We start from the raw sequence: 115,343 nt of genomic DNA on the forward strand, positions 1-115,343 counted from the left end.
GCGATGATCAGGGATTGGTGAAAAATGTTCATTAAAGGCAGATAACATTTGAGACTCCTATGAATTAGAAGCGTATTTGATCACACTTGGCTCAAAATGGAAAGTTCATGATCTTGCCCTGCGCCTTCAGGCTTAAGTTAAAATATTTGTTCGTCATCACTGTCTACGTGTAGCTCTAATTTATTGTTAGCATGATCTATATGCATATTTAAATGAATTGGGTTACAGCAGGCAGTGCAGTCCTCAACGTAGTCTTGATCGCCCATGCTTGCGTCTAGGTCTAAATGTATGTGGTGGCCACAGTGTGGGCAGGCAATTCGTTGTGATAAATAGTTTTTCATAATCACTCCAGTTATAAATAATTAAGTAATTGTGTATATGCTAGCAACTACTTAATGGCTCAAAGCTGAACTCCTTACTTACTGATTAAATATAGTTCTGAATAGCCTATTATGACATTTCTTTTACGCAGAAAATTGTATTAAATGAGCAGCTTTTCTATATGTTGTTTAGCTTCAGTAAGATAGTGCCCGGCAAATATATTAGCGTGATTTAAAATAGGGTATAACTGGTATATTAACTTACGTTTTTCGTAATTTGGCGATAACGGATAGTGCTGGTTATAGGCGCTATAAAAGTCTTTTGGCAGTGGAGCAAATAATTCACTCATTGCAATATCCACTTCCCGATCACCATAATAACAAGCCGGATTAAATATCGTTGGCTCTGCTTTTAAAAAGCCCATATTTCCACGCCAAAAATCACCATGCAGTAATGACGGCTCTACATGATGGCTATGGAGTTGTTCTTTTACTGTATTTATTAAGCGCTCTGGCTCAACAAAGTTAATGCCTTTTTCAGCGAGTAACTGTAATTGCCAACCTATACGCTCTTCGGCGTAAAATACATCCCACTTTTTATGCCAACGGTTAGGTTGTATGGTATTAGCTATGTAGTTGTCTACATCAAAACCAAACATAGCTTGGTCGTGTTTATGGTGCATTTTAGCGAGGCTGCTTCCCATAGTTGCCCACGTGTTGTGGGGTTGTTTATCTAAAACAAGCCACTGTAAAACAATAAATGAAAATTCAATATTAGCGCCGGTTACAATACATTCAGGTACTTTAAAGTGACTATTTTGCGCTAGCAGCCTTAAGCCAATAAATTCACTTTCTAAACGTTCAAGTTCGCTTTTTAGGGCTATTTTAACCAAGTAGTTATGCGTACCATTGGTAACATGAAATAGTTTATCGGTATTTGTACTTTGTAATTGGCGTTTATAGGTGTGTTTAAAGTCAAAATTAATGGCTTGGCTGATGTGCTCATTTACTGTTTTCCACATAACAATTGCTCGCCTTTTAAACAGATACTTAAACTATGGCAAAAAGGTATTAATTTAACAATCTAAACGTTGTAAAATTAACGACTATATTGCATAAAAATTACACTTACTGTAATGGAGTAAAAATGAACAAAAGTTTAATAACCAATTTGCTAGCGGGTTTATGTGTTGTTGTCGGTTTTATGTTTAACCAAGCAATTGTGTTATCTGTTGGTTTATTTGCGCTTTCAGGTGCGGTAACTAATTTATTAGCGATTCATATGTTGTTCGAAAAAGTCCCGTTTTTATATGGCTCAGGCGTTATAGCGCTTAAGTTTGAAAGCTTTAAAGTAGCAATTCGTAATTTAATATTAACGGAGTTCTTTTCAGAGCAAAAAATTAATAATTTACTCAATAAAGCGCAGCCAAATATCGATTTTGAGCCAATAATTAGTAATGTTGATTTAAACCCTGCGTTCGACAATTTACTTGTCGTTATTGAAGAGTCACAGTTTGGTAGCATGTTGGGTATGTTTGGTGGCACAGCGGCAATAGAGCCAATGCGTGAAAAATTTATTGATAAAATGCAACACTCACTTGGTGAAATTTCTCAAACTGACGACTTTAAAGTATTAGTAAGCCAAACACTTTCACAAGGTAATAGCGCAGAGAGCTTACATAAAACAGTGCTTAAACTAGTTGATGAGCGCCTTGACGAGCTTACCCCTAAAATGGTTAAAGAGATTATTCAAACCATGATCCGCGAGCACTTAGGCTGGCTTGTAGTATGGGGTGGTGTGTTTGGTGGTGTATTTGGTTTAATAGCGGCCGTGATTTAAATATAGCTACTGATACCAATTAAAAAAATAATCATTTTATCGCATTAAATAGCGCACTTACTGCATTAAAAATTGTTCGTATACGAGTGCATGGATGCAGGAGGTAGAGCAATGCAGGGAGCAATTAGTGATAGCAACTACAAGTTATAATTTCGCCTTATTATTGCGCTACTTTATTAGCGCAATAATAGATAACTAATTTAATGCAATTTGTATGACTTATTTTTTCAGGCTGTTATTATCGCCCCCATAATTTAGTCGTGTTTTTTAGGAGCAACGGTGAGCAAAACGTTAGCCAGTTATTATCAGCAAGCATACGCTTGCGATCAGCAGCATTTTAACCAGTGTTTTTATTGTGGCTGTGAAGCGACAGAGCGCGACCATTGTCCGCCGCTGCATATGCTACAAAGCATTGTTGATTTAGGTGAAGAAGCTGATTTTATCTCTATTCCTGCATGTTATGAGTGCCATGCACTTTTACATAACGAAAGGTTGATGACGATTGATGAACGCTTTACTAAAATGAAAAAAAAACTTGCCACTAAATATGCAAAACCACTGCGTGTTTATAACATGTGGGAAGAAAACGAACTTGGCGACATGAGCGATGAGTTTGCCCATAGTATTCAAGCGGGTATGAAATTAGGAAAAGAAGCCGCTGAGCGTTTAGCGTTTACTGGTTTTAGCTATGCCACAGAAGATGCCAAAGTAGCAGTACGTGAAAAAACAAAAGAGTTTGATGTAGAAGGCATGATATTTACCGACTTTAAAGAGGCGCTAAATTACTGCATTAATGATTTAAACGTACAAAAAAGTGACTTTTATAAAATTTTGGTTGAAGACTACCAAGGGGATTTTAATAAAGCGCTAAGCCAGTATCGTCACCGTCATGACAAAGTGACAGCGGCTAAAGACGGTAATACAATTATTAAAGATTTTTCTAAGTTACATAAGCAAAACTCTGATTTTGTAACGCGTACGGTTAAGCACTTTATTAGTAAAGATCCATCGCTTACAACCGAAGGTGCGCTTGAAAAGTTGTATAACAATTATATAAAGAAATAATTACAGATATTCATCTTAATTAACTGCGTTTTCACCTGTTTTTTTGGCTTTATTCCTTAGCTTTCGCTAAAGTAGCAAAAAAACAGGAGATCCAAACAACATGCAAAAATTTGCACCTTCTTTATTAGCAGTTGGCTTAGCTGCTGCACTTGTAGGTTGCCAAGAAAACGGCCCGCAAGACGATAAAATAACAATCAACAAAAATCCTTACCCAAGCACTTATCAGCCCGTTTCTACATCAAGCACACTTATTACAAATGCAACAGTACTTACCGGTACTGGTGAGCGTTTAGATGAAGCTGATGTATTACTTGTTGACGGCAAAGTACAACAAGTTGGTAAAGACTTAACTGCTACTGCTGATATTACAATTGATGCACAAGGCAAATGGGTAACACCGGGTATTATTGACGTACATTCACATTTAGGTGCATACCCAAGCCCGTCGGTTGAGTCGCATCAAGATGGTAACGAAATGACCAGCCCTAACACTGCAGAAGTGTGGGTTGAGCATTCTGTTTGGCCACAAGATCCTGGCTTTAATCGCGCACGCGAAGGCGGCATTACTTCTCTACAAATTTTACCAGGCTCAGCTAACTTATTTGGTGGACGCGGCGTTACGCTTAAAAACGTCCCTGCACACACTATGCAAGGTATGAAATTTCCAGAGGCGCCGTATGGTTTAAAAATGGCGTGTGGTGAAAACCCTAAACGTGTTTATGGTCGTCAAGGTGTATTGCCTTCAACTCGTATGGGTAATATGGCAGGTTATCGTATGGCATGGGCTGAGGCCGCTGAATACAAACGTGCGTGGGATAAGTACGATGCCGATTACGCGGCAGGTTTAAACCCAGAAGCACCAGTACGTGATATTAAACACGATACGCTTCGTGGTGTGCTTGAAGGCGAAGTACGTATTCATAATCATTGTTATAAAGCTGAAGAAATGGCAATGATGATTGACCTGTCAAAAGAATTTAATTACGACGCGGGTACATTCCATCACGGTGTAGAAGCATATAAAATTGCTGACCTACTTGCTGAGAATGGCTCGTGTGCTGCACTTTGGCCAGACTGGTGGGGTTTCAAAATGGAAGCCTACGACATGGTTCAAGAAAACGTAGCTATTGTTGATGCTGTTAAAAATTCATGTGCAGTTGTTCACTCAGATTCAGATACTACTATTCAGCGCTTAAACCAAGAAGCGGGCAAGGTTATGTACCGTGCTAACGAAAACGGTTTTGATATTTCTGAGCAACACGCTATTAAATGGATCACGGCTAACGCAGCTAAATCGCTAGGTATTGATGACAAAACAGGTTCACTAGAAGCGGGTAAGCAGGGCGATGTGGTTATTTGGAATCAAAGCCCATTTAGTGTTTATGCTAAAGCTGAACAAGTGTTTGTTGATGGTGCAAAAGTTTACGATAGAAACGACAGCGCGTATCAAGCAACAAGTGATTTTATGTTAGGTCAACAATAAGGAGCACCCAGAATGAAAAATTTATCACGTTCGCTTTCTCTGGTTGCTGCAGGATTATTAGCATCTGGTGCTGTAAGCGCACAATCGCTAGCAATTATTAATGCAACATTGCATACGTCATCTGATCAAGGTGTATTAGAAGCGGCAAGCATTGTAATGACAGATGGTAAAATCACAGCGATTAACCCAACTGAAATTAAAGTAGATCAAATTATTGATGCAAAGGGCCAAATTGTAACTCCGGGCTTTATTGCAAGTATTAATCAACTTGGTTTAGTTGAAGTAAGTGCAGTTGCAGGCTCTCGCGATGCAGGCGAGGAAAAAGCCGGTATTGACTTTGATGTAAGCCTTGCTTACAACGCACATTCGAGCTTAATCCCTTACGCTCGTAAAGGCGGTGTAACACGCGATGTCATTACCCCTCATGGCGGCGATAGCATTTTTTCAGGCCTTGCGAGTGTTGTTGATTTAAGTGGTAGTTTTGACAGCGACATGCAAAAACAAGCGGCTTTAATTGTTTACTTAGGTGAGCGCAGTAAAGGTTCTCGCGCTTTTACTTTGCAAACACTGATTAATAAACTTGATGAGCACAAAACTAAAGCCGGTAAAAAAGCTAAAAAAGATGACGACAAGCCAAGTACTGAAGACAAAGTAATGGCAAAAGTACTCAGTGGCGAAATGCCATTAGTGGTTGGCGTTTCGCGTGCGGCAGATATTATTGAGCTTATTAAAGTAAAAGAGCAATTTGGTATTAACTTAGTACTTAACGGCGCGCAAGACGCTGTTGTAGTTAAAGAGCGCGTTGCTAAAGCAAATATCCCAGTAATTATTAGTGCAATGGACAGCTTACCAGCAAGTTTTGATTCGCTTCATGCGAGTTTAGATAATGCAGGTGTGCTAGAAAAAGCAGGCGTTAAAGTATTATTAACGGTAGGTGGTGATGCAAGTCACAACATTTATCAGCTGCGTTTTGATGCGGGTAATGCAGTATCGTATGGTATGAGCCAAGAAGGTGCGTTAAAAGCGGTTACATCAAACGTTGCTGATGTATTTGGTATTAATGCAGGTAGTCTTGAAGTAGGTAAAGCTGCTGATGTAGTAATGTGGAGTAATGACCCGTTTGAACTAAGCAGCCACGTGAACAAAATGTTTATTAATGGGGTTGAGGTTTCTACACAATCTCGTCAAGATAAACTGCGTGACCGTTATACGACAGATTCAAAAATGCCACGTGCTTATACCAACCCGCAATAATACTTAATCAATTTGAGGGATTAAATCTGACGGTAACGGCGTTAAAAATTTCTGATATAGAGCAACTAAATAACGAAATTTTTGCCTTGTTATCGACAAGATTTTCTTGCCTCAAAGTTGATCACTTAATTAAGCGAATTGGTATGATACTAAATAATTAATTAAATAAATTTGATTATTTTAAAGGCCGCTATTTTATAAATAGCGGCCTTTTTTATAAAATTTTTTTTATAAAATTTAGACACAAAAAAGCCGCTTACTTTTACAAGTAAGCGGCTTTTTAATTCAAACTAATATTTATACTAATTTAGCAAGAATATCGTTAAATGTAGTGCTTGGACGCATTGCTTTAAACGCTGCATCGTCATTAGGTAGGAAGTATCCGCCTAAATCAACTGCAGGGCCTTGCGCATCGTTAAGCTCACTTACGATTTTATCTTTATTAGACTCAAGGTCGCTAGCGATTTGAGTAAACTGTGCTTTAAGTTCACTGTCGTCATTTTGCTTAGCAAGTTCTTGTGCCCAGAATAAAGATAGGAAGAAATGAGAACCACGGTTATCAATTTCTTTCACTTTACGTGAAGGAGACTTGTTTTCTGCTAAGAAAGTGCCTGTCGCTTTATCTAGTGTATCAGCAAGTACTTGTGCCTTGTTGTTACCCGTAGTTACGCTTAAGTGCTCAAGCGATGCAGCAAGTGCTAAAAATTCACCTAAAGAATCCCAACGTAAGTGGTTTTCTTTTTCGAATTGTTGAACATGCTTAGGTGCAGAACCACCCGCGCCAGTTTCAAATAATCCACCACCGTTCATAAGTGGAACAATTGAAAGCATTTTAGCACTCGTACCTAGCTCTAAAATTGGGAATAAATCTGTAAGGTAATCACGTAAAACGTTACCTGTTACAGAAATAGTATCTTTACCTTCTTTAATACGCGCTAGTGAGAACAATGTTGCTTCAAGCGGTGCTAAAATTTGAATATCTAGGCCAGCTGTATCGTGATCTGGTAGGTATTTATTTACTTTTTTGATTAGCTCTGCATCATGTGCACGGTTTTCGTCTAACCAGAAAATAGCTGGAACGCCTGTTGCGCGTGCACGATTTACTGCAAGCTTAACCCAATCTTGGATTGGTGCGTCTTTAACCTGACACATGCGCCAAATATCGCCTTGCTCAACACTGTGCTCAAGTAATGTATTACCATTTGCATCAACAACACGGATAGAACCATCTGCTTTAGCTTCAAACGTTTTATCGTGTGAACCGTATTCTTCAGCTTTTTGAGCCATAAGGCCAACGTTAGGTACGCTACCCATAGTTGTTGGATCAAACGCGCCATTTTCTTTACAAAAATCGATAGTTGCTTGGTAAATACCTGAGTAACAACGATCTGGAATTACAAAGCTAGTGTCTTGTAATTTACCATCGTTATTCCACATTTGACCGCTTGAACGGATTGCTGCAGGCATAGACGCATCGATGATCACGTCACTTGGTACGTGCAGGTTTGTAATACCTTTATCAGAGTCAACCATAGCAATAGCAGGGCGGTTAGCGTAAACAGCTTGAATGTCTGCTTCAATTTCTTCGCGCTTAGCGTCGTCTAATGTTTGAATTTTAGAATATACATCGCCTAAACCATTATTTACATCAACACCTAGCTCTTCAAAAAGCTCACCGTGTTTAGCAAATACATCTTTGTAGAATACTTTTACAGCGTGACCAAAGATAATTGGATCAGATACTTTCATCATTGTCGCTTTCATGTGAAGCGAGAATAAAACACCTTTTTCTTTAGCAGCGTCAATTTCAGCAGCTAAGAAAGCTTGAAGCTTAGAAGCGCTGATGCTTGATGCATCAATAACTTCGCCAGCTAAAAGAGGCGTGCTTTGTTTAAGTACTGTCACGTCGCCGTTAGTTGCAACATGTTCAATACGTACATCAGTGGCTGTATCAACAGTTACTGACTTTTCTGAACCAAAGAAGTCGCCTTCGCTCATGCTTGCAACATAAGACTCTGAATCTTTGCTCCACGCACCCATTGAATGCGGGTTGTTACGTGCATATTCTTTTACAGAACCTGGTGCGCGACGATCAGAGTTACCTTCACGTAGTACTGGGTTTACTGCACTGCCTTTAATTTTGTCGTAAGCAGCTTGAATTGCTTTTTCTTCATCATTTTTAGGTTCAACAGGGTAATCTGGAAGTGCATAACCTTGTGACTGAAGCTCTTTAATTACAGCGCGAAGCTGTGGTACAGATGCGCTGATGTTTGGTAATTTGATGATGTTTGCTTCTGGTGTTTTAGCAAGCTCGCCAAGTTCAGCAAGTGCATCACCAATGCGTTGTTCTTGTGTTAAATAATCAGGGAAGCTAGCAATTACACGACCTGCTAATGAGATATCGCGAGTTTCAACTTCAACACCGGCCGCATTTGTATATGCTTGGATGATCGGTAGCAACGAGTAAGTTGCTAGTGCCGGAGCTTCGTCCGTTTTTGTATAGATAATTTTTGATGTCATCATCATTCCTAGATAGTAGACCGAAAAGGTCTTATTCAACAATGCAAAGAAAATCATTACTAATGAGTGAGTACATATTATTAAACAAGTTAATGAATACATACGCTCGTAATGAATAGTTTGTTAGGTGTTGGTACTCAGCGTTGCTCTTTTATAAAAGCAGAATAGTCACACCTGACGAACTGGAATTGTATTTATAGCTAAAAAATTAACAAAAATAAATCAGCCTTTAGCCTAGTACATATAAAAGAGGCGACAAGTTGGATTAGTTGCTGCGTTAATACGCAATTTTTAGCACCAAGAGTGTAACAAGCTTAAATAAAAAGGGCTAGAGGTTGAGCATGCCCAATAAGCAGTTAAACAATCAACTCTTAGAACATTGGGGTATATAAAATAAATTCAAGGAAAAGGGTTGAATTTGAATGAAAAGAGGCAATAAATAGAGGAGAAGAGATAAGTTAGTATGCTTAAGGAATTAAGCGAGGATCTTAAAAGGTCACTCGCTTTAGTCGAACAAAACAATAGTCACTCAATAATGTCACCATCTGGGGCAATATTTTTAGCGTGTAGACCTTTAGGTCCTTGTTCTAATTCGAATGTTACATCTTGACCAGCTTTAAGCGTTTTATAACCGTCCATTACAATTGTTGAGTAATGAGCGAAAATATCATTCTCGCAGCCGTCTTCTACGATGAAACCAAAACCTTTAGCGTTGTTGAACCATTTAACTTTACCGCAAGCCATACTTCTACATCCTTCAATAAGTTGACTAATTTAGTTATTCTAAATTGTATTATTTGCTAGACTGACTAAGGTTTAATCAATCTACGTTTGACTGTAGTTTATTTAGCCAACCAGTCAAGTGTTTTGAGTTATTTTTTTAACATTTTATTTATTTTTTATTCAAGTTTGCTTGAGTTACAAAGACAAGACTATATTTAATTATGAGTGGTATGAAAGATTCAGGTGTTATCGATACAGTTCGCGACAGCGAAAAGCAAAAGCTACAGCCGCCGCGAAAATATAAAGTTGTTTTAAATAACGACGACTACACGCCGATGGACTTTGTAATAGAAGTTTTAACGACGTTTTTTAATATGGATAGCGATAGAGCAACCGACGTGATGCTTCAGGTTCATGAAAAAGGTAAGGGTATATGTGGTGTTTACAGCGCCGACGTAGCCCATACTAAAGCTGAACAAGTTAACCGCTACGCGCGTGATAACGAGCATCCACTGCTTTGTAGTTGTGAGCAGGAATAAATACCAATTTAATACAATTGGTATAAATACCAATTAGGGTGATCAAACATCCGATTGTTGTGGTATAAATTATTATCTCAGTAAGGGGTTGCCAATGCTAAACAAAGACTTAGAACTCACATTAAATGCCGCGTTTCGTGAAGCGCGCACTCGCCGTCATGAGTTTATGACCGTAGAGCACCTTTTACTTGCGCTGTTAGATAATCCTTCTGCAGGAGAAGCCCTAAACGCGTGTGGTGTTAATATTTCTGGTTTAAAAACCGAATTATTAGAATTTATTGACGAAACAACACCCGTCATTCCAGATTTAGAAGAAGAGCGTGAAACTCAGCCAACACTTGGTTTTCAACGTGTACTACAACGTGCTGTTTTCCATGTGCAATCGTCAGGCAAAAATGAAGTTACAGGCGTGAATGTGCTAGTTGCTATTTTTTCTGAGCAAGAAAGCCAAGCTGTATATTTACTTAAAAAGCATGATGTATCGCGTTTAGACATCGTTAACTTTATTTCGCATGGTATTTCTAAAGCAGATGATGAATTAGGCAACGACAGCGACGATATTCATGATGAAGTGCAAGAAGTTCAAAATGAAGAAGCAAGCAAGCTAGACAGCTTTACAACTAATTTAAACGTTCAAGCCCGTGAAGGTAACATTGACCCACTGATCGGTCGCGACAGCGAAGTAGAGCGCACGGTACAAGTATTGTGTCGTCGTAAAAAGAATAACCCATTACTTGTTGGTGAAGCGGGCGTTGGTAAAACAGCTATTGCTGAAGGCTTAGCGTATCGCATTGTTAATAAGCAAGTACCAGAAGTAATTGCAGATGCCGTTGTGTACTCGCTAGATATGGGTGCATTGCTTGCGGGTACTAAATACCGTGGCGACTTTGAAAAGCGTTTTAAAAGCTTACTAAAAGAGCTACAAGCAGAGCCAGGCTCTATTTTATTTATTGATGAAATACATACTATTATTGGTGCCGGCGCGGCGTCTGGTGGTGTTATGGACGCATCAAACTTGCTTAAACCACTCCTTTCAAGTGGTAAGCTACGTTGTATGGGTTCAACAACTTACAACGAGTATAAAAATATTTTTGAGAAAGACCGTGCATTAGTACGTCGCTTTCAAAAAATTGATGTACTTGAGCCAAGTGTTGCCGATACCACTAAAATATTAAATGGATTAAAAGAGCGTTACGAAGAGCACCATGGTATTCGTTACACTCAAAAAGCATTAAAAGCAGCTGCAGAGCTTAGTGCTAAATATATTAATGAGCGCCATTTGCCAGATAAAGCAATTGATGTAATTGATGAAGCGGGTGCAAGTCAGCGCTTGCAACCTAGCTCTAAACGTAAAAAAACCATTGGCGTGGCAGATATAGAACTAATTATATCTAAAATGGCACGTATCCCAGCGCAAAGCGTCTCGTCGACAGATAAAGAAACGCTTAAAAACTTAGACCGTAACCTTAAAATGCTCGTATTTGGGCAAGATCAATCTATTGATGCGCTTACATCAGCTATTCGCTTATCTCGCTCTGGTTTATCGAGCGAAGAAAAACCAGTAGGTTCGTTCTTGTTTGCAGGGCCTACCGGTGTGGGTAAAACAGAAGTAACTAAGCAACTTGCTAAATGTATGGGTGTTGAGTTTATTCGTTTTGATATGTCGGAATATGTAGAACGCCATGCAATAAGCCGATTAATTGGTGCACCACCAGGGTATGTTGGTTTTGAACAAGGTGGTTTATTAACAGAAGCTGTGATTAAAAATCCACATGCAGTTGTACTACTAGATGAGATTGAAAAAGCGCATCCAGACATTTACAACATTTTGCTACAGGTTATGGATCACGGTACGTTAACCGATAATAACGGTCGTAAAGCTGATTTTAGAAACGTAGTGGTTGTAATGACTACCAATGCGGGCGTACAAGAAACTACGCGTAAGTCGATTGGTTTTACAGAGCAAGATCATACGCACGATGCAATGGGTGCAATTAATAAAGTATTTTCACCAGAATTTAGAAACCGTTTAGATAACATCATTTGGTTTAATCACCTTGAACGTGAAGTTATTCTACTGGTGGTTGATAAATTTATTGTGGAACTGCAAGCGCAGCTCGATAAAAAATCGGTTAATCTTGAGCTTACGTCTAAAGCACGTGAGTGGTTGGCAGATAAAGGCTACGATAAAGCAATGGGTGCACGTCCAATGGCACGTGTTATTCAAGAAGAGCTTAAAAAGCAATTAGCTAACGAAATACTGTTTGGTGAACTTGTTGATGGCGGTACGGTTAAAGTATCAGTTAAAGACAAGAAGATTCGCTTTGATTACGAGAGTAATTTAACACCAGCGTAAAACGTTAATTAAATAATCTAGTTAAATAAAATGGCCCGCTACATAATAGCGGGCCATTTTTTTGCCCTTTTTATAGGCAACAAAAAACCCAGCAAAAACTGGGCTTTTTGTTTATTAAATGTAATTGCTAGTCAATGTCTATCAATTACATTTAATAAACGTTTAAAGCTAGTAAAACACTAGCCAAAAACTAAATCTCGTTTACGCACTTACTTAGCGAGCACGGAATACGATACGACCCTTTGATAAATCGTAAGGAGTCATTTCTACCGTTACTTTATCGCCGGTTAAAATACGGATATAGTTTTTGCGCATTTTGCCTGAAATATGAGCCACAACTACGTGACCATTTTCTAGCTCAACTCGGAACATTGTATTTGGTAAAGTATCAAGGACTGTCCCTTGCATTTCGATTACGTCTTCTTTCGCCATGTTTAGCGTAACACCTCTTTAATAGTTAAACGCTGCAGATTTTGCCCAAAATACTCCAATAAGTAAAGGCGCAGGGGCTATATTTGCAAATTAAATAGCCACCCACTCATCATTGAGCTGTTTTTGAGCAGGTAAAAACTGAGTTTTGTACTTCATTTTGTCGCATTCATCAATTTGATAGCCCAAGTACACGTATTGCTTATTTTGCTCTTTAGCAAACTTTAGCTGCTCTAATATCATCACAGAGCCTAAGCTATAATGTTCAAAGTCGGGATCAAAAAAAGTATAGATTGCTGAAATAGCGCTATTCATACAATCAGTTACGGCAACCGCGACTAAAGTATCTTGGTGCCACAGTTCAATAAATGTGATCTTGAGCCAACTACAAAGCAAAAAACTTTGAAACTGTTCTTTTTCAGGAGGATACATACTTCCGTCTTGATGACGCATCGTTATGTACTTGCTATAAAGTGGATAGTACTCAGGTCGCTCTTGCGTTGAATATTTTACCTCAAACTGTATTTTTGCTTTGTTTAGTTTACGTTTTTGCGATTTTGAGGGCATAAAGTCTTGTGCTAATACACGTACAGAACTACATGCGCTGCATATTGGGCAGTGTGGACGGTATATTTGGTTACCACTGCGACGAAACCCTAAGCCCAATAAAGACTCAAATTTGTCGGTGCTGTAGCAACTGGGATCAAGAATAACTAAAAGTTGCTCTTGTCTGTTGGGTAAATAACTACAGTCAAACTCTTGGGTTAAACCAACACGTGCAGGAAGTTGCTCATTCATAGATTGCGTCAAGTTCTTGTGGCTCCCACATAATAGGGTTAACAGTATAGTTATGTGCAGCTTTTAGTTTAGTCAAAAATGTGGAACGGGGGATTACTTGTGCACCTAGAGTCATTAAATAAGGGTTTTCTAACTGGCAATCAATAAAATGTGCATTATGGCGTTTAAGCCAATTTACCAGTGCCCACATAGCAAGCTTAGAGCAATTGGTTTGATGATGAAACATAGACTCGCCACAAAAAACACCATTTTGCATAATGCCGTATAAGCCACCTGCAAGCTCTCCGTTACTCCACACCTCTAAACTATGTGCAATGCCAGCATTGTGTGCATTAACGTAAGCTTCGAGCATGTCAGAGGTGATCCAGGTGCCATCGGTATCAAGGCGTTGATCGCGACAGGCTTCTATCACCTCTTCAAAGGCATTATTAATGGTTACTCTTACAGGGTGCTTTTTTAAATGCTTACGCAGGCTCTTACTTATATGAAAATCATTAAGCTCAAAAATGCCTCGCTCGCTGGGAGACCACCACATAATAGGCTCATCTTCACTAAACCAAGGGAATACTCCGCTTTTGTAGGCATTACTTAGGCGAGGTAAACTCAAATCTCCGCCAATTGCTAACAAGCCATCAGGGGATTCTAATGCGTATTCCGGATTGGGGAATGCTATATCGTTTTCGCTTAATTGGTATAGCTGATTTCTCATACAGTACTTATTTTATAATTGATCTTAAAAGTGTAACTATATTTTAGGCATAAAAAAAGGGCTGAATAATCAGCCCTATAATAATTTATTTAATTGCTTATAAATTATCTAAGAAACGTTCAGCATCAAGGGCAGCCATACAGCCTGTACCCGCAGATGTGATTGCTTGACGGTAAATGTGGTCTGACACATCACCTGCAGCAAAAACGCCTTCTACGCTTGTTTGAGTCGCGTTACCGTGAAGACCAGACTCTACAACTAAGTAGCCATCTTTCATTTCTAGTTGACCAACAAACATATCAGTATTTGGCTTGTGGCCAATAGCAATAAATACGCCTGCTAAATCTAGCTCTTCAGTTGCATCAGAGTGTGCATCTTTAATACGAACGCCGGTTACGCCCATTTGGTCGCCTAATACTTCGTCAAGCGTGCGGTTGTAATGCATTACAACGTTACCGTTTGCTGCTTTTTCAGCAAGGCGATCAGCAAGTATTTTTTCACTGCGGAAACTATCACGACGATGAATAACATGTACTTCGTCAGCAATGTTAGATAAGTAAAGCGCTTCTTCAACCGCTGTATTACCACCACCAACAACCGCTACTTTTTGACCTTTATAGAAAAAGCCGTCACACGTAGCACATGCCGAAACACCACGGCCTTGGAAGTTAGTTTCAGACTCTAGGCCTAAGTATTTAGCAGAAGCACCCGTTGCAATGATTAATGCATCACATGTGTAAGTACCTTGGTCGCCAGTTAGTGTGAAAGGGCGCTTAGATACATCTACTTTATTGATGTGATCGAATATGATTTCAGTTTCAAAGCGCTCAGCGTGCTCTTTCATACGATCCATTAACGCAGGACCTGTTAAACCGTGTGCATCACCAGGCCAGTTTTCAACTTCAGTTGTGGTTGTTAATTGGCCACCTTGTTGAATGCCTGTAATTAAAACAGGGTTTAAATTTGCACGTGCTGCATATACTGCGGCAGTATAACCAGCTGGGCCAGAGCCTAAAATTAGTAGCTTACAATGTTTTGCTTCAGTCATTATTTTTTCCTAAACGTTTAATACGGTCTTTAATGCGCTCGATTCTAAGAAAAACAAGGCAGATGTAAACAAAATCCGTGATTATTTTTTTTATCAAATCGAAAAGCTGTGCAGTATTGTGTACTAGAGCTCTGTGCTTTTACAGTTAAAATGCCTAAGTAGCTCAATAAATAGACTAACAGGCAACAAAACAGCGTTATTTCATGACCCCTTTGATTTTTTTTGTTATGTTTTACCTAATTTTATTTGTCACTGATAGATTATGTGACCTAAGCAAATAGGCAACTATGTTATTTTGGCAGGAAAAACCCGCATTCGGGTTGACTTCAAAAGACGTTAACGTCTTAACCAATGCGCAAGATTACCGAACGCAATTGCTACGCTTGATAGCGAACGCAAAAAAACGAATTTATATTACGGCGTTGTATTTACAAGATGACGAAGCAGGTCGCGAAATTTTAGAAGCGCTGCATCGTGTGTCATTGGCAAACCCGGCACTTGAGGTAAAAGTGCTGGTGGATTTTCATCGTGCGCAACGTGGTTTAATTGGCGCAGATAAATCAGACGGCAACGCAAGCTTATACTGTGACGATTTAGAAAAGTTTAAATCGAATGTACAAGTGTATGGCGTACCTGTAAAAGCTAAAGAGCTTTTTGGTGTACTGCATTTAAAAGGTTTTGTAATTGACGACACATTACTTTACAGCGGTGCAAGCTTAAACAACGTGTACTTGCAATACAACGAGCGCTACAGGCTCGATCGTTACTTTTTAATAACGCAGAGCGAACTGTGTGACTCAGTGGTTGATTTTATTGAAACAAAGCTGCTTAGTTCAGTGGCTGTGCCGCGTATAGACACGCGACCGCTTAAGCGTTTGCACGACTTTAAGCTTGATCAAAAGCAGTTAATGCGCGATTTAAAAGTCGCAAGTTATAACGCAGCAGAGCAGCTAAATACGCAAGCATTAGGTATTCGCTTATTTTTAGGGCTTGGGCGTCGCAATAACGAGTTAAATCGTTTAATAAAAGCGTTATTTGATACAACAGAGCAAGAACTTGTATTGTATACGCCATACTTTAATTTTCCGGCACCGCTTATGCGATCACTGCGCCGATTATTAAAGCAAGGCAAGCAAGTGACTATTGTTGTAGGCGATAAAACAGCAAATGACTTTTATTTACCGCCAAGCGAGCCGTTTAGTAAAATAGGGGCATTACCTTATTTATACGAAACTATTTTGCATAAGTTTGTAAAAACGCAAAAGCGCCATATCGATAACGGTAATTTAAATGTGTATCTGTGGAAAGATGAAAGCAATTCGTTTCATTTAAAAGGTATTTGTTCAGATAGAACAAAACATTTACTGAGCGGGCATAACTTAAATCCGCGTGCATGGGGTCTTGATATTGAAAACGGTATTTTAATAGAAGATCCAGAGCAAACAATTATGGATGCTATTGATAACGAAAAGCAGGAAATTTTACAACACTGCCGACGTTTAACAGGCCCAGATGATTTAGAAACGATGGATGATTACCCGCAGCCAGTTAAAAAACTACTTGGCCAAGCTAAGCGCGTAAAAGTAGATTTTATAATTAAGCGTTTTATCTAAATAAGTTTATATAAATCTGAAATTTAAATACAAAAAAAGCAGCTAATTAGCTGCTTTTTTTATGGGTTGTAGTTAGGTAGCTACATTACTTAATACCAACCTAACTACAAAACGCTAAATTATGCGTTTTCTACCGCTGTGCGTGGGTCAACATATTCCATGTTGAACGCTTCTGCTACTTCTTTGTAAGTTACTTGGCCTTTAATTACGTTTAAGCCTTTTAAGAAGTGAGCGTCATCTAGTAGCGCCTTTTTATAACCTTTGTTTGCAAGGTTAATGATGAAAGGCAATGTTGCATTGTTAAGTGCAAACGTAGATGTGCGTGGAACAGCACCTGGCATGTTAGCAACACAGTAGTGAACAACTTCATCAACGATGAAAGTAGGATCAGCATGCGTAGTTGCTTTAGAAGTAGCAATACAGCCACCTTGGTCGATTGCAACGTCAACAATTGCAGAACCAGGTTTCATTGCTTTAATGTGCTCAGCAGTTACTAGTTTAGGTGCAGCTGCACCTGGGATTAGTACGCCACCAATTACTAAATCAGCTTCTAGTACGTGTTTTTCTAGAGCATCAGCAGTTGAGTAAATAGCTTTAACTTTATTACCAAATTGCGCGTCTAGTGCACGTAATACGTCGATGTTACGGTCAAGAACGACAACTTCAGCACCAAGACCAACAGCCATTTGCGCTGCACTACGACCAACCATGCCGCCGCCAATGATAACAACTTTAGCTGCTTCAACGCCTGGTACGCCACCTAGTAGCATGCCACGACCGTGGTTAGATTTTTCTAGCGCTTGTGCACCAGCTTGAATAGACATACGACCAGCAACTTCGCTCATAGGAGCAAGAAGTGGTAAACCACCGCGAGAGTCAGTTACAGTTTCGTATGCAATACAAATAGCTTTGCTTTTTACAAGGTCTTCAGTTTGTGGAAGATCAGGTGCAAGGTGTAAGTAAGTGAAAAGAATTTGGTCTTCACGTAACATTGCACGTTCAACAGCTTGTGGCTCTTTTACTTTTACAATCATGTCAGCTTTAGCGAAAACGTCAGCAGCAGTTGCTAAAATCTCAGCACCCGCTAGCGTGTAATCTTCGTTAGTAAAACCAATACCCATGCCTGCATCAGTTTCTACAATCACTTGATGACCGTGGTTTACTAATTCACGAACACTCGCAGGAACCATACCTACACGGTATTCATGGTTTTTAATTTCTTTAGGAACACCAATAATCATATCATTTGCCTTATTAAGAACGGATTAACATTTTTCACTATTATATTCATCATAAGCCCGTGTGTCTCACCTTTTTTAAAGTCAAATCTAGTGTTATCATCTATATAACAAAAATAAACAGCACAAAAAACTAGTTGGTACTATGCATCAGTTATTAGATAGAATTGACCGTAAAATTTTAATGGAATTACAGCACGATGGACGCTTGTCAAATGTTGAACTGGCCAGACGAGTTGGCCTAAGCGCCACGCCCTGTCTGGAGCGAGTGAAAAAGCTAGAACGAGAAGGCTACATACTTGGCTATAAAGCAGTGGTCGATCCAGCTAAGCTTGGGCAAGGTTTATCGGTGTATGTAGAAGTAACAATTACTAAAACATCTCCCGACGTATTTGATGAGTTTAGTGCGGCCGTTAAAAAGCACGAAGAAATTATCGAATGTCATTTAGTATCGGGTAATTTTGATTTTTTACTTAAAACGCGCGTAAATGATATGTCAGAATACCGTGGTGTATTAGGTGACATATTATTAAAATTGCCTAACGTTAGTGAAAGCCGAACTTATGTAGTGATGGAAGAAGTAAAAGGTGAAGAAGGCGTAATTATTCGTCCTTATATTACTTAAGGTTATTTATATTAGCTGCGTCATTTGCTTATATCAGCTCAAATTATAAAAACTTGTTCATAATCAGGCCATCAAGGTTAAGATAAAGTGCAACAAATTGCATTTCCTGCTAAGGTATTTCACTGCTAAGTAAGTGTGAATAAAAATAGAATAATAAAGAGGAATAGGGAACTATGCGCCTAAACGGTGTGCAAAGACTATTAGAAACTGGGCTGATTATCAGCACCTTTACGGCAATATTTATTTTATGTGCCTTAATCAGCTTTGATCCAGCAGATGCTGCATGGTCGCAAACTAGTTTTAGCGAAGTTAGCAATATCACAGGAGCAGCCGGTGCATGGATAGCCGACATTTTATTACTCACCTTTGGTTGGTTGGCTTACTTAGTGCCAGCGGCCATTCAGCTATTTGGCTACTTGCTATTTAAACAACCTCACCGCATTTTACAGCTTGATTACACCACCTTAGCGCTGCGTGTTATTGGTTTTGCTTTGTTTATCACCTCAGCTACCGCTATTAGTAGTATCAATTTTGACGATATTTATAACTTTTCCTCTGGTGGGGTAGTGGGCGATGTTATTGCATCAGCGATGATGCCTGCATTTAACTTTACCGGTACATCTATATTATTGCTGTGTTTCTTTTTTGCCGGGCTTACCTTATTAACGGGTGTATCGTGGGTTGATTTTGTAGATTACCTTGGCGATTTAATGGTTAGGTTTTACCGCTTTATTGTATCGTACGCAAAAGGTTGGATGCACCGAGAACACGCTGCGGGCAAAGCAAATAATTACGATGAAATAGACGCCCATTTTGAAGACGATATAAAAGAGCAAATAGAGCTGCCTACATCAGCTAAAAAAGCAGAGAAACAAAAAGCAATTAATAAACCGCAAACGCCATTTAGCGAGCCACAAATTAGTGACGACTTTATGCCGTTTGATGAGCTTGACGACATACTCGATCAAGAGATTGGCTTTAGCGCCATAGACGACGAGCCAATGGATACAGAAGCTGCATTAAATGCGCTAGACCAAAGCCCCGTAATAGAGCCAGAAAAACCAGTTACCACGGTTGTATCGCCAGCTAGGCCAATGCCTAAAGCAAAACCTGCGTATCAACCGCCGCCAACGGCTAAAGAAAAGTTTGAGCAATTACTAACGCAAGAGCCACCACCGGGGCCATTACCGTCGCTTGATTTACTCGACAGACCGGATAAAGCTAAAAACCCTATTTCGCAAGAAGAACTCGACACCGTATCGCGCTTAGTAGAGACAAAACTACTCGACTTTAACGTTCAAGCTAAAGTTGTTGCTGTATACCCAGGGCCAGTTGTTACACGTTTTGAGCTAGATTTAGCACCCGGAATTAAAGTATCTAAAATTACAGGTTTAGCTAAAGATTTAGCGCGTTCGCTTTCGGCTATTAGTGTGCGTGTTGTAGAAGTTATACCGGGTAAAACGTATGTAGGTATTGAGCTTCCTAACAAACACCGCGAAATAGTACGCTTGTCAGAGGTAATAAACGCGCCTAAATTTGAGCAAAACCCGTCACCACTTACCATGGTGTTAGGTAAAGATATTGCCGGTCAGCCTGTATGTGCTGACCTTGGTAAAATGCCACACTTATTAGTAGCAGGTACAACTGGTTCAGGTAAATCAGTGGGCGTTAATGTCATGATAGTAAGCTTGTTGTACAAATCGGGCCCTGACGATGTACGTATGATCATGATTGACCCTAAAATGCTTGAGCTTTCAGTATACGAAGGTATTCCGCACTTATTGTGTGAAGTAGTTACCGACATGAAAGAAGCGGCTAACGCACTGCGTTGGTGTGTAGGCGAAATGGAACGCCGTTATAAATTAATGTCAGCATTAGGTGTACGTAACTTAAAAGGTTACAACCAAAAAGTGCTTGAAGCCAAAGAAGCGGGTTACCCAATTCTTGATCCATTATTTAAAGACACAGATGGCATGAAAGAAGGCCCAGACGAGCTAGGTAAATTACCAAGTATTGTTGTAGTAATTGACGAATTTGCCGACATGATGATGATTGTAGGTAAAAAAGTAGAAGAACTTATTGCACGTATTGCCCAAAAAGCACGTGCGGCTGGTATTCACTTAATACTGGCAACTCAGCGCCCATCGGTTGATGTAATTACAGGTTTAATTAAAGCAAATATACCAACACGTATGGCGTTTCAGGTATCAAGTAAAATAGATTCGCGCACCATACTTGATCAACAAGGCGCCGAAAACCTGCTGGGTATGGGCGACATGCTTTATTTACCACCAGGTACTAGCGTACCAGAGCGTGTGCATGGCGCGTTTGTAGACGACCATGAAGTACATGCCGTAGTAAACGATTGGAAAGCGCGTGCAAAACCAAATTACGTTGATGAAATACTCAATGGCGATGCAAGCGAGGATATTTTATTACCAGGTGAAGCAAGCGAAAACGCAGACGAAGAAAACGATCCGCTATACGATGAAGCCGTGTCGTTTGTAATCGAAACAGGCAAAGTATCGGTGTCGTCAGTGCAACGTAAATTACGTGTTGGCTATAACCGCGCAGCACGTTTAGTAGAACAAATGGAAACATCGGGTATCGTGAGTTCACCAGGTCATAACGGCGCTCGCGATGTATTAGTACCTAATGGAGCAAATTCATGAAAAAAGTTAACGCCTTATTATTAGTGTTAGGCAGCGTACTTGCCGCACCAAGCTTTGCTGACGACAGCCAAGCATTACAAGACCAATTAGCGACTTTAAAAAGCTTTAAAGCGCAGTTTGCACAAAAAGTAACAGACAAAGAAGGCCAAGCAGTGATGCAAGGCGAGGGCACAATAGCCCTTCAACAGCCAATGATGATCCGCTGGCAGCAAACAAACCCAGACGACACATTATTTGTATCAAACGGCGATAAAACATATTACTTCGACAGCTTTGCTGAGCAAGTAACGATTATGAAAACCAGCAGCCTAATCGACTCAACACCATTTGTGCTACTTACATCTAAAGACCCAGCACAGTGGGAAAAATACAGCGTACTTGCAACAAATACAGGCTTTAGCGTAACGCCAAATAAAGGCGTAGAAAGCCAAGTAGAACAACTTGATATAGCGTTTGCAGATAACGAACAAGGCCTTGCTAAATTAGTAGTTACCGACAACTCAGGGCAGCTATCGTCATTTACGTTTAACGATGCACAAGTTAATACACAGCTTGATAAAAGCACTTTTGAATTTACGCCTCCTGAAGGTGTTGAAATAGACGATCAGAGTAACGGTGAGTAATTTAGGATTTAACTTTGGGCCTGATGTACGCCCACTTGCCGCGCGTATGCGCCCTACAACACTTGACGAGTACATTGGTCAACAGCATTTATTAAGTGCTGACAAACCATTGCATCAAGCCATTGTAGCGGGGCGCTGCCATAGTTTAATTTTATGGGGCCCGCCGGGTGTAGGTAAAACAACACTTGCGCAAATAATTGCCAACCATGCAGATGCCTCACTTATTCAAATGTCGGCGGTAACCGCAGGCGTAAAAGATATACGTGACAGTGTAACGCAAGCGCGCGATAACCTAGAAAGCCGTGGCCAACGCACCCTTATGTTTGTTGACGAGGTTCACCGCTTTAATAAATCCCAGCAAGATGCTTTTTTACCGCACATAGAAGACGGTACCTTTATATTTGTAGGTGCTACCACCGAAAACCCCTCGTTTGCCCTTAACAACGCTATATTGTCGCGTGCGCGTGTGTATGTTTTAAAATCGCTTGCCGATACCGACTTATACACCGTAATAGAACGTGCACTTAAACAAGACGAGCAGCTAAGCCAAAAACACATCACTATTGCCGACAACGCTAAAAAGGCACTGTGCCAAGCAAGTGGCGGCGATGCGCGTAAAGTACTTAATTTACTTGAACAAGCAGTTGATTTAACTACCGAGCAAAACGGTCAATACAACGTAGATGAGCACGTACTTAGCCAAGTGTTACCTACTCATTTAGCTAAATATGATAAAGGCGGCGATGAATTTTACGATTTAATATCAGCCTTTCATAAATCAGTACGTGGTAGCTCTCCTGATGGTGCGCTGTATTGGTATTGCCGAATTTTAGCCGGTGGCGGCGACCCTTTGTATGTAGCAAGGCGTTTACTTGCCATTGCAACAGAGGATATAGGTAACGCCGATCCGCGTGCGATGGAAGTGGCCTTAAATGCGTGGGATATATTTCAGCGAGTAGGCCCAGGCGAAGGTGAGCGCGCTATTGCACAAGCCACATTGTATTTAGCTAGCGCACCTAAAAGTAATGCGGTGTATATGGCGTTTAATCAAGCCAAAGCAGATGCTCAAAACGAGCCAAGTTACCCAGTGCCAGAGCACCTGCGTAATGCACCGACTAACTTAATGAAAGACCTAGGTTACGGCGCTGAATATCGCTATGCGCACAATGAAGAAGGCGCATTTGCCGCAGGTGAAAAATATTTACCACCTGAAATGGAAGGCAAAGAATATTACTTACCGAGCGATCGCGGACTTGAGCAAAAAATTAAACAAAAACTCGACTACCTAAAAGAGCGCGATGCGCAAAGCCCACTTAAACGGTACGAAAATGATTAAACTTTATATGATGATCGCCCTTGGCGGAGCCTCAGGTGCGTGTTTACGGTTTTTTATTAGCGAAAGCATGCTAAAACTCCTCGGTAGGGGATTCCCTTTTGGCACGTTGACGGTTAATATTCTGGGTTCATTGTTAATGGGCATTTTGTACGGTTTGATAGATAAAGAAATTATCACCGCTAGCCCCGCCAAAACCCTTATCGGTATTGGCTTTTTAGGTGCATTAACCACCTTTTCAACATTCTCAATGGACTCGTTGTTGTTATTACAACAAGGTCACTTTATTAAAATGGCCCTCAATATCATCTTAAACGTGATGGTGTGTATTTTTATGGCTTGGCTGGGCCTTCAGCTAGTAATGCAAAAAGGTTAAAAAACTAACATGTTAGATTCTAAATTTTTACGTCAAGACATCGAACAAACTGCAGCACGTTTAGCAGCTCGCGGTTACGAACTCGATGTAGCGACGGTAACGGCACTTGAAGAAAAACGCAAAACATTACAAGTAAAAACGCAAGAACTTCAAAGTCAACGTAATGCAAGCGCTAAAGCAATTGGTCAAGCCAAAGCAAAAGGCGAAGACGCGCAGCCATTACTTGATGCAGTAGCTAACTTAGGTAGCGAGCTAGACGCTGCTAAAACTGAGCAAGATGAAGTATTAGCCGCAATTAACGACATTGCTTTAGCAATTCCTAACTTGCCAGACGAGTCAGTACCAGCGGGTAAAGACGAAGACGACAACGTTGAAATTTTAACGTGGGGAACACCTAAAAAATTCGATTTTGAAGTTAAAGATCACGTAGATGTAGGGCAAGACCTAAACGGTTTAGACTTTGAAATGGGCGTTAAAATTAGTGGCGCACGTTTTACCGTAATGCGCGGTCAAGTAGCGCGTATGCACCGTGCACTAACGCAATTTATGCTAGATACACACGCAGACAAAAACGGCTACACCGAAATGTATGTACCGTACTTAGTTAATAGCGCAAGCCTTTACGGCACGAGCCAATTACCTAAATTTGCGGGCGATTTGTTCCACACATTAGGCCTTGTGAACGACGATGGTGAACAACAAGCCGGCTTTAGCTTAATTCCTACAGCAGAAGTACCGCTTACAAACAGCGCCCGCGACGAAATTTACGACGAAAGCGATTTACCAATTCGATTAGTTGCCCACACTCCATGTTTTAGAAGCGAAGCAGGCAGCTATGGCCGCGATACTCGAGGCTTAATTCGTCAGCACCAGTTTGATAAAGTTGAACTTGTACAGCTTGTAAAACCAGAAGACTCAATGGCAACACTTGAAGAGTTAACAGGTCACGCAGAGCAAATACTACAAGCGCTAGAGCTTCCGTACCGTAAAGTAATTTTATGTATGGGCGACATGGGCTTTGGCTCAGCTAAAACATACGATTTAGAAGTATGGCTACCTGCGCAAGACACATACCGCGAAATTTCATCATGTTCAAACATGGCTGATTTTCAGGCGCGTAGAATGCAAGCACGTTTTCGCCGTGAAGGTGTTAAAAAGCCAGAGTTACTACATACACTAAATGGTTCAGGCTTAGCAGTGGGTCGTACACTCGTAGCCATACTAGAAAACTACCAACAAGCCGATGGCACAGTAGTAGTACCAGAAGCATTACGCCCATACATGGGTGGATTGGAAGTGATTGGTAAACAATAAAAATCAAGTTTAAGTTAAGCAAGCTTTAAGCTTGTAAATCTTAATACGAAAGCCGCTGTTTGTAATGAACAGCGGCTTTTTTGTTTTAGGTTAAAAGTAAAAAGGTTCAGCTAATATGTAGGGCGTGTTTTAGCGCGTTACAGTTATTTGCCAAAGTTATGCGCTGTCCTTTTTATCAGTTTTGCCTAATAGATGGTGTTGTGCATAAAAGGCTTGTTTAGATGTGTTTTAAGGTATCTATATCAATAATTAGATAAAGCATGATAAATATCTTTTAAATTAGAGCTTTAAGTAACTAAACTAATTTTTATTTATTACCAATATGTATTCTCTATATTATTTTAAATCAACCTGATAGCATGGAATGTGTGATTAAATTAAGACGATACTAAAATTGCAAATGGAATTGACATGCTAGAAGCTGAAATTAGAAATATTACAGGTGATATTGAACTACATGTGATTGATTTTAAATTATTAACTGATGATAAAATAAAGTTATTAGATAGTCGCATTGTAGGGATTTGTGAAGGAGAGTCTGACAGCACTGTAATCCAAGTTAAGAAAAACTTCTTAAAATTTTTATCAACAAAAGATGAAAGAACTATCTTAGGGGCTATTGCTGAATTTTTTGTACATTTGTATTTAAATGAAAACGGCTTCAAACAAGAGTTTTTATTTTTTAACCTTGAAGAAGGGTCTATTAAAAAGGGATTTGATGGTTATTTTTCTAAAGACAATGAAGAGTATATTGTAGAAAGTAAATCAGGAAAATCTTCAACGAAGAATATAAGCCACAAATCGAAGATAAAAAAAGCTTATGATGACGTTAAAACAAATGTTGAAGGAACGAGTAAAAAAGGTACAAACAATCCTTGGAAAAATGCTTATAACCATGCAAGCCATATAGATGTTCAATGCAAGGGGACTATTCGGAAAAAAATTAAAGCCCTTTCTGACTTATTTGATTCTGGAGAATTTAGAGAAGTAGATGAGTTTAATATCATCCCATGTTCAACTATCTTTTTAGATGGTGTTTGGGATGATGGATTTTCGACGGATATATTAAATCTTGATATAGAGTTTTTAACTGGTATTAAAGCAAAAACAACAAGAATGATATGTATAACTAAGAATAGTAGTGATAAGTTTATTGAATATTTGGAGTTACCATTATGAGTGTATCGATTAGCTTGTCATGGTTAGGTAAAGACGAATATTTTTTAATGTTATTTATGAAACTTACAAAAGAAGAGGAGTTATCTTCTTATGAATATTCTTATCTTTTGAGTTGCGCAATTACATTTTTAAAAGAATACTCTAAAGATAAAAGGACAAGTACAAATTTTGAGTTTAGTTACTTCATTATCCTAAAATATAGTCTTAAAACTAACGACTACACTCCTTTGTTTGATTTAAGTACAAGTTTTGGCTTCTATCCAATATCGCAGTACATAATTGATAATAAACTTATTTCACAAAATAATTTACAATCTTTTCTAATTGATAACCAACTTGAAAGATTTAAATATCAGGATATTACTGAGACATTTGAACAAAATAAATTCCGAAAAGAGATGATTTCAACTGAAGAACAGGATAATTCTTATATTGCTCCTACATCATTCGGTAAAAGTTCATTAATCATAGATGTTATTGAAAATTTAAATCTTAATAAAATCGCAATTATTGTACCGACTAAATCACTTCTTACACAAACTTATAGAATGGTAAGCCAAGCATTTACAAAAGAGAAAGTGATTTTTCACGATGAAATGTATGACAACGAAGATGAATTTATTGCAGTATTTACACAAGAAAGAGCACTTCGCTTACTCAAAAATTATGCGATATTTTTTGACGCCCTTATCATTGATGAAGCTCATAATCTATTTGACTCATCCAGCAGAAGCATTCTATTAAGTCGTCTAATTAGAAAAAATAAAATTAGAAATACAAATTCGAAAGTATTTTATTTTTCCCCATTGATCACTGATAGCAATAATTTGCAAACAGACGATAGACAAGAAATATATGAAAGAAAAATAGAGTTAAATATTAAAGAGCCCGATATATTTGAGTACAGGTTAGATGGTAATAGTTACCTATATAATAGATTTCTAAATGACTTCTATCCAATTGGTGAGCAAGGTACTTTCCTGGATTATATTCTAAGAAATAAATGTAATAAAAACTTCCTATATTTAAGAACCCCAAAGAAAGTTGAAGAGTTAACATTTATGCTTTCTGAAGAGTTACATTATGCAGAAAATGATGAACTTAAAGCTCTATCTAAAATATTATCTAAAAACGTACACGATGATTTTTACTGCGTCGATTATGTAAAAAAAGGTCTTTTATACCTCCATGGAAAATTACCTGATTTAGTAAAAGAGTACTTAGAATATAAATTTAAAACGATTAATGAATTAAAATATATAGTTGCAAACTCAGTAATATTGGAAGGAGTGAATTTACCAGTAGATAATTTGTACATAATGAATACGTTCTCATTAAAGGGTAAAGAACTGACAAATTTAATTGGCCGAGTAAATAGGCTAAATGAAGTATTTAGTGGCTCAGAGCATTCATTAAATAAATTAATTCCTAAAGTTCATTTTGTAAACACTGAACATTTCAATCGCAAAAATAGCAATATGAGTAAAAAAATTGAATTGCTTAAATCTCGTTTTTTCCCTGATGAGATCAAAAACCCTACGCTTAAATCATATAATTTTGAAAAACACGAAGAGTTTATAGAAAACACCACAAGTATTGAGGGTAGACTTAAGGAAGAAAAGGTACTAAATAGAGCTACTGAAATTAAAGAAAGGGAAGAGTTCTTAGTGAACCTTTCGCATATCCCTGAAAATAAATTTAGGGCAGCTTTCATTGAAGCCGGACTTTTTTCTGTATATCGGAATCCAGATGCTGTAATAGAGTTAATTAGAGAGCGGAAAGATAGGTTAGTTAGCTTGGGAAATTGGTCTGAAATTGATGTGATCACTAAAGTTTTTCACGTTTTCATTGAAGATCTAGATGATGAGTTTTTAGAGCTATCTGTTGCACGATTGAAAAATGAAAAAGCTAGAAATTTTTATAATGCATTTGTGAATAATATACACATGTTTACATTGAAGGAGCATATTAATAGCATCGTTAAATACTTTTATTCGATTAAAGATAAAAAAAGTGGCAGAGAGTTTTACATTGGTCCCTCTTATGGTGAAGTTGCGAAAGACACTGGCAATGCGAATACCTCAGGTAGATTAGTTTATTTAAATTTAAGTAATAAGAGTCAAAAAGAGTTAGTTAATCTTGCATTAGTCAAGCTGAAAATCGAGAGTGACTTTGTTTCGTATACATTAAACCAATACGTTTCACTTCTTGAAGAGTTAGAATTAATTACCGAAGACGAATATAATAAATTTATTTATGGAACTAGCACTAAAAGAAATACTGAGTTTACTAAATTGGGTTTGAGTGGTTCACTGATTCACAAACTGGAAAATGATAAGCAACTTCAAAATATTGAAATTGACCATTTAGGTCATGTTAAAGCTAATACTGAGTTTAAAGACTATTTATTAAGGCAGGATGATCTAATGCAGTTTGAAGTGAATAAATACTTACCTATATAGGTAATTACAGAATTGCGTCTTTCTAATTTTATAATGCATGAGGAAAATTTTGTGGCAAAATCGATTATATTTGGATCTTTTCAGTTTAGAACAAAAAAAGCAGCAACGGATGAAATTCGTCGAAGAATTAATGCTTATGAAACAAGCGAAGTACTAAAAAAAGAAGACCAATTATTTTTTGAGGAACTTTTTAAACTCCATGATGGACACGATAAAAAAGTAGGTCTTGGTATAAAGCATATTCAAGTAGAAAGAGACTTTAATAATAATCGATGTTTATATATTCATAGAGTCGATGGTACTAAAATTGATATTAGTTGGGTTCATTGTGTTCGCCCAGCTACAATTAAATCGATAGTATCTATGGCTTTTCGACGAGCAGTTAAAGAGACTATAAAAGATTTTAAGGTGAAGGCTATAAGTAAGGGATCTTGTTGCCCAATATTAAAAATACCCCTTAATTTGAAAAATAGCCATGTGTCATATGTGAAACCTAGTTTTGATGAACTATTGAGTGAATTTCTCACATTAACTAATAATACGTATGAATCAGTAGAGCTTGAAAATCCTTTATCTGGAGATAAAGACCAAAGAGGTAAGCTTAAAAACCTTAATATTAAAATATCATGGATAAAATATCATCGTAGCAATTCTAATTTGGAGCTATGGAGTGCAGGTGCGAACCTACGAAAATAAAGTTGATTGATCACTAATTTAATGAATTTAAACAAAAGAATGAGGTCAGTTTTTTTGCAATTAGTTTTATTATTGATTATTTCATGCAAATTAATTCAGTATCAGCAACATAAGCTTTGCATCTTCCTCACCGATTAATATCGCTATATTTTCCTCAGTTGTAACACACGCATCTATTGATCGCCCTGCGGCCTCAGAAATTAACAGTGACACCCAACTTAAATTTTGCACTTTTTGAAGTTAGAGGCTAGCCTTTGTTTAGTGTAAAAAGTGAGCTGGGTGTCTTATGGCAATCGCAAGAAAGCGTCAAGTAAGTTTGGTTGATACAAAATACTACCACTGCATATCACGATGTGTTCGGCGTGCTTTCCTGTGCGGTGAAGACCGTTTTACAGGCCAATCTTTTGAGCATCGCAGAGGTTGGGTTGAAGATAGGCTGCTTGAGTTAGCCAAGGTATTTTGTATTGATGTATGTGCTTATGCCGTAATGAGTAACCATACCCACTTAGTGTTGTACGTTGATGATAAAAAAGCGAATAGGTTAAATGATAAAGCGATTGTTATTCGTTGGCATAAACTGTGTAAAGGCACATTGCTAACGCAAAAATATGTACAAGGTGAAAAGCTAAGTAAAGTTGAACTTATCTTTTTTAATCAAACAGTAAAGGAATATCGAGAGCGCCTATCAAGTATTAGCTGGTTTATGCGGTTGTTAAATGAAAACATTGCGCGCAGAGCAAATAAAGAAGATAACTGCACTGGCCGTTTTTGGGAAGGACGATTTACGTCTCAAGCATTATTAGATGAAGCAGCCCTTGCGGCCTGTATGGCGTATGTCGATTTAAACCCCATTAGAGCTAAAATGGCTAACACCCCAGAAGAGTCAGACCATACCAGCATCAAACAGCGTTTAACGTATGCAAAGGATGGCAAGCAACCAAAACAACTACTGCGCTTTGCAGGCATGCCTCGTCAAATTATGCCAAAAGGGCTGCCGTTTGAGCTTAAATCGTACCTTGAACTTGTTGAGCTAACAGGGCGCTGTATACGAGAAGACAAACGTGGTTATATTGAAAGTACACACTTACCCTTACTCGAAAGAGTTAATATCTCCCCAGAAAACTGGTTAAAGCTCACCACACAATTTACGCGTGTATTTCATGGTGCAGTCGGCAGGCCAGCCTCACAAGAAGGTTATTGTGAAAACTTAAACCGAAAGCGGCGAGCGAATATCAGTAACTGCGAAAAGCTACTGGCATAAAACTTAAACTACTCAGTAATAAATCACAACTGCATTATGCAGTCATTTTCATGCGTGTAATTTAGGTTTAACAGTGATAATTGCTTATTAAATGTGTAACGCGCGAGTAAAGATATAAAAAGAGGTGAACTCTTAGCTCAAAAAAGTAAATTTAGTGGCGCTAGATTAGTTTACAATTGGAGTGGCTGTCTAGTTTAATGCGTGATGATTGGTTAGGCCTATTACCTACCTACGGCGCTATTATTGCCGTAGCACTTGCCATCGCTTTTTTTGTTACCGTAAAGCTTAATAAAAAGGCTCAAAAATACAGTACTCAGTTATTTGTTATTGCTGGCATTGTGGCGTTTGGTATTGTGTTAATTGCCATTGAATCAATTATGAATATTCATATTATAGCGGGCGCAAGAGGCTGGGGTTTTTATGCTCAACTGCTTGCCGGCGCGATAGGTGGTTATGCGTTTTCACAATTAATAAAGGTAACTAACAACCAAAAAGCGTATTAGATGTGTGAATATAAGTACGGCTTATACGTTATTTAGTGATTAATAAATAAAGGCCGCTGTTTATTATAAACAGCGGCTTTTAAATATGATTTTTTAGAATTTAACTAGAAATTAAACTAATTAGTTTGTAGCTACTTAGCCCAAAAATTAGGATTAAAACGGGTAGGGTTACCAGGTTTAACACCAAAGAGTTAGTGTAGTTTCCCATAACCCCTTTTTGATTAACCAGCCATACAAGGTAGGTGCTAACAATAGGAAGTAATAACCCGTTAGCCGCTTGCGCGAATATAATCACCGCGACAGGGTCTAAACCGAGTGAGGCAACCGCAGCACCAAACAATAAAATAACAATAGCAACGCCTTTAAAGCGTGCGTTACTCATATCGTTTGACCAACCTAACATGCCACACACAGCATAAGCACCCGCAAGTGGCGCTGTAATAGCACTAGTTAAACCTGCTGCAAACAAGCCAATAGCAAAAAAGTAATGAGCGGCATCACCAAGTAATGGCTCTAGCTGTACGGCCATGTTAGCCGCACTAATTTGCCCCGCATCTGTGCCATAAAATGCAACCGATGCAGTAGATAAAATAGCGAGCGTGATCACACCGCCTAAAGTGATTGATAGGCCTGTATCAACATTTGTTTGTTTAATCACTTTTTGCATGTCGCTGTTACTGTCGTGTCTAGCAGCGAGTACGCCGGAGTGTAAAAATAGGTTATACGGCACAATGGTAGTGCCAACTAAAGCGAGTATGGTTGTAATAGAGCCTTCAGGCATACTAGGAATAAAACCAGCAAATACATCACCCAGTGAAGGCGCTGCCATTACAAGTGTTGAGATAAACACTAAGCTCATTAAAATAACGAGTAAAATTAGCGCGTTTTCAACCACTTTATGTTTGCCGCTATACAGTAAAGCTGCACTAAAAAAAGCAATAAGTGGTGTCCATAGTTGGGAGCTAACTTGAGGGAATATTTCAATTAATCCCATGCTAGCGCCACTTAAGTTACCCGCTTCATAAGCTGCACTGCCCACACCAATCGCGCTAATGACTAAAAATATAGCTAAAGATTTGAATAAGGGCGTTTGAATATGTGCTCTGAGCGCTTGAGCTAAATCTTGCCCGGTAGCAACGCCAAGGCGCGCCGCCATAGATTGTAATAATATAGTGGCAACTACTGAAAACAGTAATGTCCATATAAGTGCAAAACCAAAGTTTGCACCTGCCACGCTGGCGGTAGTAATGGTCCCTGGTCCAATGAAGGCAGCGGTGACGAGCAGTCCTGGTCCTAATCGCATAATTGGCCTTAATAGTGCTATTGCATGTTGCTATTTAAAGTTACATCTAACGTTTAAAACCGATATTTATACGCGATGCCGATTGTGTTATTGCTGCCACTTAAACTAAGTGCCCTGCAGCGATTATCGCCCCTTGGCTGGTTCTTTTTTAATAAGCATATGTTATACCAATCCGCAATAATACTTAATCAATTTGAGGGATTAGATTTGACGCTAACTGCGTTAAAAATTTCTGATATAGAACAACTAAATAACGAAATTTTTGCCTGGTTATCGACACGATTTTCTCACCTCTGATAGATCACTTAATTAAGCGAATTGCTATTAAAAAAGGTCGAGTAGGATACCAACTTGTATATAAATTTAAAGGGGATACAGTGCGTTTGCATTAATTTTAAACGAATATATAAGCGAATTAAATGAATGATGCCGATATTAATATCGGCATCAGTATATTTACTTTATTAAGTTTTTAATCGCTTCTAAGCCTTTTTTTAGGGTATCTGGATCGGTAGCATAGTTAATACGAATACACTCGTGCTTGTGCGCCCAGCTGTCGTCAATGCCGATAAAAAAGTTGTGACCTGGGATCACATACACGTCTTGCTCTTTAAGCTTTTGATACAACACTTCGCTTGTCATTTTTGCATCTTTAAACCACAGCCACATAAAAAATGCGCCTTCAACTTTGTGCAAATAAACAGGCAATTCGGCAAATACTTCATCAAACAACTCAACCGCTATGTGTGCTTTATTACGATAAAAAGGCAGTACAACGTTGCGGCACAGTGGGAGTAGTTCGTTGTCGTTAATTAAGCGTGTCACTAAGCTTGGACCAATACTATTTGGCGATAACACCATGCTGCCATTTACGCGACCAATTGCTTTAATAATCTCATTGTTTGCAACCACAATACCGCTGCGTAAACCCGGTAGGCCCAGCTTTGAAAGTGACATACATAAAATAATATTTGAGTTCCACGTTAGGTTTGCATCGGTGTAAATACAACCTGGAAACGGATCGCCATATGCGTTATCAATAATGAGTGGAATACCATATTGCTTAGCGAGCAAATCAAGGTGTTTTACTTCATCGTCAGTAATTACATTACCTGTCGGATTGGTAGGTCGTGAGACGCACAGCGCGCTTATGCTGTTGTCGTTTGCTAGTGTTTTTTCAACTGCTTTAAAATCAATGACGTATTTAAACTGTTTTGATGTGCTGCCTGTATTTAAAATTTCGATATCAGGCTTTATGGCAACAAACATATCAGCCGATAAACCTTGATCGGCATAACCTATGTACTCTGGCGCAAGGGGAAATAAAATCTTTTTATGGCTGCCATCCGGCATTTCACCTGCCAACATATTAAACAATACAAAAAAGTTAGCTTGGCTGCCATTACCAAGTGCTACGTTATCGGCGCTAATATCCCATGCGAACTCTTTACTTAGCTGGCCAGCTAATGCAGCTCTAAACTCGTCGTTACCAGTCGGGCCGTCGTAAAGGCCAAATACCTGCGATACCTTGTTACTGGCAACGAGTTTTTGTAATTCACTTAAAAAAACCTCATTTACTTGTGGTACTAATGCGGGGTTACCGCCACCGAGCATAACAATATTAGGATTGTTGCTGTTTTTAGCACCACCTAAATCTTCCATTAACTGAGTAATGCCGTTGGGTTGTGTGAATTTAGTGCCGAAGTTTGAGTAGTTCATAATGCATAGCGTTTGTTAGTAATGGGGAGGGCAGTATAGCGTAAATAAAGGGCTTAAATCCGATGATGAGAATAATTCAATACTTAGCTTTGTAGTTGGCTATGACAATAAAATTTCTATAAAACAAAGGCTAAGTTAAGATTTTTTAACGCCGTATAAAAACTCTTCGCCGCAGTCCATATACAAATCAAATTTGGTCATAACTTTGGTGAACATGGGGGCGTGTAAAAACTCGTTTAACCATGCGCGTACATGCGTGTATTCACTTTGTAAGTACCAATGTTTATCTACACGGGCAAACTGTCTAATAAATGGTAGCAGGGCATAATCGGCTAGACTTTTTTCATCGCCCATTAAGTATTTATGCGTGGTTAGTTTTTCTTCAAATTGCTTAATAAATTCTTCGCAGGCTTTTTGGTAATAAATTTGTGCCATGTCTTTTGTGCGAGCATAAAACTTATACTTTTCAAGCACTGGTTTAAATTTCGTGTCGTTTAGCTTAATTAATTCAAGCATGCGCTCAAGTGCTAATGGGTCTTGAGTATGAAGTAAATTATGCGGATCGTTTTGCTTTAAAGCCCACAGCATAATATCTAGGCTTTCATCTATAACTTGATTATTCGGCAGTAATAAAACAGGCACCGTGCCTTTTGGCGATATTTGCAAAAGATGCGGTGGTTTGTTTTTAGTTTTAATAGCGCGTAGTAGCACGTGTTGCTCTGCCATTAAAATACCCATTCGTGCACGCATTGCGTATGGGCAGTGTTGTAATGAATATAATAATGGCAATGTCATGTTATTACTTACCTTAACTGTTTAAGCCTTCAACATATTGCTGACGTGTTTTTACTTTTACCATGTGATTTAATTGATCAGCTGCTTGTGTTTGCCCGCTAATTAAATCTTGGAAGTGGGCGAGTAACACGGCTTTATCTAGCTTTTCTTTATCGCCTGAGCCAATGTCAGTTAAATCAATCATGAACTCGTCAAACTTATCGGCGTAATCGGTCACAATATCCATATTTAAAAATTGTTCATGATTATAAATGCTCGGGTAGCCGCCTTTTTGTTTATCAATGGCAAAGCTAATGCCTTTAACATTGGTAACGGTTGTTTCCTTTTTACAGCTCAGCATACAGCTGGCATCAATACGTGGTTTTTTACAGCCAACGGTTTGCTGGAAAAAACACTGGCGGCTGGTCATCATTAGTATTGGATGATAAATGCTGTACATCATTTTAAAGTTGTTAGGGCGTTTAATACTGCGCATTTGCTGCTTGTTTATTTCGTTTGAAATAAACGCGCCTTTAGCATTTAAATCTTCTTGTAGCGTTAATAACGCATAAGAGTTTGTAGTGTTTAATAATGGACCGGCAATCCAGTCAAGACCCATTTGCACGGCTTTAAATGCAACGCCTGTGTTGTTACTAATAATAAGCTTAGGTTTTACAACCTCGAGTAAACGTACCGCTTCTTCAAAATCTTTACCAATTAATACCGCCGGGAACCACGGAATTAACTGCGGGTGCTCTAAAAATACGTTGATGTATTTATCGTTATCGGTTCTAAAGCTCTCAGGTAATTTAAAGTAAACATCGCCATCTGTTAAATCACATAGGTGAACGTCTTTTATGTCCGATATTAAAATAGAGAGTGTTGTTTTGTTTTTATCTGCTTTTTCGTGGCTTACTAGTTTTGGTAATTCAACAGGGGCGAGTACGTCTTTGCCTTCGTTTAATAAAAACGCGACTTGCTTTTTAATACGGGCGAGCTCTTTAAACGGAATGCTTAAGTTGTTGCCTAAGTTTGAGTAATCCATATTTTTAATTTCAAAATTGGCATTACTAAAGCTTTTAAAGCGTTTATCAATAGCAGCAATATCAACAACCGATTTATCGGCGTTATGCATAACCATTTGCGATTGCACTTCAAAGCGCTGAGGTTGCTCAGTGTTTAAATTCGCGCTTTCATTTATTAACGAACTATCGTTTTTATCGTTAATAACCAGCGTTACTGTAAATGGCTGATTTAACTGTCCTGAAAATTCAAAACGAAGCTCACGCTTTGAAATATCTAAAAACTGAATTTTCTTTTTAACTAATGAATCAATTTCACTTTTTTGGGTAGAGAGATCTTGTTGCGCATCGTAAATTTGTACAACCGAAATAGCGTTACTTTTTTCGTTTGCGTGATCAAAGCTATGGTCGCGCGGATTGTCGGTAAACATGTTTTTGGTCATGTCGCCGGTTAAAAACTTATTAGTAAAGTTACGGTTAAATACTTTATACAAGCTAGAATCGTCTTCAATTAAGTTACCGGTTTGTACAAAGGTATCTATTTGTTTGCGCCAGCTATCAATAACCGTGTGTACATAGTTAGCGCCTTTAATACGGCCTTCTACTTTTAACGAGTCAACACCTGCAGCGACTAGTTCAGGTAGGTCGAAGTAAGCTGAGTTATCTTTTAAGTTTAACGGATGCTTGTTACCCATTGCAGTAGGCTCGTACTCATCACGACATGCTTGTGAGCAACGACCACGGTTACCCGAGTTACCTACACTTACCGAGCTTGAATAACATTGCCCCGAAAACGCGATACATAAAGCGCCGTGCACAAACACTTCGGTTAATACATCGCATTTATGTGCTACGTCGGTCAGTATTTTAATTTCAGTTAAGTTAAGCTCGCGCGATAAATTTACACGCGTAGCGCCAATGCGCGCTAAAAATTCAACCTGTGATTCGTTATGCGTAGTTAACTGAGTTGATGCGTGAATATGCAAAGTAGGAAAGTGCTTTTTAACTATATTGAATAACCCTAGGTCTTGCACAATAATGCCGTCGAGCGTGGTATTTACTAGTTGGTTTAGTAGCTTAAATAGCGCACCCATTTCATGCTCTAATATAACCACATTTAGTGTTAAAAATATTTCACAGCCGTATTCATGCGCTAAGCGCAGTGCGCCGTTAAGCTCATCAAACGAAAGATTAGACGCTCGGTTACGTGCATTAAAGGTATCTAACCCACAATAAACCGCATTAGCACCAGCTACAATGGCGGCTTTTACTGCGTTTACATCACCGCCTGGGGCTAATAGTTCAATCTTTCTACTCATTACAATGTCGCTTCGTTCATATTTAATTGTCGCGAATTTTATCTGTTTAGGCGCGTTAATGCTATTTATTGAGGGATATAATAAATACATAATTAAAAGACTGTATAAAATTGTAATTAAGCTGGCTGATTTATTACGTAAACATGTAATAAAATGATAGTTTATAAGCAAGCTAGTCTTTCAACTTTACTTAGGCGATACCCATCAGTAATCAAAATATTAAACAGTTAAATACAGATTTAAACGCTCAAGAAGCTGTAATTACCAACACTCACCTAAAAATAGCCACATTTAATCTGTTTAACTATCTTGAGCCACCCAATGCATACTATGAGTTTGAGAAAATTTATACCGCGCAGCAGTGGGCTAAAAAGCAGCGTTGGATTGTTGATTACTTAACAGAACATGCGCCTGATGTGATTGGTTTTCAGGAAGTGTTTAGCATTGATTCGTTAAAAGAGTTAATGAGTGAGCAAGGTTATAATTACTTTGCAGTAGTTGATGAGCCTGAGGTGATTGACGACTTTATTTATAAACGCCCCGTAGTGGCAATCGCCTCTAAATACCCGATAGTTGAAGTGGCGTCGGTTGAGCACGATAGCGAGCTTGCAAGTGCACTTGGCCTTAATAGTGAGTTTACTTTTAGTCGCAAGGTATTAAGAGCGACCGTTACTTTGCCGCACATAGGCAATACTGATTGCTATGTGGTGCATTTTAAATCTAAGCGCCCAATGATTAATGTTGATGAGCACAATAAAGAGCTTACAGCCGAGCAAAACATAATTGAGATTTTAAAAGCGAATGTAGCGGGCGGTTGGGGCTCAACTATTCAGCGTGGTAGTGAAGCTACATTGCTAATGATACAAATGATTACTCGCCGCGAAGCTACGCAGCAACCCATGATGCTAATGGGCGATTTTAATAACGACCTAGCTGATGGTGTGCTCAGTCATTTACTTACTAATACGCTACGTTTTGCCCCTGCGTTTGACGCTAAAACCTACTTAGCTAAATATTGTCTAAATGATTCATGGGATTTGTTTGTTAAGTCGCAGCTAAGTAATGATGAGGTTTTTAGCGATGAAGCAATAACAAACGATGAACAAAGTGATTGTGATCGCAATAACAGCGAGATTGTTGATTCAGCGGATAAAAGCCAAGTAAAAAATATAAATATAACAAAGACAGCACCGTTAAGGCCGCCAACACATTATTATGGCGCGAGCAGCTCTGTGCTTGATTACATTTTATTGTCGTGTGAGTTTGACGCTAGTTACGATGACAGCTTTTTTGAAGTAAGCGCTTATAACACTTACGACAGGCACTTAATAAACCCCGAGTATGAGCGTGATGATTTAACTACCGACCACGGTGTTGTATTGGTTATCCTTAAACTAAGAAGCTAGGTTTTCTCATTTAATAACTTACAGCGTACGATTAAGCTAAAAAAGAATTAAGCTGCAATATGCATAATTATGCTAAAATCATAAATTAACAATTACCCATATTGCAGCGAAACTTGACCTGCAGTCTTTATGTGTATATTTTATCGCCAGAATTTTTTGCATTAAATTAATAACAAATCACTAAAATGGTAAATATGGAATTTTACACTTACTCGTATCACACGCGAAAGATGGACTTAACTTCGCAAGTACATACTTTCTTCGTAAATCAAATTTATAATTCTAAATTGTTAGTGAAAGCTTTGTTTTTTGCTTTGTTTATTAGTTTAAGTAGCGCTTACGCGCAAGAAACCACCTCATACAGTTTAATCAATGAATCTAATGCAGGGCTGCTAAAAAGAGCCGAATTACTTATGGATACTGACGTTATAACAAGTATCGAACTAAGTAAGGCGTTGTTGTTACAAGCGCAAAGTGCTGATGACACGTTACTCAGCGCAAAATTACATAACTTATTAGGTAAAGCGAATAAAAAAAATAACAATATTAATGAATCGCTTCATCACTTTTCACAATCCTCAGCTTATTACAGTAAATTAAATGATTCACGCAACCAAATAAAGGCGTCTATTAATTATATAAAAATATTATTAGATGAAAAACGTTATGAGGAACTTGCTAACCGCATTGAAACTTTATTACCAACAACGCTTGTGTATGGCGATGAGTTTTTTATAGCACAAGTACTCCTAACAAAGGGGGATTCGTTTTATGAACAAAAAAAATACAATGACGCGATCACGCAATATTCATCTGCTTTAAAATACCTTGTAAATAAAGACGAACAAATACAAAAACAGTTAGGTGAAACGTATAAAAAATTAGCTCAGTCGTATAAGCGTCTTGAAAATAGAGAGCAAACGGCTCATTTTTATACCAAAGCTTTAGATATATATACTAATTTAGATGATTTAAAGTTGATGGCGCGTACATTAAATACACTAGCAGAAGCGCAGCGCTATTTAGACAACTTAGTTTTAGCCCTTGATTACAGCACTCGTGCATTAGAAATACATAAAGACATTGACGATCCTGTGGGCTTAGCTAAAGCATTATTAGGTGCTGGTATTATTTATCGACATATCAACCTTTATGAAAAATCACTTAAGCATATAAATGAGGCATATTTATATTATAAAAAAGTAAATAACGTGCTTGGGATTGCTAAAACATCCAATCAAATGGGGCTGGTATATACACGATTAAAGCAGTTTGATCAGGCAGAGTTTTTCTATCAAATAACGATTGATTTGCCAAAAGGTATGGTCGAGGAAAAAACGCTCGCATCAGCTTTGAGAGAAATGGCTGTTATTAACCTTGAGTCTGGCGATTTAGTATCAGCGATGCAATATGCTAAAAAAGCTTATGTCACTTATAAAAATAACAACCTTACATCGTACATTTCTACAACGGCGCGTATTATTGCTAATATTTATCGCGCCCAAGGAAATAACAATAAGGCTATAGAATATTACAAAGAGTCATTGTCGTTTGCCAAAAAAACAGGTGGTAAACTCTATGAGATAAAGTCGCTTACAGCGCTTGCTGGCATTTTAATTGGTATTGATACAAATGAGGCGATTTCTTTACTAAAAAGGTCACTCGCCTTATCAACTGAAATTGATGATAAGTTACATATGCTATATGCCTATCGTGAAATTCGAATAGCAGAAAAATTGCGTGGTCGCATTGAAGAGTCACTACGTTACGCAGAAGAGGAAATAGCCCTAACCGAAGTTATTCACGATGAAAGGAATGAAAACAAGTTGGCGCTCGAAAAAGCACATTTGCATTCTCACAAAATGGAAATAGAGCTGGAGACGTTAAGAGAAAAAGAAAAACTCCATCAACTTGAGCTTGAAAAGAAAAACAATGAAATTGAAATATCAGGCCAAGCTAGGGTTATATCAGAGCTAGAGCTTGCAAAAAACAAATACGCGAGTATTGCGCTCGCATTTTTATTAGCCGCTTGCTTAGCTATTGTTTTATTGGTTTATCGAAGCTTTATTGCCTCTAAAAAACGTAATGAAGAGTTAGACTATTTGGCCGCGAGAGACCCTTTGACCAATTGTTATAACCGCCGTATTTTATTTGAGATTATGAATCGCGACTTTTTGGATTTACCTCAGATTGAAGAGTACTGTATTTTAATGGTCGATATTGACCATTTTAAAAGTGTTAACGATACTTATGGGCACAGCATTGGCGACACCGTACTTTGTGGCGTTGCCAGTCTTTTACAAGCTAATATACGTACGAGCGATAGCGTTGCCCGTTTTGGTGGCGAAGAATTTTGTATTATTTTACCCAACACGACTCAAGAGCAAGCAATACGTATTGCTGAAGCTATTCGTATTAAAGTAGAAAAAGCGATATTTGATGATATTCCTGTTACGTGTAGTTTTGGGGTTACGTCTATTAAATTTAAAGCCAGAACACCTTCTGAGTTAATTGAACAGGCTGATTTAGCACTTTATGAGGCTAAGTCTTTGGGTCGTAATCAAGTTGTGTTGTGGGATTGTGCGTTTGAAGAGTTTAAGCTTTTTAGATCGGAGTAAACCTAGCAGTATACAGCTCAGTTTTGATGTTATTTTTTAAAATCATAACAAGTAAATTTTATACAACGCCGTGAGTTACTTACATATGTAATTAGGTTTATTAAATTAACCTTTTAAATATCAGTGTATTAACTTAGGCTTTAAAATTGCATTCTAAACTAAGTTAAAAAACAAAATAAGGGATTTAGTAATGACTGAAGTTGCACTTTCGGCCTATTTGGCATTTTACCTCTATTTAATTATGTTGCTTGTACAGTGGGCTGTGGCTACGTTTAGCAAAGCTAAAGAGCCAAATGCTGTACCAGGTAAAATTGACGAGGATTTATCGCACGATAGCTTTATATTTAGAGCGCATCGTACGTTTCATAATACGCTTGAAAACAGCGCATTATTTATAGGTACGGTGTTATTTGCGTTTGTAATTAATTATCAAAGCCCGATTTTTGCAATGTGTATTTGGGTGTACTTAATTGCGCGTTTAATTCACATGGCGCTGTACTACGCTATAGCAACGGAGAAAAACCCAAGTCCACGTAGTTACTTCTTTTTAATTGGTGTGCTTGCTAATGTGGTTATGCTGATAATGATAGGATTAAGACTAATCTCTTAGTTTATAAAAAAGTTATAAACTCTATTTATAACTTTAAACAAAAAAGCGAAGAGCCTTTAAGGCATCTTCGCTTTTTTGTTTAGGTAGCAGCAGAATATAAACCACGTCTACAGTAAGGTAATATTAATGGCTAATCGACGCCTATAAACCCGCCTGTTTGATGTGTCCACAGGGCTGCGTAAATCCCACCCTTAGCGATTAGTTCTTCATGAGTGCCTTGCTCAACTACGCCGCCGTCATCAAGTACAATTAATCTGTCCATTTGTGCAATGGTTGAGAGCCTATGCGCTATGGCGATTACTGTTTTGCCTGTCATTAAGTCATCAAGACTTGCCTGAATTGCCGCTTCTACTTCTGAGTCGAGTGCGCTGGTGGCTTCGTCGAGTATAAGTATGGGTGCATTTTTAAGTAGCACACGTGCAATAGCAATACGTTGGCGTTGACCGCCTGAAAGAGTAACACCGCGTTCGCCCACTTGTGCATCAAAGCCTTTGTTACCTTTGCTATCTACCAAGTCGTTTATAAACTCAAGTGCCTTAGCTTGTTTGGTCGCGTTGATCATTTCGTCTTGTGTTGCATCAGGGCGACCATACAAAATGTTGTCTTTTACTGAGCGATGAAGCAGGGAAGTGTCTTGCGTAACCATCGCTATGTAGCGGCGTAGACTTTCTTGGCTTACGTCTGTGATGTTTTGCCCATCAATTTTTATTGTTCCTGAGTCAGTATCGTAAAAACGCAGTAACAAGTTAACAAGTGTTGATTTACCTGCACCAGAGCGACCGACTAAGCCAATTTTTTCGCCAGGTTTAATGTTTAAGTTTAAACCATTCATTACTGGGCTGCGATTAGTCTCGTTTGCAGCTTTGCCGTAGTTAAAATGTACGTTGTTAAACTCAATAGCACCTTGGCTTACGTTAAGTGTATCGGCATTTGGTTTATCGGCAACTTCAATAGGGTTAGACAGTGTTTTCATACCATCGGCTACGGTGCCAATGTTTTCGAACAAGCTGCTTATTTCCCACATGATCCATTGCGCCATACCGTTTAATCTAAGCGCTAAACTAACAGCAACTGCAATGGCACCTGCGCTAATTGCACTAAGCGACCATAAATAAAGTGATACTGCGGTAACCGAAAATACTAATAAATAATTTAAGCTTTGAATAACAAAGTTTAGGCTGGTTACCAAGCGCATTTGTTTGTACACAGGCTGCAAAAATACATCCATGCTTTGTTTTGCGTATTGTTCTTCACGCTGGGTATACGAAAACAATTTAATAGTAGAAATATTTGTGTAGCTATCAACAATTCGACCGGTCATTTCTGAGCGCGCATCAGCTTGTGAGCTGGCAATTTTTTTAAGGCGAGGTACAAAATAAAGCTGTACGCAAATGTATAAAACTAACCAAACCAGTAAAGGGATCATTAAGCGCCAATCAGCTTCGGCAACTAAAAATACCATTGAGCCAAAATAAACCACTATGTACATTAATACATCGAGTAGTTTGGTCACTGTTTCGCGAACGGCTAAAGAGGTTTGTAATACTTTGGTGGCTATTCTTCCTGCAAACTCATTTTGATAAAAGCTCACACTTTGGCGCAGTAAATAACGATGCGCTAACCAGCGAATCGACATAGGGTAATTGCCCAGTAATGCTTGGTGCAAAATAGCAGAATGAAAAAATACGACTACGGGCAATACCAGTAAGAGCATGACAGCCATTTTGATAAGTTCTGATTTTTGCTCTACAAACAAGGTTTCGGGTGTGTAGGCCGTTAACCAATCAACAAGCTGCCCCATATAGCTAAATAAAGAAACCTCTAAAATAGCGAGCATGGCGGCGCTGATTGACATTAGCACCAACGACAATTCCATTCCTTTGGTGTAGTGACGACAAAAAGCAAATAAAGTCGAAGGCGGCTGAGTAGGTTGATCCTCAGGAAATGCTTTTGTCATTTTTTCAAATAATCGATACATTTTAAAAACTTAAATGGCAAATAATGGTGGCTATTATACCATTTAAGTATTTTTAAATGCAGGTTTGTAAGGTATTAATTGTGAATATGCTAGAGCGTTATTAATATAAACTTATGTATAAAAGAACACCTAAAAACACTTCACTTACTTTATAGCATTGGGTTATTTAGGTTTGTACCTTTGATCATGTATAAATCGTCATATCTGAGACCACCATTTCCGTAAGGCTTTTTAATTGGGCCTGTATTACAGTTTGCTAAAAAATATATAAGAGGTTGTTCGCGCTTCATTCTAAATTGTGCATTTTTATACACCAGTGTTTGCTTGCTAAATTCACCACCTTTTACGTAAACATCATATTGCTGACCTTGCTCTGAGGCTGCTGCGTTATTAACAACGTACCATACGTCGTACCAGGTATTTGTTTGCAGTGGCTTGGCCGATTGTTTGGTAGTGTAGTTTTGAATGTTGCTATACCCGCTGTCGGTTTTAACCATTAAAGCGCCATCGTTTACAAACCCGTTTGATTCTGTTTTATCGGTTACGCGAAGTGTAGGCTCAAACGCATCGTACGCATGTTTATTAATTAGCTCTGGCGTAAGGTTGCTTAATCCAAAAGCATGGTTATTAGGAAAAGCAGCTACGTTTATACGCATATAAAATGTGTAGGTTTGACCAACTTCAACCGCTTGTGGAAGTTTTGTATAAGAAAGCGCTTTACGATTTCCTACAATGCCCTCAGCTGCAGGTTTTTTTAGTAAATAATGATTTGTTGATGAGTTTGCTTGTTCTGGTTGTATAACTGTTATTTGTGGGTTTTTAACCTGTGGTTTAGTTTCATTTTGGGTATCGACACTTTGCCACTTGCTAAGTGAATTTTCAAAGTTATCAATAAGTAGCCAATCGCTCGATGTACTTTTTTGAATGGTTGAACATGCTGATAGCGTGCTAAACAAACATAGAATTAAAATGTGTTTGGAAGACATAATTGGCTCTCGTAATATTATTGATATTTGGTTAACCAATTTAAATTTTGGCTATAGTTTTTATTGAGAGTTATGTAACCAATTTAATGTTTTTATGTCAACCATTAAAGCAATAGGTAATGGCGTGGGAACTGCGAAGATACAAAAATTATTATTCCATTCAAAAAATTAACCAGTAAACTTATCCATTAAATCAACTCAGCAAATTTCAGCTGAGTTTAAAATAATTTAATAGTTAGGATGTTATATGTATACGGGTTCGTGTTTGTGCGGTGAGGTAAGGGTTGAAGTGTCGGGTAGTATAACCAGCATTATTCATTGTCATTGTTCACTGTGCAGAAAAAACAGCGGGACTGCATTTGCAACCAATGGCTTTGTAAATACAGATGACTTCACAATAACCAAAGGAAAAGCATTACTTAGTGAATTTAGTTTTAAACCAGGGCGCACTCGTTACTTTTGTAAGTGGTGTGGCTCGCCGGTTTACAGTAGCAATAATGATGACAAAAGCAGAATACGAATTCGTTTAGGAATATTTGATAGCGATATTACTGAGCAGGTTTTATCGCATAATTTTGTTACGTCTAAAGCTAACTGGGAGAAGTTAGAAACAAGCTTACCGTGCTATGAAAAACATGAACCTGGACGGTAACGCGTTTTATTCAATGTGGTAAATGCTGTTAATACTTTTATAAAGGTTTGGTGCAAAATTTATAAACACAGGTGAGTTTTGTATTTCATCAACGTTTATGTGCATTAATGTTTGCTGGCTTAGTATGATCACTATATTTTTGTATTCGTTAAACTCTATTATCCCTAAGCACTTAAAATGTTGCCTTAAAAGTACTAAAAGCATTTGCAGCTCTTGGCCAGTTTGTGGGTTTAAATTAATGATTACTTGCGTATTTTGCTCACTGCAGCTATTTATATTTTGCCAAAAGCTATCGCTGGTTAAAAAAGGCTGGTGATATTCACCACTAAAAATATCGATAGTGATTACGTTAAAGTGATCAGTGCATTGGGTAATATATTGCTCGGCGCATTGTAAATAGGTGCTGTGCTTAATTGGTAACTTAAAGTGCTGGGCAGCAATTAAGGCAATGCTTGGGTTTATTTCTACCGTGTTAAATGTATTGATGGTGTTTATGTAAGGCGTATTACTTTGTAAGTGATACATAATTCGCTCAAACCCTGCAGTGCCCAAGCCTAAATTTAATATATTTAGTGTATCTACCGGTTTAAGTAAAAATAACATCATACACTGGTTTACAGGTACTATTACTTGCTCAGGGTGTATAAGGTTCATAACGCCCTGAATTGTAATGTCTTCATTGGTTTTTTGTGCAAGCGTTAACCACCGGTATTCTTTATTTTGATACACGCATACGGGGCCGTATGCACTTTGCTGCGACTCAATAAGGTTACTTTTAACTGTATCTTCTTTTAGCTGACGCATAACTTAAACTATTAATATATAAACAATGACAGTGTGCCACGAAAAACATATTTTTTAATAGATTATTGTGTAACAAGGTTTGTAATTTAACCTCAAAATATAATATTGTATTAGCAATTAATTAGTTAGACGTTATTCAAGGATTGAAAATGAGAACATTTATTTGCGCTGTTCATTTTGTGTGTGCTCAGTGGATGAAAAAATTAGACTCAAGAAATAAAAATACGGCCATAAATGCTGCAGCATTGTTAGCTATGATATCTACTGTATATAGTTTTCTTTTAGCTATGACGTTTGACATTCACTACTTAGATAAAATAATCAGTACTTTTAAGCAAAACCCTTTACTTATTGGTGCTCTATTTTACGCAATCGTAATTGGAATTGTGTTTTTAATTTTGGGTGATTTTAACGGTTATAGAAGTAGAGTTAGATCTTGTATAAATAAAGGGAGCTTTAAAAAATATATTTTAGGAATAAAGCTGTGGATGTTTGGGTTAATTCCTATGACCGGTATTATGTTGATTGTACGACTCAATTAACTCTCTAAGTATTACTATAACTGCGCTTTAGCGTGCTCCTTTCTACATCTACCTCAAATGTATTGCCATAAAATCTTAGTTAAGTAATGGTTACACCATAATAATTAGGAGCTAATAGATGCTTAAAACACCTTTAAAAATCACAACAACGTTACTCAAATTTACTGCAATTGCAGGCGCTTGCTCACTTGCATTATCAGCACATGGTGAAACGCAATTACAATATACCGACCAACAAAAGTTACACGATATAGCAAGTGAAGTGTCGGCTACCCGTATCGGTAGTGACATTCAAACGCTGGTGGATTTTGGTACTCGCCATACGCTTTCAGAGACTAAATCGGATACGCGAGGTATTGGTGCGGCTAGGCGTTGGATAAAAAAAGAATTTGAAAAAATATCTGTGCAGTGTGGTGGTTGTCTGGAAATTATTGAAGTAAAGGACACTATATCGGGCGAAAAACGCATTCCTAATCCTGTTGAAGTGGTTAACATAGTGGCTATTCAACGTGGGTCGAGCGAGCCGAATCGCATGGTGATGATGTCGGGTGATATAGATTCACGTGTAAGTGATGTTATGGACTTTACGAGTGATTCACCGGGTGCTAACGATAATGCATCGGGCGTGGCAGGAGTAATAGAAGCAGCTCGTGTTTTAAGTAAATACAAATTTAATGGTTCGGTAGTTTACGCGGCGCTTTCGGGCGAAGAGCAAGGTTTGTTTGGCGGTAAAATATTAACGGCTTATGCACAAAAGCATAACTGGCAAGTTCATGGCGTTTTAAACAACGATATGATTGGCAATATTACCGGTATTAATGGGGTAACTAATAACACGACTGCACGTATATTTTCAGAAGGTACCCGTGTTGTAGAAACAAAAGAGCAAGCTAATACTCGGCGCTTTACAGGTGGTGAAGTCGATTCTGCGAGTCGTAATTTAGCTCGCTACATAGATACTATTGCTGACAGATACATTCCTAATTTAGATACAATGCTTGTATATCGATTAGATAGATTTGGTCGTGGTGGGCATCATCGCCCATTTAATGATGCAGGTTTTGCAGCAGTGCGTATTATGGAAACTAACGAGCACTACGATCGTCAGCATCAAGATTTACGCACTGAAAATGGTGTTGAGTATGGTGATACCATTGAAGGTGTTGATTTTGATTATACGGCTAAGTTAACTTCACTTAATGCGGTAACGATGGCGTCTATGGCGTGGGCACCCGCACCGCCAAAAGAAGTTAAAATAAAGGGCGCTGTTACAGCTGATACGTCGTTTTCATGGCAACAAAGCAGTGATGAAAATATTGCTGGCTATAAAATTTATTGGCGTTACACGAGCGAGCCGCAATGGCAGTTTAGTAAATACGTTGGTAAGGTTTCACAGTACACACTTAAAAACGTAGTGATTGATAATTATTACTTTGGTGTAGCCTCTGTTAGTAAAGACGGTATTGAGTCTCCAGTAGTTTTTCCGGGTGATGTGGGTTCGTTTGATCACAATATAAAATAATAGTTTGGCTAAAAACACAGCAAACAGAGCGCTTTAAGGTGCAAACGACCTTTTTATACTTGCACCTTATTTACTAAGCCCTTAGAGTGTTAAAAAAGAAGTAAAAGGTTATTAAGAATGCAACAACAAGAAAAAAAGCCGTTAACAGCAAAAGAGCAAGTTATAACTGATGAGCAAAGAATGCAGTGGCAACGCGAATGTTTTCAAGCAGCGCAAAAACATTTAGCCGAAAAGGGCATTATGCCAAAATCAGTAGTTGATAAAGACAGCCGATTTTTAGCACCACTTTGTGCAATGTGGAAATTTAAAGCCCAAAACGGTAAAACATATTGGGTAGTAACAGGGCGCTTACCTACAGATCATGCTGAAGTAAGTGCAGCTACAGATGCTCGCGATGCAATGCGTTACTTTTCATTGCAGTGGCAATTAAAAGCGGATCAAATTATGAGTACAGGCGCGCGTGATAAAACGCAGGTAGATTTTGCTAACTTACTTATAAATAGAGCACATGGCTTGTACGAAATGTATGATAATGAACCACTATGGGCAAATGAACCAAAGTAACTACAGTTTGGGTTAAGTAAAAAAGTAGAGGGTGATAGCTTATTTATTGCCCTTTTCTTTATCTAATGGACAAGTGTGAAGGGAGTTGTATTAAACGCCGAAACAGAGCATTGCATACGTTGCCTAGGAATTCCCGCCTCCATAAAAACATTTCCTTGCTGAATAAAGCCATTTCGCTTAAAACGCTCTACCTCATTTAAAATACAATTAATGCTTACTTCTTCTATACCTTGGTTTGACGCTAATTCAACAATAAAGTTGAGAAGCGATTTATATACTTTGCGATTACGGTGCTCGGGTAATACAGCTATCCTGCCGATTAAGCCATCTGTACACAGCCGACCTGTTGCAATAGGGCAGTTTGCATCGTCTGTAACAAGTACATGTAATGCAATTTTATCTAGGCTATCAAATTCGATGTGCTTGGGGATATGTAACTCGTAAACAAAAACTCGCTCTCGAATTTTTTGTAGCATATCTTTTTTTATATCCCATTCAACCTTATCAACCAGATAGCCCATTGCAAACTCCTATTGATAGCCAATTAAAATGAGTAAGCAATCACAGCAAAATTATTTAAGCCAATATCAGGTGAAAATTAAAATTTTTAACTAACCTGTATACATAATATTTTACGCTGCAAAATGCTCACCATTATTAATAAAATTGGTATTATTACTCTTGGTCTATATTAAACCAAAGCCCCTCATTAACAAGTGTAGTAAAAGTTTGAGTAAAAACTAAACTTGGGTTTGTTAAATTTAATGCTGAACTTTCAAATTCAGTATTATCGGTAAGTAGTTTTACCGCCGCTAAGTCAGTTAATGGCATAGCGTAATTTTCACCGTTTACACTTAATAACACTTCGGTATCGAGCTGCTGATAAATAGCACGCGTGCCACCTAAACGCTCAAACACAGCTTCTTCATCACTTAAATCATCGCTTATTTGCTCAGGTGTAAATGGAGGTTCTACTGGTGCTAAATCCATTTCATGCTTGGGCTGACTAAGCGTTGAGCCTAACCATTGTTTAAATAAATCGTCATTTTCTAAAAGTGCCGCCATCAGTGTTTTAACTTTATCAACTTCAAGGTTTGTAAGTTCACCTTTTGATTTTCTTAGTGTGATGTTGTGATCGGTATAACGTTTTTGTCCGCTTTCGGTATCAATAATATGATCGGCAAAGCTCGACAATAAATCTTGTTGATTTGGCGCCCTAAAACCAACTGAATAATTTAGTGCGTTTTCTACAGCGTAACCTTCGTGAGGGCACCCTGGTGGAATATACAAAATATCGCCTGGTTCTAATATGCAATCAATTACGGCTTCAAAAGGTTCAACTTGCAGTAACTTTTTGTTTTGAGCAAACTGTTTAAGTGTTGGATCGGGCAGGCCTACACGCCAATGACGTTTACCTTCGCCTTGAATAATAAATACGTCATATTGGTCTAAATGTGGGCCAACACCACCATTAGGCGTTGAATAGCTGATCATTAAATCATCTATGCGCCAGTTTGGAATAAACCTAAATGGCTCTAGTAGTTGTGCAGCATCGCTATGCCAGTGATCAACTGCTTGCACGAGCAATGTAGAATGATCGTCTGTTAACTGCTCAAAGTCTTCAAATGGACCTTGGTGCGTTTGCCAGTCATTTTTATGATTGGTGATAATACGTGACTCTATGCTTTCTTCCATTGCTAGGCCGGCAAGTTCATTAGCATCAAGCGGGTCTTGAAAATTAGCAAAACCCTGTTTGATTAAAAGCGGCTTTTTTTGCCAAAAATGGCTTAAAAACTCTTGCTCAGACAAATTATTTATTTTTAATTGATACATACATTATGCCTACTAGTTAGTGCAATGGGGTTAAAACAAAAAAAGCGAAAGGATGATCCTTTCGCTTTTTAAAAGAGCAATTTAGTTTTTAAACTAAATCATCAATAAACTCAACAGCACGACCAATGTAATTAGCAGGTGTTAGTTTTTTCATTTCTACTTTAGCGTGCTCTGGAAGGTCTAAACCATCGATGAAGTCAGCCATTATTTCTTTGTTTACACGTTTACCGCGTGTTAAATCTTTAAGTTTTTCGTATGGCTTTTCAATACCATATTTACGCATAACTGTTTGAATCGGCTCGGCTAGCAATTCCCAGTTTTGATCAAGCTCGTCAGCTAAACGTTGCTCGTTTACTTCAAGCTTGCTTACACCTTTAAGTGTTGATTGGTATGCAATAATTGCATAACCCATACCTACACCTAGGTTACGTAATACCGTTGAATCAGTAAGGTCACGCTGCCAGCGAGAAACGGGTAATTTTTGTGCAAGATGAGCAAAAATAGCATTTGCTAAGCCTAAGTTGCCTTCTGAGTTTTCAAAATCAATTGGGTTAACTTTATGTGGCATTGTTGATGAGCCAATTTCGCCAGCAATTGTTTTTTGCTTAAAGTGATTAAGGGCAATGTAACCCCACATGTCACGGTCGAAATCTAACAATATAGTGTTAAAACGTGCAATTGCGTCAAATAATTCTGCAATATAGTCATGCGGTTCAATTTGTGTAGTAAATGGGTTTAGTGTTAAGCCTAAACTTGATACAAATTTATCTGCATGTGTATGCCAGTCGTAATCTGGGTATGCGCTAAGGTGAGCGTTGTAGTTACCAACAGCACCATTAACTTTACCTAGCATCTCTACTTGTGCAATTTGCCCGCGTTGACGCTTTAAGCGCATATATACGTTAGCAAACTCTTTACCCATAGTTGATGGTGTAGCAGGTTGTCCGTGCGTACGAGTCATCATTGGGATTGTTTTGTATTCAATTGCTTTAGCTTTAATTGCGCTTAAAAGTTCATCGCAATAAGGAAGTAAAACATTTTTACGCGCTTCGCTTAGCATTAAACCATGAGATAGATTGTTAATATCTTCTGAAGTACAAGCAAAGTGAATAAATTCGTTTATTGCATGAAGCTCACTGTTATCGGCTACTTTTTCTTTTAGTAGGTATTCAACCGCTTTAACATCGTGATTTGTAGTGCGTTCTATATCTTTAACGCGTTGTGCATCAGCTTCACTGAAGTTATCTACAATGGCGTTTAGAAGTGCATTAGCTTCTTCGCTAAATGCAGGTACTTCTTTAATATCGCTTGCTGCAGCTAACGCTTGCAACCAACGCACTTCAACAATTACGCGGTATTTGATTAAGCCAAATTCGCTGAAAATACTGCGTAGTTCAGTGGTTTTGCTGCCGTAGCGACCATCCACTGGAGAGATAGCCGTTAACGCTGAAAGCTCCATAATAACTCCTAAATTTTAGTTTGAACGATAGTTAAATTTTTGTTTTAGCAATGGCGAGTATTTTTCTTTTTGCAAAGAAAAAGTGACGGCGTTTACCGCCCATTTGTCGCCATAATACTGCACTTCTAATGCCGGCGAGTAATAACGCACGGATTTTATTTTGAGTGAGTTGCTGTTTTAATAACTCGGGTTTGCCATAAACCTGTATTCGGTGCCCAAGGGGGCTCAGCACCGACGAGTATATATCTGCTAAACCGGCAACAACGCTCTCATCGGTAATAGCAAAGTGGTCTAAACGACGATGAATATCATCAATTCGTTTACCTAATTCGTTTAAGCTTTTGTCGTTTGCACTTAGTGCTCGCTCAAGCTGCATTAAACCACCTACGTACTTTACAATTTCAACATCTTTTTGAGCGCCTGCGGTTAGCTGCGCCATTAATGTTTTGTAACCATCACGTAAGTTGTCAGTACCTTGGTAAACATCTTCTGGCGATGCCGGAGATGTTTGAATAATACTTGAAAGTAAGATTTCTAAATCATGTTCGTTATTGTTGCCGTACTGGGCAATTTTTTGAACTTGTTTAGCAGCCTGGCACATGGCGGCAAGCGCCATGACTTGGTGTTCATTCATTACTTAATCACCGAATCAATAATACCGCCACCTAAACAGATATCTTCTGCGTAAAATACGGCAGATTGACCAGGCGTCACTGCTTTTTGTGGCTCGTCAAATAATACGCGTGCCATGCCGTCTTCACCTACAAGTAGGGTACAGCTTAAGTCTTCTTGGCGGTAACGCGTTTTTACTGTGCAGCGAGTTGTGCCTTTAGGGCCAATACGGTCTACCCAGTGAAGTTGGTTTGCGTTAAGACCGTTGCTGTATAGGCGAGGGTGATCTTTACCTTGGCCCACAATAAGTACATTTCGCTCAAGGTCTTTATCTACTACGTACCAAGGCTCACCAGAACCTTCTTTCATTCCACCAATTAACAAGCCTTTGCGTTGTCCAAGTGTGTGGTACATTAAGCCTTCGTGTTCGCCTACGTTATTACCGTCTGTGTCTTCGATAACGCCAGGTTGTGCTGGTAAGAACTTTTGTAAAAAGTCTTTAAATTTACGCTCACCAATAAAGCAGATACCTGTGCTGTCTTTTTTATCGTGAGTGATTAGGTCTTGTTCTTCTGCTATGCGGCGTACTTCTGGTTTTTCGATATCGCCTACAGGGAATAACGTTTGGCCAATATGTTCATGGCTTAGAGTATATAAGAAGTAGCTTTGATCTTTATTGTTATCAAGTCCGCGACACATTACGTATTTGTCATCGCGAAGCTCACGGCGAACATAGTGACCTGTTGCAATAAAGTCAGCACCGAGTGCTTGAGCAGCAAATTCTAAAAAGGCTTTAAATTTAATTTCTTTGTTACACATTATATCTGGGTTAGGTGTACGACCTGCTTTGTACTCAGCTAAAAAGTACTCAAATACGTTGTCCCAGTATTCTGCTGCAAAGTTAACAGTGTGAAGCTCAATGCCTAACTTATCACACACTGCTTGTGCATCTTTTAAGTCATCAGCGGCAGCACAGTATTCATCATTGTCGTCTTCTTCCCAGTTCTTCATAAACAGGCCTTCTACTTGGTAGCCCTGTTGTTGTAATAAATATGCAGATACAGAAGAATCAACACCGCCGGACATGCCAACAATGACTTTAATGTGACTATTTTCACTCATGAATAATTTCGCTTATACAGATTGCTGTTAACTTGGAAAGGCAGCGATTATAGCATGTATTTTGTTTGTGCTTAAAGAGACTAAGGGCGCAAAGAGGGGAATTAGTCAGTATTTTATTTATATAACAAATAGCAAACTAGACTTAAGCGCGTTATCAGGCTGTAACTTTAGTAATATTAAAGTGATCTTTACTAATAAATTAAGACTATAGAATAATTCATGTAGTTATTGAGTTTTATTAATAGTATTTTCTTTTAAAACTACTAGAGTAAATATACACTTAATAAAATAAAAATAGTGGTGAGTATATGAATGTAAACCACTTTAAGTCGCTTGATATATAGTCAATGGAATGAATATATGAATTACGCCTATCAAATAAACAAGATAAATTCTTTAGTTGAACACTACACAAACGAATCTGATTTTGTGGATAGTGAATTACTCTCTAGTAAAACGACAGAGTTTAAAAAGTCAGCCTATCACCTTTTTTATGAGTTAATAAAACTCAAAAACCCTCACATTTTCCAAGAACCAAACCATGTACATGAGTTATTTAGTTTAATTAAGGGCTCAACTGCTAAAAAGAACATTGAGCTAAAGGTGCTTGAGCATGTAGAGCACTGGTGGCTTGAATGGTATTTTGCTTTAGAAATGGACGAAAAGCTTAGTATTGAAAAAAGTGATATGCCAATGAGTTACTTACCTCAAAGTACGCTCAACCCTATGCGCAAACATGAGATAAGTCATTACGCTAGATTATTTACCGTTTTGCCAATGCCGGTATGTAATGTGTGTGCCAAAACGGGTGATATTTTGAAAGTTAATCAACGCTTTGTAGATGTTTTTGGTTATACAGTAGAGGATGTACCTAATCTTAAATCGTGGTGGGAAAAAGCGTATCCAGATCCGCAATATAGAGCACTTGTAAAAGATCTGTGGCAAGACTCACTTGAAAAGGCGCTGAATAATAATAACGATATACCCGCAAATAACTATCGAGTTTCATGTCGTGATGGTTCACAAGTGATGATGGAAATTTCAGGGATTGATATAGGCGAAGAGTTTTTAGCTGTTTTTAATGATGCTACAGAGCGTTTAGAAGCAGAGGATATACTTAGGGATATGGCCTTTTTGGATGCATTAACCAAGATTGCAAATAGGCGTCGGTTTGATGAAAAACTAACGCATGAGTACGAACGAGCAAAAGAATGCGAAGGCATGCTATCGATGATTATTATCGATATTGACCATTTTAAACAATTTAATGACCGGTATGGGCATGTAGCGGGCGATACGTGTTTATATGATGTGGCTCAAACAATTGCTTCAACGGTTAGTCGCCCAGAAGATTTTGTTGCTCGCTATGGGGGAGAGGAATTTGTTGTTTTATTACCTCAAACCGATAGGCAAGGGGCGCTGTTTATAGCTGAGCAAATACAAAAAGCTGTAGAAAACTTAGCTATTGCACACCAGGATAGCTTTACCGGATTTTTATCTATAAGTATGGGTATTAATACCATCAGTGACTATACAAATAGTGATGAAATCAGCTTTGTAAAAGCCGCTGATAACGCCCTGTATTATGCTAAAAAACAAGGGCGTAACTGCATAGCTCTAAGCTCAGAGTAAATAAAATAGAGTTAATTATTTTATTTAAGCTACTCCCCAATATAGCTAATTATAAATAGTTTCTAGGCTTAATACTGGTCGATTCAGGCTGTCGTTAATACACTTCAATACTAAAGGGCTTCTAAGCGGTAGTGATTTTATTTGCTCTAATGTGTACCAGTTAGCGCTGATAATGTCGGTATCTATTGGCGTTGGCGCTTTTATATTATCAGGCGCTTCAAATAAAAAGCAGAATCGTAAATAGTGCACTCCATTTTCGGCATGCAAATTATACACACCCAAAAAGCCGACTGGCTCAAGCGCTAAGCCTGTTTCTTCAAGTAGCTCTCTGCTTGCGGCTTGTGCAAGTGTTTCATTTTTTTCTAAGTGACCTGCGGGCTGATTGTAGCAAATTTGATGAGTGAATTTATCGCGCTCTTTTACAAGTAAAAACTCATTTTGCTTTTTTACTATTGCCGCAACTGTTACATGCGGTTTATGCATCAACTACGCCCTTAATTACTTTGTATTCACCACAATTAATATCATCCAACGTATAGTTGCCAATGCTATAGCGAATAAGGCGAAGTGTAGGGTGGCCAATATGTGCGGTCATTCGGCGAACTTGTCTGTTTTTACCTTCATTAATCGTAATACTTAGCCAAGTGGTAGGGATTGCTTTTCGCTCGCGTACAGGCGGATTACGAGTCCAAATTGTAGGTTCATCAATTATTTTAACGTTAGCGGGGAGTGTAAGCCCGTCTTTAAGTTCTACGCCATTGCATAAAGCATTAATTGATTCGCTTGTTGGTTCACCTTCAACTTGTGCCCAGTATGTTTTATTCGTTTTTTTATCAGGTGCAGTTAAGGTGTTTTGCAATTTACCACAGTTTGTTAAAAGTAATAAACCTTCACTGTCTCTGTCTAATCTTCCTGCTGCGTAAACCTCTTTAATAGGGATGAACTCAGCGAGAGTTTTTCTGTCTGCGTCATCTGTAAATTGGCATAGCACATCAAATGGTTTATTGAATAACACAATTTTTCTGTCTTTAGATGCTATTTGCGGCTTTATTTCTCTTTTACCTGAAGGTGTTTTGTTAAGTGCACTGCGTGAATAAGTACGCCCTGTACTTCTTTTTGGCTTGGATTCAGTTACTTGATTATTGCCTGATTTAGATCTCATTATATGCACCTAGCTGGTTTTGGTAATCCGGCGATTTTTGTTGCTTGCTTAGCAGGGCCTTTAGGGAATAATTTATATAAATAAAGGCTGTTTCCTTTGTCTTCACCGAGTGCTTTAGCCATTGCTTTTACAAGCATCCTAATTGCTGGACTGGTGTTATATTCAATATAAAAATCACGAACAAAGTTAATTACTTCCCAGTGTTGAACGCTAAGGGTAATGTTTTCTTGGATAGCAATTACAGGTGCAAGCTCCTTTGACCACAAAGTATGATCAAGCAAGTAACCTTGTTTGTCGGTTTCAATCTGTTGGTTGTTAAATTCAAGCATGAGTTACCACGTAATTGATTGATTAGTTGATAAAGTGAGTGCTACAAAGTCTTCATAGCTAATGGCTTTATCGTTATCTGTTAATTTTATTGCACGTACTTGCGCGTCTTGTTCAAGTATTAACAGTGTATCTGCAAATTGCCTAAATTGTTTTTTTGCAAAGCAGGCATCACCAACAAGTAGCACGTTATCGTCTGATAAAATTAAGTTCTCTAGCTGATTTGCGCAGTAATAATTAAGCGGCTTTGAAAATATATGTAATGTACTCATAAATTCACCACATGTTGCTGCGCTTTAATTAATGTTTGTTGTTGGCTAAAGTTGAGTGCTTTTGCCTCTATGAGTAAATCATGTTTATTTAAACCATAATCAAGCAATGACTTTTCACACACGTAGATGTTTTCAACATCATAGATTTCGAGTGTTTTAATGTTTTTAAAAAAATCTTTTAATCCAATATTGTTTGGTTGTTGATGCTTTTTTAAAGCTAAAACGGCGGGGCCGCTAAACAACCAACTCACATTTTGGTCAACGGCAGCAAATATCAATGTCATATCAAGTGCATCACGAATATTTAAATCGTCAAATGGACTGCACTGACTCATTACTAATACGTTTATCATTTAAATTGCACCCATTTATCAGCGTCGCTTGCAAGCATTGCAAATTCAGCTAGCCCTGCGACTGCAAATACACCTGTGTTTTTAATATCAAACCCGCGTTTTTCAGCGGCGGTAACACACAGCATTAAATTTAGTTTTTGATCGGCGAGTTGCTGCCAAAGTGCTGAAATTTGAAGTTCGTCTGAGGATAAATCAAAGTGGGTAGATGCATGATAAATACCTTGCTGGTATAAAAAAATAGCATCAATGGTGTGCCCTTGGGCTAAACATGCATTCGCAAACTTAACTAACCTTTGCGTTGTATCGTGATCGGATGGTGGTGTATGTAATGAAAGAACAAAACGTGACAAAACAATTCCAATAAAAAAGCCCCAATTAAGGGGCTATTTTAACAGAACTATTTAATTAGTCATCACTTGCGCCAAGTAGAGCAAGTAAAGACGTAAATAAGTTATATACGCTTAGGTATAAAGACACTGTTGCGCGAATGTAGTTGGTTTCGCCGCCATTAATGATTCGGCTTGTATCGAATAAAATCAAACCAGACATGATCAATACAACTGCCGCATTAAGCACCATAAACATCAGCGAACTGCCAACAAAAATATTAACAATGCTAGCTACAATCACAACTATTAAGCCAACCGTTAAAAAGCCACCCATAAATGAGAAGTCTTTTTTAGTGTTCAGTGCATAAGCAGATAAACCAAAAAAGATAAGCGCCGTAGAACCTAACGCTTGCATAATAAGCATTGGGCCATTAGGCATTGCAGCATAATGGTTAAGTAATGGACCTAAGCCAGCCCCCATTAAACCTGTGAAAGCAAACACCCAAAATACACCAGATGCTGTATCTGCTTTTTTATTTACAACAAATAATAAACCGAACGAAACAAGTGTAAACACAATTCCCATAAAGTAAGGTAATTGTAGTGCCATTGAAATACCGGCTGTAACAGCACTGAAAGCAAGTGTCATAGCTAGTAAAAAGTAGGTGTTTTTAAGTACCTTGTTTGTTTCAATGGTAGACATTACCGGTTTCGCGGTATTGTACGATTGATTAAACGCCATTGTAGAGCTCCTTTAAGTGAAACGTGTGTGTTTCGATAATTTAACTAAAATTAGATTACCAACTCTTATATGTTTGGGCAAACCTTTGTAGATCAATAGAGTTAAATATTTAAATAAAAGAGTATTGACGGCTAAATTAAAAACACTTTGTTCTAACTTTAGACAAATTAATTGTTTTTTAAGCACTTAAACAATTAATTTAAAAAAAAGCTTCACAAAAGGGATGGGTTTCCCTATTATGCAGGCCGTGCGGAGAGATGGCAGAGTGGTCGAATGCACCGGTCTTGAAAACCGGCATGGGTTTATAGCCCATCTAGGGTTCAAATCCCTATCTCTCCACCACTTATTTAATAAGTGTGTGGTAATTAAAGTATCATTCATTTAAATAGTTATTAGTACACTCTTACTTTTAACTTAGCAGTATCGGAGAGATGGCAGAGTGGTCGAATGCACCGGTCTTGAAAACCGGCATGGGTTTATAGCCCATCTAGGGTTCAAATCCCTATCTCTCCACCATATAACAAAATAGCCTGCTAATTTAGCGGGCTTTTTTGTGTTTGGAACAAAATCAGTGCACTTATACCAATCCGTAATAATACTTAATCATTTTGCGGGGCTAAACGTGTCGCTCCCTGCATTAAAAAATTCTCATTTAGAACAACTAATAGCGGATTTTTTGCCTAGCTATCAACACGTTTTTCCGCCCTCAAAATAGACCACTTAATTAAGCGAATTGGTATTACATGTTTTATCTCTCATTAGTAAAATCTTAAAAGCAGATAGAATTGCTCACACACCACCTTCTGCTGTTAAATAACGTTGATGTTCTCTTCCTTTTTTTGTTTTTAATAAAACTACCATCACAAAAAATTTTAAATGAGTTGGAATGCACATATTAATGTGTGCTATTTTTAAACATTGGTGGATTAAAGGTATGCAAAATAGGATGTTGTGGCTCAAAGATGATCTAGATTCGAGAAAGTTAGTTGTATATCGTGCCGTCATGTTTTCGTTTATAGCGCTTTTTGTACTTTTTGTATTTCAACCTTTTGGCACTTCAAGCGATACCGAGTCTTACAAGTTTCTGCGGCTTTTTGGCTATGGGTTAGTAACCTTTTGTGCTTTGCTATTGTCAGGTTTCATAGAAATAGTGTTACTTAAGTTTAAGCTAAGTAAATTAAGCCGTTTAATTATTATTCCTGTCACATATATTTTAATTACTGCGTTATTCAATCATGGGTATTTTGTGGTTGCTGTACTTGGGTCTTGGCATTGGCAGAATCAATTACTTTTTGTAGGGTATATTTTTTGTATTGGTGTATTTCCTCTTATTTTTTTACTTGTGGTAAATAGGCATGTAATAGATTTAACTAAGCCAAGTACAGTTAGCGTCGATCAAGAGCAGTTGAGAGAAGTTGAATTAAAGACAATTACTCTTAAAGGCGATAATAAAAACGACGAAATTAACACGGCTCATCACCATATTTTATTTATTAAATCTTCAGACAACTATTGTGAAATAACAATACTGGAAGGAGCTTCAACTTCACGTAAACTATTACGTGTATCTCTTAGCGGTTTATTAAAGCAGCTTCCAGAAAATACAATTATATTACGATGCCACCGTTCTTATGCGGTCAACCTGCAAAACATTCAGCACTACAGTGGTAATGCTGGAGGGTTGCAATTATCGCTGCATACAATTGATATTAAAATACCGGTGTCTCGTTCTTATGTAAAAGTAATAAAAGATGCTTTGTCATTAATCCCAAAAACATGTTAATCCCCCCTAAAACATGGGCTTTATACCTCGTCTTGTAATTGAGACCTAATAAGTCGCTTTGTATTTTTACTATTGCCAAGATTAAGTTGAAATTTACAACTTAACGAGGAAAGTAGATATGAAATACGCTATCAAGGCACTTGTAATAATTTCTATATTTGTATTTTGCCACTATGTAATGAGGCAGTTTTGGGGAGAAGGTTGGTCTAGCTGGTTGTCTGAACTTGATAATCTAACTGGCATTTTATTTACCCCCGCTAAATATACTTTTTTATATGGACCGTTAGTTATTGCGGCTATTATTTTGTTTAAACAAAGTGAGCCTTTTGAATCTATAGGGCTTAATTCTTCTGGTTTTATTAACTATGCACTCGCAGCAATTATTTGTTGTGCTCCTATGGCAATAGGTTATGGATTTTTGAGTGATGAACTTAACCTATCAATACCAGCAATAATCACCGGCTCAGTTTATGCGGGTTTTTTTGAAGAGCTAATTTTTAGGGCTGCATTGTTTGGTGTTTTATTTAAATATAGTAGATGGGGCTTTGTGCCTGCGGCATTAATTAGTTCAGTAATATTTGGCCTGGGTCATATTTATCAAGGTAATGATGCGATTTCTGCATTGATGGCGGTTGCGATCACTACTGTAGCAGGTACATGGTTTGCGTGGCTATATTGTGAATGTGGTTATCGTATTTGGTTTCCTATGTGGATGCATATTTTTATGAATGCAGCTTACGGAATATTTGGTATGTCGGGTGGCGCAGTAGGTGATCTACAAGGTAACTTGTTTAAAGCAACAGCCATTGTGTTAAGTATTGTGTATGTTGAGATGCTAATTCGACGAGGAAAGCAGCGCGAAGTTACATTATCAAAATTATTTCAATGCACTAAAAGTGGCCTTTATACGCAACAAGCTAACTTAAATTGATTGGGAAACGACCATGCTAGAACTATTTATTGTAATAACTATATTTAGCTCACCCTTTGTGATTCTTACTATTACTAAACGTTATTTCACCTATAAAACTACAATAATGGCAGCGCAAGCAAAATTTAAAGGACTGAGTAATAATAAGATAACAAAATTAGAGGAACAAACAGCGATGTTGAACAAAAGATTGGCAGTGCTAGAGGAAATAGTAACATCTCGCCACTTTGAGTTATCAAATAAAATAGCTCAGTTATAAGCACTTTGATAAGTATGACCCAAACGTATGAGCCTATTAATTTATTAATAGGCTCATACTGCAATAAGGTTTATTTTTAATCATAAATTACGACCATAGTCTCTATTTCTAAGCTTTAGATCTTGGTGCATGCTTAATACATTAAAATTTATACTCTGTATTAAGGATTATTAGATGAAACATCAACTCGCAAAAAGTGTCGCGCTTTCATTATTGTCCCCGGTAATTATTGGTAGCTTGTTAGGATTGTATTATGCACTAACGCTACAGGGTGATTTCTTATCCGTATTTTTTCAACTATTGATGACTGCTATCTCAAATGCACATATTGTAGGCTTAACGATGGCGGCCTTTGTTGTGCCAGGGTATTTACTAATGTTTAAGTATTCTAAAGTTAATTATTCAGGTGTATTAACGCTTGGTTTGTTAGGTGGCGCTATATTTAGTTACTTATTAAGTGCCTCAACTGGCGAGATATTTTTGATTAATAGTGTTATGTCAGCATTTGCAGCCGGACTGTTTTTATTTGGTCTTCGCAAATCGATAAAAAAATAATCGTAGCATTATTAACCAAGCACGCTGATAAACGGTGTGATTTCCTTTTTTTTACCTCCAAAAGGTTCCAATTTTTCACGACAAAGAGTACCTTTAGCTACTGTATGTTTAATAAGAAGTAGTTTGGTATGCAAAAGCACGATTTTTACCAGTCATTAGTTAAGCAAACTGAATCGCTGATAGCTGGTGAATCTAATGTAATTGCCAATTTGGCAAACATAAGCGCGCTGTTATTTACCTCTTTAGAAGATGTAAATTGGGCGGGCTTTTACTTTATGGATTCTCCTACTGAATTAGTACTTGGTCCGTTTCAAGGTAATCCTGCATGCATCCGTATTCCCGTTGGGAAAGGGGTATGTGGAACAGCTGCGGCAACCGCTGAAACACAATTAATTGAAGATGTTCACGCTTTTGACGGGCATATAGCCTGCGATGCAGCGTCTAACTCTGAAGTGGTTGTACCTATCATGAAACATGGTAAAGTATTCGCAGTACTAGACATTGATAGTCCAAGTATTGGCCGATTTGATGCTGATGATAAAGCTGGCCTTGAAGCATTAGTGAAATGCTTAGAGGCGAGCCTGTAATGAAAGATTTGCTAAATGTTCAAGACTACCTATTTGCTGTGCAAGATGTTGGCGACTGGGAAGGCGAAGAAGAGCATGTAGCGGAAACGCTCAATGATTTAATTCATATTGCATGGGATCGTCTTCCAGATGATTCAGAATGTGAATTTATTGATGAAACAATTAATGGTATTTGGGAACACCTTCGGGGTGATATGGCTGTAATAGAAGCCGATTTCGAAGAGTTGGTCGACTGGGTAACACACTACGTCGATTCGTCCCTTGATGAAAAGATGTGAAAAATAGGTTCTAAAATGGAAACCACAAACAAGCTAAAAGATATTAATGAAGTGTTGGAATTTTTATATCAAGAATTCCCACAATGTTTTAAACAAAAAGATGGCATCAAGCCGCTTAAAGTAGGTATTTTTAAAGATATTGCTGAGCGTATTGAAGGGTCTGAAAAAGTAAGTAAGACTCAAGTTCGTCAAGCGCTTAGAAAATACACGTCTAATTGGCGTTATTTAGAAGCTGTGACAAAGTCAGAGTTTCGTATTGATCTTGATGGTAATCAAGGTGAAAAAGTTGAGCAAGAGCATATCGACCATGCACAAAAAGCATTGGAAGAAAGCCGTGCTAAAATGGCAAAACGCAAAAAACAACAGCGTCCTCGCCAAGATTCTGATTCTAAATCTTTCAAGAAAAAACCAGCTCATGCTAGCAAAGCAGGCGATAAAAACGCACCTGCAGCTAACAAACCTGCTAAAGCAGCGCCAGTTAAACGTTCAGGAAAAATTGAACCTTTACCAGCAACTGAGGTCAAGGTTAATAATAAGGTTAAGGTTAAACTTGGCCAAGCACTTGTAAATGCAGTAATCACTGAAGTGAACAAAGATGACGTTCATGTTGAATTAGTGACTGGTATGCAAGTTAAAACCAAAGCTGACAGCTTATACATCGTTTAAGTTGTAAATAAATTAAGGAGTTGTGTATGAGTAAAAAGTTTACGCTCATTCCGTTAGTTGCTGCCCTGTTTTCAGGTTCATTATTTGCTGCTGTAGAAGCCGTTACAATTGACGATTTACCCCAGCTTAAGCAAGAGAGTCAACATGGTACTGCTAGCAAACGAGTGGCTAGCTTATTTGCTCGTTCACACTATACACCGGTTCGATTTAACGATGAGCTTTCTAGTAAAGTGTACGATCGTTATATCGAATCCCTTGATTTTAATAAAAGCGTTTTCTTAGCCAGCGATATTGCTTCTTTTGAGCAATATCGTGATGACTTTGATAACGCTATTACTACCGGTAAATTAGACTTTACGTTTGATATTTTTAACTTAAGTCTTAAACGCCGTTTTGAACGTTACGAGTATTCACTTACTTTACTTGAAAAAGAAATGACGTTTGATAAAGAAGATGAATACTTTTTTGACCGTGAAGATTCATCATGGCCTTTGTCACAAGCTGAGCTTGATGAAATTTGGCGTGAGCGTGTAAAGTACGACGCACTGCGTTTAAAAATGACGGGTAAAGATTGGGAAGGCATTAAAGAAGTGCTGACCAAACGCTATAAAAATGCAGAAAAACGTTTAGTACAATCTAATTCAGAAGATGCTTTTCAAATTGTTATGAATTCGCTAGCACGTAGTATTGAGGCGCATACGTCTTATTTATCGCCACGTCGTGCAGAGCAATTCAAAATGGATATGGACTTAGAGCTTGAGGGCATTGGTGCCGTACTAAGCCCAGATGAAGACTACACTGTTATTCGCAGCTTAGTGCCGGGAGGCCCTGCAGATAAAACAGATCAAATTAAAGCTGATGACCGCATTATTGGTGTTGCCCAAGATGGCGAAGAATTTGTAGACGTAATTGGCTGGCGTTTAGATGACGTAGTTGATTTAATTAAAGGTCCTAAAGGGACTAAAGTACGTCTACAGTATTTAAAAGGTGTTGACGCTCACGGCGCACCTAAAGTTGTTGAAATCACGCGTGATAAAATTCGACTTGAAGATAGAGCGGCTAAATCAGAAGTATTTGAAGCAAAATACTCTGATTTAACAAGTAAAGTTGGCGTGATTGAAATTCCAGGCTTTTACAATAATCTTTCGAAAGATGTAAAAGTTGAGCTGGCTAAGCTTAAAGAAGAAAAAGTTGATGGTATTATTATCGACTTACGCCAAAATGGTGGTGGTTCTTTATATGAAGCAACACAACTGTCTGGTTTGTTTTTTGACCAAGGTCCAGTTGTTCAAATTCATACCTTAAATAACCGTATTGAAGAGCAAAAAGATCGCGATGGTATAACTTATTACGATGGTCCTTTAACTGTTTTAGTTGACCGTTACAGTGCCTCTGCTTCTGAAATATTTGCAGCAGCTATGCAAGATTACGGCCGTGCGGTTATTATTGGCGAGCAGACTTTTGGTAAAGGTACTGTACAGCAGCACAAAGGCTTAGGCCGCGCTTACGATTTATACGATAATGCGCTGGGTAGCGTACAGTATACGATTGCTAAGTTTTATCGTATTAACGGTGGTAGTACGCAACATAAAGGTGTGATCCCTGATATTTCGTTTCCATCAGCAATTGATCCTGCAGAGTGGGGCGAAAGTAAGCAAGATAATGCACTTCCTTGGGACAGCATTGTTAAAGCGAAATACAAAAAATTAGGTAATTTAACACCTATTATTACGTACCTTGAGAAACAACACGAAGTACGAATTAAATCAGAACCAGAATTTGGTTATGTATTTAATGACATTACCTTATACAACGAAGAGAAAGACCGTAAAACTATCTCTTTAGTTGAAGCAGACCGTATTAAAGAAAAAGATGAAGGTGAAGCACGTGCACTTGTACGTACTAACGAGCGTCTTAAGCGTTTAGGTAAAGATCCGGTAGAAAACTTAGACGATTTACCTGAAGTAATTGAAGAGCTTGACCCATTTTTGGAAGAAGCTGCATTAATTACTCAAGATTATATTAATTATGGTCGTATAGCTAAGAAGTAACAACTGGTTTTACCTCTATAAAAAAGGCGCATTAGCGCCTTTTTTACTACCTAAAATTTACTAAATTGTTATAATATTTGATTACATAAAGTTGAGCTAGAACAATCATGCTCAATTAATGCGCTTTACGTGCTAAAAATAATAATTAAACACACAGTAAGTGTGTCTAGGAGTCTCTACTTTGAAGCTATTGGATGACAAACCAATCAAGCCCGCCTCGTTTTTTGATGCATTAATTCCTATCTCTGTATTAATTTGTTTACTTGGTGCTGCCGTTTACTTATTTGGTGATAACTCTTCATCAGGCCCTAACCAAATTGCACTTTTATTTGCTACTTTTGCAGCGGCTTTAATTGGGCTTAAAAACGGTTATACATGGAAAAAATTAGAACAAGCTATGATCGAAGGTATAACGCTTTCACTTGGCGCTATCCTAATTTTACTTATGGTAGGTGCGTTAATTGGCACTTGGCTACTTTCTGGAACTGTACCAACTTTAATTTATTATGGCTTGCAAGTTATAAACCCAAGTTGGTTTTATGCAGCGAGTTGTTTAATTTGTGGCATTGTAGCTATGAGTATAGGTAGTTCTTGGACTACTGCCGCTACGATAGGTGTTGCTTTATTAGGCGTTGCAACGGGTCTTGGACTTGAACAAACAGTTACAGCAGGCGCTGTTATATCTGGCGCGTACTTTGGTGATAAGTTAAGCCCGCTGTCTGAAACAACCAATTTAGCGCCAGCAGTTGTAGGCGCTGATTTATTTGAGCATATTCAACATATGCTGTGGACGACAGTACCAAGTTTTGTAATTGCGCTGATTATATTTATATTCATGGGCTTTAACGCAACTGCTTCAAGCGAAGCGGGGCGCATTGATGAAATAACGGCTATTTTACAGCAAAACTTTAATATTGGTTTTGAAATGCTAATCCCGCTAATTGTACTTTTAGTTTTAGCGATTAAAAAAATGCCAGCCTTTCCTGCTATCTCTATCGGTGCTGTTGTGGGCGCTGTTTGGGCCATGTTGTTTCAATCTGATTTAATTGCTAGTCAAATTGATGTTTCTCAAGGGCAGTTGGTTGGCTATTTTAAGCTTGTTTGGACGACGTTTTTTGATGGTTTTAGCATAAGTACAGGCGATGACAAAATGGACTCCCTACTCAGTGGTGGCGGTATGTCTGGAATGCTTACAACCACATGGCTTATTATGACTGCACTGATGTTTGGTGCCATTATGGAAAAAACAGGCCTTTTGGATATTTTTGTTAAAAGCATACTTAAAATAGCTAAAAGTACGGGATCGTTAATTGCGGCAACAATAGCAACGTGTATTGGTACTAACGTGATAGCGGCCGATCAATATATTGCAATTGTTGTACCTGGTCGTATGTTTAAAGATGAATATGAAAAACGTGGTTTGAAGCCTGTTAACTTATCTCGTACATTGGAAGATGGCGGTACAATTACCAGCCCACTAATTCCATGGAACACGTGTGGCGCATATATGCAAAGCGTTTTACTAATAAATCCTTTTGATTATGCACTCTACGCTTTCTTTAACTTAATTAACCCTGTTTTAGCGGTGGTTTATGCCTACTTGGGCATTAAAATTTTACGTATTAAGCCAAAACAATCCGCCTAATTTTAAACAGCTCCTTTTAACTTAAAAGGAGCTGTTTTGGAGTATCTATGACTGAATCAAGTAAACCTCAAGCACAATATCTTAAAGACTATAAAGCTCCTGATTTTTTAATTGACCACACAGAGCTAACCTTTGACTTACAGCCATTATCAACCAAAGTAAGCTCTTTGCTAACGCTTACGCGTGTTGGTGATAAAAAAGCACCTTTAGTGCTTGATGGTATTGATTTACGCTTACTGTCTTTATCTATTGATACGGTTGATATAACTGATTATGAAATTATTGGCGAGCAGCTAATAATTAATAACCTACCGGATAGTTGTCAATTAAGTATTGTGACCGAGATATCGCCTGAGACGAATACTTCTTTAGAGGGTTTGTATTTATCTGGCGGTGCGTATTGTACACAGTGTGAAGCGCAGGGTTTTAGAAAGATCACCTATTACATGGATCGCCCTGATGTACTTGCCACGTTTGATGTAACTATTATTGCCGATAAAAAGTATCTACAACTTCTTTCTAATGGTAATCAAGTAGACAGTGGTGAAACACAAGATGGTCGTCATTTTGTTAAATGGCAAGACCCATTTAAAAAGCCGAGCTATTTATTTGCACTTGTAGCTGGCGATTTTGATGTTTTAAAAGATACGTACACGACTAAAAGCGGCAAAGATGTAGAATTAGCATTGTTTGTTGATAAAGGTAATTTATCTAAAACACCCCATGCTATTGCCTCACTCAAAAAGGCAATGCAGTGGGATGAAGAACGCTTTAATTTAGAGTATGACCTTGATATTTATATGATTGTAGCCGTCGATTTTTTCAACATGGGCGCGATGGAAAATAAAGGGCTAAACGTTTTTAACAGTAAATGCGTATTAGCTAATCAAGAAACAGCCACAGATAAAGACTACCATACGATTGAATCCATTGTAGGGCATGAGTACTTTCATAACTGGACAGGTAACCGAGTTACTTGTAGAGATTGGTTTCAGTTATCGCTAAAAGAAGGGTTAACTGTATTTAGAGACCAAGAGTTCAGTAGTGATTTAGGCTCTCGTGCACTTAACCGAATTGATGCGGTCAAAGTTATGCGTACGCATCAGTTTAGCGAAGATGCAGGCCCTATGGCTCACCCAATTCGCCCTGAGAAAGTTATTGAAATGAATAACTTTTATACAGTAACTGTATACGATAAAGGTGCTGAAGTTATCCGTATGATGCACACATTACTGGGTGAAACTAATTTTCAAAAAGGGATGACGCTTTACTTTGAGCGCCACGATGGGCAAGCAGTTACATGTGATGACTTTGTAAGTGCGATGAGCGATGCATCAGGTGTTGATTTAGAGCAATTTAAACAATGGTACAGCCAATCAGGTACACCGCGTTTAAATGCAATTCAAGAATTTGATAGTAGCTCAAATACATACACTTTGACAATCGAGCAAACAGCGCCAGCTAATCAGCCAGAGAATAAAAAGCTTCATATACCTTTTGCTATTGAACTACTTGATGCCAATGGACAAAGTATTGCTCTGCAATATAAAGGTAAAAAGCTAGATCATGTACTCGATGTAACTAATGCGACTCAAATATTTAGCTTTGATAATATTTTAGAAAAGCCTGTTGCGGTTTTGCTAGAAGACTTTTCTGCACCTTGTATTTTAAACCAGCAAACAACAGAGCCCGAACTATTGCATATTATGCGTTTTGCGCGCAGTGATTTTTCACGTTGGGATGCACAACAGCAGCTATTCATTAAGGCGATTAAATCTCAAATCACCGATGCAACGAATAGCGTATTAAGCAGCGAAATTATAAATGCGCTACGTGTACTTATAAACACCAAAGAGGGCGATTTAGCTTTAATTGCAGAGCTGTTTAAATTGCCGAGTTTTGACACGTTAGCTGCTGAATTTGATGTAATACCTGTAGATGACATTATTGAAATAACAGAAAAGTTTGAGCAACAAATTGCTGATGAACTTGCTGATGAACTGCTTAGTTGCTACGAATCTCTTGAAGATGATGGGAGTATAAGTGCAAGCGCAGTTGCAAACCGTGCCTTGAAACAAATATGCTTACATTATCTAGCTAAAACGCAAAAGCCAGAAGCTGTAACCTTTATTAAAGAAGCGGCAAGCTCGACTAATATGACTAATGTACTTGGTGCCCTAAGCGCTGTGGTAAAAGCTTCACACCCTGTTAGAGACGAGCTTTTGAGTCATTTTGATAGTCAGTGGCGTCATGATGTTTTGGTGATGGATAAATGGTTTGCACTGCAAGCTATGCAATCGGGTAGTAATGCAATAGAGAATATTAAAGCACTTTACGAACACCCGTGTTTTGATTTTTCAAATCCCAATCGTGTACGTGCACTTGTAGGAAGTTTTAGCCATTTTAATACAGCGCAATTTCATCGGTATGATGCCCAAGGTTATGCGTTATTAGGTGATTTACTAATAAAACTTAATGCAATTAATCCACAAAATGCATCGCGTATGCTGACACCATTTATGTCGTGGAAGCGTTACGATGATGTACGCTCACAAGCAATGAAACTGCAATTACAGCGCTTAGCCAATTTAGATGGCCTAAGTGCTGACTTGTATGAAAAGGTTGAAAAAGCGCTCGCATAAATGATTGAGTATTATTTTACCCTAAGATTGAGCTATAACGAATGCATGGATTACTACCATGGTCGTTTTAGCTCATTACAAGTTGTAGAGGATGGCGGTAAAACGATTCGTTTTACCGCTACATATTTAAGGCCCTTCATTTCGAGCTTGGGTGTACGTGGCCGTTTTAGACTCTTATTAACCCCCGAAAACAAGTTTATCCGCCTAGAACGAGTGGCCTGACACTCGGTTTTTATGTTATATATACATAAAAATATTGTATTTTTGTTAATTTCAATTTGTCCTATTGTTAAATTACGTGTATAAATTATCTGGTACGACGTCTTACCAATACGTAAGCGTCAACCAGAATAAAAATATATGACAGATTTGAGCGCGTATTTGTAATTTTGCAGATTCGCTTCTATCGTTATGATTACACTAAAAACAATAACTTGATCACACAAAATGACCCGCGACAGGGGGGAACCAAAATGATAAGAAGATCGCTTTTTGTTAAAAATAAAATCGCTATAGGTTTAGCAGCCGCTAGTTTAGGTTTATCTGCAGCCAGTACTCAAGCTGTAACATTTGAAGCTGGGGGTTTTGATATTACCTTCGATTCAACCTTTTCATATGGGCAAAGTGTCCGTGTAGAAGACAGGGACTTTAGCTTAATTGGTAAAAGTAATAATCCAGCTTTTGACTGGACAGGTTACAACCCTGCGCTAAGTAACACTATTTACTCATCACAAGATGTATGGGCACAACCGGGCTCTTACTCAAACAATGGTGATGCGGGTAATTTAAATTTTGATAGTGGTGACTCATTCTCAAAACTATTGAAGGGCACACACGACCTTTCAATAAATAAAGATAACTACGGTTTGTTCACTCGCTTTATGTATTTTTATGACTTTGCATTAATGGATGGCAATCATGCATACTCAAATCCTACATCAGGGCAGGGTGTTGATCCATGTGACGATAAAGACACCAAAGCACAAAGTTGTGCCGACATACGTTTACTAGATGCGTTTGTATGGGCCGATTTTGATTTAAACGACGGAAATAATCCTTTATCTGTTCGTTTAGGTCAGCAAGTAGTTAACTGGGGGGAAAGTACGCTTATATCTCATGGCATTAACGTAAACCCGGTTGATATTGACAGATTAAAAGCACCAGGCGCTGAGCTTAAAGAAGCATTTATACCAATCGGTATGCTTTGGGCATCGCTTGGTATTACTGAAAACATCACGCTTGAAGGTTTCTACCAATATCAATGGCAAGAAACGCGTTTACCAGCAGCCGGCACGTATTTTTCTACTAATGACTTTGCAGCAGAAAATGGTTACCAACAAAATGTTCAATTAGGCTTTACGTCTAACCCTGATATTGATGTTGCTTTTTTAACGGATAGTTTAAATAACTTAACATCTGACTTTGCATTAGCAGCAGCTGCACGAGGCATAGATCCTTCAAGTGCCGAAGGGAGTGCTTTATTAGCTCAAATGTACCTTGCATATCCAACTAAGGTCGCGCTTAAAGGTAAAGGGGATAATGGTAAAACAGAACCTGAAGATGGCGGTCAGTATGGTCTTCGCTTAGGTGTGTTTTTACCTGAGTTTAATGATACTGAAATTGCGTTATACCACGTGAACTACCACAGTCGTCGTCCGCTTATCTCTGGTCGCGTATCAAACTTTTCTCAGGCTGCTATAGCTCAAGATTTAGCAATGATTATGACTACAGAGATTACCTCTGATAATGTGGCTGATTTAACTGCTTTTTCTAAAGCTGAAAACGACTACCCTGAAGATATTAAACTATACGGTTTAAGCTTTAACACCACTATTGGTGAAACAGCTTTTGCGGGTGAATTTGCTTTTCGTCAAGACGAGCCTCTGCAAATTGATGACGTAGAGTTACTTTATACAGCTATGCCAGAGCAGTTAGCGCTTGCCGGTATTCGTCCTGATTTTGCGGGTATTTCGCAAATGAGTTTTGGCGATGCTATAAGCTCTGTTGGAGCGGGTGAAGTTGCCAAGGGCTATATTGAACGTGATACATCTCAAATTCAATTTACGGCTACTCATTTATTTGGCCCTTCATTAGGGGCTGATAGTTGGGCTGTTGTTGGTGAAGTGGGTGCTGTAAAAATTCATAACATGCCAGAATATGACGAAATGCGTTTGAATGTATCTGGTACTGGCCGTAGTGGCGTTATTACTGGCCCAGGCACTACTGATTACTCAACATTACAGCTTGGTTTATCAAACGGTGCTGAAGAAAAATCATTTGCTACTGCATCTTCTTGGGGTTACCGCTTAATTGCTAAAGGTGATTATTATGACCTTTACGATGGTATTAACTTCTCTCCACGTTTTGTATTTTCTCATGACGTAAATGGTAATACACCAGATCCTATGTTCTTATTTATTGAAGACCGTAAATCTTTAGGTGCGACCATGAACTTTAACTACCAAAATGCGTGGTCACTTGATGTGAGCTACAACTCGTTTTGGGGCGGCGGCGGTATTAATACCTTCTCAGACCGCGATTACGTTTCTTTTAACTTAAAATATTCTATTTAGGGGTAACATTACTATGATTATAAAACCTACCCTCATTGCTACTGCTTTTTGTAGCTTGTTTGCAAGCAGCGCAGCCTTAGCTAAATTAAGCACTGACGAAGTTGCTCAATTAGGTCAAAATTTAACGCCATTGGGCGCAGAAAAAGCAGCGAATGCTGATGGTTCTATTCCAGCATGGAATAATGGCATTACATCTGCACCAGCAGGTTATGAACCGGGTATGCATCACCTTGACCCATATACCACTGACAAAGTGCTTTTCACTATTGATAAAAGTAATATCGAAAAGTACAAAGCCAATTTAAGTCCGGGTCAAATTGCTTTATTTGAAGCATACCCAGACACATTTAAAATGCCAGTGTATGAAACACGTCGCTCAGCGTCTTATCCACAGTTTGTTTATGACGCAACTAAAAAGTTTGCACCAACAGCTGAATTAGTTGAAGGCGGAAATGGTATTAAAAATACAGCAATTGGTATTCCTTTTCCTATTCCTAAAACGGGTTTAGAGGCAATTTGGAATCACTTATTACGTTACCGTGGGCAATCTATTGAACGTTTTGGTGGTCAAGCAGCACCAACGGCGTCAGGCTCTTATAACTATGTTGGCTTTGATGAACAGCTATTAGTTAAATATTCAGATCCGAGTGCAACACCCGCAGAGCTGCAAGACTCAAACATTTTGTTTAAGTTTAAACAAAGTGTTACAGAGCCTGCACGCTTAGCAGGTACAGCACTGCTTGTTCATGAAACGATGGACCAAATATTAACGCCACGCCAAGCATGGACTTACAACTCGGGACAACGCCGCGTTCGTCGTGCACCTAATGTTGCATATGATGCACCAGGAACAGCAGCGGATAGCTTACGTACTACTGATGACTTTGACATGTTCAATGGCTCACCTAATCGTTACAACTGGACGTTGAAAGGTAAGCAAGAATTATACATTCCTTACAACAGCTATAAGCTTCATAGTGATAAGTTAGAATACGATGACATTTTAATGCCTGGCCACATAAACCCAGAGCATACACGCTACGAAAAACACCGTGTTTGGGTTGTTGAAGCTAACTTAAAAGACGATACACGCCATATCTATAAAAAACGTGTGTTTTACATTGATGAAGATAGCTGGCAAGTACAGGTTACGGATATTTATGATAACCGCGACCAACTTTACCGTGTAGCAATGGCTTATGGCCTTAACTACTACGAAGTACCTACTCAGTGGAGTACGCTTGAGGTTTATCATGATTTAAATTCACGTCGTTATTTAGCAATTGGTTTAGATAACCAAGAAAAAATGTACGATTTTTCACAATCGTTTAACGATAACGAGTTTACGTCAAGCGCATTACGTCGCGCAGGTAGATAGTTAGAAGTTAGGCACTTAACGTATGTTAAGTGCCTTTTCCTTTCACATCGCGTTTGTCTTATACCAAATCGCGCAACGCTTTCCTCAGTATATAAAGACAAACAATTCTCTCGTTCAAGGCGATTAAAATTTATGAAGTATTTAGTATATGCCAGCCTGATCATAAGTGGTGCGAGTGTTGCTCAGGATGTCCCTGAAAATGCAATCAGTGCAATTAAAGCAGATAAAACCCTACTTACTGATATAACAAACACAGGTAACGGGCTAATTGCAGTAGGCAAGCATGGTACCGTTATTAAAAGTGACACTGGTAATAAATGGCAACAAGCTGAACTTGTACCGACTCAAGTGCTATTAACAGCTGTTGACTTTAGCGATGAAAATAATGGCTGGGCATGTGGACACGATGCCACCATTATCAATACTACCGATGGTGGTATTAATTGGCAGTTACAACAAGTTAAACCAGAACTAGATAAACCCTGCCTTGATATCCTATTTGAAGATGATTTAAAAGGTTTTGCAGTGGGCGCCTATGGTATGTTTTATCAAACCACCGACGGTGGTAAACATTGGCAAAAGCGCTTTTTAGATTCGTTACTGTTTAGTGATGACAGAGATTACTTAAACGATTTAAAAGAAAACGATCCCGAAGGGTATGAAGCAGAAACAGCTTCAATTTTACCGCACTTTAATCGAATCGAAAAAACAGATAACGGATTAATGTTGGTTGGTGAAATGGGTTTAATGGCCAGAAGCATTGATGATGGCGAAACTTGGCAAAGGATTGAGGAAATTTATCCTGGATCATTCTTTGCAGTTGCCTCTGATAGTACGCAAGAAATTGTAGCGGGGCTTCGAGGTAATGTTTTTGCTAAGCAAAATGGCGAACAAGAGTGGCAGCATTTCGAAAATGTAAAAACTGCGACGATCAACAACATCATTAATTACAATAACAAACAATGGCTCATGCTCGCCAATAGTGGCGTTATTTTTCATCTTCAAGATGGGTTACTCACCCATGAGCAGTTAGCCGATGGTAAAGCAATTTTAGATGGCGTGATTTTAAATAACAAACTAATCATGGCGACAGAAGATGGCATTAAAGTGAAGGAGTTAACCCCTTAATGCATAAGTTACTCGATTTTATTGAAAAGGCGATTTTTAGACATCGCTTAATTATGCTTATAAGTTTTGCGCTTATAAGCTGTTTACTGGTATTCAAAGCAACTCAAATTCAATTAGATGCCTCGTTTAATAAAAACATCCCGTTAAATCACGACTATATGAAAGTATACACTAAGCATGAAAAACAGTTTGGTGGTGCAAACAGTATTTTGATTTCAGTGTGTGATGACAGCGGCAATATATTTAATCCAGAGTTCTTTACTCAATTAAAAGCGGTTCACGATCAGCTTTATTTTATTCCTGGCGTAAATCGTCCATTAGTTAACTCTATATTTTCACCCAGTGCTCGTTTTGTTGAAGTAGTCGAGGATGGCTTTGCAGGCGGTCCAATTATTCCTGCTAACTTTAAAGCGGATACGCGTGGTTTAGGTGTTGTAAAAGAAAACATTGAAAAAGCAAAAGTGGTAGGACGTATGATTGCCAGCGATTACTCGTGTGCAATGGTAACGGCCCAGCTTTTAGAAACAGATCCTCAAACTCAACAAAAATTAGACACTTTAGCTTTTGCACAAAAGCTAGAAAGTGATTTAAGAGAACCTTTAAGTACAGATAAAGTAAGTATTCATATTATTGGTTTTGCAAAAATGGCAGGTGATATAGCTGAAGGCGCAAAAGGCGTGGTTGTATTTTTTGCCATTGCTATCGCCTTTACATTTATTATGGTTTGGCTATTTTGTGGTAGTTTGAAGTTAACCATTTTACCTATTGCCTGTTCTATTATTGCAGTTGTTTGGCAACTTGGCCTGCTTTCAAGTTTAGGCTTTGGCCTTGACCCTATGTCTATTTTGGTACCGTTTTTAGTATTTGCGATTGGTGTAAGCCATGGTGTGCAGATGATAAATGCGATTGGTAAAAAAGTAGGTGAAGGAAAAAGTACCCGTATCTGTTGTCAGTCAAGTTTTAGGGCTCTATTAATACCCGGTGGTATTGCACTACTTTCAGACACTGTCGGCTTTTTAACATTACTTACTATTGATATTGGTATTATCCGCGAACTTGCTATTACAGCGAGTTTAGGTGTAGCCGTCATTATATTTACTAATTTAATTTTACTGCCAGTTTGGGCATCGTACATGAACTTTGAAAACAGTGTACATATTCAATCTGGCGACGCTGCAAAGCCTAACATGCTTGATAAAATTAGAGACCTTCTTGTAAAAGCTACAGATCCTAAAGTAGCTAAAATGATTATTGGTTTTACCCTTGTTTTATTTGCACTAGGTTACTGGCAAGCAGATAAAATGCGTATAGGCGACTTACACGCAGGCGCGCCATCTCTGCATCAAGATGCGCGTTATAATCAAGATACATTTTTAATATCAGACAAGTACACTATTTCGTCAGATATCTTAAAGGTAATAGTAGAGGCATATCCTGCAGCATGTACTGAACATGATGTGATGCAGAGGATTAGCCGTTTCCAATATAAAGTAGAAAATGTGACCGGTGTGCAGTCTGCTGTTAGTTTGAGTTCTGTAGCTCAATCGGTTAACGCAGGGTACAACGAAGGCAATCTGAAATGGCAGAGTTTGCCACGAAATTCAGCAAGCTTAGTACAGTCAACATCTCGAGTAGAAACGAGTACAGGCCTACTTAACGGGGATTGTTCTGTTATGCCTGTGATTATATTTTTAGATGATCACAAAGCACAAACTATCGATACTGTGATTAAAAGTGTTAAGCAATTTGCTAAAGAAGAGGGCACTGATAAATTAGCATTTAAATTAGCGTCTGGCCCTGTTGGTGTAATGGCAGCGACTAATGAGTCGGTTGCAGAGGCGCAAATACCAATGATGCTTTACGTTTATGGTGCCGTTATTATTTTATGCCTAATGAGCTTTAGAAGCGTAAAAGCAACAATAGCCGTAGTATTGCCGCTTTATATTGTATCAACACTTGCACAAGCACTTATGGTTCAATTAGAAATAGGCTTAACCGTTTCTACACTGCCTGTAATTGCGTTAGGTGTTGGTATTGGGGTTGATTATGGTATTTATATACTGTCGTCAATGATGGGGCAGCTTAAGCAAAACGTACCATTAAGTGTTGCTTATCGTAATGCACTTGTTGAGCGTGGTAGTGCTGTATTGTTTACAGGGATTACATTAGCTATTGGTGTGAGTACGTGGATATTCTCAGATCTTAAATTCCAAGTTGATATGGGTATATTGCTAACCTTCATGTTTTTAGTAAATATGTTAGGTGCGGTATTGTTATTACCCGCTATTGGTAGCCTTCTCTGGACTGACCAGAAAAAATAATGTGAATAATTTTGCTCCTAAATGGCCTGTAAAGGCCATTTATATCTACAATTTGTGAATAGATGACCAAATAGCTGAAATGCTTAAAATGTTTTCATCGAAAAGGCTGTTTATTAGCTGCAAAAGGGTTAGAATTTGATTGACTCCACGCTAATGAATAGCTGTACAAATTTCTGCTCCTGAGCAGTAATAGATTAAGGAACATACAATGACACGAAATGAAGGCCAAGCCTCGGTTATCCTAGATAATGTCTGTAAGCTGATCCAGAAAAAAGTTCGCGCTGATAATGTGTTACTCGTTGAGAAATTCGCCAAAGCCTTGTACAGCAACATGTCTAAAGAGGATTTGGCAAATCGCAACGATAGTGACCTATATGGCGCAGCATTAAGCCTTTGGAACGCACTAGAAAAAAATACTACCGACGACGCTGTTATCCGCGTTTTCAACCCTGAAGTGGCAAAAGATGGCTGGCAGTCATCGCATACAATTGTAGAAATTATTACTAAAGACATGCCGTTTTTAGTTGATTCTGTTCGTATGGCCATGACTCGTGAAAATATCGCCTCTCACTTATTACTTCATTGCCCATTAAAAATTAAGCGCGATACAAACGCTAAAATTTCTGGATTATCAAATTTAAAAGCAGAGCAAGAATCTTCATCTACTAAAACAGTATTCTTTATTGAAATCGACCGTCAGACAGATTCTTCTGTGATTGAGTCTTTCAAAAAAGAGTTAGAATCGGTTCTTGTTGATGTGTCAGTTGCTGTTGATGATTGGCAACCAATCCGTAAAAAATTGATGGCAGTGACCAAAGAGTTACCTAAGCGTCATCATAATAAAACAAAAGAAGAAGTGTCAGAAACAACTGAGTTTTTAGATTGGTTAGCTAAAGATAACTTTACCCTAATGGGTTACCGTGAATATGAGCTAAGCCCAGTTCAAGGTGATTACCAATTAAAAGGTAAAATGGAATCAAGCCTTGGCTTGATGAAAAATTCTACTGAAGAACACACACGATTATTATCAGAATTACCAGAAGTTGCTCGCCAAGAAGCACGTAGCAGCAACTTATTGATCTTAACTAAAACTAACTCTGTTTCTCGCGTTCACCGCCCAGCTTACATTGATTATGTAGGTATTAAGCGTTTCGACGATGAAGGTAATGTAATTGGAGAAGACCGCTTTATTGGTTTGTTCTCATCAAGCTTTTACAATAACAGCGCTACTGATGTACCCGTATTAAAAAGTAAAATTAATCGCATTATGGAAATGTGTGACTTTGCTAAAGGCACGCACGCTTACAAAGCTGTTTTAAATATTTTAGAAACCTACCCACGTGATGAGCTTGTTCAAGCGCGCGAAAGTGAGCTACTTGAAGTTGCTATGGGTGTTTTACAAGTACAAGAGCGTGATATGTGTCGCTTGTTTGTACGTAAAGATGCGTATGGTCGCTTTTTATCTTGCATGGTTTATGTACCTCGCGAGCGTTACAACACAGCCCTGCGCCGTGAAACGCAAGATATATTAGCTAATGCATTTAATTCTGACGATAAAGTCGAATTTACTACTTATTTCTCTGAGTCAACACTGGCGCGTACACATTACACCGTTCGTGTGACCGACAACAAGATCGAATATAACGTGAAAGACATCGAAAACAATTTAGTAGAAGCTGCGCGCACGTGGGAAGATAAACTTCAGTCTGCACTTTTAGAGTCAGCGGGCGAAGCACGTGGTAACGATTTAAATCGTAAATATTGTAATGCGTTTGCACGCTCATACAAAGATGAAGTACTGCCAAGTGCTGCGGTTGTTGATATTGAAAAGTTAGAACTACTTAGCGATGAAAACAAGCTAGAAATGCTGTTCTACCGTCCTCAAGAAGAAGCAAACAGTAATATTGTACGATTAAGCTTATTCCATAAAGATGAGCCAATTCACTTATCTGATGTTATGCCAATGCTTGAAAACTTTGGTCTGCGCGTTGTTGGTGAAACACCATATTCAGTTAAAACTAGCGATGGTCGTATTAACTGGATCATGGACTTCTCGATGCTTATTGACAGCAAAGGGATGGCAGACTTTGATAAAATTTCAGCACGTTTTCGCGCTGCATTAACAAATGTGTGGGGCAACCGCCTTGAAAATGATGGTTTTAACCGTTTAGTGTTAATGGGTGGCCTAACTGGCCGCGAAGCCTCTATTTTACGTGCTTACGCTAAGTACATGCGTCAAATTGGTGTAACGTTCTCACAAAGTTACATTGAAAGCACATTTGCAAATTATCCAAACATTGCAGCGCAAATTGTTAATTTATTTGCTAAAAAGTTCTCAGTTAAGAGCCCAGCAAGTGCTAAAACACTTGAAAAGTTAAGTACGCAAATTTACTTAGAACTTGAAAACGTAGCAAACCTTGATGATGACCGTATTATACGTTTATACGTAGATATGATTGTTGCGACGCTACGAACTAACTATTTCCAAAAAGACGATGCAGGTCAGTTTAAGTCTTATGTTTCGTTTAAAATACAGCCTAGTTTAATTCCGGATGTACCGCTTCCTCTTCCTGCGTTTGAGATTTTTGTATACTCTCCGCGCGTTGAAGGTGTGCATTTACGTTACGGTAAAGTAGCGCGTGGTGGACTGCGTTGGTCTGACCGTCGTGAAGATTTCCGTACTGAAGTACTTGGCCTAGTTAAAGCACAACAAGTTAAAAATACAGTAATTGTGCCAGTTGGTTCTAAAGGTGGTTTTGTATGTAAACAACTACCTAGTGAGCGCGAAGCGTTTATCAAAGAAGGCCAAGAGTGTTACAAAATCTTTATCCGTGGTCTTCTAGATATTACAGATAACATAGAGCGCGGTGAAGTAGTGCCAGCTCGTGATGTTGTTCGCCACGATGAAGATGATGCTTACTTAGTAGTTGCAGCCGATAAAGGTACCGCGACTTTCTCTGATATCGCAAACGGCATTGCTAATGAATACAATTTCTGGTTAGGTGATGCATTCGCATCAGGTGGCTCGGTTGGTTACGATCATAAGAAAATGGGTATTACAGCTAAAGGCGCATGGGAGTCAGTTAAACGACATTTCCGTGAAATGGATATCGATTGTCAAACTACCGACTTTACGGTAGTTGCAATTGGCGATATGGCTGGTGATGTATTTGGTAATGGTATGTTGTTATCTAAGCATATTCGTTTACAAGTTGCCTTTAACCATATGCACATTTTTGTTGATCCTAACCCAGATGCTGCTACTTCTTACCCAGAGCGCGAACGTTTATTTAATATGCCGCGTTCATCTTGGGAAGATTACAACAAAGAGTTAATTTCTGCCGGTGGTGGTGTTTTCTCTCGTGCTGCTAAATCAATTACGCTCAGCCCAGAAATGAAAAAAATGTTGGGTACTAAAAAAGCAAGTATGACCCCAAATGAGTTAATGAAAGCTTCATTGATGATGGAGTTCGATTTACTGTGGAATGGCGGTATTGGTACATACATTAAAAACTCTAAAGAAACTGATGCAGATGTAGGGGATCGTGCAAACGATGCACTACGTATCAATGGTAGAGATTTAGGCGCTAAAATAATTGGTGAGGGCGGTAACTTAGGTGCAACTCAATTAGGTCGTGTTGAATTTGCAGCTAAGGGTGGTCGTGTTAATACTGACTTTATTGATAACGTAGGGGGCGTTGCCTGTTCAGATAACGAAGTTAACATTAAGATTTTACTTAATGGCTTGGTTGCTGAAGGTGACTTAACACGTAAACAACGTGATGAGCTACTTTATTCAATGACAGATGAAGTATCTGAATTAGTATTAAAAGACTGTTACCGTCAAACACATACTATTTCAATTACGCAGTCTAAAGGTACTTCAACGCTTAAAGAAAAGATTCGTTTTATTCATGCACTTGAAAAAGATGGCAAGTTAAACCGTGCTATTGAGTTTATTCCAAGCGATGAAGAATTGGCAGAACGTGCAGCCGCAGGTAAAGACTTAACTCGCCCTGAGCTTTCAGTGCTAGTGTCTTACGCAAAAATGGTATTAAAAGAGTCTTTAGTAAGTGATGAAATTACTGAAAACCCTTACTATCGCCAATTGCTTGTGAAGTCATTCCCACGTCCTCTACGTGAGAAGTTTAACGATGCGATGAACAACCATCCACTTCGTAAAGAAATTATTGCAACTAAACTTGCTAACAGTATCGTTAATGATATGGGTTTAAACTTCATGGTACGTATGCATGAAGAAACCGGTGCCAACGAAGCTGAAATTGCAATGTGTTACTCAATTGCTAGCGAAATATTTGAAATGCGCGATACATGGTCGTCTATCAGCGCACTGGATAATAAAATACCAGCAGCGGTACAAACTGAAATGCTTTACCAACTTCGTCGTACTGTTCGTCGTACTACGCGTTGGTTCTTACGTCATCGTAATAAGTCACAAACGATTGAACAAGGAATTGAGTTCTTTGCGCCAACATTTAAAGATTTAAGCGATAATTTAAATACGTACATGATTGAAAAAGAAAATGACCGTATTGTAATTGAAGCTAATAAGTTAATTGATGCCGGCGTTCCTGCAGATATAGCTAAGCGCATTGTTTCGTTATCAAGCTTATTCTCTGTGATGGATTTAGCTGAAGTTGCTAATAATTCAGGTAAGAGTATTTCGATGGTATCGAATACTTACTTTAAACTAGGCGCGAGAATGGGTCTGCATTGGTTCTTAGAGCAAATAACTAAGCAACCAGTAGCAAATCATTGGCAAGCACTTGCTCGTTCATCTTACCGTGAAGAGCTTGATTGGCAGCAACGTACGTTATCTGAAGTGGTGCTAAATAGCTTTGAAGGTGACGAGAGCGATGTTGATAGTCAAATAGATGAGTGGATGGATAGCCAAGATTTATTACTTCAGCGTTGGAAACAAATGTTGGCTGAGTTTAAAACATCACAAAGCCATGACTTTGCTAAGTTCTCAGTTGCACTTCGTGAACTTATGTTATTAAGTCACAACTGTGATACATCAGGAAAATAATTTAGCTTTAATCAGTTATTTGTTTAGTAAATAAATAACTGATTGTTAAAATTGTTATACAATACCTCAGCCTTGTCTGAGGTATTTTTTTGTCTGAAATTTAAAAAGAGGATTATATTGATGTTTTATGATTTAGCTCGCCGTTTTATGTTTACCCGTGATGCGGAGTGGGCGCATGAGTTTGCACTTAATAATCTTCGTCGTTTTGCTAATACGCCTCTAAATATAGCTTGGTCACAAAGTGTTTCAGATAAACCCGTAAACTTTTTAGGTCTTGAATTTAAAAATCCAGTAGGGCTTGCCGCTGGCCTGGATAAAAATGCAGAATGTATAGATGCATTTAGCCAAATGGGATTTGGTTTTATTGAAGTTGGAACGGTTACACCGCGTCCTCAAGTTGGTAATGACAAGCCACGTATTTTTAGACTTCCAGAGTCAAACGCAATTATTAACCGTATGGGTTTTAATAATAAAGGTGTTGATAATTTAGTCGAAAATGTAAAAGCAGCAAAGTACAGTGGCATACTCGGTATCAATATTGGTAAAAATAAAGATACGCCAAATGAACAAGGTAAAGATGACTATATTCATTGTATGCGTAAAGTATTTGAGCATGCCTCATACATTACGGTAAATATTTCATCACCAAATACCCCAGGGCTTCGTGATTTACAATATGGTGCTGCACTTGACGATTTATTGCAAAGTCTTAAAAATGAACAGTTAGATTTAATTGCAAAGCATAATAAGCAAGTTCCTATGCTTGTAAAAATTGCACCGGATCTCGATCAAATACAAATAGAGCAAGTAAGTGAGTCACTTTTAAATAATAAAATTGATGGTGTAATTGCCACAAACACAACGCTTGAACGAGCCGCAGTCATGGGGCAGCAATATGCACAAGAGGCGGGCGGTTTATCAGGTCACCCTGTTAGAATGCGCTCTACAGAGGTAGTAAGTGAACTAAAACGCTTAACACAAGGTAAGCTACCAATCATCGGAGTCGGCGGTATTGATGATGCTATATCTGCAAAAGAAAAGTTAGATGCAGGCGCAAATTTAGTTCAGGTTTATACTGGGTTCATCTACAAAGGTCCACAATTGGTAAAGTCGATCGTTAACGGCTTATAAGGATCAGTTATCTAAGCTTTTGATCGTTAGCTAAATGTTCTAAGCAAACATTTTAAAAGTGGTCAAAAGCGGTTATACTCTGAGCAATAATTATTCAACATACCCAAGGAGGAGTAAATGTTACAAGCATCAAAGCAATGGCAGTGGATTACTTGTCCTGATAAAAATCGTTTGTTACTTGATTTAAATGACGACATGCAATTATGCACGCCTTATAAATTAAGACAGCTCACCGATTCTGTTTTTAAAAATCCACGTTTTAGTCTCGAAGATGCTGCATTTTACGAACAAGTTTATAATTATCTGGATGGATTTGAATTGTGGTCTGCGGCTCAAATTTGTCAAATATCATTAAATGCTACTGCTGTTAAGTATCACTTAAAACCCGTTTTAGCAAAAAGTTGGTTTTTTGAAGAATATACCGGGACAGAGCCAAGCGTAGAGGCAATAGTAAAATTAACATCTAAAGCGCAGTCAGGTGATTTTTTAATTGTAGAGCATTGTCCTGATGCATCTATTTGTTTGAATTTAAGTGAAACCTTTAAATTAGACGAAAACTTATCTTTAGCGCAATTTGAAGTAATCCGTATTTTGAATAATCGAGTACACCCCATCCTAAATCAGCAATATCAAAGTCAAACCGCGTAGGGTCTGTTGATCTTTGCGGATTAAAATTTGTTCAAACTAGGGGCTATTTAATCGCAGCGCGAGATTTGTAACCTAGTGGGCTAAGTAAAAACCGAGCAACAAAGAGTAAATAGCCCCTAGGAAGAACCCTTTGGGCAGCGCCTGTTTGGCATTAATGCTACGTTCTCGCCCATTTATGGGGAATAACCACACTGCATAGGCTCTGCCTTGCCTAAATACCAAACAGACTGCTGCAAATTTAACCTTGAAAGTTCAACAGACCCTTATCAAATTTAAGCCTTAAGCGTGTCTTTATGGCGTGTTTGTCGCCCAACCTATGTTATAATCCTGCGCAATTAGCTATTAAGGGTTATTACTTTGCAATTTATCGCACTTACTTCTATCGGAATCGAAAATTTATTGGTTGATGAACTAACAGAACTTGGCGCAACCGTGTCTAAGCAAACTGTTGGTTCTGTTCGTTTTGAGGCTGACTCATTACTTGCGCAAAAGGTTTGTTTATCAACTCGTTTTGCAACGCGTGTGCTTATGCTTATTGAAGAAAAAGAAGGCGTAGATGACAAAAATAGCCTGTATAATTTTGCGCGCTCGCAACCTTGGCAAGAATGGTTTGGACCTACGCAAACATTCGCTGTCGACTTCAACGGTACCAATGACTCATTAAAAAACACGCAATTTTCGGGTCTTGTAATCAAAGATGCGATTGTTGACTATTTTAATGATTTATACGAGCAACGTCCTAACGTTGATAAGCAAGATGCTAACGTGCGCGTAGTTGCACGATTAAATCGTTACGGCGTATCGATGTATATTGACTATTCAGGTCCTCGTTTGTCAGAACGTGGTTACCGCCAAGGCCAAGGTAAAGCGCCAATTAAAGAGCACTTAGCTGCTGCATTAATTAAGCGAAGTGGCTGGCTTGAAAATGTAAAACAGCCTTTATTCGATCCATGTTGTGGTGCGGGTACTATTTTGATAGAAGCTGCCGGTATGGCGCGAAACGAAGCGCCAGGATTATTCCGTGAAGGTTTTGCTTTTGAGCGTTTACCCAGTTTTAGAGCCGCTAAGTTTAAAGAGCTTAAAGAAGAGTTACTCGCTAATATTACTGATCCTAAATTGTGGTTAATTGGCCACGATTACGATGAGCAAGTATTAAGTAAAGCAATTGATAATGCTAAACGAGCCGAGCTTGACGACGTGATTAAGTTTAAGCAAAGTGATGCAACTAAACTTACAGCTGTTGCAAAATTACCGGGTGTTGTAATTTCAAACTTACCTTATGGTGAGCGTATTGGCTCTATGGCTGAGCTTGTTGATTTACACCGTAATTTAGGCGTTGGCTTTAAAAAGCACTTCAATCACTGGAAACTTGCCTTATTGGGTATGGACGAGAGCTTATTTAAACTTTTAAAACTTGTGCGCCTTAAGCGTTATAAATTTAAAAATGGCCCATTAGATGTTGAGCTTAACTTATATCAATTAGATGATAAGCAAGTAAGTTTGACCACAGATGACAAAAAAGCACTCAATTTTGAAGGTTCAACGTCATTCGCAAATAGATTGAAAAAAAATAAGCAAGGCTTAAAAAACTGGCTTAAACAAAATAAAATAGATGCTTATCGCGTCTATGAAGCGGATATCCCTGAATACAATGTTGCTGTAGATATTTATGGTGACTCTGCTGTAATTTTTGAATATGCAGCGCCTAAAGAAATTGATGAAAAAACATCAGAAAAACGCCTGCAAGACGTAATAAGTTTAACGGCTCAACAGCTTGAGATTTCACCTGAAAACATTGCTGTAAAAGTACGTAAAAAGCAGAAGGGCGAAGATCAATACACCGCTATGTCTAAACAAAACCGTACTATGGTTGTTGAAGAGTTTGGTGCTAAGTTCAAAGTTAATTTATTTGACTACTTAGACACAGGCTTGTTTTTAGACCATCGCTTAATGCGCCGTTATATTCAAGAAAATGCTAAAGATAAACGTTTCTTAAACCTTTTTGCATACACAGGTACAGCTTCTGTACATGCTGCTCTTGGTGGTGCTAAAGCCATTACTACAGTCGATTTATCAAAGACCTACTTAAAATGGGGCCAAGATAACTTTGATTTAAATGGTATTAGTAATACACGATACCGTTTTGAACAAGCTGATTGTTTAAAATGGTTAGAGCACGCAACGGCGCAATATGATCTGATATTTTTAGATCCTCCAACGTTTTCAAACTCAAAACGTATGAAAGATGCATTCGATGTGCAGAGCGATCACATTAAATTATTAACGTGGGTTAAAAAGATTTTGAGCCCATCGGGTACTTTGATTTTCTCTAATAACAAACGTGGCTTTGTAATAGATGAAGTTGGCCTGATTGGTCTAGGTTTAAAAGCCATTAATATTTCAGATAAAACGTTATCACCAGACTTTAAACGTAATAAAAAAATCCATAATAGCTGGTTAATCACACATGGCTAAATGGGTTTTATATCACACTGATGGTTGCCACTTGTGCGAGCAAGCTGAGCAACTTATCACTGAGGTACTTAGTAATACGAGTGAGTTATTACTAATCGATATTATGACTGATGAGCAGCTTATAGCTGAGTATCAAATTACTATTCCTGTATTAAAAAGTGAAAAAGGCGAGCAATTATTTTGGCCTTTTACTTTACACACTGTGCGCGAATTTTTAGCACAAGCAGAATAAGAGCAAATAAGAACTATGGATTTAATTAGAATTTTAAAAGCACAACTTGCTTTTGGTACGCATGCTTTGCTTAACAAAGCAGATGCCGTTATAGAAAGTGGCGAAAGAGTGTGTGTTGTTGGTCGAAATGGCGCGGGTAAGTCAACTCTATTAAAAGTGCTTGATGGCGAAGTTGTATTAGATGATGGTGAAATAAATCAGCTAGGCGGGATTAGAATTTCTCGTTTAGAACAAGATCCACCAAAAGGCGCAAATGGCACAGTATTTGATTATGTTGCGCAAGGTATGCCTGAGATTGCAAACTTACTAATTGATTTTCATCATGTAAGTAATGAGTTGCAAACAGTGTGTACTGATAAGTTATTAAACAAGCTTGAACGTTTATCAAATCAACTAGAAGCGGCTGATGGCTGGCGCTTTGATAGCCGAATTCAATTAGTGCTAACACAATTAGAATTAACGCCAGAAGCTAAACTTGAGTCTCTTTCTGGTGGTTGGTTACGTAAAGTAGCACTTGCACGTGCACTTGTCAGTGAGCCTGATTTATTATTACTTGATGAGCCAACAAACCATTTAGACATGGCAAGCGTCATGTGGCTTGAGCAATTTTTAAAAGAGTTTAAAGGCGGAATCGTATTTATATCGCATGACCGTGCGTTTATTCGCGCTGTTGCTACGCGTATTTTAGATTTAGACCGTGGTAAGCTTATTTCGTACCCTGGTGATTACGCTACGTACTTAGAGCAAAAAGCCCATGATTTAAAAGTTGAAGAAAGCCAAAATGCATTGTTCGATAAGCGTTTAGCCGAAGAAGAAACATGGATCCGCCAAGGTGTTAAAGCGCGTAGAACGCGTAACGAAGGTAGAGTTCGTGAGTTAAAACAGCTTCGTACAGAGCGTAAGCAACGTGTTGACCAAGTTGGTAAAACTGATTTCAATATTGAAACAGCAGATCGCTCTGGTAAGTTAGTATTTGAAGCTCAACATCTTTGTCATGCATTTAAAGACAAAGTTATTGCTGATGATTTTTCTACACTGGTAATGCGCGGTGACAGAATCGGTCTAGTAGGCCCAAATGGTATTGGTAAAACAACACTATTAAAGCTAATGTTTGGTGATTTAGAACCAGATAGCGGCATAACTAAGCAAGGTGTTAATTTAGAATTTGCTTACTTTGACCAATATCGTGAAAAGCTTGATGAAGAAGCAACAGTTCAAGATAACGTTGCCGAAGGTAAACAAGAAGTGATGATGGGCGGACGCTCACGTCATGTTTTAGGTTACCTGCAAGACTTTTTATTCCCTCCAGCACGCGCTCGAACCCCTGTTAAAGCACTCTCTGGTGGTGAAAAAAATAGACTACTATTAGCTAAACTGTTTTTAAAACCGTCTAATATCCTTGTTCTCGATGAGCCAACGAATGACTTAGACATTGAAACGTTAGAGTTACTAGAGGACATCATTAATCAATACCAAGGTACAGTGCTGATTGTAAGCCATGACCGTGAATTTATTGATAATACATGTTCAAGTGTATGGGCGTTTGAAGGTAACGGTAAAGTTACAGATATTGTAGGTGGCTATAGCGACTATGAGGCTTACGTTAACTATTTAGCTGAACAAGAAAAAAAAACGCAGCAGCAACCAGTAAAAAAAGTTGAAAAAGTAGTCGCTCCAGTTGCTAAACCTGCAGCTAAAACAAATAAACTCTCTTACAAATTAAAACTTGAATTAGAGCAACTACCGAATAAAATGGAAAAACTAGAAGCTGAAATTGAAGCTCAACAAGCTGTAGTTAGTGACTCAGACTTTTTTAAACAAGAGAGTGATGTAACAACTAAAGCATTGAACCATTTGGCACAACTTGAGTCTGACCTTGAAGCTGCGCTTGAGCGCTGGGAAGAACTTGAAGAATTACAGAATCAGTAGTAAGGACTAAAATGAAATATAAATTACTCGCTGCCAGTATTTTAGCGACATTAAGCACTTCAGCAACAAGTGCTACGTACCAGTTAAGTGAATTAGGGACTCTTGAAGACGCTAAATATTCTTATGTAACAGATGTAAGCGAAAGCGGGCATATTATTGGTTTCGCAAATGGTTTATACAATTTACCTATTGATATCAGCTATATAGATTTTACTGAAAATATTATTGAAAATAGCTACGATAATACAGAGGCTGCATTTGATTTAAGTGATAAAGAGATTACCTTTACACTTGATGACATTGAAAATAATGATGCAGTACTTACTAATTCTGATGCACATACTTTCATGGTTAGTTTTTTATCTTCAATTTCTACAAATTTTGAATATCAAAAATTAAGCTCATTAGTTGGCATAAAGTACAATGACACACAAGTAACAGAGCAACCGTTATTTGATGTTGCATCTGTTGATTATGATGGCTTAACGCGTTCAACTATTAACCTTTTTAATGCTGTAAGTGAAGACGGCGTTACTGTTGGTTGGGGCGGTGCTCCTTACGATAAAGTGTCTTTTACACCTGATGGTGAAGATGATGCAGAAACGTGGTTCACACATGAGTTTATAGAACGTGGGATTGTAATAAGTGCTGATGGCAGTATAAGTGTTGAGTTAGAGCCTGAGTTTAATGAATACGGCGGCACAAGCCGCGCTAACGATATAGTCAAAACAAATAGTGGTTACACTGTTGTAGGTAATATCTCTACAAGTATTCCTGATGACAGACAAGATAATATTGATGATAACTGTGATAATGAAGACGAACCAACGTCAGTGTGTATCAACTTATTAAATTCTAATATTTCACGAGGCTTATTTAATAAGCGTGCTGTTAAATGGGAACTTGATGAATCGTTAAATATTATTTCTGTTGAAGAGCTTGGTATGGCACTTACACCTGATGAAGGTGAAACGGAAGATGACGCATTTACGAGTACTGCTTTAGCAGTGAACAACAACGGTACAATTGTAGGTTCATCAAATACGCGTTATTACAAAAATGATGATACGATCCTTACAATGCCAGTCTATTTTAAAGACGGTGCAGTCACTGACTTTATTAATCAAGAAGACGATTGGCAGGCTGGTAAATCAATCGCTATTAATGATAATGATGTAATTACAGGTTATGCGACAAAGCGTATTGAAGGCACTCTTCGTAATAAATTCTTCTATCATGACATCGAAACAGGTAATACAGTTTTTCCAACTGATTATTTTTCAAGTTCAAGTTCTTATGGCAACGATATAAATAATCAAGGATATATTGTAGGCGAAGGGGAAGTGGGTGTATCTGATAGTTCACGACTCAAAGAAGCCTTTATTTACAAAATTGGTGAAGATAAAATCACTAATTTGAATGATTTACTGCCTTGTTATGACACTGATGGCGAAACTGACTACGCTTACTCAATGGTTGAAGCAACAGCTATCAATGAAAATAATGAAATATTTGGTACTGCGACTAAGACAGTTGAAAAACTTGATTCTTTAGGCGGTGTTGTAACTGATATCAATGGTGAAATTGAATACGAAAGTATTGCAGTTGCAGTTAAGTTAACGCCAATTGCAAATGGTGAAGTAGAAAACTGTGCTCCAGTAGAAGCAGAAGTGTATGAGCGTAACTCTGCTAGCTTTCCTTGGTATACATTATTGCTATTACCATTAGTTGGCTTAAGACGTATATTTCGCTTTTAAAGTTTACTAATATTGATTATAAAAAAAACCAACTTAATAAAGTTGGTTTTTTTTCGTCTATAATATTTTATAAGATTAGGATTGCCATGAATCTTATAATTATTATTTAGCTTTAACGCTACTAATTATTTCGCGATAACCATGCCTTTTTAACAGAACGACGCCAAATAATATCAATACCAAAATAGCCGATAATTGATGCAATAGAAGCACATACTAACGAACCTAGTAAAAATGCAGGACCAATAGTTTCTATGCTCTCTAGAAACCAAGACCAACTAGCTTCAAATACAAAGTGTTGCTCAGGCTGATTAAGTATTAATGTACCCACTAAGTATGAGCCATAAAAAATAGGTGGCATAGTTAGAGGGTTTGTAAGCCATACTAGTGCTACTGAGATAGGTAAATTAACTCTAAATAATATAGCGCCGGCTGCTGCTAAAACCATTTGAAAAGGAACAGGGATGAAAGCAAAAAATAACCCGACTGCAAATGCACCTCGAGCAGAACGTCTATTTAAATGCCAAAGATTTGCATCTTGTAAAAGGCGTCCAAATATTCTTAGTGATTTATGATGTCTAATTTTATTTGGATCAGGTAAAAATCTTTGGATCGTTTTTTTAGCCATTTAAAGCAACCATTTACATCAGTGTGGATAAGTCTTGGGTTTGTAATTGGCTGTATAGCAACCGTATTTTATTATCAAACTCTCGAATTTACAGTATTCACAATTTTCATTGTAATAATGAGCGCTTATTTTAAGCCGTTTTCAAACGTATTGTTAGGCTTTATTTGCGCAATTTGCTTTGTCGGACTGCATTTTTACCTATTTTATAGTTTTGAAATACCAAAACCGGATGAAAAGTATGCACTTGATTCTACATTAATTGTTGAAGAGGTTATTTCTGACAAAAAACCTCAATATATTAAAGTTAAAATAGTGGCATTAGAAGGGAGTAATTTCTCGGATTTTAGAGCACCCAAAGCAATGCTCAGTGTTAATTCTGCACAGTCTTTAATAGTAGGTGATGAATTTTCTGCTTTAATTCATTTAAAACATTTTCGTAGTAATAAAAATTTTAATGTATTTGATAATGAACGTTATGCTTTTATAAGTAGAATATTATTTAAAGGTAAAGTACTTAATAAAAATCTTAATATTATAAATAGCGACAAACAAAGCATAATTTTAGATTATCAACACTTCCTTAAAAACACTTATACGGATACAAAACTACAGTGGCTCTATTATGCATTGCTTAGCGGTGAAAAATCTTTGATGAGCTACGCTGATAAACAATTAATGCAATCTCTTGGGCTAAGTCATTTACTTGCTATATCGGGGTTACATATTGGTTTGATTTTTAGCTTCGGTTATCTATTTACTCGATTCATTTTTGCAAAGATTAATTCTTCGATTGGGCAATCATCCAACCTGACTCTTTATTACAGTTCATGCGGATTTTTAGTAGCCTTGGTTTATGTATACTTAAGTGACTTTTTAGTATCTGCAACGCGAGCGCTTATCATGCTGGGTTGTTATTTATTATTGTATTTTCTTGCTAAGCAGCCGCTGCGTTGGCGGAGCATTTTATTTGCCTTGGTTATTGTTCTTATTGTTAACCCATTTAATTTACTCAATCCAGGTCTCTACTTTTCATTTTTAGCTGTTGCTATCATTTTTACAGTTATTAATAAATTACCAATATTAAACACTCGCATAAAAAATAAAGTTATTTCACTGTTTGTTATTCAAATAGCGTTATTTATTGGTTTATTGCCACTTTCACTCTATTTTTTTAATGGGGTAAGTATTGCGGGTTTGATAATAAACTTAATTGCTATACCGCTGCTTTCAATCATTATCTTACCTTTTTTAATTGTTTTTACATTACTGAGTATTTTCTTAGATATAAGTATTTTAATAAACCTGTTTGATACTGGCTTATATGCGCTATTTAAATTGCTTAATGAAATACCAGAATCGTTAAGGTGGATAACGACTGGCAGAATTGACTCAATATTTGTCGTTTTTACTTATATTATTATGTTGATGGTTTATTTTCTTCCTTATAAATGGCTCGCTTTTATTCCAGCAATAACGCTTTTATTAAATTATTGGCTAACAGAAAAGTCTAAGTGGCAACTACATGTATTTGATGTTGGGCATGGACTTATGGCATTAATTGAAAAAGATAATCAAGTGCTTATTTATGATTTTGGCCCCAGTTATTTCAATCGCTTTAGCCGTACGCGAAGTATTTTATTGCCTTATATTAAAGCAAATAATTTAACAGTGAAAACGGCGATTCTAAGTCATGAAGATAATGATCATGCTGGAGGATTACAACATTTCATAGATGCTGGCTTTGGTGAAACATTACAACAATTTCATCCTAAAAATACACATAATGTATGTGAAGTCATAAACATTGATTTTGCTGGATTAAAAGTACAAAGCTTTAGTACAAAAGGGTTTGGAAATGAAAATGATGATTCATGCGTTGTTAGGGTATCAGATAATACTCATAGCGTTTTACTTACTGGTGATATATCAAAAGCGCGTGAAGCATCGTTATTAGCGGATAATACATCATTAAAAAGTACAGTAATGTTAAGCCCGCATCATGGCAGCGATACATCCTCAAGTGTTAATTTTATAAATAACGTTGCTCCCCAAGTAGTCATTCATTCAAGTGCCTATAAAGGGCAATGGGAATTCCCCAAGCCCATTGTCGTTGAACGGTATAACCAAATAAATGCTCAGCAATTTACGACAGGCGTTGAAGGGCAAATTAGTATTAAATTTTATGCAAAGAATTTGGCTATAGAAACAGCAAGAGGGCAGGAAAGTTACTGGTTTATCAAAGATTGACGTTTAGTTTTATCTCATCGGAGGATACAATACAGATTGTTTCTGTATTTAGAGAGTGTTATGGATCAAAGTACTACACAAATTTATAAACGTCTTGTCTCATATGTTGGCACCTACAAAAGCGTCGCATTTGTCGCAATTATTGGGATGATAGGCTATTCAGCAATGGATGCTTTATTTATTCAATTAATGAAGCCGTTTATTGATCAAGGTTTGAACCAGCGTAATACAGAAGTTTTAAAGTACGCTCCTTTTGTCGTTATCGCGTTAGTTCTAGGGCGTGGTGTTTTTAACTTTATGTCTTCTTACTGCTTAAGTTATGTAGGCTCCCAAGTTGTACGCTCTTTACGCCAAGAGTTATTTGAGCACATATTGCACTTACCCGTTTCTTTTCATGACAAAAACTCAACGGGAGATTTAATTTCAAAAATCACATTTGATACAGAACAAGTTCAACAAGCGATTACTAAAGCCTTGCTAATAGTTGTACGTGAAGGGGCATTTGTTGTATTTTTACTTGCGGTAATGTTCTATACCAGTTGGCAACTATCACTGATATTTTTAGTGATCATCCCACTTGTTGCTATTATTGTCGCCGTCGTCTCTAAACGTTTTCGCCACATTTCTAAAAACATTCAATCTGCCATGGGGCAAGTTACCCGTAGCTCAGAACAAATGCTGAGCGGACATAAAGTTATTCATGGTTTTGGTGGTCAAGATCAAGAGATTAATCACTTCTCGAAAATTAATAATCATAATCGTCAGCAACGTATCAAAATGGACGCAACTAAAGCGCTTAGTGTGTCTATAATTCAAATTTTAGCGGCAAGTGCCATGGCAGTTATTTTGTGGGCGGTGTCGTTGCCATCAATGATTGATACGATTACATCTGGTGACTTCATGGCATTAATTGCCTCAATGATGATGTTATTGCGTCCGCTAAAACAACTTGCCAATGTGAATAGTGATATGCAACGTGGTATCTCTGCAGCGCAAAGTATATTTTTAGTTTTAGACGAAGAAATGGAAAAAGATACAGGCACTGTTTCGGTTGATAAAGTTAAAGGTTTAATTGAAGTTAAGAACGTAACCTTTAAGTACCCAACGAAAGATGAAGCCGTATTAAACGATTTGTCGCTAAAGATTGAGGCGGGTGAAAGTATTGCTTTAGTTGGGCGCTCAGGCTCAGGTAAGTCCACAATTTCTAACTTGTTACCACGCTACTATGACTTAGAGTTACCGAGTGAAATATTACTTGATGGTATAGCCCTGCAGGATTATAAATTAACTGATCTGCGTCGCCAATTTGCTTTAGTGTCTCAGCAGGTCGTGTTATTTAACGATACGATTGCTAACAATATTTGTTATGGCATAAAGCACGATGTGTCTGTTGAAGAGTTAGAACAAGTTGCCAAACAAGCGCACGTGTGGGAATTTGTTAAAGACCTGCCAGAGCAATTAAACACCATGGTAGGCGAAAATGGGGTAATGCTCTCAGGTGGTCAACGCCAGCGAATAGCGATAGCGCGTGCAATATTAAAAGATGCACCTATTTTGATTTTAGATGAGGCAACGTCAGCACTTGATACCGAATCTGAAAAGCTTATTCAGCAAGCGTTAGAAACGCTAATGAAAGATAAAACCTCTATTGTTATAGCACATCGCTTATCTACTATTGAAAACAGTGACCGAATTTATGTTATTGATAACGGTCGTGTGATAGAAAGTGGCGATCATAGTAGCTTATTAGCAAATGACGGTACTTATTCAGCACTTTGCAAAATGCAGTTTGGTGATCAGGCGTGAGCAAAATAGAGCAAAGCTGGTATAAACCATTTGGTCTAATTACTTTATTGTTATTACCATTAAGTGCTTTGTTTTGGGTTGTATCGGCATTTCGAAAACTCTTGTACAGCGCTAAAATACTTAAACCTTTTGAGTGCAAAACGCCTGTTATTGTAGTCGGCAATATAAGCGTAGGCGGCAATGGTAAAACACCTTTTGTTTTGTGGTTGTATAGTCATTTAACACAGCAAGGTTTATCAGTGGGTATTATTAGTAGAGGTTATGGTGGGCAATCAGATAATTACCCGCTGTTAGTCACTTCAGTTGTAGATGCTCAGCAGGCTGGAGATGAGCCTGTGCTTTTATACCATCGTTTAAAATGCCCAATAGCAGTTGGCCCTAATAGACAACACAATATCGATTTATTAGAAAAAAATCATACGCTAGATGTCATTATTTCTGATGATGGGATGCAGCATTATAAAATGCCTCGTAGCATTGAGTGTTGTATTGTTGATAGTGAACGCCGCTTTGGTAATGGTTTTGTTATGCCCGCAGGGCCACTACGCGAAACAACTAAACGCTTACAAAGTGTTGATATAGTAATTGAAAATGGCGGCCAGGCTAATAATAGCTACGTGCTGCAAGTAAGTAACCTTCGCTTAGTTAATTCAGGTGATGATGCAAAACATACGGTAACTCACGCACATGCAATAAGTGCAATTGGGAACCCTAAACGGTTTGAAAACTCATTAGAAGCACAAAATATTAAGCTATTGTCGACTCATCACTTTAGAGATCATTATGCTTATACAGCAGATGATTTTATTCAGTTTGGTGATGATTGCATTATAATGACCGAAAAAGACGCGGTTAAATGTAAGTCCTTTGCAAAACCTAATTGGTATTATTTACCTATAGATGCAGAGCCTTCCGATAGCGTAATAAACACATTAAATTCATTATTAAAAGAAAAAGGAATACTCAATGGCCTTTGATACAAAATTACTCGAGATAATTGCCTGCCCAGTTTGTAAGGGTAAACTACGCTTTGATAGAGAAAACAACGAACTAATTAGTACTGCAGCTAAGCTTGCTTACCCCGTTCAAGATGATATTCCAGTATTGCTTGAAAACGAAGCACGTGAGTTATCTTTAGAAGAGGTTGAAAAGTGGAATTCGTAGTTGTAATTCCTGCACGTTTTGCATCAACCCGACTACCGGGTAAGCCGCTTGCTGATATTTGCGGTAAGCCAATGGTTCAACATGTTTACGAAAAAGCATGTTTATCAGGTGCAAGTAAAGTGGTTATAGCAACCGATCATCAAAAAGTGTTTGATGCAGTAAGTTTATTTACTAGTGATGTTGTAATGACTCGCGAAGATCACCAATCGGGTACTGAGCGTTTAGCCGAAGTAGTTGATTTACTTGATCTCGACAGCGATACAATTGTGGTTAATGTACAAGGCGATGAGCCCTTACTTGCGCCAGAAAATGTATCCCAAGTTGCTGCACTATTAAGTGATTCAACAGCACCAATGGCAACGTTAAGTGTTGCTATTGAAGAGCGTGATGAAGTATTTAATCCTAATGCCGTTAAAGTGGTTAGCGATATAAATAAAAATGCGCTGTATTTTTCTCGTGCAAGTATTCCGTTTGATAGAAGCACAATGATGAATGACAGCAGTGCTCTTAATTTAGCGCCATTTCAGCGCCACGTAGGTATTTATGCGTACAGAGCGGGTTTTATTAAACAATATATAGAATTGAGCGTATCGCCACTTGAGCTACTTGAATCGCTTGAGCAGTTACGTGTGTTGTATCATGGTTATAAAATCAAAATAGAGCAAGCTCAAATAGCACCCCATGCTGGAGTTGATACGCCCGATGACTTAGCTAAAGTGATAGCGCATATTAAAAGTAAAAACGTGTGAGTGAGCAAGTAAGTAAAATATTAAAAATCATTTTTACACATAACGATTTTTATATTTTAGAAAAGCCAGCGGGTCTTAATTTTCATTCAGAAGATGGCCCCGGCTTTGTTGTGTTAGCCGAACAACAATTATCGCAAAAGCTTTATGCCGTTCATCGTTTAGATAAAGTGACATCAGGGCTGATTATTTTAGCGCGAAACAAAGCCGCTGCGGCCAGCTTTACTGTTATGTTTACTGAGCATGCGATTGCTAAATTTTATTTAGCGGTTAGTGACGCTAAACCGAAAAAGAAGCAGGGGTGGATCAAAGGCGATATGGCTAAATCTCGCCGTGGCTCGTTTAAGTTACTAACGAGTAAGCTGAATCCTGCAATTACCCGATTTTATTCGCTAAGCTATAAACCTGGGTTTAGAGGGTATATTTTAAAACCTTACTCAGGAAAGACGCATCAATTAAGAGTGGCACTAAAAAGTGTTGGCTCACCTATTTTAGGCGATGCAATGTATTCAGGCACGCCATCAAATCGTACCTATTTACATGCATATGCGTTGAGCTTTTTATGGCAAGGTGAACAAATACAGCTAACTTTATTACCCGGTAATGGTGATGAGTATTTGGCGTTAATTAAACATCAAGATTTTCAAGCATGGCAGTCGCCATGGCAACTGGATTGGTAAATGAGCGAAAAAGTTACAGATATACGTTTTGGTGGTATTAAACGTTTATATGGTCATCAACAGTTTGATTGGCTTCAAGATGCACATTTTTGTGTAGTAGGGATTGGTGGTGTAGGGAGCTGGACAGCAGAAGCACTTGCACGTACTGGTGTTGGTAAAATAACATTGATTGATTTGGATGATATTTGCGCGACTAACGTCAATAGACAAATTCATGCGTTAACGGGCACTATTGGTCAAGCTAAAGTAGATGCAATGAAAGCGCGCTGCGAGCTTATTAATCCAGAGTGCCAAATTAATGTAATAGATGACTTTATTACGCTTGATAATATTCAAGAGCATATTCAAGGTTTTGATTATGTGATTGATTGTATTGATGCAGTTAAAGAAAAAGCAGCATTAATTGCTCACTGTAAACGTAATAAACTACCTATAATTACAACTGGTGGTGCTGGCGGGCAAACAGATCCTAGCCAAATAACTTTTGGTGATGTAGCTAAAACTACGCAAGACCCATTACTTGCAAAAGTACGTTATATTTTGCGTAAGCAGTATAATTTTAGTAATAATCCTAAACGTAAGTTTAATATTGATTGTGTTTACTCAACAGAGCAATTGGTTTACCCAGGAAGCGATGGCAGCGTATGTCATGCTAAGCAAAGTGCTGATGGCTCGATGAATATGGATTGTAATAATGGTTTTGGATCTGTGACTATGATCACAGGAAGCTTCGGCTTTTTTGTTGCGGCAAAAGCGGTGCGTAAATATCTAGATAAAAAACAACGCTCGCAAGCTTAGTTTTTGCTAACTAAGCTTTTGTTGTGCCATGGTTTGTATTTTATCAACCATGGCTTTAATACCATTACCACGTGATGCGCTTAAGTGGCTTATAAGGCCGAGCTTTTCAAATTCTTCATACGCATTTTTATTCACTACTTGCTCTGGTGTGAGGCCATTGTAAAGCGCTAAAATAATGGCTAATAATCCTTTTACTATACGTGTATCTGAGTCACCAATTACAACAAGTGTATTTTCTGTTAAATCAAATTCAACAAACATCCATACTTTGCTTTCACAGCCCGGTACAAGTGCATCATCAGTCTTCAAAACATCAGCTAAAACAGGTAAAGTTTTTCCTAAAAGCATTATCTCACGATATTTTTGCTGCCAAGCGGGCGCATTTTTTATAGATTCTGTGACTTTGTTAAACGTATTTGTCATGAGTTATCCTAATTAATTCTATTAAAGTGACGTTTAGTCCAGTAAAGCGATACATTTTTTAAGTGAATCAATGAATATATCTACATCTTCATAGGTATTATAAAAACAAAAGCTCGCTCTTAGCGTTCCATTAAGCCCTAAATGTGTCATTAATGGCTGTGTACAATGGTGTCCACTCCTTACTGCAACCCCGTACCCGTCAAGTAAAGTTGCCAAATCATAAGGATGTTCATCATTTAAGTTGAAGCAGAGTGTACCAATATTGTCAGATAGGTTGCTATATATTGTAATACCATCAACCTTTACCAATTTTTGAGCGGCATAACTAAACAATTTTTGCTCATATTGCTGAATTTTTGCGTGATCTAATTCATTTAAATAGTCTAATGCGGCACCAAAGCCTAAAACTCCAGAGATATTTGGTGTTCCAGTTTCAAATTTTGCAGGCGCAGGACGATAAGTACTGTGAGTTAAGTACACTTTATCGATCATTTCCCCACCTGATTGGTAAATATCAAGGGTATTTAATTGCTCATATCGACCATAAAGTACACCTAATCCTGTTGGGCCGAGCATTTTATGGCTTGAGCAGACATAAAAGTCACAGTTTAATTCACGTAAATCGGGTTTTAAATGCAGTGCACCTTGTGCACCATCGACTAAAACAAGAGAATTGACGTCTTTTGCAGCTCTAATTAGTGGTTTTAAATCGGTGATATTACCCAGTGTGTTAGATGCTTGTGTAATAGCTAATAGGGCTGGTTTTGTTTCTTTTATAAATTCACAGCATTCTTTGGTGTTCAGCGTGCCATTTTTATTTAGTGGAAGCGCTATTAATTTAGCACCCGTTTGTTGACTCACTATTTGCCAAGGCACTATGTTTGCATGATGCTCAAGCGGAGATATCATTATGGTATGACTTTCATTTAAGCGCTTTTTTAATCCGTTAGCGACCAAGTTAATGGCTTCTGTAGCACCTTTAGTCCATACAATCTCTTTACTAAATACATTGAAATACTGTGCAGTTTTATCCCGTACTTGTTCATATGAATAAGTTGCTTGCTCGCTAAGTGTATGGCGTCCACGGTGTACATTAGCGTTTTGAAACGTATAGAATTCAGTAATTGTATCTATAACTGATTGAGGCTTTTGTGAGGTTGCTGCTGAGTCTAAATAAACAAGCGGGCAGCCGTTTATTGTTTGATTTAATGTTGGGAAGTCGTTTCTAATTTTATTTATATCAAACTTTAAAGCAAGCATGGCTCATCTACATAGTGTTTTTAAGGCAGGAATTGTAATCGGTTTATGATAATTCTCAAGTGTTGTTAATAAAAAAGGCCGCAAAATGCGGCCTTTTTAAACTAACCAACGTTAATTAACGCTTGTCAGTTGATACGTAGTCACGTTGAGTGTAACCAGTATAAAGTTGACGAGGACGGCTGATCTTATGACCAGGTTGAGATAGCATCTCATCCCAGTGAGTGATCCAACCAACAGTACGTGCCATTGCAAAGATTACAGTGAACATGCTTGTTGGAATACCAATCGCTTTTAAGATAATACCAGAGTAGAAATCTACATTAGGGTATAGTTTTTTCTCTACAAAGTATGGGTCTTCAAGCGCAATTTGCTCAAGCTTCATAGCAATATCAAGAAGTGGATCTTGGATATTCAGCTCAGCTAAAACTTCGTGACACGTTTGACGCATTACTGTAGCGCGTGGGTCAAAGTTTTTGTAAACACGGTGTCCAAAGCCCATAAGGCGGAACGGGTCAGCTTTATCTTTAGCTTTAGCTACGTATTCATCGATACGGTCAACAGAGCCAATCTCTTCTAACATGTTTAAACATGCTTCATTAGCGCCGCCGTGAGCAGGGCCCCACAAAGATGCAATACCAGCTGCAATACATGCATACGGGTTAGCACCAGATGAACCAGCAAGGCGAACTGTTGAAGTTGATGCATTTTGTTCATGATCTGCATGAAGCATAAAGATTTTATCCATCGCTTTTGCAGTTACTGGATTAACTTTATATTCTTCAGCAGGTACAGAGAACATCATGTGTAAGAAGTTTTCTGCGTAGCTTAAATCGTTACGTGGGTATACAAACGGTTGGCCGATATTTGTTTTATAAGCCATTGCCGCGATTGTTGGTAACTTAGCAACAAGCTTAACTGCGCTTGTTTTACGTTGTTCAGCATCAGTAATATCAAGGTCTTCATGATAGAAAGATGATAATGCACCTACTACGCCACAAAGCATTGCCATTGGGTGAGCGTCAAAGCGGAAACCTTGGAAAAAGTTAGCAATTTTCTCGTCAAGCATAGTGCTTGTAGTGATTTCATTCTTAAAAACTTCATATTGTTCTTTAGAAGGTAACTCACCATTTAAAAGTAAGTAACAAAGTTCAATGTAGTTTGAGTCTTCAGCTAATTGCTCAATTGGGTAACCACGGTGAAGTAGTACACCTTTACCACCATCAATATAGGTGATTGCAGATTCACAAGAACCAGTCGACATGAAACCTGGGTCATAAGTAAAGTGACCGTGTGAACCTAACGTACGTACGTCGATTACATCTTGGCCAGCAGTGCCTTGATAAATTGGAAGTTCGATTGGATCTAGTCCATCAATTTGGACTGTGGCTTTTTTATCTGCCATCGTTATGTATCTCCTATTAAGATATCTATTCTGATTTTTAGATTTTAAAGTTCTGAAATCTGTTTTAAGCACATCTTCTCATTTTAACGTGAAAGAGGGGGTTAAAGTCAATTTTTATAAACATTATGCATATATGTATAATAAATATTCGGTATTAATTAAATATAATACTATTGGCTAATTCGCAAACATCTCTAAATAAACAAGAATTGTAAAAAGCCCTGTGGGTATATATACTAACGGTGGTTTTAAACCGTATTGTATTTGGGTAAACATATTCTTAACAGCTTAAAATTTACAGGTTTGTGAACTTTAATTGTTTTGGTACGTTTATTTTGATAGTTCCATCAGTAATATTTGGTGGGTTTTTAGAAAAACAAGTAGATGAGCTCCACTGTGAGCAAAGATGGGCAAGTAACTGTGAAAAAGCAAAGACCTGTAAATCTAGATCTAACAACTATATCTATGCCGGCAACGGCTAAAGCTTCAATTTTTCACCGCGTCACCGGTGTTGCATTATTTTTTGCTTTAACGTTTGTCATTTGGGCTTGGTCTGAGTCTCTCTCTTCAGCTGAAAGTTTTGAATTCGTCAAGGGTCTGTTTAACGGATTCATTGCCAAATTTATAGCTTGGGGCACTGTTTCTGTATTAGGTTATCACCTTATTGGTGGTATCCGTCATATGATTATGGATATGGGACATTGGGAAGAACTTGAATCAGGTAACCTCAGCGCTAAAGTTTCAATGGCTCTTGGTGTTGTGTTTGCCGTATTGGCAGGGGTGTGGATATGGTTTTAAATCAAGCAACTCTAAAACGTGATGGTGTACAAGATTTCGTATCTTTACGTACCACGGCATTAATAATCAGCGCTTACGCGATTTTTATTATCGGCTATTTTTTAGCGACGCCAGAAGTCACTTTCGAAGCCTGGACAGGCCTCTTCTCTAACCTAGCAATGAAAGGGTTTACGTTAATTACCCTTGTTTGCATTATGGTTCATACCCGCATTGGCCTTTGGCAAGTTCTTACAGACTATGTTAAGTGCGCAAAGCTTCGTGCAGTTTTAGGTTTTGTATTAAACCTAATGGCCGTTGCTTACGTAGCTATTGGTCTAATCGTATTATGGGGTGTTTAAGTGAAATATTCTGTTCGTGAATTTGACGCCGTAGTAATTGGTGCAGGTGGTGCAGGTATGCGCGCTGCTTTAGCAATTACAGAATCTGGCAAAACGTGTGCATTAATATCTAAAGTATTTCCAACGCGCTCACACACTGTATCTGCTCAAGGCGGTATTACGGTTGCGCTTGGTAATTCACACGAAGATAACTGGGAATGGCATATGTACGATACCGTTAAAGGTTCCGATTTTATCGGTGACCAAGACGCTATTGAATACATGTGTCAAACTGGCCCAGAAGCTATTACCGAATTAGAAAACATGGGTTTACCATTTTCTCGTTTTGAAAATGGCCGTGTTTACCAACGTCCTTTCGGTGGTCAATCGAAAAACTTTGGTGGTGAACAAGCCGCACGTACTGCAGCAGCTGCTGACCGTACTGGTCATGCTTTATTACACCTTCTATATCAACAAAACGTTAAAAACAAAACAAATGTATTCTCTGAATGGTATGCACTTGATTTAGTTAAAAACGATAATGGTGATGTAGTAGGGTGTACTGCAATTGAGATTGAGACAGGTGAAGTTACCTTCTTCAAATCTAAAGCTGTTGTATTAGCTACTGGTGGTGCAGGTCGTATATTTGCATCAACCACTAATGCTCACATTAACACTGGTGACGGTGTTGGTATGGCAACACGTGCTGGTATTTCTATGCAAGACATGGAAATGTGGCAGTTCCATCCAACGGGTATCGCAGGTGCTGGTACGCTAGTAACTGAAGGTTGTCGTGGTGAAGGCGGTTATCTTTTAAATAAAGATGGCGAACGCTTCATGGAACGTTACGCACCAAACGCAAAAGACTTAGCGTCTCGCGACGTTGTTGCACGTTCAATGATGACTGAAATCCGTGAAGGTCGTGGTTGTGATGGTCCTTGGGGTCCACATCTTAAGTTAAAACTTGACCATTTGGGTGAAGAAACACTTAATTTACGTCTTCCAGGCGTATGTGACCTTGCTAAAACATTTGCTCACGTTGACCCTGCAAAAGAGCCAATTCCAGTAATTCCAACTTGTCATTATATGATGGGTGGTGTTCCTACTAATGTAAATGGACAAGCGCTACAAATCGATGCTCAAGGCAACGAAACAGTAGTTCAAGGTTTATTTGCAGTAGGTGAGATTGCATGTGTATCTGTACACGGTGCAAACCGCTTAGGTGGTAACTCATTACTTGATTTAGTTGTGTTTGGTCGTGCTGCGGGTAACTTCTTAGGTAAGTACCTAAATGACGTTGAAATATCTAAAGCTGCTTCAGAATCAGATTTAGAAGCGTCTCTTGCACGTTACAATCGTTGGGAAAATTCAACGGCTGGCCAAGGTGAAGATCCAGTTCAAATCAAAAAAGACCTACAACAATGTATGCAGCTTAACTTCTCGGTATTCCGTGAAGGTGACTCAATGGCTGCAGGTCTTCAAGAACTTAAAGAAATTCGCGAACGTCTGCAACATGCTCGTCTTGATGATAAATCATCAGACTTCAATACGCAGCGTATCGAATGTCTTGAACTAGACAACTTAATGGAAACAGCTTACTCGACTGCAGTAGCTGCAAACTTCCGTACAGAAAGCCGTGGTGCACATTCTCGCTTTGACTACCCAGATCGTGATGACGAAAACTGGTTATGTCACTCAGTATTCAATCCTGTAACGGATGAAATGAGTAAGCGTGATGTAAACTATGCGCCTAAAACGCGTGAAGCTTTCCCACCTAAAGCACGTGTTTACTAGGAGATAGACGATGGCACAAGTACAATTTTCAGTTTATCGTTATAATCCAGATGTTGACAACGCTCCTCGTATGCAAGAATACACCTTGCAAACAGAGGAAGGTCACGACATGATGGTGTTGGATGCACTTATTCTTCTAAAAGAACAAGATCCTACATTATCTTTCCGTCGTTCATGCCGTGAAGGTGTGTGTGGATCTGATGGTGTTAACATGAATGGTAAAAATGGTTTAGCATGTATTACTCCTTTATCTACGCTACAAAAAAATGGCAAAGGTAAAATCGTAGTACGTCCATTACCAGGTTTACCTGTGGTTCGTGACCTTGTTATTGACATGAGTCAGTTCTACACTCAGTACGAAAAAGTTAAACCTTATTTAATTAATGATCAGCCTGCAGCAGGCGAACGTCTTCAAACTATTGAAGAACGTGATAAATTAGATGGGCTTTATGAGTGTATTTTGTGTGCATGTTGTTCAACATCGTGTCCTTCGTTCTGGTGGAATCCAGACAAGTTCATTGGTCCAGCAGGCCTTCTTCATGCTTACCGTTTCTTGGCTGATAGCCGAGATACAGCAACTGAAGAACGTTTAGCGGATTTAGACGATGCGTTCAGTGTGTTCCGTTGTCACAGTATCATGAACTGTGTTAGCGTTTGTCCTAAGGGTCTTAATCCGACCAAAGCAATTGGACAAATCAAATCTATGTTACTAAACCGAGCGGTTTGATAGCTTAGTAAAGGTAAGATGGCTAATATTAAATTATATTAGCCATCTTGTTATAATAACTATTAATTTCTGCGCTAAAAAAAAGGGCTTATAAATGCACGAAGGTGTGATGAAGGCATGGCTAGAATCTTCACATTTAAACGGCGGCAACGTTGCTTATGTAGAAGAGCTTTATGAAGCGTATTTAGACGATGCGACTTCTGTGCCAGACGAATGGCGAGAAGTGTTTGAACAATTACCTAAAGTTGATGGTGTGGATGTTGAAGTAAAACATTCAGAGGTTCGAGCACAGTTTGCACAGCTTGCAAAAAACAAGCATAGAGAAGTAGTGGTAGCAGAGGGTAGTGGCGGTGACCTTAAACAGGTTAAAGTTCTACAACTTATTAATGCTTTCCGTTTTCGTGGACACCAAAATGCAAACCTAGATCCATTAGGTATTTGGCAACGAGAGCGTGTACGAGATTTAGAGCTAGAGTACCACGACCTATCTTCAAGTGATTTTGACCGCGAGTTTAACGTAGGGTCGTTTGCCGTAGGGCGCGATACTATGCCTTTAGGTGAACTATACCAAGCACTAAAAACTACATATTGTGGTTCAATTGGCGCTGAGTATATGCACATCACATCAACAGAGGAAAAGCGTTGGTTACAACAGCGTTTAGAATCTGTCCAGTCTAGGCCAAAATTCTCAAAAGATGAAAAGCTACGTATCCTAAAAGGTCTTACGGCTGCTGATGGTCTTGAAAAATATTTAGGGGCTAAGTTCCCAGGTGCTAAGCGTTTCTCACTCGAAGGTGGCGATGCGTTAGTTCCAATGCTAAAAGAGCTTATTCACCGCGCTGGTGAAAGCGGCCAACAAGAAGCTGTTATTGGTATGGCTCACCGTGGTCGTTTGAATGTTCTTGTGAATGTACTAGGTAAAAACCCATCAGAATTATTTGATGAGTTTGCCGGTAAACACAAAGAGACATTAAGTTCTGGCGATGTTAAATATCACATGGGTTACTCATCTGACTTTGCTACTAAAGGTGGCAACGTACATATGGCGCTTGCGTTTAACCCATCTCATCTTGAAATTGTAAATCCAGTAGTTATGGGCTCAGTTCGTGCTCGTCTTGATCGCTTAGGTGATAGCTCTGGTATTAAAGCTCTACCAATTACAATTCATGGTGACTCTGCAGTTACTGGTCAAGGTGTTGTACAAGAAACATTTAACTTGTCACAAACTAATGGCTTTAGCTGTGGTGGTAGTATACGCATTGTTGTAAATAACCAAGTAGGTTTTACAACTTCTAAACAAGATGATGTACGCTCAACTGTATATTGTACTGACATAGCTAAAATGGTTCAGTCACCAATATTTCATGTTAATTCTGATGATCCTGAAGCTGTTGCATTTGTTACACAGCTTGCACTTGATTTCAGAAACCAGTTTAAGCGCGACGTAGTTATCGATTTAGTGTGTTACCGTCGCCATGGTCACAATGAAGCTGATGAGCCTAATGCAACTCAGCCTGTCATGTACCAAAAAATTAAAAAACATCCAGTTCCACGTTTAATTTACGCTGATCAACTGATTGCAGAAGGCTCTTTCTCTGAACAAGAAGTTAAAGCTCTAGCAGATGATTACCGTAATGCATTAGATGAAGGCAACTGTGTTGTTTCAGAAATACAGCCAGAGACTTCGCATTCTTCAGATTGGGCTAAATATGTTGGCCACGAGTGGAATGTTGATTACGACGCGAGTGTTTCTGTTGAAAGACTAAAAGAACTGGGTGAAAAAATTGCAACTTACCCAGAGCAATATGTTGCTCAATCTCGTGTTAAAAAGATTTACGATGATCGTAAGTTAATGGCAAGTGGTGAAAAAGCGCTTGATTGGGGTATGGCAGAAACACTTGCTTATGCAACAATTGCGACAGAAGGCACTGACATTCGTTTAACTGGACAAGATTCTGGTCGTGGTACATTCTTCCATCGCCATGCTGTTGTTCATAGTCAAACTGATGGTGCTACGTACACTCCTTTAGAGCACCTAAGTAAAGACCAAGGTACTTTCCAAGTATTTGATTCGGTTTTATCTGAAGAAGCCGTTGTTGCTTTTGAGTATGGTTATGCAACAGCAGAGCCTACATCACTAATACTTTGGGAAGCGCAGTTCGGTGATTTCGCCAATGGTGCACAGGTTGTATTTGACCAATTCTTAAGTTCTGGTGAGCAAAAATGGGGCCGTTTATGTGGTCTTACAATTTTGTTACCGCATGGCTACGAAGGTCAAGGACCAGAGCATAGTTCAGCGCGTTTAGAGCGTTTCTTACAACTATGTGCTGATCACAACATGCAAGTGTGTGTTCCGTCTACTCCGGCACAAGTTTACGCTATGCTTCGTCGTCAATCAGTTCGACCACTTCGTCGTCCACTGATTGTAATGACACCTAAGTCGTTACTTCGTCACCCTCTTGCTACTTCATCACTTGAAGAGCTTTCACACGGTGTTTTCCATAATATGATCGATGAAATTGATGATATTAACCCGGAGAAAGTAGAACGTGTTGTATTTTGTAGTGGTAAAGTTTACTACGAACTATTACAAGAACGTCGTAAGCTTGAGCAAGATAATGTTGCAATTGTACGTGTTGAACAGCTATATCCGTTCCCGCACGATGAAATGAAAACAATTATAGAGCGCTACCAACACGTAACTGATTTTGTATGGTGTCAAGAAGAGCCACAAAACCAAGGTGCATGGTACTGTTCACAACATCACTTTATTGATGCAATCCCACAAGGTGCTAAATTAAAATATGCAGGACGTAAAGCATCTGCATCACCAGCGTGTGGTTACATGTCAGTACATACTAAAGAACAACAAGCGCTCGTTGCCGACGCGCTTACTATAGAAAATAAAGGATAAGCAATGAGCACAGAAATTAAAGTTCCTGTTCTTCCTGAGTCGGTTGCAGATGCTACCGTTGCTACATGGCATGTAAGTGTTGGCGACAAAGTAACTCGCGATCAAAACTTAGTAGACATTGAAACAGATAAAGTGGTTCTAGAAGTTGTTGCACAGCACGACGGTGTAATTACAGAGATATCACAAGAAGAAGGTGCAACCGTACTTGGCGATCAAGTTATGGGTTTACTTGGTGATGCTGATGCAGCGCCAGCAAGTGAAGGTTCAACTAAAGAAGAATCAGCACCAGCTAAATCAGAAGACGCGCCAGCGGCGCAATCAGCACCAGCATCAGAAGGTAAAGAAGTGGATATTAAAGTACCTGTACTTCCAGAATCAGTTGCAGACGCAACAATTGCTACATGGCATGTACAACCAGGTGACGCTGTAACACGCGACCAAAACTTGGTAGATATTGAAACAGATAAAGTTGTTCTTGAAGTAGTAGCTCAAGAAGATGGCATCATGGGTGATATCATTCACGGAGAAGGTGATACTGTATTAGGCGAGCAAGTAATTGGTTCGGTTAAAGCAGGCGGTGCACCAGCGGCTCCAGCTGCAAAAGCAGACGCAGCGCCAGCAGCAGATTCAAGCGAAAGCTCAGATGTGTTAACTCCATCAGTTCGTCGTTTAATCGCTGAAAAAGGCTTAGACGCTTCTAAAATTAAAGGCACGGGTAAAAATGGTCGTGTAACTAAAGAAGACGTTGATACTTTCTTAAAAGCACCAGCGCCAGCGGCTAAAAAAGCAGAAGCTTCTGCTCCAGCAGCACCGATGGGCGATCGTACTCAAAAACGTGTACCTATGACTCGTTTACGTAAAACGATTGCGACACGTCTTCTTGAAGCTAAAAACTCAACTGCAATGTTAACAACATTCAACGAAGTGAACATGGGACCAATCATGAGCCTTCGTAAGCAGTATCAAGAAACGTTTGAAAAGCGTCATGGCATTCGTTTAGGTTTCATGTCTTTCTACGTGAAAGCGGTAACTGAAGCACTTAAACGTTTCCCTGATGTTAACGCATCAATTGATGGTGACGATATTGTTTACCATAACTATTTCGATATCAGCATTGCAGTATCTACTCCACGTGGTCTAGTTACTCCAGTACTTAAAGATTGTGACAAACTATCTGTTGCTGAAATCGAAAAAGGTATTCGTGAACTAGCACTTAAAGGTCGTGATGGTAAGCTAACGCTTGCTGATATGACGGGTGGTAATTTCACTATTACTAATGGTGGCGTATTTGGTTCATTGCTATCTACACCTATCATTAACTTGCCACAATCTTCGATTTTGGGTATGCATAAAATCCAAGATCGTCCTATGGCAGTAAATGGTAAAGTTGAAATACTTCCTATGATGTATTTAGCACTTTCTTATGACCACCGCATCATTGATGGTAAAGAATCTGTTGGTTTCTTAGTGACTATTAAAGAGTTACTTGAAGATCCAACTCGCTTATTGCTAGATGTTTAATCTAGTTGTATGAAATGTAAGCTGTGAATGAACATTCACAGCTTTTTTTTTGCGCCTTTGGTCGTACTGGGGTTTTCATGTTAAGCCTTGGGATCTATACTAGGTGCGCAATTTGGGATAGTTGTTTATTTGAAAAAATATTCAGCTCTTTTAGTATAAAAAATTGGATAAAGCATCATGAATTTGCATGAGTATCAGGCAAAACAACTTTTTGCCGAATATGGTTTACCCGTTTCTACAGGTTACGCTTGCGATACACCTGAAGAAGCTGCTGCAGCTGCTGAAAAAATTGGCGGCGATATGTGGGTTGTTAAAACTCAGGTTCACGCAGGTGGACGTGGTAAAGCTGGCGGTGTAAAGCTAGTTAAAACTATCGAAGAAGTAAAAGCGTTTGCAGCTAATTGGTTAGGTAAAAACCTAGTTACTTACCAAACAGACGAGAAAGGCCAGCCAGTAGCTAAAATTTTAGTAGAAAGCTGTACTGACATTGCTAACGAATTGTACCTAGGTGCAGTAGTTGACCGTGCATCTCGTAAAGTAGTTTTCATGGCGTCTACTGAAGGCGGCGTTGAAATTGAAACTGTTGCTGAAGAAACACCAGAGCTTATCCACAAAGCAGAGATCGACCCGTTAGTAGGTCCTCAAGCTTACCAAGCACGTGAACTAGGTTTCAAATTGGGTCTTAACCCAGTACAAATGAAACAGTTTGTTAAGATCTTTATGGGTCTTGGTAAAATGTTCACTGATTTTGATTTCGCACTACTTGAAATCAACCCGTTAGTAATTACAGATGAAGGCAACCTTCACTGTCTTGACGGCAAAATCGGTATTGATGGTAATGCACTTTACCGTCAACCTAAAATCCGTGAATTCCACGATCCATCTCAAGAAGATGCTCGTGAAGCACACGCAGCAAGCTTCGAGCTTAACTACGTTGCTCTAGACGGTAATGTTGGTTGTATGGTTAACGGTGCAGGCCTAGCAATGGGTACTATGGACATCGTAAACCTACACGGCGGCAAGCCGGCTAACTTCTTGGATGTTGGTGGCGGTGCTACTAAAGAACGTGTTTCTGAAGCATTCAAAATCATTCTTTCTGACGACAATGTTAAAGCTGTTTTAGTAAACATCTTTGGCGGCATCGTTCGTTGTGACATGATTGCTGAAGGCATCATTGGCGCAGTTAAAGAAGTTGGCGTAACCGTACCAGTAGTTGTACGTTTAGAAGGTACTAATGCTGAATTAGGTCGTGAAGTTCTTAAGAACTCTGGTCTAGATATCATTGCTGCTGAATCACTAACAGACGCTGCTGAAAAAGTTGTTGCTGCTGCGGAGGGCAAATAATGTCTGTATTAATCAATAAAGATACAAAAGTTATCTGTCAAGGTTTCACTGGTGGCCAAGGTACTTTCCACTCAGAGCAAGCGCTTGAGTACGGTACACAAATGGTTGGTGGTGTTAGCCCAGGTAAAGGCGGTCAAACGCACCTTGGTCTTCCTGTATTCAACACAGTTCGTGATGCTGTAAAAGAAACTGGCGCAACTGCTTCAGTTATCTACGTACCAGCTCCTTTCTGTAAAGATGCAATCTTAGAAGCTATCGATGCTGGCATCGAGCTAATAGTTTGTATTACTGAAGGTATCCCTACACTTGATATGGTTGATGTTAAAATTAAACTAGATCAAACAGGTACTCGTATGATCGGTCCTAACTGCCCAGGTGTTATTACTCCAGGTCAGACTAAGATTGGTATCATGCCTGGTCATATCCACAAACCTGGTAAAGTAGGTATTGTTTCTCGCTCTGGTACTTTAACGTACGAAGCAGTTAAGCAAACTACTGATGCTGGTTTTGGTCAGTCTACGTGTGTTGGTATTGGTGGTGATCCAATTCCAGGTACTAACTTTATCGACGTTCTAGAAATGTTCGAAAAAGATCCACAAACTGAAGCAATCGTAATGATTGGTGAAATTGGTGGTACTGCAGAAGAAGAAGCTGCAGAGTACATCAAAGCTCACGTAACTAAACCTGTAGTATCTTACATTGCTGGTGTTACTGCACCAGAAGGTAAGCGTATGGGTCACGCTGGCGCAATCATTGCCGGCGGTAAAGGTACTGCTGATGAGAAATTTGCTGCATTAGAAGCTGCGGGCGTAAAAACTGTACGTTCACTTGCTGATATCGGTAAAGCACTTAAAGAGAAAACAGGCTGGTAATCGCTTGTTTCCTTTGAAAAGGCCCGCACATGCGGGCCTTTTTGTTATTAGATGAAAATTTAGAACGGGTAACTAATATGCTGGAAAAAACGTACAGATAAGTCTTGGCGTTGTTTATTTATAGCCAGCTCATTACACAGAGTATAGATTGTTTTTTCTACTTGGTTCATAAATCGACCGTAGCCCATTTCATGTTTATCCTGCTGCGTTGCTACTACTACAAAATGCAGCGTTTCTACTAATTTACTTGCTTCAGAAAAGTGCTTAATTTGATTTTCATTAGATTCAATATCAAAACTTAACTTTTGAAGTTCATCATTGCCTTCACTCTTATCTATTTTACTATTGCGTATAATAGGCGTTGCGCCGTTAGCAACCATAGCGCCATGGTTTAAGTTGTTATTTTGACACGCACGTATAAATGCATATGCAAAGTAGTCATAAAATTTAGCATAGTCGTTTGTGTTCATTAGTGTTTGAAACTGCGTTTTAATTGCGCGCGAAACCGGTATAGTAAAAGTGGCGTAAGTCATCTCTGCATAATCATTGGGTATGCTGCATTGTCTTGATTGGTAGCGAGGGTAGAGACTTCTTAATTTGTAACCATAGCTTTCCTTGTTGCCTTTTTCTTTAGCAAATAGGTCATACGTTAAGTGTTGATGGTCGCGTAGTTTAAACTGGGGCTGATTTATTAAGAGTTGTCCTTGTAAAGTGTCTAACACTTTTTGAACTTTATTATGAAATTCTGCAGAGTTGGCTCGCAAATCATCGCCTGTTGCTAAAAATAGAATGCGTATTTTTTTACTCGGTGTACCTTCAGTGTAATAAATCTTATGCGCTTCGTGATAACGGGGATTATAAAAAAAGAGCATTTGTTTATCTGTTTCTAATTGATAAGACTCATCATTAAATCTTACAACGGGTAGTTTATCATTCGCTAATAAGTGCACATTATAAAGCTCGTACTCATCACAAGAAGCAAACAGCTGGCGTGCAATACGTTCATAGCAGCAATTTATATCACTAAAGCTTTTATAAAAATCCTGATTAGGGGTTATTTCAGCTAAAAGGTAGTGGTTAGCGCGTGCATTAGTTGGAATATATACACGATGTTGATTAAGTGTCGCCATCTTTAAATCCTTATAATGTAGGTTATTTACCTACTATAAACTGTTTAGATGACTTAAATATTGCGTTAAAACAAATTTTATTCATAAACAATGGTTCAGCTGAATTAAAGTTAAGCAATATCAAAAATAAACCTTAATCTAGTGCTGTATGTTAGTGTATGTTTTTGTAATAATGCATTAGTTTTGTTATTACGTAATATTTAGAGGACTACACTCCTATGGCGGAAATTGAGAATCGCCCAAGTAACTTTATTAGAACCCGAATTGATGAAGACTTAGCAAGTAAAAAGCATGCAACAACGCATACACGTTTTCCACCTGAACCAAATGGCTTTTTGCATATTGGTCATGCCAAATCAATTTGTTTAAATTTTGGCATCGCAAAAGATTATAACGGTTTATGTAACTTACGTTTTGACGATACAAACCCAGAAAAAGAAGACATTAACTACGTTAATTCTATAAAAGAAGACGTACAGTGGTTAGGTTTTAACTGGGATGGCGATATAAAGTATTCTTCTAACTATTTTGATACTTTATATGGTTACGCTGTTGAGCTTATAAATAAAGGCTTAGCGTACGTTTGCTTTTTAACAGCGGATGAAGCACGCCAATACCGTGGTACATTGAAAGAGCCAGGTAAAAATAGCCCGTACAGAGATACATCCGTTGAAGAAAACCTAGCGTTATTTGAAAAAATGCGTGCTGGCGAATTCAAAGAAGGCGAATGTGTCCTGCGTGCTAAAATTGATATGGCAAGCTCATTTATGGTGCTTCGCGATCCAATTATTTATCGCGTACGTTTTGCTCATCATCATCAAACAGCAGACAAGTGGTGCATTTACCCAATGTATGACTTCACGCACTGTATTTCTGATGCACTCGAAGGTATTACACATTCATTATGTACACTCGAATTTCAAGATAACCGTCGTTTGTACGACTGGGTACTTGATAACATTAGTTTAGAGTGTCACCCACAGCAAATTGAGTTTTCACGTTTAAATCTTGAATACACAATTATGTCTAAGCGTAAGCTAAGCGATTTAGTGGTAAATAACCATGTAGAAGGGTGGGATGACCCACGTATGCCTACAATTGCAGGCCTGCGTCGCCGTGGTTATACACCAGGTTCAATCCGTGAGTTTTGTTTGCGTATTGGTGTAACAAAACAAGAGAATATGGTTGAAATGGGTATGCTTGAAGCATGTATCCGTGAAGATCTAAACGAAAATGCACCACGTGCAATGGCCGTACTCGATCCTGTTAAAGTTGTTATTGAAAACTACGATGCAGACAAGGTTGAGGTTTTATCTGTGGCTAACCACCCAAATAAAGAAGAAATGGGTCGTCGTGATGTACCGTTTACTCGTGAAATCTATATAGAACGAGAAGACTTTAAAGAAGAAGCGAATAACAAGTTTAAACGTTTAGTGCTTGATAAAGAAGTACGCTTACGTGGTGCTTATGTTATTAAAGCACAGCGTGTTGAAAAAGACGAAAATGGTGAAATCACAACTATCTTCTGTACTTACGATACTGAAACACTTGGTAAAAATCCAAGTGATGGACGTAAAGTAAAAGGTGTTATTCACTGGGTTTCAGCACCAGAGTCTATTACGGCAGAAGTTCGTTTATACGATCGTTTGTTTAGTGTTCCAAACCCAGCAGCCGCTGATGAGTTTGAAACAACATTAAATCCAGAGTCACTGGTTGTTTTATCAAACGCTAAATTAGAGCCATCGCTTGCTAATTCACAAGCAGAGCAGGGCTTTCAGTTTGAGCGTACGGGTTATTTCTCTCGTGATTCTAAATCAGAGAATGTTGTATTTAATCAAACAGTGGGTCTTCGCGATTCATGGTCTAAAACTCAATAAATAATATCTAAATATCTCCAGTATTTACTGGGGATATTCATTACAAGCGTATTTTAGACACAAAAAAACCTGCACTTAGCAGGTTTTTTATTGCTTTTTAAAAGCGGTATTAGCTGTTAGCGTCGCTAAATTCTTTACACGCTGCTTTATCATTACACTCACCGTATAAATATAAAGAATGGTTTGTAAGTGTAATACCATTTTCTTCAGAAATTTCAAGTTGACGACGTTCAAT

At 38.4% G+C, this 115,343-nt stretch carries 97 protein-coding genes, 2 tRNA genes and 1 pseudogene (1 of these 100 running past the window's edge); 66 read left to right on the plus strand and 34 right to left on the minus strand.

Features of this window, described 5'->3' with window-relative positions; genetic code table 11:
* Positions 1-137 precede the first annotated feature (137 nt).
* Positions 138-341, minus strand: a complete 204-nt coding sequence (locus I6F48_RS09565; RefSeq protein WP_165739272.1) for a CPXCG motif-containing cysteine-rich protein — start codon at positions 339-341, stop codon at positions 138-140.
* Between the two features lie 140 nt (positions 342-481).
* Positions 482-1,342: a fructosamine kinase family protein gene (locus I6F48_RS09570; RefSeq protein WP_197119310.1), complete on the minus strand. Its 861-nt coding sequence runs from the start codon at positions 1,340-1,342 to the stop codon at positions 482-484.
* A 125-nt stretch (positions 1,343-1,467) separates the two neighbouring features.
* Between I6F48_RS09570 and I6F48_RS09575 the strand changes: the two genes are divergently transcribed.
* The 4 genes from I6F48_RS09575 to I6F48_RS09590 all read left to right on the plus strand — a co-directional run bounded on the left by I6F48_RS09575 (position 1,468) and on the right by I6F48_RS09590 (position 5,962).
* Positions 1,468-2,160, plus strand: a complete 693-nt coding sequence (locus tag I6F48_RS09575) for a DUF445 domain-containing protein (protein WP_197119311.1) — start codon at positions 1,468-1,470, stop codon at positions 2,158-2,160.
* A gap of 279 nt (positions 2,161-2,439) precedes the next feature.
* On the plus strand, positions 2,440-3,225 hold the full coding sequence (locus I6F48_RS09580; RefSeq protein ID WP_007585117.1) for a hypothetical protein: 786 nt from the start codon (positions 2,440-2,442) through the stop codon (positions 3,223-3,225).
* Positions 3,226-3,325: 100 nt separating this feature from the next.
* Positions 3,326-4,708, plus strand: coding sequence for an amidohydrolase (locus I6F48_RS09585; protein ID WP_197119312.1), 1,383 nt, complete (start codon positions 3,326-3,328; stop codon positions 4,706-4,708).
* Positions 4,709-4,720: 12 nt separating this feature from the next.
* Positions 4,721-5,962 (plus strand): amidohydrolase family protein, encoded by a 1,242-nt coding sequence (locus I6F48_RS09590; RefSeq protein ID WP_197119313.1) that lies wholly within the window; start codon positions 4,721-4,723, stop codon positions 5,960-5,962.
* A gap of 297 nt (positions 5,963-6,259) precedes the next feature.
* Here the strand turns inward: I6F48_RS09590 and I6F48_RS09595 are convergent, their stop codons facing one another.
* Both I6F48_RS09595 and cspD read right to left on the minus strand, forming a co-directional pair.
* A complete protein-coding gene (locus I6F48_RS09595) occupies positions 6,260-8,482 on the minus strand; it encodes an NADP-dependent isocitrate dehydrogenase (RefSeq protein ID WP_197119314.1) in 2,223 nt (740 codons plus the stop codon).
* Between the two features lie 525 nt (positions 8,483-9,007).
* Entirely contained in the window at positions 9,008-9,226 is a 219-nt protein-coding gene (gene cspD / locus I6F48_RS09600) for a cold shock domain-containing protein CspD (RefSeq protein WP_002962500.1), read from the minus strand.
* Positions 9,227-9,435: 209 nt separating this feature from the next.
* On the opposite strand from cspD, the gene clpS reads away from it, so the two are divergent.
* Positions 9,436-9,744 (plus strand): ATP-dependent Clp protease adapter ClpS, encoded by a 309-nt coding sequence (gene clpS, locus I6F48_RS09605; protein ID WP_007585109.1) that lies wholly within the window; start codon positions 9,436-9,438, stop codon positions 9,742-9,744.
* A gap of 94 nt (positions 9,745-9,838) precedes the next feature.
* On the plus strand, positions 9,839-12,100 hold the full coding sequence (clpA, locus tag I6F48_RS09610; protein ID WP_007585108.1) for an ATP-dependent Clp protease ATP-binding subunit ClpA: 2,262 nt from the start codon (positions 9,839-9,841) through the stop codon (positions 12,098-12,100).
* A gap of 213 nt (positions 12,101-12,313) precedes the next feature.
* On the opposite strand, the gene infA is transcribed toward clpA, so the two are convergent.
* From infA to trxB, 4 genes are all read right to left on the minus strand, one after another.
* Complete coding sequence (gene infA / locus I6F48_RS09615) at positions 12,314-12,532, minus strand: translation initiation factor IF-1 (protein WP_002962494.1); 219 nt, start codon at positions 12,530-12,532, stop codon at positions 12,314-12,316.
* Between the two features lie 90 nt (positions 12,533-12,622).
* Entirely contained in the window at positions 12,623-13,327 is a 705-nt protein-coding gene (locus I6F48_RS09620) for an arginyltransferase (RefSeq protein ID WP_197119355.1), read from the minus strand.
* Positions 13,320-14,036, minus strand: a complete 717-nt coding sequence (gene aat, locus I6F48_RS09625; protein ID WP_197119315.1) for a leucyl/phenylalanyl-tRNA--protein transferase — start codon at positions 14,034-14,036, stop codon at positions 13,320-13,322. Before aat ends, I6F48_RS09620 begins: the two co-directional genes overlap by 8 nt.
* 97 nt (positions 14,037-14,133) lie before the next feature.
* The gene (gene trxB / locus I6F48_RS09630; protein ID WP_008168643.1) at positions 14,134-15,084 is read right to left on the minus strand and encodes a thioredoxin-disulfide reductase; all 951 of its coding nucleotides are present in this window, start codon (positions 15,082-15,084) and stop codon (positions 14,134-14,136) included.
* Between the two features lie 287 nt (positions 15,085-15,371).
* On the opposite strand from trxB, the gene pssA reads away from it, so the two are divergent.
* Positions 15,372-16,697 (plus strand): CDP-diacylglycerol--serine O-phosphatidyltransferase, encoded by a 1,326-nt coding sequence (pssA, locus tag I6F48_RS09635; protein ID WP_024590327.1) that lies wholly within the window; start codon positions 15,372-15,374, stop codon positions 16,695-16,697.
* Between the two features lie 119 nt (positions 16,698-16,816).
* Here the strand turns inward: pssA and ald are convergent, their stop codons facing one another.
* Positions 16,817-17,938 (minus strand): alanine dehydrogenase, encoded by a 1,122-nt coding sequence (gene ald, locus I6F48_RS09640; protein WP_010552621.1) that lies wholly within the window; start codon positions 17,936-17,938, stop codon positions 16,817-16,819.
* 142 nt (positions 17,939-18,080) lie between these two features.
* Between ald and lrp the strand changes: the two genes are divergently transcribed.
* From lrp to I6F48_RS09695, 11 genes and pseudogenes are all read left to right on the plus strand, one after another.
* Positions 18,081-18,560, plus strand: coding sequence for a leucine-responsive transcriptional regulator Lrp (gene lrp / locus I6F48_RS09645; RefSeq protein WP_007582985.1), 480 nt, complete (start codon positions 18,081-18,083; stop codon positions 18,558-18,560).
* A gap of 173 nt (positions 18,561-18,733) precedes the next feature.
* Complete coding sequence (locus I6F48_RS09650) at positions 18,734-21,232, plus strand: DNA translocase FtsK (protein ID WP_197119316.1); 2,499 nt, start codon at positions 18,734-18,736, stop codon at positions 21,230-21,232.
* Positions 21,229-21,855, plus strand: a complete 627-nt coding sequence (lolA, locus tag I6F48_RS09655) for an outer membrane lipoprotein chaperone LolA (protein WP_165727842.1) — start codon at positions 21,229-21,231, stop codon at positions 21,853-21,855. Before I6F48_RS09650 ends, lolA begins: the two co-directional genes overlap by 4 nt.
* Positions 21,848-23,191, plus strand: coding sequence for a replication-associated recombination protein A (locus I6F48_RS09660; protein ID WP_197119317.1), 1,344 nt, complete (start codon positions 21,848-21,850; stop codon positions 23,189-23,191). Before lolA ends, I6F48_RS09660 begins: the two co-directional genes overlap by 8 nt.
* Positions 23,184-23,564, plus strand: a complete 381-nt coding sequence (gene crcB / locus I6F48_RS09665) for a fluoride efflux transporter CrcB (RefSeq protein WP_021032117.1) — start codon at positions 23,184-23,186, stop codon at positions 23,562-23,564. Before I6F48_RS09660 ends, crcB begins: the two co-directional genes overlap by 8 nt.
* A gap of 9 nt (positions 23,565-23,573) precedes the next feature.
* Positions 23,574-24,878 carry a serine--tRNA ligase gene (gene serS / locus I6F48_RS09670; protein ID WP_165727845.1) on the plus strand — a complete coding sequence of 435 codons (1,305 nt, stop codon included), beginning with the start codon at positions 23,574-23,576 and terminating at the stop codon, positions 24,876-24,878.
* 411 nt (positions 24,879-25,289) lie between these two features.
* Positions 25,290-26,057: a hypothetical protein gene (locus I6F48_RS09675; RefSeq protein WP_197119318.1), complete on the plus strand. Its 768-nt coding sequence runs from the start codon at positions 25,290-25,292 to the stop codon at positions 26,055-26,057.
* On the plus strand, positions 26,054-28,519 hold the full coding sequence (locus I6F48_RS09680; RefSeq protein ID WP_197119319.1) for a DEAD/DEAH box helicase family protein: 2,466 nt from the start codon (positions 26,054-26,056) through the stop codon (positions 28,517-28,519). Before I6F48_RS09675 ends, I6F48_RS09680 begins: the two co-directional genes overlap by 4 nt.
* 51 nt (positions 28,520-28,570) lie before the next feature.
* Positions 28,571-29,215 (plus strand): DCL family protein, encoded by a 645-nt coding sequence (locus I6F48_RS09685; protein WP_197119320.1) that lies wholly within the window; start codon positions 28,571-28,573, stop codon positions 29,213-29,215.
* Positions 29,216-29,501: 286 nt separating this feature from the next.
* On the plus strand, positions 29,502-30,476 hold the full coding sequence (locus I6F48_RS09690) for a transposase (protein WP_166376820.1): 975 nt from the start codon (positions 29,502-29,504) through the stop codon (positions 30,474-30,476).
* 191 nt (positions 30,477-30,667) lie between these two features.
* Positions 30,668-30,979 (plus strand): annotated as a pseudogene (locus tag I6F48_RS09695) (hypothetical protein); the annotation flags it as partial.
* Between the two features lie 100 nt (positions 30,980-31,079).
* Here I6F48_RS09695 and I6F48_RS09700 read toward each other — a convergent pair.
* From I6F48_RS09700 to I6F48_RS09715, 4 genes are all read right to left on the minus strand, one after another.
* Entirely contained in the window at positions 31,080-32,282 is a 1,203-nt protein-coding gene (locus I6F48_RS09700) for an Nramp family divalent metal transporter (RefSeq protein WP_165741191.1), read from the minus strand.
* Positions 32,283-32,738: 456 nt separating this feature from the next.
* Complete coding sequence (locus I6F48_RS09705) at positions 32,739-34,001, minus strand: valine--pyruvate transaminase (protein ID WP_197119321.1); 1,263 nt, start codon at positions 33,999-34,001, stop codon at positions 32,739-32,741.
* Positions 34,002-34,136: 135 nt separating this feature from the next.
* Positions 34,137-34,796 (minus strand): glutathione S-transferase, encoded by a 660-nt coding sequence (locus tag I6F48_RS09710; RefSeq protein WP_165741189.1) that lies wholly within the window; start codon positions 34,794-34,796, stop codon positions 34,137-34,139.
* Positions 34,797-34,809: 13 nt separating this feature from the next.
* Positions 34,810-37,116, minus strand: coding sequence for a peptidase U32 family protein (locus I6F48_RS09715; protein ID WP_197119322.1), 2,307 nt, complete (start codon positions 37,114-37,116; stop codon positions 34,810-34,812).
* Between the two features lie 296 nt (positions 37,117-37,412).
* On the opposite strand from I6F48_RS09715, the gene I6F48_RS09720 reads away from it, so the two are divergent.
* The 3 genes from I6F48_RS09720 (at position 37,413) to I6F48_RS09730 (ending at position 41,750) form a co-directional block, all read left to right on the plus strand.
* The gene (locus I6F48_RS09720; RefSeq protein WP_197119356.1) at positions 37,413-38,522 is read left to right on the plus strand and encodes an endonuclease/exonuclease/phosphatase family protein; all 1,110 of its coding nucleotides are present in this window, start codon (positions 37,413-37,415) and stop codon (positions 38,520-38,522) included.
* Between the two features lie 230 nt (positions 38,523-38,752).
* Entirely contained in the window at positions 38,753-41,140 is a 2,388-nt protein-coding gene (locus tag I6F48_RS09725; protein ID WP_197119323.1) for a tetratricopeptide repeat-containing diguanylate cyclase, read from the plus strand.
* Between the two features lie 190 nt (positions 41,141-41,330).
* A complete protein-coding gene (locus I6F48_RS09730) occupies positions 41,331-41,750 on the plus strand; it encodes an MAPEG family protein (protein WP_002963227.1) in 420 nt (139 codons plus the stop codon).
* A 130-nt stretch (positions 41,751-41,880) separates the two neighbouring features.
* Here the strand turns inward: I6F48_RS09730 and I6F48_RS09735 are convergent, their stop codons facing one another.
* Positions 41,881-43,728 (minus strand): ABC transporter ATP-binding protein, encoded by a 1,848-nt coding sequence (locus I6F48_RS09735; RefSeq protein WP_165727854.1) that lies wholly within the window; start codon positions 43,726-43,728, stop codon positions 41,881-41,883.
* Positions 43,729-43,877: 149 nt separating this feature from the next.
* Entirely contained in the window at positions 43,878-44,714 is an 837-nt protein-coding gene (locus I6F48_RS09740) for a hypothetical protein (RefSeq protein ID WP_197119324.1), read from the minus strand.
* Positions 44,715-44,961: 247 nt separating this feature from the next.
* Between I6F48_RS09740 and I6F48_RS09745 the strand changes: the two genes are divergently transcribed.
* Positions 44,962-45,366 (plus strand): GFA family protein, encoded by a 405-nt coding sequence (locus I6F48_RS09745; protein WP_165727856.1) that lies wholly within the window; start codon positions 44,962-44,964, stop codon positions 45,364-45,366.
* Between the two features lie 6 nt (positions 45,367-45,372).
* Here I6F48_RS09745 and I6F48_RS09750 read toward each other — a convergent pair whose 3' ends face one another.
* Positions 45,373-46,170 (minus strand): hypothetical protein, encoded by a 798-nt coding sequence (locus tag I6F48_RS09750; RefSeq protein ID WP_165727857.1) that lies wholly within the window; start codon positions 46,168-46,170, stop codon positions 45,373-45,375.
* A 149-nt stretch (positions 46,171-46,319) separates the two neighbouring features.
* Here I6F48_RS09750 and I6F48_RS09755 point away from each other — a divergent pair, with 149 nt between their 5' ends.
* The 3 genes from I6F48_RS09755 to I6F48_RS09765 all read left to right on the plus strand — a co-directional run bounded on the left by I6F48_RS09755 (position 46,320) and on the right by I6F48_RS09765 (position 48,798).
* The gene (locus I6F48_RS09755) at positions 46,320-46,712 is read left to right on the plus strand and encodes a hypothetical protein (protein ID WP_024589167.1); all 393 of its coding nucleotides are present in this window, start codon (positions 46,320-46,322) and stop codon (positions 46,710-46,712) included.
* A gap of 118 nt (positions 46,713-46,830) precedes the next feature.
* Positions 46,831-48,234 (plus strand): M28 family peptidase, encoded by a 1,404-nt coding sequence (locus I6F48_RS09760; RefSeq protein WP_197119325.1) that lies wholly within the window; start codon positions 46,831-46,833, stop codon positions 48,232-48,234.
* Between the two features lie 117 nt (positions 48,235-48,351).
* On the plus strand, positions 48,352-48,798 hold the full coding sequence (locus I6F48_RS09765) for a DUF4826 family protein (protein ID WP_007580192.1): 447 nt from the start codon (positions 48,352-48,354) through the stop codon (positions 48,796-48,798).
* Positions 48,799-48,860: 62 nt separating this feature from the next.
* Here I6F48_RS09765 and I6F48_RS09770 read toward each other — a convergent pair whose 3' ends face one another.
* The 5 genes from I6F48_RS09770 to mnmA form a co-directional block, all read right to left on the minus strand.
* A complete protein-coding gene (locus I6F48_RS09770) occupies positions 48,861-49,319 on the minus strand; it encodes a GNAT family N-acetyltransferase (RefSeq protein ID WP_010552647.1) in 459 nt (152 codons plus the stop codon).
* Between the two features lie 154 nt (positions 49,320-49,473).
* The gene (locus I6F48_RS09775) at positions 49,474-50,631 is read right to left on the minus strand and encodes a ribosomal protein uL16 3-hydroxylase (protein WP_165722977.1); all 1,158 of its coding nucleotides are present in this window, start codon (positions 50,629-50,631) and stop codon (positions 49,474-49,476) included.
* Between the two features lie 88 nt (positions 50,632-50,719).
* Positions 50,720-52,090 (minus strand): adenylosuccinate lyase, encoded by a 1,371-nt coding sequence (gene purB / locus I6F48_RS09780; RefSeq protein ID WP_024589170.1) that lies wholly within the window; start codon positions 52,088-52,090, stop codon positions 50,720-50,722.
* 31 nt (positions 52,091-52,121) lie between these two features.
* Complete coding sequence (gene hflD, locus I6F48_RS09785) at positions 52,122-52,724, minus strand: high frequency lysogenization protein HflD (RefSeq protein WP_024589171.1); 603 nt, start codon at positions 52,722-52,724, stop codon at positions 52,122-52,124.
* Positions 52,724-53,824, minus strand: coding sequence for a tRNA 2-thiouridine(34) synthase MnmA (gene mnmA / locus I6F48_RS09790; protein WP_007580201.1), 1,101 nt, complete (start codon positions 53,822-53,824; stop codon positions 52,724-52,726). Before mnmA ends, hflD begins: the two co-directional genes overlap by 1 nt.
* Before the next feature lie 360 nt (positions 53,825-54,184).
* On the opposite strand from mnmA, the gene I6F48_RS09795 reads away from it, so the two are divergent.
* Complete coding sequence (locus I6F48_RS09795) at positions 54,185-55,456, plus strand: sensor domain-containing diguanylate cyclase (RefSeq protein WP_024592557.1); 1,272 nt, start codon at positions 54,185-54,187, stop codon at positions 55,454-55,456.
* Between the two features lie 45 nt (positions 55,457-55,501).
* On the opposite strand, the gene I6F48_RS09800 is transcribed toward I6F48_RS09795, so the two are convergent.
* From I6F48_RS09800 to I6F48_RS09830, 7 genes are read right to left on the minus strand one after another with little or no spacing between them, the layout of a single operon-like run.
* Entirely contained in the window at positions 55,502-55,939 is a 438-nt protein-coding gene (locus tag I6F48_RS09800) for an NUDIX hydrolase (protein ID WP_165741350.1), read from the minus strand.
* Complete coding sequence (locus I6F48_RS09805; protein ID WP_166376829.1) at positions 55,932-56,618, minus strand: pseudouridine synthase; 687 nt, start codon at positions 56,616-56,618, stop codon at positions 55,932-55,934. The genes I6F48_RS09800 and I6F48_RS09805 overlap by 8 nt, the downstream gene beginning before the upstream one ends.
* Positions 56,618-56,947 (minus strand): TusE/DsrC/DsvC family sulfur relay protein, encoded by a 330-nt coding sequence (locus tag I6F48_RS09810; protein ID WP_007580207.1) that lies wholly within the window; start codon positions 56,945-56,947, stop codon positions 56,618-56,620. Before I6F48_RS09810 ends, I6F48_RS09805 begins: the two co-directional genes overlap by 1 nt.
* Before the next feature lie 3 nt (positions 56,948-56,950).
* Complete coding sequence (locus I6F48_RS09815) at positions 56,951-57,217, minus strand: DsrH/TusB family sulfur metabolism protein (RefSeq protein WP_165741352.1); 267 nt, start codon at positions 57,215-57,217, stop codon at positions 56,951-56,953.
* Positions 57,214-57,570 (minus strand): sulfurtransferase complex subunit TusC, encoded by a 357-nt coding sequence (gene tusC, locus I6F48_RS09820; RefSeq protein WP_007580210.1) that lies wholly within the window; start codon positions 57,568-57,570, stop codon positions 57,214-57,216. Before tusC ends, I6F48_RS09815 begins: the two co-directional genes overlap by 4 nt.
* Positions 57,567-57,920 (minus strand): sulfurtransferase complex subunit TusD, encoded by a 354-nt coding sequence (gene tusD, locus I6F48_RS09825; RefSeq protein WP_165741353.1) that lies wholly within the window; start codon positions 57,918-57,920, stop codon positions 57,567-57,569. The genes tusC and tusD overlap by 4 nt, the downstream gene beginning before the upstream one ends.
* A gap of 55 nt (positions 57,921-57,975) precedes the next feature.
* Positions 57,976-58,641 (minus strand): Bax inhibitor-1/YccA family protein, encoded by a 666-nt coding sequence (locus I6F48_RS09830; RefSeq protein ID WP_007580214.1) that lies wholly within the window; start codon positions 58,639-58,641, stop codon positions 57,976-57,978.
* Between the two features lie 251 nt (positions 58,642-58,892).
* On the opposite strand from I6F48_RS09830, the gene I6F48_RS09835 reads away from it, so the two are divergent.
* The 24 genes from I6F48_RS09835 (at position 58,893) to I6F48_RS09950 (ending at position 90,660) form a co-directional block, all read left to right on the plus strand.
* Positions 58,893-58,983, plus strand: a tRNA-Ser gene (locus I6F48_RS09835).
* An 83-nt stretch (positions 58,984-59,066) separates the two neighbouring features.
* Positions 59,067-59,157 (plus strand) — tRNA-Ser (locus tag I6F48_RS09840).
* A 370-nt stretch (positions 59,158-59,527) separates the two neighbouring features.
* Positions 59,528-60,424: a LytR/AlgR family response regulator transcription factor gene (locus I6F48_RS09845; RefSeq protein ID WP_231615207.1), complete on the plus strand. Its 897-nt coding sequence runs from the start codon at positions 59,528-59,530 to the stop codon at positions 60,422-60,424.
* Positions 60,425-60,542: 118 nt separating this feature from the next.
* Positions 60,543-61,355 (plus strand): CPBP family intramembrane glutamic endopeptidase, encoded by an 813-nt coding sequence (locus I6F48_RS09850; RefSeq protein ID WP_165741348.1) that lies wholly within the window; start codon positions 60,543-60,545, stop codon positions 61,353-61,355.
* Between the two features lie 13 nt (positions 61,356-61,368).
* Positions 61,369-61,614 (plus strand): hypothetical protein, encoded by a 246-nt coding sequence (locus tag I6F48_RS09855; RefSeq protein ID WP_165727867.1) that lies wholly within the window; start codon positions 61,369-61,371, stop codon positions 61,612-61,614.
* 174 nt (positions 61,615-61,788) lie between these two features.
* Positions 61,789-62,169, plus strand: a complete 381-nt coding sequence (locus I6F48_RS09860; protein ID WP_197119326.1) for a hypothetical protein — start codon at positions 61,789-61,791, stop codon at positions 62,167-62,169.
* Between the two features lie 128 nt (positions 62,170-62,297).
* Positions 62,298-62,756, plus strand: a complete 459-nt coding sequence (locus tag I6F48_RS09865; protein ID WP_007586917.1) for a GAF domain-containing protein — start codon at positions 62,298-62,300, stop codon at positions 62,754-62,756.
* The gene (locus I6F48_RS09870; RefSeq protein WP_002961910.1) at positions 62,756-63,034 is read left to right on the plus strand and encodes a hypothetical protein; all 279 of its coding nucleotides are present in this window, start codon (positions 62,756-62,758) and stop codon (positions 63,032-63,034) included. Before I6F48_RS09865 ends, I6F48_RS09870 begins: the two co-directional genes overlap by 1 nt.
* Positions 63,035-63,049: 15 nt before the next feature.
* Positions 63,050-63,700: an RNA chaperone ProQ gene (proQ, locus tag I6F48_RS09875; RefSeq protein WP_007586916.1), complete on the plus strand. Its 651-nt coding sequence runs from the start codon at positions 63,050-63,052 to the stop codon at positions 63,698-63,700.
* Between the two features lie 26 nt (positions 63,701-63,726).
* Positions 63,727-65,751 (plus strand): carboxy terminal-processing peptidase, encoded by a 2,025-nt coding sequence (gene prc, locus I6F48_RS09880; RefSeq protein WP_165741349.1) that lies wholly within the window; start codon positions 63,727-63,729, stop codon positions 65,749-65,751.
* A gap of 181 nt (positions 65,752-65,932) precedes the next feature.
* Positions 65,933-67,396, plus strand: coding sequence for a Na+/H+ antiporter NhaC (nhaC, locus tag I6F48_RS09885; protein ID WP_007586912.1), 1,464 nt, complete (start codon positions 65,933-65,935; stop codon positions 67,394-67,396).
* Positions 67,397-67,443: 47 nt separating this feature from the next.
* Positions 67,444-70,038, plus strand: coding sequence for an aminopeptidase N (gene pepN, locus I6F48_RS09890; protein ID WP_165740272.1), 2,595 nt, complete (start codon positions 67,444-67,446; stop codon positions 70,036-70,038).
* Positions 70,039-70,260, plus strand: a complete 222-nt coding sequence (locus I6F48_RS09895; protein ID WP_149592249.1) for a DUF2835 family protein — start codon at positions 70,039-70,041, stop codon at positions 70,258-70,260.
* A 251-nt stretch (positions 70,261-70,511) separates the two neighbouring features.
* Complete coding sequence (locus tag I6F48_RS09900; protein ID WP_165740270.1) at positions 70,512-72,611, plus strand: DUF1302 domain-containing protein; 2,100 nt, start codon at positions 70,512-70,514, stop codon at positions 72,609-72,611.
* A 13-nt stretch (positions 72,612-72,624) separates the two neighbouring features.
* Positions 72,625-73,989 carry a DUF1329 domain-containing protein gene (locus tag I6F48_RS09905; protein WP_165740268.1) on the plus strand — a complete coding sequence of 455 codons (1,365 nt, stop codon included), beginning with the start codon at positions 72,625-72,627 and terminating at the stop codon, positions 73,987-73,989.
* Between the two features lie 132 nt (positions 73,990-74,121).
* Complete coding sequence (locus I6F48_RS09910; protein ID WP_165740267.1) at positions 74,122-75,117, plus strand: WD40/YVTN/BNR-like repeat-containing protein; 996 nt, start codon at positions 74,122-74,124, stop codon at positions 75,115-75,117.
* Positions 75,117-77,438 carry an efflux RND transporter permease subunit gene (locus tag I6F48_RS09915; protein ID WP_197119327.1) on the plus strand — a complete coding sequence of 774 codons (2,322 nt, stop codon included), beginning with the start codon at positions 75,117-75,119 and terminating at the stop codon, positions 77,436-77,438. Before I6F48_RS09910 ends, I6F48_RS09915 begins: the two co-directional genes overlap by 1 nt.
* A 208-nt stretch (positions 77,439-77,646) precedes the next feature.
* Positions 77,647-82,488: an NAD-glutamate dehydrogenase gene (locus I6F48_RS09920; protein WP_197119328.1), complete on the plus strand. Its 4,842-nt coding sequence runs from the start codon at positions 77,647-77,649 to the stop codon at positions 82,486-82,488.
* A gap of 120 nt (positions 82,489-82,608) precedes the next feature.
* Positions 82,609-83,619, plus strand: coding sequence for a quinone-dependent dihydroorotate dehydrogenase (gene pyrD, locus I6F48_RS09925; protein ID WP_197119329.1), 1,011 nt, complete (start codon positions 82,609-82,611; stop codon positions 83,617-83,619).
* A 117-nt stretch (positions 83,620-83,736) separates the two neighbouring features.
* Positions 83,737-84,267 (plus strand): cell division protein ZapC, encoded by a 531-nt coding sequence (locus I6F48_RS09930; RefSeq protein ID WP_007586900.1) that lies wholly within the window; start codon positions 83,737-83,739, stop codon positions 84,265-84,267.
* A gap of 357 nt (positions 84,268-84,624) precedes the next feature.
* Positions 84,625-86,742 (plus strand): bifunctional 23S rRNA (guanine(2069)-N(7))-methyltransferase RlmK/23S rRNA (guanine(2445)-N(2))-methyltransferase RlmL, encoded by a 2,118-nt coding sequence (gene rlmKL / locus I6F48_RS09935; RefSeq protein WP_007586899.1) that lies wholly within the window; start codon positions 84,625-84,627, stop codon positions 86,740-86,742.
* Positions 86,735-86,974, plus strand: a complete 240-nt coding sequence (locus I6F48_RS09940) for a glutaredoxin family protein (RefSeq protein WP_007586898.1) — start codon at positions 86,735-86,737, stop codon at positions 86,972-86,974. The genes rlmKL and I6F48_RS09940 overlap by 8 nt, the downstream gene beginning before the upstream one ends.
* Before the next feature lie 15 nt (positions 86,975-86,989).
* Positions 86,990-88,903 (plus strand): ATP-binding cassette ATPase Uup, encoded by a 1,914-nt coding sequence (gene uup / locus I6F48_RS09945; protein WP_010552661.1) that lies wholly within the window; start codon positions 86,990-86,992, stop codon positions 88,901-88,903.
* A gap of 11 nt (positions 88,904-88,914) precedes the next feature.
* Complete coding sequence (locus I6F48_RS09950; RefSeq protein ID WP_024589193.1) at positions 88,915-90,660, plus strand: DUF3466 family protein; 1,746 nt, start codon at positions 88,915-88,917, stop codon at positions 90,658-90,660.
* Positions 90,661-90,781: 121 nt separating this feature from the next.
* On the opposite strand, the gene I6F48_RS09955 is transcribed toward I6F48_RS09950, so the two are convergent.
* Positions 90,782-91,288, minus strand: a complete 507-nt coding sequence (locus I6F48_RS09955) for a DUF2062 domain-containing protein (RefSeq protein ID WP_007586895.1) — start codon at positions 91,286-91,288, stop codon at positions 90,782-90,784.
* Here I6F48_RS09955 and I6F48_RS09960 point away from each other — a divergent pair.
* From I6F48_RS09960 to tcdA, 7 genes are read left to right on the plus strand one after another with little or no spacing between them, the layout of a single operon-like run.
* Positions 91,268-93,535, plus strand: a complete 2,268-nt coding sequence (locus I6F48_RS09960) for a DNA internalization-related competence protein ComEC/Rec2 (RefSeq protein ID WP_197119330.1) — start codon at positions 91,268-91,270, stop codon at positions 93,533-93,535. The two genes, I6F48_RS09955 and I6F48_RS09960, sit on opposite strands and share 21 nt — an antisense overlap.
* Before the next feature lie 60 nt (positions 93,536-93,595).
* On the plus strand, positions 93,596-95,341 hold the full coding sequence (gene msbA / locus I6F48_RS09965; RefSeq protein WP_165740983.1) for a lipid A export permease/ATP-binding protein MsbA: 1,746 nt from the start codon (positions 93,596-93,598) through the stop codon (positions 95,339-95,341).
* A complete protein-coding gene (gene lpxK / locus I6F48_RS09970; RefSeq protein WP_165740984.1) occupies positions 95,338-96,318 on the plus strand; it encodes a tetraacyldisaccharide 4'-kinase in 981 nt (326 codons plus the stop codon). Before msbA ends, lpxK begins: the two co-directional genes overlap by 4 nt.
* Positions 96,308-96,505 (plus strand): Trm112 family protein, encoded by a 198-nt coding sequence (locus tag I6F48_RS09975; protein WP_002961789.1) that lies wholly within the window; start codon positions 96,308-96,310, stop codon positions 96,503-96,505. Before lpxK ends, I6F48_RS09975 begins: the two co-directional genes overlap by 11 nt.
* Complete coding sequence (gene kdsB / locus I6F48_RS09980) at positions 96,493-97,254, plus strand: 3-deoxy-manno-octulosonate cytidylyltransferase (RefSeq protein WP_010552668.1); 762 nt, start codon at positions 96,493-96,495, stop codon at positions 97,252-97,254. Before I6F48_RS09975 ends, kdsB begins: the two co-directional genes overlap by 13 nt.
* A complete protein-coding gene (locus I6F48_RS09985; protein WP_165740985.1) occupies positions 97,251-97,931 on the plus strand; it encodes a TIGR01621 family pseudouridine synthase in 681 nt (226 codons plus the stop codon). Before kdsB ends, I6F48_RS09985 begins: the two co-directional genes overlap by 4 nt.
* Positions 97,932-98,729: a tRNA cyclic N6-threonylcarbamoyladenosine(37) synthase TcdA gene (tcdA, locus tag I6F48_RS09990; protein WP_165740986.1), complete on the plus strand. Its 798-nt coding sequence runs from the start codon at positions 97,932-97,934 to the stop codon at positions 98,727-98,729.
* A gap of 6 nt (positions 98,730-98,735) precedes the next feature.
* Here the strand turns inward: tcdA and I6F48_RS09995 are convergent, their stop codons facing one another.
* The 3 genes from I6F48_RS09995 to I6F48_RS10005 all read right to left on the minus strand — a co-directional run bounded on the left by I6F48_RS09995 (position 98,736) and on the right by I6F48_RS10005 (position 101,814).
* On the minus strand, positions 98,736-99,152 hold the full coding sequence (locus tag I6F48_RS09995) for a SufE family protein (protein ID WP_007586879.1): 417 nt from the start codon (positions 99,150-99,152) through the stop codon (positions 98,736-98,738).
* 33 nt (positions 99,153-99,185) lie between these two features.
* Positions 99,186-100,412, minus strand: coding sequence for a SufS family cysteine desulfurase (locus I6F48_RS10000; protein WP_165727882.1), 1,227 nt, complete (start codon positions 100,410-100,412; stop codon positions 99,186-99,188).
* Positions 100,413-100,527: 115 nt separating this feature from the next.
* The gene (locus I6F48_RS10005) at positions 100,528-101,814 is read right to left on the minus strand and encodes a citrate synthase (RefSeq protein WP_007586875.1); all 1,287 of its coding nucleotides are present in this window, start codon (positions 101,812-101,814) and stop codon (positions 100,528-100,530) included.
* Between the two features lie 420 nt (positions 101,815-102,234).
* Here I6F48_RS10005 and sdhC point away from each other — a divergent pair, with 420 nt between their 5' ends.
* The 8 genes from sdhC to sucD all read left to right on the plus strand — a co-directional run bounded on the left by sdhC (position 102,235) and on the right by sucD (position 112,101).
* Entirely contained in the window at positions 102,235-102,612 is a 378-nt protein-coding gene (sdhC, locus tag I6F48_RS10010) for a succinate dehydrogenase, cytochrome b556 subunit (protein WP_076914908.1), read from the plus strand.
* Entirely contained in the window at positions 102,603-102,950 is a 348-nt protein-coding gene (gene sdhD / locus I6F48_RS10015) for a succinate dehydrogenase, hydrophobic membrane anchor protein (RefSeq protein WP_007586873.1), read from the plus strand. Before sdhC ends, sdhD begins: the two co-directional genes overlap by 10 nt.
* On the plus strand, positions 102,951-104,723 hold the full coding sequence (sdhA, locus tag I6F48_RS10020) for a succinate dehydrogenase flavoprotein subunit (protein ID WP_007375750.1): 1,773 nt from the start codon (positions 102,951-102,953) through the stop codon (positions 104,721-104,723).
* 10 nt (positions 104,724-104,733) lie between these two features.
* A complete protein-coding gene (locus I6F48_RS10025; protein WP_007375751.1) occupies positions 104,734-105,450 on the plus strand; it encodes a succinate dehydrogenase iron-sulfur subunit in 717 nt (238 codons plus the stop codon).
* Positions 105,451-105,544: 94 nt separating this feature from the next.
* Positions 105,545-108,364 (plus strand): 2-oxoglutarate dehydrogenase E1 component, encoded by a 2,820-nt coding sequence (gene sucA / locus I6F48_RS10030; RefSeq protein ID WP_165727883.1) that lies wholly within the window; start codon positions 105,545-105,547, stop codon positions 108,362-108,364.
* A gap of 3 nt (positions 108,365-108,367) precedes the next feature.
* Complete coding sequence (gene odhB, locus I6F48_RS10035) at positions 108,368-109,885, plus strand: 2-oxoglutarate dehydrogenase complex dihydrolipoyllysine-residue succinyltransferase (protein WP_165727884.1); 1,518 nt, start codon at positions 108,368-108,370, stop codon at positions 109,883-109,885.
* Positions 109,886-110,062: 177 nt separating this feature from the next.
* Positions 110,063-111,229, plus strand: coding sequence for an ADP-forming succinate--CoA ligase subunit beta (gene sucC, locus I6F48_RS10040; protein WP_007586870.1), 1,167 nt, complete (start codon positions 110,063-110,065; stop codon positions 111,227-111,229).
* A complete protein-coding gene (gene sucD, locus I6F48_RS10045; RefSeq protein WP_010552674.1) occupies positions 111,229-112,101 on the plus strand; it encodes a succinate--CoA ligase subunit alpha in 873 nt (290 codons plus the stop codon). Before sucC ends, sucD begins: the two co-directional genes overlap by 1 nt.
* 59 nt (positions 112,102-112,160) lie before the next feature.
* On the opposite strand, the gene I6F48_RS10050 is transcribed toward sucD, so the two are convergent.
* Positions 112,161-113,231 carry a DUF3083 family protein gene (locus I6F48_RS10050; protein WP_165741149.1) on the minus strand — a complete coding sequence of 357 codons (1,071 nt, stop codon included), beginning with the start codon at positions 113,229-113,231 and terminating at the stop codon, positions 112,161-112,163.
* Between the two features lie 218 nt (positions 113,232-113,449).
* On the opposite strand from I6F48_RS10050, the gene glnS reads away from it, so the two are divergent.
* A complete protein-coding gene (glnS, locus tag I6F48_RS10055) occupies positions 113,450-115,108 on the plus strand; it encodes a glutamine--tRNA ligase (protein WP_010552676.1) in 1,659 nt (552 codons plus the stop codon).
* A gap of 109 nt (positions 115,109-115,217) precedes the next feature.
* On the opposite strand, the gene fur is transcribed toward glnS, so the two are convergent.
* Positions 115,218-115,343: the final stretch of a ferric iron uptake transcriptional regulator gene (fur, locus tag I6F48_RS10060; protein ID WP_007586857.1), read on the minus strand. It continues 318 nt past the right edge of the window; the window shows 126 of its 444 coding nt (coding positions 319-444); its start codon lies beyond the right edge, outside the window; it ends in the stop codon at positions 115,218-115,220.

It is taken from the genome of Pseudoalteromonas sp. SWYJ118 (assembly GCF_015864505.1).
Taxonomy (GTDB): domain Bacteria; phylum Pseudomonadota; class Gammaproteobacteria; order Enterobacterales; family Alteromonadaceae; genus Pseudoalteromonas; species Pseudoalteromonas arctica.

What these genes read in the sequence shown, in the direction of transcription:
- sucA (WP_165727883.1), top strand. Translation starts at nt 105,545, where the DNA reads ATGCACGAAGGTGTGATGAAGGCATGGCTAGAATCTTCACATTTAAAC.
- clpA (WP_007585108.1), top strand. Translation starts at nt 9,839, where the DNA reads ATGCTAAACAAAGACTTAGAACTCACATTAAATGCCGCGTTTCGTGAA.
- I6F48_RS09865 (WP_007586917.1), top strand. Translation starts at nt 62,298, where the DNA reads ATGCAAAAGCACGATTTTTACCAGTCATTAGTTAAGCAAACTGAATCG.
- I6F48_RS09830 (WP_007580214.1), bottom strand. Translation starts at nt 58,641, where the DNA reads ATGGCGTTTAATCAATCGTACAATACCGCGAAACCGGTAATGTCTACC.
- I6F48_RS10000 (WP_165727882.1), bottom strand. Translation starts at nt 100,412, where the DNA reads ATGCTTGCTTTAAAGTTTGATATAAATAAAATTAGAAACGACTTCCCA.
- I6F48_RS09740 (WP_197119324.1), bottom strand. Translation starts at nt 44,714, where the DNA reads ATGTCTTCCAAACACATTTTAATTCTATGTTTGTTTAGCACGCTATCA.
- pepN (WP_165740272.1), top strand. Translation starts at nt 67,444, where the DNA reads ATGACTGAATCAAGTAAACCTCAAGCACAATATCTTAAAGACTATAAA.
- tusC (WP_007580210.1), bottom strand. Translation starts at nt 57,570, where the DNA reads ATGATAAACGTATTAGTAATGAGTCAGTGCAGTCCATTTGACGATTTA.
- mnmA (WP_007580201.1), bottom strand. Translation starts at nt 53,824, where the DNA reads ATGAGTGAAAATAGTCACATTAAAGTCATTGTTGGCATGTCCGGCGGT.
- I6F48_RS09680 (WP_197119319.1), top strand. Translation starts at nt 26,054, where the DNA reads ATGAGTGTATCGATTAGCTTGTCATGGTTAGGTAAAGACGAATATTTT.
- I6F48_RS09715 (WP_197119322.1), bottom strand. Translation starts at nt 37,116, where the DNA reads ATGAGTAGAAAGATTGAACTATTAGCCCCAGGCGGTGATGTAAACGCA.
- I6F48_RS09620 (WP_197119355.1), bottom strand. Translation starts at nt 13,327, where the DNA reads ATGAATGAGCAACTTCCTGCACGTGTTGGTTTAACCCAAGAGTTTGAC.
- infA (WP_002962494.1), bottom strand. Translation starts at nt 12,532, where the DNA reads ATGGCGAAAGAAGACGTAATCGAAATGCAAGGGACAGTCCTTGATACT.
- I6F48_RS09895 (WP_149592249.1), top strand. Translation starts at nt 70,039, where the DNA reads ATGATTGAGTATTATTTTACCCTAAGATTGAGCTATAACGAATGCATG.
- I6F48_RS09860 (WP_197119326.1), top strand. Translation starts at nt 61,789, where the DNA reads ATGAAACATCAACTCGCAAAAAGTGTCGCGCTTTCATTATTGTCCCCG.
- I6F48_RS09735 (WP_165727854.1), bottom strand. Translation starts at nt 43,728, where the DNA reads ATGTATCGATTATTTGAAAAAATGACAAAAGCATTTCCTGAGGATCAA.
- I6F48_RS09595 (WP_197119314.1), bottom strand. Translation starts at nt 8,482, where the DNA reads ATGACATCAAAAATTATCTATACAAAAACGGACGAAGCTCCGGCACTA.
- I6F48_RS09690 (WP_166376820.1), top strand. Translation starts at nt 29,502, where the DNA reads ATGGCAATCGCAAGAAAGCGTCAAGTAAGTTTGGTTGATACAAAATAC.
- trxB (WP_008168643.1), bottom strand. Translation starts at nt 15,084, where the DNA reads ATGACTGAAGCAAAACATTGTAAGCTACTAATTTTAGGCTCTGGCCCA.
- cspD (WP_002962500.1), bottom strand. Translation starts at nt 9,226, where the DNA reads ATGGCTTGCGGTAAAGTTAAATGGTTCAACAACGCTAAAGGTTTTGGT.
- pssA (WP_024590327.1), top strand. Translation starts at nt 15,372, where the DNA reads ATGTTATTTTGGCAGGAAAAACCCGCATTCGGGTTGACTTCAAAAGAC.
- sdhD (WP_007586873.1), top strand. Translation starts at nt 102,603, where the DNA reads ATGGTTTTAAATCAAGCAACTCTAAAACGTGATGGTGTACAAGATTTC.
- I6F48_RS09700 (WP_165741191.1), bottom strand. Translation starts at nt 32,282, where the DNA reads ATGCGATTAGGACCAGGACTGCTCGTCACCGCTGCCTTCATTGGACCA.
- clpS (WP_007585109.1), top strand. Translation starts at nt 9,436, where the DNA reads ATGAAAGATTCAGGTGTTATCGATACAGTTCGCGACAGCGAAAAGCAA.
- I6F48_RS09810 (WP_007580207.1), bottom strand. Translation starts at nt 56,947, where the DNA reads ATGCTTGAATTTAACAACCAACAGATTGAAACCGACAAACAAGGTTAC.
- hflD (WP_024589171.1), bottom strand. Translation starts at nt 52,724, where the DNA reads ATGAATGAACACCAAGTCATGGCGCTTGCCGCCATGTGCCAGGCTGCT.
- I6F48_RS09950 (WP_024589193.1), top strand. Translation starts at nt 88,915, where the DNA reads ATGAAATATAAATTACTCGCTGCCAGTATTTTAGCGACATTAAGCACT.
- I6F48_RS09870 (WP_002961910.1), top strand. Translation starts at nt 62,756, where the DNA reads ATGAAAGATTTGCTAAATGTTCAAGACTACCTATTTGCTGTGCAAGAT.
- odhB (WP_165727884.1), top strand. Translation starts at nt 108,368, where the DNA reads ATGAGCACAGAAATTAAAGTTCCTGTTCTTCCTGAGTCGGTTGCAGAT.
- I6F48_RS10050 (WP_165741149.1), bottom strand. Translation starts at nt 113,231, where the DNA reads ATGGCGACACTTAATCAACATCGTGTATATATTCCAACTAATGCACGC.
- prc (WP_165741349.1), top strand. Translation starts at nt 63,727, where the DNA reads ATGAGTAAAAAGTTTACGCTCATTCCGTTAGTTGCTGCCCTGTTTTCA.
- ald (WP_010552621.1), bottom strand. Translation starts at nt 17,938, where the DNA reads ATGATTATTGGTGTTCCTAAAGAAATTAAAAACCATGAATACCGTGTA.
- I6F48_RS09910 (WP_165740267.1), top strand. Translation starts at nt 74,122, where the DNA reads ATGAAGTATTTAGTATATGCCAGCCTGATCATAAGTGGTGCGAGTGTT.
- I6F48_RS09755 (WP_024589167.1), top strand. Translation starts at nt 46,320, where the DNA reads ATGAGAACATTTATTTGCGCTGTTCATTTTGTGTGTGCTCAGTGGATG.
- I6F48_RS09705 (WP_197119321.1), bottom strand. Translation starts at nt 34,001, where the DNA reads ATGAACTACTCAAACTTCGGCACTAAATTCACACAACCCAACGGCATT.
- I6F48_RS09805 (WP_166376829.1), bottom strand. Translation starts at nt 56,618, where the DNA reads ATGAGATCTAAATCAGGCAATAATCAAGTAACTGAATCCAAGCCAAAA.
- I6F48_RS09730 (WP_002963227.1), top strand. Translation starts at nt 41,331, where the DNA reads ATGACTGAAGTTGCACTTTCGGCCTATTTGGCATTTTACCTCTATTTA.
- I6F48_RS10025 (WP_007375751.1), top strand. Translation starts at nt 104,734, where the DNA reads ATGGCACAAGTACAATTTTCAGTTTATCGTTATAATCCAGATGTTGAC.
- I6F48_RS09930 (WP_007586900.1), top strand. Translation starts at nt 83,737, where the DNA reads ATGTTACAAGCATCAAAGCAATGGCAGTGGATTACTTGTCCTGATAAA.
- I6F48_RS09725 (WP_197119323.1), top strand. Translation starts at nt 38,753, where the DNA reads ATGGACTTAACTTCGCAAGTACATACTTTCTTCGTAAATCAAATTTAT.
- aat (WP_197119315.1), bottom strand. Translation starts at nt 14,036, where the DNA reads ATGAGAAATCAGCTATACCAATTAAGCGAAAACGATATAGCATTCCCC.
- I6F48_RS09590 (WP_197119313.1), top strand. Translation starts at nt 4,721, where the DNA reads ATGAAAAATTTATCACGTTCGCTTTCTCTGGTTGCTGCAGGATTATTA.
- msbA (WP_165740983.1), top strand. Translation starts at nt 93,596, where the DNA reads ATGGATCAAAGTACTACACAAATTTATAAACGTCTTGTCTCATATGTT.
- I6F48_RS09955 (WP_007586895.1), bottom strand. Translation starts at nt 91,288, where the DNA reads ATGGCTAAAAAAACGATCCAAAGATTTTTACCTGATCCAAATAAAATT.
- I6F48_RS09900 (WP_165740270.1), top strand. Translation starts at nt 70,512, where the DNA reads ATGATAAGAAGATCGCTTTTTGTTAAAAATAAAATCGCTATAGGTTTA.
- I6F48_RS09570 (WP_197119310.1), bottom strand. Translation starts at nt 1,342, where the DNA reads ATGTGGAAAACAGTAAATGAGCACATCAGCCAAGCCATTAATTTTGAC.
- sucD (WP_010552674.1), top strand. Translation starts at nt 111,229, where the DNA reads ATGTCTGTATTAATCAATAAAGATACAAAAGTTATCTGTCAAGGTTTC.
- lolA (WP_165727842.1), top strand. Translation starts at nt 21,229, where the DNA reads ATGAAAAAAGTTAACGCCTTATTATTAGTGTTAGGCAGCGTACTTGCC.
- I6F48_RS09765 (WP_007580192.1), top strand. Translation starts at nt 48,352, where the DNA reads ATGCAACAACAAGAAAAAAAGCCGTTAACAGCAAAAGAGCAAGTTATA.
- I6F48_RS09975 (WP_002961789.1), top strand. Translation starts at nt 96,308, where the DNA reads ATGGCCTTTGATACAAAATTACTCGAGATAATTGCCTGCCCAGTTTGT.
- I6F48_RS09575 (WP_197119311.1), top strand. Translation starts at nt 1,468, where the DNA reads ATGAACAAAAGTTTAATAACCAATTTGCTAGCGGGTTTATGTGTTGTT.
- I6F48_RS09770 (WP_010552647.1), bottom strand. Translation starts at nt 49,319, where the DNA reads ATGGGCTATCTGGTTGATAAGGTTGAATGGGATATAAAAAAAGATATG.
- proQ (WP_007586916.1), top strand. Translation starts at nt 63,050, where the DNA reads ATGGAAACCACAAACAAGCTAAAAGATATTAATGAAGTGTTGGAATTT.
- I6F48_RS09940 (WP_007586898.1), top strand. Translation starts at nt 86,735, where the DNA reads ATGGCTAAATGGGTTTTATATCACACTGATGGTTGCCACTTGTGCGAG.
- I6F48_RS09915 (WP_197119327.1), top strand. Translation starts at nt 75,117, where the DNA reads ATGCATAAGTTACTCGATTTTATTGAAAAGGCGATTTTTAGACATCGC.
- I6F48_RS09905 (WP_165740268.1), top strand. Translation starts at nt 72,625, where the DNA reads ATGATTATAAAACCTACCCTCATTGCTACTGCTTTTTGTAGCTTGTTT.
- I6F48_RS09565 (WP_165739272.1), bottom strand. Translation starts at nt 341, where the DNA reads ATGAAAAACTATTTATCACAACGAATTGCCTGCCCACACTGTGGCCAC.
- I6F48_RS09800 (WP_165741350.1), bottom strand. Translation starts at nt 55,939, where the DNA reads ATGCATAAACCGCATGTAACAGTTGCGGCAATAGTAAAAAAGCAAAAT.
- I6F48_RS09855 (WP_165727867.1), top strand. Translation starts at nt 61,369, where the DNA reads ATGCTAGAACTATTTATTGTAATAACTATATTTAGCTCACCCTTTGTG.
- glnS (WP_010552676.1), top strand. Translation starts at nt 113,450, where the DNA reads ATGGCGGAAATTGAGAATCGCCCAAGTAACTTTATTAGAACCCGAATT.
- I6F48_RS09675 (WP_197119318.1), top strand. Translation starts at nt 25,290, where the DNA reads ATGCTAGAAGCTGAAATTAGAAATATTACAGGTGATATTGAACTACAT.
- I6F48_RS10005 (WP_007586875.1), bottom strand. Translation starts at nt 101,814, where the DNA reads ATGGCAGATAAAAAAGCCACAGTCCAAATTGATGGACTAGATCCAATC.
- I6F48_RS09995 (WP_007586879.1), bottom strand. Translation starts at nt 99,152, where the DNA reads ATGACAAATACGTTTAACAAAGTCACAGAATCTATAAAAAATGCGCCC.
- I6F48_RS09815 (WP_165741352.1), bottom strand. Translation starts at nt 57,217, where the DNA reads ATGAGTACATTACATATATTTTCAAAGCCGCTTAATTATTACTGCGCA.
- I6F48_RS09585 (WP_197119312.1), top strand. Translation starts at nt 3,326, where the DNA reads ATGCAAAAATTTGCACCTTCTTTATTAGCAGTTGGCTTAGCTGCTGCA.
- lrp (WP_007582985.1), top strand. Translation starts at nt 18,081, where the DNA reads ATGCATCAGTTATTAGATAGAATTGACCGTAAAATTTTAATGGAATTA.
- pyrD (WP_197119329.1), top strand. Translation starts at nt 82,609, where the DNA reads ATGTTTTATGATTTAGCTCGCCGTTTTATGTTTACCCGTGATGCGGAG.
- I6F48_RS09745 (WP_165727856.1), top strand. Translation starts at nt 44,962, where the DNA reads ATGTATACGGGTTCGTGTTTGTGCGGTGAGGTAAGGGTTGAAGTGTCG.
- I6F48_RS09710 (WP_165741189.1), bottom strand. Translation starts at nt 34,796, where the DNA reads ATGACATTGCCATTATTATATTCATTACAACACTGCCCATACGCAATG.
- serS (WP_165727845.1), top strand. Translation starts at nt 23,574, where the DNA reads ATGTTAGATTCTAAATTTTTACGTCAAGACATCGAACAAACTGCAGCA.
- sucC (WP_007586870.1), top strand. Translation starts at nt 110,063, where the DNA reads ATGAATTTGCATGAGTATCAGGCAAAACAACTTTTTGCCGAATATGGT.
- I6F48_RS09650 (WP_197119316.1), top strand. Translation starts at nt 18,734, where the DNA reads ATGCGCCTAAACGGTGTGCAAAGACTATTAGAAACTGGGCTGATTATC.
- tcdA (WP_165740986.1), top strand. Translation starts at nt 97,932, where the DNA reads ATGAGCGAAAAAGTTACAGATATACGTTTTGGTGGTATTAAACGTTTA.
- crcB (WP_021032117.1), top strand. Translation starts at nt 23,184, where the DNA reads ATGATTAAACTTTATATGATGATCGCCCTTGGCGGAGCCTCAGGTGCG.
- I6F48_RS09795 (WP_024592557.1), top strand. Translation starts at nt 54,185, where the DNA reads ATGAATTACGCCTATCAAATAAACAAGATAAATTCTTTAGTTGAACAC.
- I6F48_RS09850 (WP_165741348.1), top strand. Translation starts at nt 60,543, where the DNA reads ATGAAATACGCTATCAAGGCACTTGTAATAATTTCTATATTTGTATTT.
- I6F48_RS09845 (WP_231615207.1), top strand. Translation starts at nt 59,528, where the DNA reads ATGCACATATTAATGTGTGCTATTTTTAAACATTGGTGGATTAAAGGT.
- I6F48_RS09750 (WP_165727857.1), bottom strand. Translation starts at nt 46,170, where the DNA reads ATGCGTCAGCTAAAAGAAGATACAGTTAAAAGTAACCTTATTGAGTCG.
- I6F48_RS09920 (WP_197119328.1), top strand. Translation starts at nt 77,647, where the DNA reads ATGACACGAAATGAAGGCCAAGCCTCGGTTATCCTAGATAATGTCTGT.
- I6F48_RS09775 (WP_165722977.1), bottom strand. Translation starts at nt 50,631, where the DNA reads ATGTATCAATTAAAAATAAATAATTTGTCTGAGCAAGAGTTTTTAAGC.
- uup (WP_010552661.1), top strand. Translation starts at nt 86,990, where the DNA reads ATGGATTTAATTAGAATTTTAAAAGCACAACTTGCTTTTGGTACGCAT.
- I6F48_RS09760 (WP_197119325.1), top strand. Translation starts at nt 46,831, where the DNA reads ATGCTTAAAACACCTTTAAAAATCACAACAACGTTACTCAAATTTACT.
- purB (WP_024589170.1), bottom strand. Translation starts at nt 52,090, where the DNA reads ATGGAGCTTTCAGCGTTAACGGCTATCTCTCCAGTGGATGGTCGCTAC.